This is a genomic window from Streptosporangium sp. H13245 (genome assembly GCF_055690525.1).
In genome coordinates, this window is sequence record NZ_JBSZKT010000006.1 from 170,657 (window position 1) to 282,718 (window position 112,062).

Here is a 112,062-nt window from a genome sequence, read left to right on the forward strand (position 1 = left end):
GTGAACAAGACCCAGGTCGCCCAGGCGGGGATCGCCGAGGCCGCGGCGAGGGCGTCGCAGGCCGACGTCGAGGCCGAGTCGAAGATCAGGCAGGCCGAGGCGGACGCGAAGGCGGCGGTCGCGCTGGCCAAGGGCGAGGCCGAGTCGAACAGGCAGCTGCAGGAGAGCTACCGCAAGTGCCGTGCCTGCGTCGAGATCGACAAGCTGAACGCCCTGCCCAGCGGCATCACCGTCTACGCTCCGGGCAACTCCGACGTCGTCGTCCCGACGAAGTGAACCCGGCCCCCCGCGCGCACCGGACCGGACGTACCCAAACACCGGACCGTACGCGGAACCGGGGCGTGCGCGGGACCGGGACGGGCCTGTGCCCGCGCACACGCGGGGCCGTGTTCGTCTGAGCGCGGGCACAGGAAACCCTGGGCCTGGGCACACACGGAGTCGCGCGTATAAGATCACTAAAATGATGGTATGTCCGCTTACCGGAAAGATCTCTAGCCGTGGAACCTCCGAGACGTTAGCGTCTGCGCATGCGCCACGTTGAGATCTCGGGCAAGAGACTCCGGCTCAGGGAAATCACCATCGATGACGTGGACGCCCTGCATGCCGTATACGGTGACCCGACGGCCACCGAGCACCTGCCGTTCGACCCCCGCACCCGCGAGGAGGTCGAAGAAACGATCATCGAGGCGATCAAGTGCTCGGGGGTCGAGCCCCGGCGTCTCTACGTACTGGCGGTGACCGACCTCGACAACGGCGAGGCCTTCGGCGTCGCCCGGCTGCACATCGAGGCCGACCACCCGCACAGCGCGGAGATCGGCCTCGGGCTCCGCCCCGACCACTGGGGGCGGGGCATCGGTACCGACCTGATCCGGCTGATCCTGACGTTCGGCTTCCGCGATCTGCGCCTGCACCGCATCTGGGGTGCCCGCTCCCCCGCCAACACCGCCGCCCAGCTGGCGATGCTGGTCGCCGGGATGGTCGAGGAGGGCAGGATCAGGCACCACGTACGAGCCCGCGGGGTCTGGCGCGACTCCATCGTGCACTCGGCGCTGGAGGACGAGTGGGAGGGCCACCGTGACGTCTGACCTGACAGGATTCCCCGTCGCACACCGGCCGTGAACCGTCGTGACCCGGCCCCCGCACCGGCCGCGCACCGGCCACGAACCCGCCTCGGGGGCGGGGATCCCCGCCCCCGCCCCTCACTTTTTCTGAATGTTGTGACGGAAATGCTGCCGTTTCCGGTCACGGGAAGTGTCAAATGGCCCTAGAGTCCGCGCATGTGAGCGAGAGTCCCATCCTCCCCGTACGAGGGCGCCCGGTGCGGCCCTCCGGAAGGCACCGCAGGCCGGTGCCCTCCCAGCTCCCGCCCGAGGCGCCAGCGCTGGTGCTGGCCGCGCTCGGCGACGCCTCCGGCACCGCCGCGGAGCTCGCGGCCCTCATCCGGGGGGACAATCCACAGATCCAGGTCCGCCTGGCCGCGCTCGGCGAGGACGGCAAGGAGCTGACCTCCGAGCTGGAGGCGGCGGCCAGGGAGCGTCCCGAGGACGCCACGGCCGCCATCGTGGTGCCGCTGCTGACCGGCCCGCACCCGGTCGCCGACCGGCTGATCTCCGCGGCGGTCGCCTCCAGCAAGGTCTCGGTGACGGTCACCGACCCCCTGGGGCCGCATCCGCTGCTCGCCGAGGCCCTGCACATCCGGCTGTCGGAGAGAAGCCTGGCACGGGCCGACCGGATGCGGTTGCTCAACGTCTCCAGCCCGGTCGACGCGGTCATCCTCGCCACCGTCGGCGGCGAGGGCGCGGCGGCGGAGGCCCAGCCGACGGCGGTGCTGCTGGCCTCACGGCTGACCCTGCCCGTCCTGGTCGCCTCCCTCGACAGCGCGCCCGCCGTGGCCGACGCGGCCGGGCGGCTGCGCGACATCGGCGCCCAGCGCATCGCCCTGTCCCCCTGTGTCCTGGGCCCGGAGGCGCCCCCCGGGCTCGCGAGCGCGGCGGCCGGGGAGATCGGGGCCGAGTGCGCCGACGTTCTCGGCGCGCACGACCTGATCGCGGACCTGGCCGCCCGCGCCTACGGGAGCGTCCTGTCCGCGGATTGACCCCCTCGATGTGATCTGTCCTCCTCCGACGGGTAGTGACCTGCGTAGCTGTCAGAGGAGATAGATCATGCTGTACGGAAAAGAGCACGTCGACAGATACCGGGCGACCGACGGGGCCGAGGGGCACGAGTGGCAGGGCACCACCGCCCTGCTCCTCACCACCACCGGCCGCAGGTCCGGCGAGCCGCGGACCAGCCCGCTCATCTACCAGCGCCACGGTGACGACCTTCTCGTCGTGGCCTCCAAGGGCGGCTCCGACGAGCCGCCGATGTGGTACCTCAACCTCCAGGAGAATCCGGAGGTCGAGGTCCAGGTGCTGGGCGACCGGTTCAGGGCCAGGGCCCGCACCGCCACGCCCGAGGAGAAGCCGGAGATGTGGTCGATCATGACCGCGGCCTGGCCCGCCTACGACGAGTACACGCGGAAGACCAACCGGGAGATCCCGGTGGTCGTGCTGGAACGCCTCACGTCATAACCGGAACCGGCGACCGCAGAACGCCGTACCCAGAGAACGCCGCCCCGGAAAGCGTCGTGACCGGGGCGGGCTCGGCGGGCCCCGTCCATGCCCCGGACCGGCCCTCCCCGCACGCCGGTCCCGTACGCACGAGCGAACCTCGGTGAGAGCCGGTCAGGGCTCCAGCCAGACGTAGCCCGCGAACCTGCCGGTCGTGCCCTCCCTGCGGTGGGAGAACAGCTCGGCGCTCTCGATGGTGCAGCGGGTGTCGTGGATGACCTCCCCGACGCCCGCCTTGCCCAGCTGCGAGGTGATCGCGGCCCGCAGGTCGAGGGCCGGGGTGTCCTGGCGGGTGATCGACCACGCCTCGGGAAGCATCACCGCGACCTCGTCGCGCATCCCGGCCGGGACCTCGTAGCAGGTGCCGCAGGCCATCGGGCCGATCAGGGCGGTCATCCTCGCCGGGTCGGCGCCGCGCCCGGCCATCTCCTCGACCAGGGCCGTGACCACGCCGGACATGGTGCCGACCCGGCCCGAGTGCGCGGCACCGACCAGCCCGGCCTCCGGCTCGGCCAGCAGGACGGGCGCGCAGTCGGCGCAGAGCGCGGCCAGGCCGAGGCCGGGCACGTCGGTGCAGACCCCGTCCAGCGGCGGCGGGTCGTCGCCGAACGGCTCCCTGACGTAGCGGACGTCGGCGCTGTGGACCTGCCGCATGAACACGACCCGCTCCAGGCCGAACTCGGCGGCCGTCCCGGCCCTGTTCGCCGCGACCGCGTCCGGGTCGTCGCCGCACATGCCCCCGAGGTTGCGGCTGCCGTACGGATCGGCGCTGACACCACCGTGACGATCGGTGATCCTCATCTGAAAGTTCACGGGCCGACCTTACCCGCCCAGGAACCCGGTCCCCGGGACGTTCGTTTCACAGAGACACAGATCCCCCGAGAGATTGCGAGCGTCATGGCTCAGGTTGTGTACGACCGCAAGGAGCAGTACCAGCAGATCGAGAGCGGCCTCATGCCCGGCGAGCAGATCATCGCCGTCTACGACGCCATCGGCACGGGCACCGGCTTCCTGGGGCTCACCGACAGGCGCGTGATCGTCCAGGACAAGTCGTTCGTCGGCAAGAAGGTCGCCATCACGAGCATCCCCTACAACAAGGTCTCCGCGGTGAGCGTGGTGAGCAACAAGTCGCTCGCGGGCTCGTTCTTCTCGTCGGGGGCCATCGCCATCCACGTGGGCACCCACACGTACGAGGTGGAGTTCCGGGGCGACAACAAGGCGCACCACGTGCACAACGTGATCCTGCACTTCATCACCGCCTAGGAACTCCCCCTACGGATCAGGAGGCCGGCGCCTCCCCGCGGGCGACCCGCCGGTAGAGCTCCATCGTCCGCTCGGCGATGCGCTCCCAGGAGAAGTGCTCCACCGCGCGGATCCGTCCGGCCTCACCCATGCGGGTGGCGAGGGCGGGGTCGGCCAGCAGCCGGTTGACCCGCTCGGCGAGGTCGGCGGCGAAGAGGCCGGGGTCGTGCGGGGTGCCGTCGGCGGCCTGGTCGATCGGGACCAGCAGGCCGGTCGAGCCGTCGGCCACGACCTCGGGGATGCCGCCGGTGGCGGTGGCCACGACGGCGGTCTCGCAGGCCATCGCCTCCAGGTTGACGATGCCCATCGGCTCGTAGACGGAGGGGCAGACGAACACGGTCGCGTGGGTGAGGATCTGGATCACCTCGGGGCGGGGAAGCATCTCCGAGATCCAGACGACGCCCTCGCGGTCGAGCCCGCGGACGAGCGCGGTCACCTCGGCGGCGATCTCGGGCGTGTCGGGCGCGCCCGCGCAGAGCACCAGCTGGGCGTCGGGGTGGAAGTCGCGCGCCGCGTGGAGCAGGTGGACGAGGCCCTTCTGCCGGGTGATGCGGCCCACGAAGACGACGTACGGCCTGCTCGGGTCGATGCCGTGCCGTTCCAGGACGTCGGTGCCCCGGTCGGGGGCGTACTCGCCGGTGTCGATCCCGTTGTGGATCACCGTGACCCTCTCCGGCGGGATCTCCGGATAACTCGCCAGCACGTCGCGGCGCATTCCCTCGGAGACAGAGATGATCGCGTCCGCGGTGGCCAGCGCGCCGCGCTCGGCCCACGATGACAGTGTGTAACCGCCGCCCAGCTGCTCGGCCTTCCAGGGCCGCAGCGGCTCCAGGCTGTGCGTGGTCACCACGTGGGGCGTCCCGTACAGCATTTTGGCGACGTGACCGGCGAAATTGGCGTACCAGGTGTGGCTGTGGACCAGGTCGGCGCCCTCGCATCCGGCCGCCATCTCCAGGTCGACGCCGAGGACCTGCAGCGCGGCGTTGGCCGTCTCCAGGCCGCCGGGCACCCGGTAGGCCGCGACGCCCTCCTCCGGCCGTGACGCTCCGAAGCAGCGGACCCGGGTGTCGGCGAGCCTGCGCAACTCCCGGGCGAGGTATTCGACGTGAACTCCCGCCCCTCCGTAGACGTCGGGGGGATATTCACGGGTCAGCAGATCCACTCGCATGCGATCAGCCTAGTGTTTCATCCCTGTTCATCAGGTTAGGGTCCACCTATGAGAGTCCTCGCGATCGTGCTCGCCGGTGGAGAAGGTAAGAGGCTCATGCCTCTGACAGCTGATCGAGCGAAGCCCGCGGTGCCTTTCGGGGGGATATACCGGCTCGTCGACTTCGTACTGTCCAATCTCGCCAACGGTCACTACCTCCAGATCGTCGTGCTGACGCAGTACAAGAACCACAGTCTCGACCGGCACATCTCCCGGACATGGCGCCTGTCGGCGATGCTCGGCAACTACGTCACGCCGGTCCCGGCCCAGCAGCGTCTCGGGCCGCACTGGTTCTCCGGCTCCGCCGACGCGCTGTTCCAGAACCTGAACCTGATCTACGACGAGATGCCCGACCACGTCATCGTGTTCGGCGCCGACCACATCTACCGCATGGATCCCCGGCAGATGGTGGAGCAGCACATCGAGAGCGGGGCCGAGGTGACCGTGGCCGCGATCCGGCAGCCGCTGTCGCTCGCCGACCAGTTCGGGGTCATCGAGACGGACCCGGCCGGGCGCAAGATCACCGCCTTCCGCGAGAAGCCGAAGGACGCGGTGGGCCTGCCCGACGCGCCCGACCAGGTCTACGCGTCGATGGGCAACTACGTCTTCAAGACCCAGTCGATGATCGACGCTCTCAGGGAGGACGCGCTCGACCCGACCAGCAAGCACGACCTGGGCGGAAACATCATCCCGATGATGGTGAAGTCGGGCAGCGCGGAGGTCTACGACTTCGCCGACAACATCGTGCCCGGCTCCACCGAGCGCGACCGGGGCTACTGGAGGGACGTCGGGACGCTCGACGCCTACTACGAGGCCCACATGGACCTCATCTCGGCGCACCCGGTCTTCAACCTCTACAACAGCCGGTGGCCCATCTACACCGGCCACGACCCGCTTCCCCCCGCCAAGTTCGTGCACAACGACGGCGACCGGGTGGGCAGGGCGATCGACTCCCTGGTGTCCGCGGGCGCGATCGTCTCCGGCGGGCTGGCGGAGCGCTCCATCCTCTCCCCCGGCGTGGTGCTGCACTCCCACTCCCAGGTCGAGGACTCGGTCCTGATGGGCAACGTGAAGGTGGGCCGGGGCGCCATCGTCCGCAAGGCCATCGTCGACAAGAACGTGATCATCCCGGACGGCGCCAGGATCGGCTTCGACCTGGAGTACGACCGCAGCCGCTTCGCGGTGACCAGCGGCGGCATCGTCGTCATCGGCAAGAACGAGATCGTCGAGCGCTGACCCGGACCGGCTCGCCGGTTCCCTCCCGGTCCCGCCGTCGCGGCGGGACCGGGACCCTGAATCCCTCACCATGCCCGCGCATCCTTAAAACGCGTTGACGGAGTGAGTACTCACTCCGCAAAATGGGAGGCATGGAAACCCAACCCGCCCGGCGACGTGCGCCGGGAATGAGTCCGGAGCGGCGCCGAGAGATGATCGTGGCTGTCGCCCTCCCCCTGATCGCCGAGTACGGTGCCGCCGTGACCACCGGCCAGGTCGCCAGAGCCGCCGGGATCGGCGAGGCGACGATCTTCCGGGTGTTCGCCGACAAGGACGAGCTGCTCGACGCCTGCATGGCCGAGGCGCTCCGCCCGGACCACGTGCTGGAACAACTCTCCGCGATCCCGCTCGACCAGCCACTGGCCGCCCGGCTGACCGAGGCGGCCGACGCCATGCATGCCTTCACGGCCCGGATCGGCACCGTTGTCGGCGCCTTGCACGCCTTCGGCCGTGTTCGCGAGCGCCCAGCCCCGGAGCCCTCCGCGACCCCCCGGGAAAAGAAGTCCGAGTCGTTTCGCGACACCAGGCTCAGGGAGACCCGCGAGGTGCTGGCCGAGCTGTTCGAGCCGGATCGCGACTCCCTGCGGCTCCCCCCGGAGCGTCTGGCGACACTCTTCCTGAACCTGGTGCGCTCCAACGCCCGGCGGCCACCGGGCGACCCCGAGCTGAGCGTCGCCGACCTCGTCGACGTGTTCGTGTACGGCGCCCTGGCACACCCTCTGCCGAAGGAAGACCCGTCATGACCATCACGCTGAACCACACCATCGTGCCCGCGCTCGACAGGCGGCGGGCGGCCGACTTCCTCGCCGGAATCATGGGCCTGGAGTGCCTGCCCCCCGCCGGGGCGCACGGCCACTTCGCCCCGGTCAGGGTGAACGAGTCCCTCACCCTCGACTTCATGACCGTGGAGACCCCCGAGGGGCACCACCTGGCCTTCGACGTCGACCCGGCCACCTTCGACGCGATCCTCGCCCGGCTCGGGGAGCGGGAGGTGCCGTACGGCAACCACCCGGCCCAGCGCGACAACGGGCGGATCGACCACCCGTTCCGCCCGCGCGGCCTGTTCTTCGCGGACGAGACGGGAAACCTCTACGAGGTCATGTCCGACTGACCGCGACCCTCGCAGGGGTCGTTCGAGGTACCGGGTCATCGAGACGCACGCCGACGGCTTCAGGTGATCGCGTTCCTCGTAGGGGTCGTTCGAGGTCACCGCGCGACTTCCTGACCTTTAAGGGATAGATTCTCCCGGTACGTCGCACGACCTCCCCTTCCCGGACGGACCTCTCGGGCCTCCCGGACACACCCCCCAAGTACGAGAGATCACATGTTCGGCATCATTCGCCCCTGTGGCGAGCACTCCTGCCCGGAGCTGCACCGGGCCTGGATGGCGCACCTGTGCGGGCTGTGCCTGACCCTCAGGGACGGACAGGGGCACACGGCCCGGCTGGCCACCAACTACGACGGCCTGATCATCTCGGTGCTGGCCGAGGCGCAGGGCCCGGCGGCCTCCCCGCACCGGACCGCGGGCCCCTGCGCGCTGCGCGGGTTCCGGTCGGCGGACGTGGTGGACGCGCGAGCCGGGGGCGTACGGCTGGCCGCCACGGTGTCGCTGGTTCTCGCGGCGGGCAAGCTGCGCGACCACGTGGCCGACGGCGACTCCGCGCCGGGTACCGGTACGGCGCGCGGGATGCTGGCGGCCCGCTGGGAGGCGGCGGGGGCCAGGATGGGGGCCGGGATCGGGTTCGACACCGCCTCGCTGGCCTCGACGGCCGAACGCCAGATCGAGCTGGAGAGCCGCCCGGGAGCGACGCTGCTGGAGCTGACCGGTCCCACCGAGGAGGCCGTCGCCACCGCGTTCGCGTACACCGCGACGCTCGCGGGCACCCCCGGCAACGCGGCGGCGCTGGCCGAGGCGGGCCGGTTCTTCGGCCGGATCGCCCACCTGCTGGACGCCGTGGAGGATCAGGACGAGGACGCCGCCCGGGGGGCCTTCAACCCGCTGACCGCCACCGGCACCTCCGTACGGGAGGCGCGGCGGCTGTGTGACGACGCCGCGCACGGCCTGGAGCTGGCGCTGCTGGACGTGGAACTGGCCGACCGGCACCTGGTGGACGTGCTGCTGGGGACGGAGGTGCGGCGGGCGGTGGACCGGACGTTCCGCCACGCCTCCGGTCCGGACCACGACCCTTCCCGCGAAACGTGCGCCCGCCCGCACGGGGACTCCCCCGGAACGCACGACCGCGACACTGAGACGCACAGCCATAAGACCGGAACACACGATCACGAGACCGGAACGCGCGACCGCAAGGCTGGAACGCACGATCACGAGACCGGAACGCGCGACCATAAGACTGGAACGCACAACCATGAGACCGGGACGCACGGCCGCGAGACACCGTCCCGTGCCGGGGAGTCCGGCCACTCCTACGAGCGGCCGGGGTTCGTCCGCAAGTCGGCCGCCGGAGTGGGGACCCTGCTGACCTGCGGGCTCTGGCGGCCCCGGTGGAGCTCCCACCGGCACGGCGGCTGGGACGAGCGCTGCTACCTGAGAGGGTGCGACGGCTGCAGCGGCTGCGACGGGTGCTGTGACGCCTGCAAGTGCTGCGGCAAATGCGACGGGTGCTGCTGCGACTGCAACCTCTGAGGCTCCTGGGCGCGGCCCGGCGGGCGTCGCGGACGGTCGGCGACCGCGACGCCCGGCACGGCGGGCCGGAGCGGGCGCCGCCCCGGGCCACGGATCCGTGCCTCGCGAACCAACGTGCCCCCGGATCGACGCGCCTCGTAAACCGGACGCGCTTCACGGAACGGAACGGAACGGACGCGTTTCACGGAACGGATCGGACGCGCGGCCCGTCGTCTCAGACCGGGTCCGGCTGGTCGCCGTCCCGGTCGGCGGAGCCGTCCCGGTCGCGGAGGTCACCGCCCAGGCCCCGCGACATCAGGCCCGCGCCCATCAGCCCGGTGAGCGTCCCGGGAACGGTCGCGGACGGGGGCGGGGTCTCGACCCGGAAGCGGGGCAGCGCCTCGGGGTACCGCTCCCGGACGAAGGCGACCATGTGCTCGCGGATGTCGCACTTGAGATCCCAGGCGCTGGCGGAGTCGGCGGCGCTCATCAGGGCGCGCAGCTCCAGCAGCCCGTTGGGCAGGGTGTCGGTGACCTGGAGGGTCCAGTCCTTCTGGTCCCAGAGCGGGTGCTCGCGCAGGGCCCGGTAGAGCTCGGTGCGCAGCTCCTCCACCGGCACCGACCAGTCGACCCTGAATATCACGTGGCCGATCACCCGGCTGCTGTGCCGGGTCCAGTTCTCGAACGGGTTGGCCGTGAAGTAGGAGACCGGCAGGACCAGCCGCCGCTCGTCCCACAGCCGCAGCACCACGTAGGTGAGGCTGAGCTCCTCGATCCGGCCCCACTCGCCCTTCACCACCACGACGTCGTCCAGCCGGAGCGCGTCGCTGAAGGCCAGCTGGAGCCCGGCGAGCATGTTGCCCAGGGTCGACTGGGCGGCGATACCGACGACGACACCGGCGATACCGGCCGAGGCCAGAAGCCCGGCTCCGAGCGCCTGGACCTGCGGGAAGGTGAAGAGCATCGCGCCCAGCGCCAGCACGATGATCACCGCCGAGGCGACCCGGCGGACCAGGGTGATCTGGGTGCGGATGCGCCGGGCCCTGCGGTTGCCCTCGCCCTCGACGGTGATCAGCCGTTCCAGCACCACGTCGGTGACCGCGAAGGCGGCCTGGATGACCAGCCAGGTGACGCACCCGATCATCGCCAGGCCGAGCCCCTGATAGACCAGCCGACCGACCACGCTCGTCGCCATCTGAGGCTCGTAGGCGGTGTAGGCCGTCACCACGGCGGCCGTCGCGAACCCCGGCCAGGTGCAGCGGCGCACGAGCGGACCGGCGAGAACCCACTTCTCACCGATCAGCCGCGAACGCAACACCCGCCGTACCACCTCCACCGCCACGACGGCGGCGGCCACGGAAGCAATCATGATGATCCAGTTGGACACTTAAGGGGTCCCCCTCGACGTCTTTCATCCTCGTCGTTCTCTTGCCTGGATCACCAGCTAATCAGAAGGATTCGTCGAATGTGACATTCCCTTCGACGGCTATCTGGTAAGCCGAAACCCGTCGTTCGAAGAAGTTGGCCAGCTCCTGCACGTCCTGCAACTCCATGAACGCGAACGGGTTGGCCGTGCCGTACCGGACGGGCATCCTGAGCCTGACCAGGCGCTGGTCGGCCACGTACTCCAGATACCCGCGCATCTGGTCCACGCTCATCCCGAGCAGGCCGTCCCCGCACAGGTCGGCCGCGAAGGCCAGCTCGGCCGCCACCGCCTCCTCGATCATCCGGGTCACCTGCTCGGCGAGCTTGTCGTCGAACAGCTCGGGCTCCTCGGCCCGTACGGTCTCCACGACGCCGAAGGCGAACTCCATGTGCATGGACTCGTCGCGGAACACCCAGTTCGTCCCGGTGGCCAGGCCGCTGAGCAGGCCCCGGGAGCGGAACCAGTAGACGTAGGCGAAGGCCCCGTAGAAGAACAGCCCCTCGATGCACGCCGCGAAGCAGATCAGGTTGAGCAGGAACGCCCGCCGGTCCTCCCGCGTCTCCAGCCGGGTCAGCCCGCCGAGCGAGTCGATCCAGCGGAAGCAGAACTCCGCCTTGTCCCGGATCGAGGGGATGTGCTCGACCGCGGCGAAGGCCTTGACCCGCTCGTCGGGATCGGGCAGGTAGGTGTCCAGCAGGGTCAGGTAGAACTGGACGTGCACGGCCTCCTCGAACAGCTGCCTGCTGAGATACAGGCGCGCCTCGGGGGCGTTGAGGTGCTGGTAGAGGTTGAGGACGAGGTTGTTGGCCACGATCGAGTCCCCGGTGGCGAAGAACGCCACGAGGCGGTTGATCAGGTGGCGCTCCTCGGGCGTCATCCTCGCCAGGTCCGCCAGGTCGGAGGTGAGGTCCACCTCCTCGACGGTCCAGGTGTTGCGGATCGCGGCCCGGTAGCGCTCGTAGAACTCGGGGTAGCGCATCGGCCGCAGGGTGAGATCCATGCCGGGATCGAGCAACATCGGGATACTGCCTTTCTCAAAGCTTTCGAAAAACCCTGCGAAGGAACCGGGACGGCTACTGGCAGGCGTCGCAGTACTCGGGGTTCTCCAGGGAGCAGGCGACGGCCTCGGGGTCGAGGGCGGCCCGCTCCACCGGCGCCGCCACGGTGGCCTGCGCGATCCGGGTCGCCGGGCGCGAGCGCAGGTAGTAGGTGGTCTTGAGGCCCGACTTCCATGCGTAGGCGTACATCGAGGAGAGCTTGCCGATGGTCGGCGTGGCCATGAAGAGGTTCAGCGACTGCGACTGGTCGATGTACGGGGTGCGCGCGGCGGCCAGGTCGATCAGCGCCTTCTGCGGAAGCTCCCAGGCGGTCCGGTAGAGCGCCTTCAGGTCGGCGGGGATCTCCGGGATGTCCTGGACGGAGCCGTCGGCGCGCTTGATCGCGTCGCGGATCAGCGGGGTCCACAGCCCACGGGCCTGGAGGTCGCGGACGAGATAGCGGTTGACCTGGAGAAACTCCCCTGAGAGGGTCTCGCGCTTGAAGACGTTGGAGACCTGCGGCTCGATGCACTCGTAGCAGCCCGCGATGGAGGCGATCGTGGCCGTCGGCGCGATCGCGATCATCAGCGAGTTGCGCAGGCCGGTCGCCGCGACCCGCTCCCTGATCTCCGCCCACTCCGCAGACCCCGCCGCCCCGTAGTGGTCGGGGTGCAGCACCCCGGCGGCGGCCCTCGTGTCCTCGTACGAGGGATGGCGGCCCCGCTCCACGGCCAGGTCGGAGGAGGTCCGGTAGGCGGCGAGCGCGATCTCCTCGGAGATCCTGGTGGACAGCTCCAGGGCGCGCGGCGAGTCGAACGGCAGCCGCAGCGTGAACAGCACGTCGGCCAGGCCCATCACGCCGAGCCCGATCGGGCGCCACTTCCGGTTGGCCGCCTCCGCCTCGGGGGTCGGGTAGAAGCCCAGGTCGATGGTGCGGTCGAGGAAGCGCACGGCGGTACGGACGGTCGCGCGCAACCGGGCCCAGTCGACGGTCTCCCCCGCGAGCGTAGAAAGGTGGGCGGCGAGGTTGATCGAGCCGAGGTTGCAGACGGCGGTCTCCGCGTCGCCGGTGACCTCAAGGATCTCGGTGCAGAGGTTCGACAGGTGGATGACGTTCTCCGGCCTGGCCGTCTGGTTGGAGGTCCGGTTGGCCGCGTCCTTGAAGGTCATCCAGCCGTTGCCGGTCTGGGCGAGCGTGCGCATCATCCGCCCGTACAGGGTGCGGGCGGGGATCTGCCCGGTGAAGCGGCCCTCGGCCTCGGCGGCCCGGTAGGCGTCGTCGAACGCGGAGCCGTACAGGTCGGTGAGGTGCGGGACCTCCTTGGGGTCGAACAGCGACCAGACGCCGTCGGCCTCGACCCGGCGCATGAACTCGTCGGGGATCCAGTTGGCCAGGTTCAGGTTGTGCGTGCGGCGGGCCTCCTCGCCGGTGTTGTCGCGCAGCTCCAGGAACTCCTCGACGTCGGCGTGCCAGGGCTCCAGGTAGACGCAGGCCGCGCCCTTGCGGCGGCCTCCCTGGTTGACCGCGGCGACGCTGGAGTCGAGCGTGCGCAGCCAGGGCACGATGCCGTTGGAGTGGCCGTTGGTGCCCCGGATCAGCGAGCCCCGCGAGCGGACCCTGGTCCAGGCGATCCCGATGCCCCCCGCGTACTTCGACAGCCGCGCGACCTGCCCGTAGCGCTCGTAGATGGACTCCAGCTCGTCGCGGGGCGAGTCGAGCAGGAAGCACGAGGAGAGCTGGGGCCTGCGGGAACCGGAGTTGAACAGCGTGGGCGAGCTGGGCAGGTAGGACAGGGTGGCCATGAGCGCGTACAGCTCGGCGGCCTCCTCGACGGTCTCGGACAGGCCGCAGGCCACCCGGAGGAAGAAGTGCTGCGGGCGCTCCAGGACCTTGCGGGTCCGCGGGTGGCGCAGCAGGTAGCGGTCGTAGACGGTACGCAGCCCGAAGTACTCGAACCTGGCGTCGGCCTCCGGATCGACCAGCGCGTCCAGGACTCCGGCGTGGGCGGCCACGAACTCCGCGAGCCCGTCCTGGACCAGCCCCGCCTCGTGGGTCGCGGCGACGGACTCGGAGAACCGGCGGACACCGTGCTCGGCGGCCTCGTCGGCGATCAGCTCGGCCAGCATCGCGGCGGCGAGCCTGGAGTTCTCGGGATCGGTGATCACCCTGGCGGCGGCCTCGTCGATGGCCAGCCTGCGCCCATCCGCCACACTTCCGGCGTTCCCGGCGTTCCCTGCGTTTCCGGTGTTCCCTGCGTTTCCGGTGTTCCCGGCTTTCCCCGCGCTCCCGACGACACCGTTCCCCGTCGCGGTCGCCACCGCGCTCCCGACGACACCGTTGTCCATCGCGGCCGTCACCGCGTTCCCGGCACTCCCCGCGCTTTCCGCGCTCCCGACGACACCCTTGTCCATCGCGGTCGCCGCCGTGCTCCCCGTCGCGGTCTCCGCCAATGCCTGTGTCACGTAGTGCCCCTCGCTCGATCGGACTTCCCCGTACGGCTCCGCCGGATGGGCACGCGTCCGCGAGCGATCCCGGGCACGCCGGATCGCCTCGTTCCGCGGGCCCTCCCACGAGGCCCTGGACAATCACGTCACCGGCAGGTCTTCGGACTCACGGGCGCACTACACACGCCTACCGGCCGTCGCTTCCCAGGCATGGTTCGCCCAGTGCTCAATGACGGCTTTCGTTCCCGCTCACCGCTGCGGGGCAGTCCCGGAGTCTCACCGGGTTCCCTCTTGCCTCGCCCCTCGCGGGGCGAACCAGCAACGAGCAGGATCCTACATCTAGGGGCGCCTGACGCAACTACCCCAACAGGTTGTGGCGGAGGACTTCAACAGCCCGAGCTCGTGCAGCACACCGCGAGTACGGGCCGTCTCGGTGAAGAGCCACTGGCGGAACTCGTCGCCGCTGAGATAGACCCGGCTCCATCCGTGGGACGCGCACAGGGAACGCCAGCGCGGCGCGGCGTCGATCCTGTCACACAGGGCGATCGCGGCGTCCCGGTCCCCCGGGCTCATGTCCTTGGGGCCCAGCAGGCCGCACCAGTCGCTGTACTCCAGGCGGACGTCGACCTCCATGAGCGTCGGCGCGTCGATCCCGTCGATCCGGGTGCCGGAGGAGACCACCAGGGGCCGCAGACGGCCCGCGACGATCTCGGACCGCAGGGCGCGCGCCGATCCCAGCAGGGCCGCCACCCCTCCGGCCTGGAGCGCCTCGGCGGCGTCCTCGGGGGCGAGGTATCCGGCGTACTCCAGCAGCCGGGTGTCCACCCCGAGGCATTTGCCGATCATGCCGTAGAGCACGTGGTCGGAGCCGCCCTCCAACCGGCCGCCGACCGTCAGCCCCGCCGGGTTCCGGCGCAGCCGCGCGACGAACTCCTCGAAGGTGCGCAGGCTGGAGCCGGAGGGGACGACCAGGACCGCCCAGTCGCCGACCAGGCGGGCGAGGGGGGTGGAGGCGTTCACCACGGGGACGGTGTTGGCGATCTCCGCGGCGGCCACCATCGGCATCGCGGTGACGAGCAGCCTGCCCTCGCGGGCGAAGGGGCCCTGGAAGACGCCGAACGCGTCGCGCGGGGCGGATCCCAGGGCCCCCGTCCGCTCGACGGCCATAGCGGTACGCGCCAGCCCCGACTGGACCAGAACGGTCGCCAGCCTGCCCGCGATCCCGTCCCAGCCGTGGCCGTCGGCGCTCGGTTCGAGGACGGACAGGCGCTTCACCGCCGGATCGGCGCCGCCGGTCGCGTCGCACCCCGCGGCGACCACGGCCCCCGCCGCCAGTGCGAAAAACCCCCTACGGCGCATAAGCGCCCCTTCCCCCAAGAACCCCCCATACTTGAGGTTACTGCTTCATCACCTTCTGTGATGAAGTGGGGTATGCCGGAACTCCCGCCCGTACCCGGACATGAGCCAGGAAGTCACTCCACCGTGACGCTCTTGGCGAGGTTCCTGGGCTTGTCGACGTCCCGTCCCAGCGCCACGGCGGCATGGTAGGCGAAGAGCTGGAGCGGGATCGAGAGCAGGATCGGGTCCAGCTCGGTCTCGTTCCTGGGCACCACGACGCAGTCGTCGGCCAGCTTGGGATCGGCCGCGCGGTGGCCCACCATGAGCACCCGGCCGCCCCTGGCGCGGATCTCGCCCAGCGTGGTGAGGTTCTTGTCCAGCAGCTCGTCGTCGGGGACGATCGCCACCGTCGGCATGTCCGGGCCGATCAGCGCCAGCGGCCCGTGCTTGAGCTCGCTGGCCGGGTACGCCTCGGCGTGCACGTACGAGATCTCCTTGAGCTTCTGCGCACCCTCGCGGGCCACCGGGTAGCCCCTGACCCGGCCCACGAACATCATGCTCGGCGACTCGGCGTACTTACCGGCCAGCTCCTTGATCTGCGGCTCCAGCGCCAGGATCTCCTTGATCTGGTCCGGCAGCCTCCGCAGGCCGTCGCAGATCCTGCGGCCGTCGGCGGGAGACAGGTCACGCACCCGGCCCAGGTGCAGCGCGAGCAGCGCGAAGGCCACGGCGGTCGAGGTGAACGCCTTGGTGCTCGCCACCGACACCTCGGGACCCGCGTGCAGGTAGACGCCGCCGTCGCACTCGCGGGCGATCGCGCTGCCCACGGTGTTGACGATGCCGAGCACCCTGCCGCCCTTGCGCTTGAGCTCCTGGACGGCGGCGAGGGTGTCGTAGGTCTCCCCCGACTGGCTGATCGCCACGTAGAGGGTGTCGGCCTCCACCACCGGGCTGCGGTAGCGGAACTCGCTGGCCGGCTCCGCGTCGGCCGGGATGCGCGCCAGCTCCTCGATGAGCTGCGCGCCGATCTGGCCCGAGTAGTACGCGGAACCGCAGCCGATGATCTTCACCCGGCGGAACGAACGGGTCTCCCGCGCGTCCATGTTGAGACCGCCCAGGTGGGCGATGTGGAAGCGGTCGTCCAGCCGCCCGCGCAGCGTCCTGGCCACCGTGTCGGGCTGCTCGGAGATCTCCTTGAGCAGGTAGTGCTCGTAGCCGCCGGTGTCGTAGTGCCCGGCCTCCCAGTCGACGGTCAGCGTCTCCTTGGCCGTCTCCCGCGCGTCGCTGGCGAAGGTGTTGAACCCGTCGGCCCGCAGCACGGCGATCTCGCCGTCCTCCAGGTGAACCACCTGGCGCGTGTAGCGGACCAGCGCGGCGACGTCGGACGCGGCGAACATCTCCTTCTCGCCGATGCCCAGCACGATGGGACTGCCGTTGCGGGCCACGACCACCTCGCCGGGGCGCTCGGAGTCGATCACCGCGATCCCGTACGTGCCGACGACCCGCTTGAGCGCGGTCCTGACGGCCTCCTCCAGCGAGTCGGCCTCCTTGACCGTACGGGCGATCAGGTGTGACAGCACCTCGGTGTCGGTCTCCGACAGGAAGATCGCACCGTCGGCCTCCAGCTTGGCGCGCAGCTCGTCGGCGTTCTCGATGATGCCGTTGTGCACGATGGCGATGCGCTCGTCGGTGGACAGGTGCGGGTGGGCGTTGACGTCGCTGGGCGCGCCGTGGGTGGCCCAGCGGGTGTGGCCGATGCCCAGGCCACCCTTGAACCGCGCGGGCACGACCGCCGCCAGGTCGGCCACCCGGCCCTTGACCTTGCGCATCTTGAGGCCCTTGTTGGAGATCACCACACCGGCCGAGTCGTAGCCCCGGTACTCAAGACGCTGCAGGCCCTCCAGCAGGATGGGCGCCGCGTCCTTGGGCCCTACGTAGGCCACGATTCCGCACATGTAACCACTCCTTGTCCGTAAACGATCGAGGTGCCGTCGTCCGCTACCCGTAGACGATCCGGCGAAGCTGCCGCAGGGAGAGTTCGGGGGCCGCGACACGGCGTACCGCCAGCTCGGCGGCGACCCTGGGGAAGATCTCGTCGTTGACCAGCCCCCTGGCCTTGAGCTCCGCGTGGCGCCGCCGGACGAACTCGTCGACGGGCTCCGAGAAATAGGCCAGCACGTCCGCGACGACCCGTGCCGCCTCACCCGGCCCGAGCGCGCTCGTCCGGGTCAGGTGGGTGATCAGATCCTCGTGCGGATTCCGTGCCGTGGACACAGAGCAGGACCATACGCATCCGGGAGAGAACACACCAAGTTTCCTGCCCGATTTCGGGCAGAGAATCTCTTCAACATCTCAACCCCGTCGCAATGCGCGACAATCGGCAATCTCTGATAACTCTAGGTAGTTATCAGAGGGGGAGGAACCGCTATGCGCCGCCTGCCGAGGGTCACCGTCGTCACCGCTCTCGCCGTCCTGGCCTCGGTCGTCCCCGCGGAAGCGGCGCGCCCCGGGAACCATCCGGCACGGCTCCCGCACCTCTCCGGAACCACGAGACCACCCGGCACAGCGACAGCGGAGGCGGCGCGTCCCGGGAACCTCCCGACGCGGCTCCCACACCTCTCCGGAACCGCGAGACCACCCGGCACGACGACCATGACAGGGGAGGCGCGTCCCGGGAACCGTCCGGCTCCGCTCCCCCACCTCTCCGGGACCGCGACACCACCCGGCACGACGACAGCGACAGGGGCGCGGTCCGGCAGGCAGGCCGCCTTCACCGAGGCGGCACGGACGTACGGGGTGCCGGAGAGCGTGCTGCTCGCGGTCTCCTACCTGGAGTCCCGCTGGGAGGGCCACGACGGGCTGCCCAGCGTCTCCGCCGGGTACGGCCCGATGCACCTGGTCGACGGCCGCGCCGAGCCCGGCAGGCCCCACGGTGCCGGGGAGGACCCGCGCGGCGACGAGACCCGGCCCCGCGTGATCGCCCTTCCGCCCATGGCCTCGGACCCGCCGGAGGACACCCTGCGACGGGCCTCGGAGCTGACCGGCCTGCCCCCCGACCGGCTACGCGAGGACGCCTCCGCCAACATCATGGGCGGTGCCGCGCTGCTCGCCGACCACCGGCGCCGTACCGGCGGGGGCCCGCGCGACGACCCGGCGAGCTGGTACGACGCCGTGGCCCGCTACCCCGGCACCTGGGAGAAGGGCGCGGCGGGCAAGGAGGCCGCACTGTCCTTCGCCGACGAGGTCTACGCGACGATCAGGACCGGCGCCGCCCGGGTGACCGACGACGGCGAACGGGTAATCCTCCCCGCCACCCCGGACCTGTCCGGATCACTTAGACCGTCTGGACGACCAGGAGGACCCTCCGGGCCGTCCGCGTCATCCGACCAACCAAGATCCTCCGCACCCTCCGAGCCGTCAGGGCCGTCCGAACCCTCCGGGCCGTCCGAACCGTCCGGACCGCGAGCATCGTCCCCCTCGGAACGACGCGCCTCGCCCTCCAGGCCGTCTCCCGCGCCGCCCCCCTCGGCGGCACGGCACCGCCCCCTCGTCCCCGCCTCCCCGCGCACCGTACGTGCCACAGAGCCCACCACCGCGCCCACGACCGCACCCACCGTGAAGCCCGTCCCGACCCCGACCCCGGCGCCCACCTCCACCTCCACCCCCACACCCGCTCCCGTCAAGAAGATCCCCATGGCGCTCGCCAAGCGGCCCGCCCCCGCTCCCGCTCCCGTACCGGGGCCTGACTGCCCGAGGAGCGTCTCCTGCGAGTGGCTCCCGGCCGCCTACAAGCGGCTCCCGGGCGGCGGGTACGGCAACCACGACCGCTCGGACGGCCCCCGGAAGATCGACTACATCGTGATCCACGACGGGGAGACGAGCTACGACGCCATGACCCGCCTGGTCAAGAACCCCGAATACCTGAGCTGGCACTTCACCATCCGCTCCGCCGACGGCCACATCGCCCAGCACCTGCGGGCCAGGGACATCGGCTGGCACGCGGGAAACTGGTACGTCAACTCCCGCTCCATCGGCCTGGAGCACGAGGGCTACCTGGCCAGGGGCGGCGCCTGGTTCACCGAGGCGATGTACCTGGCGTCGGCCAGACTGGTCCGCCACCTCGCGGCCAAGTACGACATCCCCCTCGACCGCGCGCACATCCTGGGGCACGACAACGTGCCGGGCACCACCCCGGAGACCGTGGGCGGCATGCACGAGGACCCCGGCCCCTACTGGGACTGGGCCCACTACTTCGAGCTGCTCGGCAGGCCGCTGCGCGCCTCGGGCGGCGAGGACGCGCGCTCGGTGCTGATCAGGCCCGACTACGGCACCAACAGGCCGGGGTTCACCGGCTGTACCGGGGGGTGCCGCAACCTGGGCGCCGCCTCGGTCTGGCTGCGCACGCGCCCCTTCGTCACCGCGCCACTGGTCAGGGACGTCGGCAAGCACCCCACCGGCGACTCCACGTACAGCGTCTACGACCACGCCGCCCGCGCCTCCACCGGCCAGCGGTACGCGCTCGCCGAGCGCAGGGGCGACTGGACCGCGATCTGGTACCTCGGCCAGAAGGCGTGGTTCCACGACCCGGCCGCGGCCCCCACCTCCGTACACGCGTCCGGGCCCCTGGTGACGCCCAGGCCGGGCCGTTCCCCGATCAAGGTGTACGGCAGGGCCTACCCGAAGGCGCCCGCCTACCCGGGGGGCGTTCCCGTGCAGGACCTGATCCCGCTGCAGTACTCGATCCCCGCCGGGCAGGTGTACAGCTCCGGCCCGACGACACGGGCCTCGTACCTCAGGGCGTCCGCCTTCGACCCGTCCGACCACCGCGTCGTCACGGGCGACGTCCGCTACCGGCAGATCCAGTTCGGGCACCGGATCATGTTCGTCCGGGCCTCCGACGTCCAGCCGGTCACCAGGTGAAGATCTTCGGCGGCTCGGCTCGTTGCGCACATCCGCCCTGCGGAGGCGCTAGAGTTTTCCCGTGCCCCGGAGCCGTTTCCCGGGGTCACGCGGAAGTGGCTCAGTGGTAGAGCATCACCTTGCCAAGGTGAGGGTCGCGGGTTCGAATCCCGTCTTCCGCTCCGGCGGGTCCCCAGGGACCTGACCGGTGGAGTGGCCGAGAGGCGAGGCAACGGCCTGCAAAGCCGTCTACACGGGTTCAAATCCCGTCTCCACCTCAACGCACGACCATCGGACCCTCCGGGATCCGGTAAAGTAGTGCGAGCGCCGAGGGGAAACCCGAAGCGAATACGCGGAAGTGGCTCAGTGGTAGAGCATCACCTTGCCAAGGTGAGGGTCGCGGGTTCGAATCCCGTCTTCCGCTCTGATTAACCCGAGGACGATTAGCTCAGCGGGAGAGCGCTTCCCTGACACGGAAGAGGTCACAGGTTCAATCCCTGTATCGTCCACCACCGCCCATAGCACCTATGGGCTGACCAGATCAAACGGCCGCCAAAGTCCCAACTCAGGGGCCTTGGCGGCCTTCTGCTTTCTCTGGCTGGTTGCCGTTGATCGGCGTTGTTTCCCGTCTCGGTGCTGACGTTGTGCCGACCCGTGATGACGCCAACCGGCTTGCGCATTCTCCGAAAGGGCTTGACTGGCATTCACATCCGGCGGAACATCCGAACCAACCCGAGAAACGCTAGCAACTTCCGCTAAGGAGAAGAACATGCGGCTACGGTTCGTCGGTAGTACGTCCAACCAAGGCGGATGCCCCACAATCTACGAGACCGATCGCGGGACCTTGGTCATCCAGGGCAAGCAGGTAACCGACCCCGCGACGCTGGCAGAGGCCAGGGACATCCTTACCGGGGAGGCGTTCGTAGAGGTTCCCAAGGAGTTGTTCGAGTTCCTAGGGTGATCAGCATGGGTCTTGTATCCGGCGACGAGTTCGCGAGGTTGTTCTCCTCCTTCGACGTGTCCGCGTTCCGCCTGGAGACGCGAGAGCGCTACCACCTGGCCAAAGACGAGGAGGAGCCGCTACGGCGGTTTCTCGCCGGTGAACCCGACGACCTGGCGTGGATGGGCGAGTGGTTCGATCTCATGCGCAGCCATGCCGCACACGGACGAACGTTCCGACGCGTCCGCGTCGTGTCACGTCCGTTCTCCGACTACACCCGGTTCAGCATGGCGGTAGCCCGCCACAGCATCCCCGCTGGTGATCGGATTCATTACCTCGATCGAAGTGAGGCCGATCGACTGGGTCTTCCCCGGTCGGATTGGTGGCTGTTCGACGATGAACGTCTGGCACTGCTCCACCTGGACGCCGACGACGTTCTTCTGGGCGCGGAGATCATCACAGATTCGGCCATAGTCGAACAGCATCGCAAGTGGCGTGATCTCGCATGGGAGCATGCGATCTCCCTTGAGGAGTTCGTGGCCTCCGGTGCGTGATGTCAACCGCGCCCGTCAGCAGATGGGAGCACGGCTCAAAGAACTGCGACTGGACGCCAGACTGACCGGGCGGCAACTGGCCGCCCGGTACGGCTGGCAGGCATCCAAGGTCAGCAAGCTGGAGAACGGCCGTCAGACACCGTCAGAGGCGGACATCCAGGCATGGTGTGACGCCGTGGAGCGACCAGACGAAGCGCCGAACCTGATCTCCACCCTGCGAGCCATGGAAACCCTCTACGCCGAGTGGCGGCGACAGCTCAAACTCGGGACCAAGGCCCGCCAGCAGAGCTGGGCGGAGATGGAGGCAGAAACCTCCGACTTCCGCGTCTTCGAGTCGGTTCTCATCCCCGGCCTGCTCCAGACCGGCGAGTACGCCCGGTTGCGCCTGTCGCAAGTGATCGCCTTCCACGAGATTCCCAACGACCTCGAAGAGGGGGTCGCCACCCGGATGCGCCGTCAGGAGGTGCTGTACAACCCTGCCAAGACGTTCCATTTCGTGATCTTGGAGAGTACTCTCCGCCTCGGCATGGCACCCCCTGACGTGATGCTTGGGCAGCTTGACCGCTTGATGGCCATCACGATGATGCCCCGCCTTCGGCTGGGCATCGTGCCCATGCGCGCCCCGTTGCCCTTCGCTCCGCAACACGGGTTCTGGATCTTCGGTGATCGCGCGGTTCATGTGGAGACCGTCGCGGCAGAGCTGACGCTGACCCTCTCGGACGAGATCGAGCAGTACGCACGACTGTTCGACTGGTTCACCAGGGTGGCCTGCTACGGCCCCCACGCCCGGCGGATCATCACTCAGACGATGGAAGCTTTGTCGGCGTAGGTTCTTGGGATTTCCACCCCGTTCTTACCGGCCAATAGCTTGGGGCAATTGCGAGCAACTTCCTTGAATCATCGCTGATTGATTCCTACCGTCTGAGGCATGGCGACCGGACAGACAGCGACAGAGCCCCACACGGAGGGGCACCAGGACGACGAGACAGCAAACCCTGCCGGGCAAAAACCCCTCGAAGGGTTGAGTGACCTCGCACGGCTGGTTAGAGCACAAGGGGTACGTACGTCGATCATTCACCGTGTGGGGCTTCGCCTCTACGGTCATCGACCGGACCCGTTCCCACGAGAAGACCGCTTCGAGTTGATCGCCCACAGCCGTGATGGCTGGGAGGTAGCGACGGTGACCGTGGGAGACCGCTCCGGTTGCTTCATGGTCTCGCTTCCTACGGTTGCGGTTGGGTGCCAGCAGGTCAACGCCGGCCAGCCTCAGGCGGTGGTGGATCTGATCCTTGCCGCACTTCCGAAGGAAACGCTGGAGATACCGGAGTTCGACGTCACGGAGAACCCGGACAGTTCTCTCGAAGCACGTCGCAAGGGCAGTTCTGCGGACGCCCTGGCGGACGTGAACGCAGCGACGTTCCGAGACCTTGAGCTGGGGTGCCTGGCCGCGCGGGTGGCGTGGTCGCTCGCACCGGACAAGGGGACAGGATGACCAGCGATGCACCGACACAGCTTCGTATCCCCTACGTCATCGCCCATGCCGACGAAATCGCACCGCAGCCTCTGACGTTCGTGCGCCGCCCGCTGGGCGGGCTACGGCTCGCCTATGACGACGAACGCCGGGGCGACCGGGTCAACGGGGTTCTGCGGGTCCGCGTCCTGAACAATCAGCGGGGGGCGCCGCAGTGGCGCAAGCTCAACACCCTGCGCCAGTGGCGCTGCATGGTGGAACTGTTGTGCCAGGTCTGCGGGCAGGCCGCGACCGACCCCGACACCGGACGCATCCCGTGGATCATGACCGACAGCGCATTCCGCGAGATCCCCGCAGACCCTACCGGGGGCCTCACCAGTGCGCCCCCAACCTGCTGGGCCTGCATTCCCGAAGCGCTGGCCACCTGTCCCCAGCTTCGCCTCTCCTGGGCCGTCGGCACCGTCGCCCGCGCCGAACCCGCCGCCGTGCTGGCGGACATGTTCACGCCCGGCCCGCGCCGCAGAGCGCTCCACACGGGCGAACACAACGTCGAGATCAGCCTGAAGGACGAGGTGTCGATCCCCGGGGCGCTGGCCACCCAGTTGATCGTTCAGGTCTACGACCTTCAGCCCGCACCCCACCTGACGGGCTAAAAAATCCCTCGATAGGGCCAGTTTTCTCAGGACGGTTCCCCGATCGGCCGAGTCCTGCCAGAGGCTATTGTTCAGCCCCTACTACGGCGATCTTGAGGGCTTTGATGACTTTCTCGGCCAAAGCGAGGATGAAGGTTCGTCCGTCAGCCGTGAAGGCCAATACGGGACACACGACCGCTATGGGAAGAATGATCATCAGAAGAGGGATCATGCCGAAGGCAACAATCACAACGCGATGCAAACGAGCGAGCAAGAGCAACACAGACATACCTCACGCGATAGAGGAAAAGCATCTAGAGCAGCCGTGAAGGACGTGAGCCCCGGCTTGGCTAGTCACCGGCATCCCTCTCGCGTGAGCTGGGCAGGAGCCTATCCCACGAAGTGGGATGAAACGAGCTAAGTGCCAGAAGCCCCCGGTGTACACCGGGGGCTTCTGGCACTGGCGGGATTAGGCTGCCATGCCCCCGGAGGTCGGGGCCTGGAAGAAGACCAGAGGCACCGCAGAGACCACAGTCACCGGAGGGGTGGCTTGGGCCACGGTGGCGGTGTTCGGGGTTGCCTGGCTCAGTAGGGCACGCAGGGCGTCAACGCCCACCAGCATGGCCGGGGCAGGCTCTACGGTCACAGGGATCTCAACGGGCTTCGGTGTGGCGGCCGTGCCGTCGAGCATGGCGCGCAACGCTTCAACCCCACGGGGCAGGTCCGGGTTCACCGTGACCGGTGTGGCCTTGACGACGGCCGGGGGGACGGTGACGGTCTCGGCGTCGAACGCCTCCCACTCGTCTTCGGACAGGATCAGCGGGTACACGGTGACCGGAGAAGAAACCTCGCCTTCAGTGGTCTCCAAGTTCGTTTCTTCGTTCGCTGCGACCGTGAGGGAAGCCAGCAAGGCGGGGGTTTCTTCGGCGACGTTCATTTCTTCGCATCCTTCGTCGTCGATGTTCTCAACGATGTCGCCTTCGGCGATGCCCTCATTCTCAGCCGGGCGACCGTGCGACGGGCCACGGCGGTCCCTTCCCGGTGCGTTTGCCGGGTGACCTGGCCCTCGGCTCTCAGTGATGTCACGAACGGCTCCCGGCTTCACATCCCCAGGAATAACCGGCGTCCCGTCGCGACTTGGGCCTGGACATGACCGCCACACCATTCACCCCGCGCACTCTGCTCGCGGAAAGTCGGCTCGGTGTCCTCGCGACGATCAAGTCGGACGGCCGCCCCCAGCTCTCTCCCGTCATGCCCTTCTATGACCGGGAGGCCAATGTCCTCTACGTCTCGATGACCGAGGGACGTGCCAAGACGGCGAACCTGCGCCGGGACCCACGAGCCACGCTGGAGGTGACCAGCCCCGACGGCCTGGCGTGGGCCACCGCCGAGGGTACGGCGACCCTCACCGGGCCGGGGGCCGATCCTCACGGTCCCGAGGTCGAGGCGCTGGTGGACTACTACCGCGTCGCCGCCGGGGAGCACCCGGACTGGGAGGAGTACCGATCGGTGATGGTCTCCGACCGCAGGGTGCTCATGGTCATGACGGTCGACCACGTGTACGGCGAAAAGATCGGCTGACAGCGCCCGGAGGGGGCGTCGAACGTTCGAGTCCGCGGCGGCCGTACGGCGAACAGGCCGTACGGCCGCCGCGGGCACGATCACCGTGGTACGCGCTGGAACTGCCCGTCCCCGGCGAACCACCGGCCCGGCCACATCCTCGTCTCGAACACTCCCTGCACCGAGGGACCCGCGCGGTGCCGATGTCGGCACCGCCCCATGACGGCCGTCCGCCCTTGTAGCGTGGGGCCGAGATCAGGCGACCACACCGGGAGTACGCCGCATGCGCTGGCAGGTCCACTCCGAAGAACCTCTCTACACCGACCGGTGGCTCGATGTCCGGGTGGCGGATGTGGAGCTTCCCGACGGCAGGCACCTGGACTACCGGCTGATCCGTACCGCGCCGGGGGCCGGGGCCGTCGTCACCGACGACCGGCGGCGGGTGCTGCTGATCTGGCGGCATCGTTTCATCCCCGACTCGTGGGGCTGGGAGATCCCCATCGGCGGGATCGACGACGGTGAGGAGCCGGTGACGGCCGCCGCGCGGGAGTTCGAGGAGGAGACCGGGTGGCGGTCGGGGGCGTTACGCCCGCTGCTGCGTGTCCAGCCGTCCAACGGGCTCTCGGACTCGGTCCACCACATCTTCCGCGCCGACGGCGCCACCCACATCGGCCCGCCGACCGACACGTGGGAGGCCGAGCGCGTCGAGTGGGTCCCCCTCGCCGACGTCCGCGACCTGATCGGCAGGGGTGACGTCACCTGCGGCACCAGCATGGCCGCGCTGCTGTACGTCCTCACCGAGCCGCAGTAGAACGCGAAGCGGCCCGTGAGGGCGGGCCTGGTCAGCCTTCCGGTTCACGGGATCAGAAGCGACCTGCCCAAACCTGGTCGGCTTCCGGTTCACAAGACCCCGAGGCGAACCGCCCGGACCGGTCCCTTTCTCGCTTGTAAGACCCAAAGCGACCCGTCCGGGCCGGGTCAGCCGCCTACTCCTCTGTACTTGATCGGCGCTCCGTCGCCGGTGGTCGGCAGGTCGCCTCGGCGTACCGGGGGGTCTGAGGGCGGGGGCGTGCGGGGGCCCTTCCAGGTCACCTGCCACGCACCGGTCACGGCGGCCTTCAGCGCGGCCCGGTCGACGAGCCCGACGGGGCAGTTCAGCCAGATGAGGTGACCGCCCCGGAGCACCACGTACTCGTGCCGACCTCCTCCCGAGCGGTACCGGCCCATCTCGTCACGCTCGCAGCTCACCGGTGCCGTCCACGGTTCGGCGCCCATGATCCTCGTGCTCGCGAGCCGGGCGTCCTCGGACGTGCTGTGATGGGCTCTCAGGTCTACGCACCCACCCGGCGACCAGTAGGTGGCCCCGAACCCGTCGTCCCCGACCACACCGGCCGACAGGTCCGCCAGTTCGAATCCCGGCAGGTCCACCAGGTAGATGAGGTCCGGATCCACCCCCTGCGACAGCGACCGGTACAGCGAGTCCTGGCTGAGCGACGCCCTGGGGCCGTGGCCGGACGCGAGGAGGATGACGGCCGCGAGAAGGGCGAGACGGTGTTCCAGCTCGATCGTCCTCTTCCACGGCTCCACGCCCCGCCCGTCACGGTCCCCCGGCCGGAGCCCGGCCGTCTTCGCGTCTCCGTCACCCGTCCGGAGTCCCCGCCCGGCCTTGTCGCTCCACCGGACCCCGTTGTCCATCCCGCGCCTTCCCCTCGTCTCCCGCCACGGCCCCGCATCCCAAGCCGGCCGCCCCGGAGTGGGCCCGTTCCCACCTGGAGCGATCTCCGAACAATCATTACGATCATCTTTTTGGCACGCGATACTCGATGATAGGGAGCACCATGTAAGGACGCATGACCTGAAACATGGTTAATAGCTATGCTCTTGAAACACCGCAAAGGGGGCGAGCCTGTGCAGCGCGTGGTGGTCGATCCTGAGGTGCCCAGGGATGTCGCCGACCTCTTCCGCCGGAACGGCCCCCTGCTCTATCGCCTCCGCACCGGACGCCCGCCCAGGGACGCGAACGACTCCCGGATCCCGGGAGTGCTCGTGGGGATCTTCGGCGGGACGTTGGCCCTCGCGGCGGGCGGCATGGTCGTCGTCGGCGCTCCGCTCCCCGTGGGGATCTTGGCGCTCGCCACGCTGACCTGCATATACCTCTTCATCCTTGGGGTGATCTACCTCGCCAGGAAGCCCTCCCCCGCCGACTCCGTCGAGCGGCTCCTGTACGCGCACGCTCGGAACTGGCAGGGGCGCTTCCTGATCCTGGAGGACTTCGACCACGACGCCAGGCATCTGCTCGGCCGGGTCCAGCGGGCGATCGACTTCATCGTGCACTCGCGGGTCAACGCGATGGGCATGCTCGACAGCGTGCGCAACTCGGTGATGCTCCCCGCCGAGGAGTGGGAGATCGCCCGGCTGCTGACCAAGCTCTCCGCGCTGCGGGCCAAGCACCGCAACCTCGCCAGAGGTGGCAGGAGTCCCGAGGTGGTCGCGGCCATGGCGCCGCTGGAGCGGGCGCTGGCCGCCAGCGAGGCCGCCGTACTCGCCCGGGTCGAGGCCCTGGAACGCTACGCGGGCCACGTGGCCGACGCCGAACGGGCGCTGCGCTCCCAGGGGCAGATCGAGGCCCTGCGGGCGCACCTGCCCGAGTACGAGCAGCTCGTCGCCGAGACGGGCGCGGCCAGGTTCTCCGGCCCGGAGATCGGATATCTCAGCGACGACGCCGACATGCTCCGGCGGGCGCTCCGCGAGAGCGTACGCTCGGCGCACGAGGCGTTCCGCCATCTCGACGGCTGATGTGAATGTGATCGAACGGAGGGGCGAGCCTGTGCGGCGAGTGGTGGTCGATCCTGAAGTTCCCCCCCGGACCGCCGACCTGTTCCGCCGGCACGCGTCGATGTTGTCGCGCATCCGCGCCGGGTGGAGTCCCGAGCCCCCGCCGCCCAACTCGCGCCTGCCCGGACGCTTCCTGAACATCGGCGGAGGGGTGGCGGCGCTCTTCCTGGTGTGCCTGATGTTCCTCGCCGACGTCGGGCAGCTGCTGTTCTTCATGCTCGCGCTGCTCGTCTTCGTGGTCTTCGTCGGCCTGCTGGCCGCCCGCGAGCCCGCGGAGCCGGAGACGATCGAGCACGAGCTCTACCGCGAGGCCCGCTGGTACGAGGGCCGTTACCTGCTGCCCGCCGAGGACTTCGACTACAAGGCCGGGCAGCTGCTCGAACGGACCCAGCAGGCGATCGACTACATCCTGCGCTCGCGGGTCAACGCGATGGGCATGCTCGACAGCGTGCGCAACTCGGTGATGCTCCCCGCGCAGGAGTGGGAGATCGCCCGGCTGCTCACCAAGCTCTCCGCGCTGCGGAACGATCACCACGAGTTCGTGTACGGCGGCAGCACGCCGGAGGTGGCCGCCGCCATGGCGCCGCTGGAGCGGGCGCTGGCCGCCAGCGAGGCCGCCGTGCTCGCACGGGTCGAGGCTCTGGAACGCTACGCGGGCCACGTGGCCGACGCCGAACGGGCGCTGCGTGCCCACGACCAGATCGAGTCGCTTCGCGCGCGGCTTCCCCGCTACGAGGAGCTGCTGGCGGAGTCCGGTGCCGACGCCTTCGCCGTACCGGAGATAGGGAGGCTGGCCGAGGACGCCGGTCACCTGGAGCAGGCGCTGCGCGACAGTGTCCGCTCGGCGCACGAGGCGTTCCGCCACCTCGACGGCCCTCCCGCCCCGCCTCCCGGTGGCGCCCCCGGCCCCCCGCCCACCGCGACCGGAGACGGCTCCCCCGCGCCCACCGATCCTTTCGGCTTCCCCCCTTTCCCCGGAGGCCCGGCCGGGGAACCTCCGGCCCGCTGAGCCACCTCGGCAGGGCCCCGGGCAGGTCTCGCCCTTGTCATGAGTCCCGAAGAAGGCGAGGATAGCTCGCGTTCTTTGGAGGTAGAGCATGCGGATCCGCCTGGACGTGACCCTCGGCGTGGTCGTGCTCGTCGACGTGCTCCGGGTCTTCCTGCCGTCGCTGATCACTCTCTTCGGCCGGGCGGGAAGCACTCCCGCGGAGATGATGGGCCTGTACGCCGTCTCCTGGTTCGTCCTGGCCTTCCTGACCGTCCCGCTGGCCAGGTCCGTCCGGCCGCCGCTGATCGCCCTCGGCGCCGCGGGCCTGCTGCTCCTGGCCCGGCTCGTGCTCCAGCTGACCGGCGGCGGGGACCCGCAGCTGTACGTGGCCAGCCTGGGCCTGCTGGCCGGGCTGGTCTGGCTGGTGGCGACCGCGATGGGCAGCCGGGACGCCCGGCCCGTGATGGGCGGGGTGATCACCGGTCTGGCCGCCTCCACGGTGGTCCACGCGGCGCTGGACGGCATCGACCTGATGTGGCGGCCTGGAGCGGTCCCGTGGGCGCTGCTGCTGGTCGAGCTCCTGCTCTTCTGCGCGTTCACGGTCCGGGCAGAACCTCCGGACGAGGAGTATTCCGGGGCTCCCCGGGCCTGGCTGGCGATCGGCCCCGCCCTGCTGCTCTGGGGCCTCTACACCGGCAACACCGCGCACGCCCAGGCGGCGACCGACTCCGCGCAGCAGGCCGCCGCCGTGATCGTGGCGGCGTTCGCGGTGGTGTCGGCGGCGCCCGCCGCGCTGCCCGTGCTGCGCCGCCCGCTCCCGCCCGCGATCGCCCTGGTGGCCTCGGCGGTGGCGTTCACACTGGGCAGGGCCACCGTGGACGGCGTCCACGGCGTGGCGCCCGGCTGGACGATCGTCGCGCAGATCGTCGGCCAGGTCGCGCTGGGAGCCTGCCTGGCGCACGCCGCGACGACCTTCGGCCGGGACCGGACGGCCCGGCGGGGCCTGGCGGCGGCCGGGGGGATGCTGCTGTTCGTCGTGTTCGTCTTCGGCTACTACGCCGCCTACGATCTCTACCTGTCCAACGGGTGGGTGCCGGTCTGCGCGGCGCTCGTCGTCGCGTTCCTGGGCGTGGCGGGCAGCACCGGCCTGCCGCGCCGCTCCTACGACCGGCGGTTCGCCGCGACCGCCGCGGCCTCGGTCGCGCTGGTGGCGGCCGTTCCCCTCTGGCAGGGCACCCCGCCCCGCTGGGAGGGTCCCGGCGACGGGCTGCGGATCGCGGCGTACAACATCAGGATGGGGTACGGCGAGTCCGGCAGGCTCTCACTGGAGCGGCAGGCCGACGCGCTCAGGGAGCTGAGGCCGCACGTGGTGGTGCTGAGCGAGGCGGACAGGGGCTGGCTGCTCAACGGCGGCCACGACGGGGTACGGCTGATCGCCGAGCGGCTGGGCATGCACTACATCTGGGCCCCGGCGACCGACGAGGTGTGGGGCGACGCCCTGCTCACCACGCTGCCGATCACCTCGATAAGGAACCACGTGCTGGTCCAGGGCGGCCCGACCGGCGCGCAGGCGCTGGAGGTCGGGCTGCGCTGGCAGGGCCGGGACGTCACCGTGATCGGCACCCACCTGCAGCCCCCGCCGGGCTGGCGCGAGCTCGACCAGGTCGAACAGCTCGGGGAGATCGTCAGGAACGCCGCGCGGAGCGACGCCCCGGTGATCGTGGCCGGTGACCTCAACCTCCAGCCCGGTGACCCGGCCTGGCGGGTGCTGACCGGAGCGGGCCTGACCGACCCCTTCGCCCCGGTCAGGCCGTTCAACACCATCCCGTCCTCGGCGGGCCCGGCCGAGCAGATCGACCATGTGCTCGTCACCCCGGGGTTCACCGGAAAAGACCAGGCCAACCCCGATGTCCCGTACTCCGACCACCGCCCGGTCGCGGTCACCCTGGTCGCCGGGCCTTGATCGGGTCCCGCTGGGTAGTGTCAGATGCATGACGGGACAGCCTGTACTGGTCTTCGACGGCGACTGCGGTTTCTGCACGACGAGCGTCCGGTTCGCCGAGCGCCGCGTCGGGGTGCGCGCCCGGGTCGTCCCCTGGCAGTTCACGGATCTCCGGGCGCTGGGCGTCACCCGCGAGCGGGCCGAGCGCGAGGTGCTCTGGGTCGAGAACGACCGGGTGTACGGCGGGGCGCAGGCGGTGGCCCGGCTGCTGATCGCCGCCGGTCCTCCGTGGAGCCCCCTGGGGTTCGTGCTGCGGGTCCCGCCGTTCCGGTGGGTGGCCCGGGGGGTCTACCGGCTCGTCGCCGTCAATCGTCACCGCCTGCCGGGCGGCACCCCCGCCTGCGCCCTGCCCCAGGGTTCCAGACCGGCGGGTTCCACGCCCACGGGGTCCGTGAGTTCCGCGCCCGCGACTTCGGGGTCCGCAGATTCGGACCTTGCGAACTCGGAGCGCCGATGAAGGGCGTCCTGCTCGCCGGGCTGGAGCCGCTCGACGGTGACGGCGACCCGGCGTGGGAGGCGATCAGGCTCGTGCCCGGGATACGGACCGTGCTGCTCCCCTGCGCGTTCGGCGGGTCGCTGGAGCACCTGCGCGAGGCGGTGGCGGAGCACGATCCGGCGGTCGTCGTGTGCGTCGGGCAGGCCGGGGGGCGGCCGGACGTGACGGTGGAGCGGGTGGCCGTCAACCTCGACGACGCCCGTATTCCCGACAGTGCCGGGTTCCGGCCGATCGACGAGCCGGTGGTGCGCGGCGGCCCCGCCGCCTACTTCTCCACCCTGCCGGTGAAGGCGTGCGTGGCGGCGGCACGAGCCGTCGGGGTCCCGGCGAGCGTCTCGCAGAGCGCCGGTACGTTCCTGTGCAACCACCTCTTCTACGGCCTCATGCACATGATCGCCACCGAGCGTCCGGCGATCCGCGGGGGGTTCGTGCACGTGCCGTTCAGCCCAGAACAGGTCCTGGACGAGGCCAGGCCCTCCATGCCCGTCACGGTGGTCGCCCAGGCGCTCACCGCGATCGTGACCACCGCCGTCTCCGTCTCCCTGGGCGGCGACCTCCGCCTGGTCGGCGGCTCCCTCCACTGAGGCCGCCGACGGCCCCGGCACGGCCGGTTTCCTCGGTGAGGCACGCCTTCCCTCAGATTTCCTCAGAGGAGGACGCCTCAGAGAAGGACGCTCCTCAGAGGGGTACGCCGTACACCGTGCGACGGCCCGCGAACTCGCTCACGCTCCACAGGGTCTTCCTGTCGCGGACGCAGGTCAGGTCCTCCGGGCCCACCGGGTAGGGCCGCTTGCGTACCGTGTCCCCGACCACGATCAGGGTGCCGTTCCTGGTGGAGCCCGCGGTCTGGCTGAGATACCAGGTGCCCTCGTGGGAGAGCGCGCCCTGGATCTTGTCCGCCGGTAGCGCGTAGGCGTCCACGGCCTTGACGACACCCCCGGCGGGGGCGTTCAGGGTCCCTCCCTCGGTCAGCGGCCAGCGGGCCACCCGTCCGACCGTACCGGCGGTGTCGACGTACTCGCCGGAGACCAGGGTGTCGGGGGTGGTGCTGCGGTCGACGGCGGCGAAGGAGAAGCGGACGGTGCCGCTGGTGGTGGTCCAGGCGTCGGTCTGCGGCATCACGTACCGGTAGCCGAACGCGTCGTACGTGCCGCCCTTCCTGCCGATGGTCTCGGTGCCGTCCCCGTCGACCTCGAAGATCTGCCGGGTGTCGAAGACCCGCAGGCCCCGCGTGGTGTCGGCGACGTACAGCAGGTTGCCGTACCAGGCGACGCCGCCGGCGTGGATATTGATCGGCGCGATGTTCCCGTCGGCCCCGGCCCGTACGAGCAGGACGTGCCGGTAGCGGAGCGTCGCGGTGTTCAGGAAGCTCAGGCGCACGCCCCGCTCGGCCCCCGACGCCGGGGTGTGGTACCAGCTCACCACGAAGGTGCTCCCGGCGATCCCGGCGTCGGAGGCGCAGGTCAGGCCCTGGGGGTACCACTCCTTGGTGGCGTTGTCCCCGGCGTCGAAGGTGTACCAGTCAACCGGTTTCGGCTTCATCGTGGCGAACGCCCCGGCACCGGCCGAACCCTTCCTGACCGTGACGCGGTTGGCCTGGGCCAGGACGGTGCCGAGGGATACCCGCTTGAGCTCCTTTTCCAGGATCTTGATTCCGGCCGTGAGGCCACCGCCGTCGCGCTTCAGCCCGAACGGCTCCGCCGATACGGCCTTCATCTGACTCATGAGGGGTCTCTCCCTGTCCGGTTCCACCAGGATCGGCGGATCAAGATACGGAGTTCATGAGTATGCCGTTACTCAAATCCCTTTTGTAGTTAAAAAGGCCAGGTGTGCACGGGCTCCCCGGCCAGCGACAGCTCCCGGTACCGGCTCACCACGCGCGCCGCCGCGGCCTGGTCGCCGCCCTCGCGGGCCAGCGCCTCCCGCTGCCAGATCGCGCCGGTACGGCGGCGGACGACGCGTTCCCGCACGATGTCCAGCGCCCACCGGGTCTCGTCCGGGTCCACGCCCATCCTGTCGAGCCCGGCCTCGGCGACCGGCAGCAGGTCCAGGGCGAGCCGCTCCGCCGGGATCTCCTCGTCCAGGCCCGGCCAGCTCAGCGGCGCGTCCAGGCCGTGGATCGCGGCGCGGTAGAAGTTGCGGTAGGCCCCGGCGAAGGGGAAGTCCTCCACCGGCTCGACGGCGAGGGCCGCGGTCAGCCCGAGCAGGAACGCGGTGTTGGCCGCCATGTCGGGCGCGCTCGGCCCGGCGGGCAGGGCGCGCATCTCCACCCGCAGGTGGCCGCCGTCACCGGGGTCGTAGACCGGCCGGTTCCACTGCCACACGGTGCCCTGGTGGAGCCGTAGCTCGGCCAGCCCGGGGGCGCCGCCGGTCTCCTCCTCCGGCGCCGAGGTCATCGGCAGCACCGGCTCGTAGTCGCGGACGCACGTCTCGAACATCTCCTCGATGCTCCGCACCCAGCCGGAGCCGAACCCCACCCGCCGGTCCCTGCGGTCGAGCCGCTCCACGTCCCGGTCGTCGGCGGCCTCCTCGAACAGCGCGATCCTCGTCTCCTCCCACAGCCTCCTGCCCAGGAAGGCGGGCGAGTTCCCGCTGACCGCGAGGACCGGGCCGATGGCCAGCTGGGCGGCGTTGTAGACGCGGGCGAACTCCTCGGGGGCGGTGCGGAGATGGACCTGCCAGGAGGTGTTGGCGCTCTCCAGGATCACCCCCTCGACCTCAAGTTCCAGCAGCTCGACGCCCTCGACGCGCACCCGGAACGGCTCCGTGCGCAGCCGTCGCATGCCCCTGGCCAGCGCCCGGTAGCGGCCCTCGCCGCTCAGCGCCTCGTGGGTGAAGTCGAACTCGCTCAGCGACGGCAGGATCCCTATCGCCACGGCCTGGCCGCCCTGCGTGGCCGCCGCCGCGTCCACCACGGCCATGATCTCCCGCATCTCGCGCACCAGGGCGGTGAACGGCCGCCCGGCGATCGGCAGCGGGGTCAGGTTGGCCTCCAGGTTGAACCTGCCCAGCTCCAGGGTGAGCCGGTCGTCGTCCGCGGCGGCCTGCACCTCGTGGTTACGGGGAAGCGGCCGCCCTTCGGGCGTTATGAGGAACATCTCCAGCTCGGCCCCGATGGTCGCGGGACCGGCACCGAAGCCCGGCCTGGCGATCACCTCGCGGAGGGTGTCGAGCTGCTCCGCCAGTTTTCCCCTGAAACGGAGGAACTCCGCCTCGGAATAGCGGTCCTTGTCGACTTTCTGCCCCATCGCACCGTCCGATCCGTTGACCCTTGTGCCCCTCCCTCTCTCCCAGAGTGCGCGTTCTAATCAGGACGGCCACCACCGGGGGCGCGTACGGCGTATCAGGGGTCCCGCGGCTCCCCGGACGGGCCGGGGAACGCCCGGCTGGGCGGGGCTCCGGTGCGGCGGTCATCCGGACCGGCTTGGCTGATCTACCCGATCGGCTCGGCGGCCCGACCGGCTGATCCGCCCGACCGATTCGGCGGCCCGACCGGCTGATCCGCCCGACCGGTTCGGCCACCGGACCGGCCTCGCCGATCGGCCGGACCAACCTGGCGGCCCGACCGGCTGACCGGTTGGATCCACCGGTCCGCCGGGCCGCTTCCCGGTTCGGCGACACGACCGGCTGAACGCGGCCGGATCCAGCGGTCTGCTGGATCCACCGGCCTGCCGGGCCGGATCGCCGACCGAATAGGCTCACCGGCCAGACGGGCTTACCGGCGGAGAGAGCCGTGAGCCGGAGACCGAGGCAGAGGAGTGTGGCGGGTGCGAGCGGTGGTTTTCGACGCCTTCGGGGCCGATCCAGAGGTCCGGGAGGTACCCGCCCCCGAGCCTCCGCCCGGCGGAGCGGTGATCCGCGTGGAGGCCACCGGGCTCTGCCGGAGCGACTGGCACGGCTGGCGGGGCCACGACCCCGACATCCGGGTCTTCCCCCACGTGCCGGGGCACGAGTTCGCCGGGGTCGTCGAGGCGGTGGGCACGGGCGTCGCCTCGTGGCGGCCCGGCGACCGCGTGACCGTCCCGTTCGTCTGCGCCTGCGGCTCCTGCCCGGCCTGCCTCTCCGGCGACCAGCAGGTCTGCGAGCGCCAGACCCAGCCGGGGTTCACCCGCTGGGGTTCCTTCGCCGAGTACGTGGCCGTCGACCACGCGGACGTGAACCTCGTACGGCTCCCCGGGGAGATGGCCTTCACCACCGCCGCGAGCCTGGGCTGCCGCTTCGCCACCTCGTACCGCGCCGTGACCGTCGTGGGGCGGGTGCGGCCGGACGAGTGGGTAGCCGTGCACGGCTGTGGCGGCGTGGGCCTGTCCGCCGTCATGATCGCCGCCGCGGCCGGGGCCCGGGTGATCGCCGTGGACGTCTCCGCGGGCGCCCTGGAGCTGGCCCGGCGCTTCGGCGCCGTCGCCTGCGTCGGAGCCGAGCCGTCCGGGGCGGATGTCCCCGCGCGTATTAGGGAGCTGACCTCGGGCGGCGCCCACGTCTCCATCGACGCGCTCGGTAGTCCAGAGACGTGCGTGGCCTCGATCGAGAGCCTGCGCCGCCGGGGACGCCACGTCCAGATCGGCCTGCTGCCCGGCCTCACCCCGCTCCCGATGGGCCGGGTGATCGGCTACGAGCTCGAACTCCTCGGTAGCCACGGCATGGCCGCCCACGCCTATCCGGCGATGCTGGAGGCCGTCGCCGACGGCACCCTGAGCCCGGACGCCCTGGTCACCCGTTCCATCGGCCTGGAGGAGGCGGGAGCCGCGCTCGCCTCGATCGGCTCCGTTCCCGGGGTCACGATGATCCTGCCGCCCCAGCGCTGAGGGGTTCACCGGGCACGCACGCGTCCAAAAAACGCGGTCCCCGTCTCCGGCGAATCAGAGCAGGCGGTGGACCCGGAGGTTCGCGCCCCACCAGCCGATCAGGACAGGCGACGGACCCGGAGGTTCGCGCCCCATCTGTCGATGGCCTCGTCGTCCGCGAAGGCCAGGGCCCTGAGCATGTTCCCCCCGTCGCTGATCTCGATGGTGCGGCGCAGGCGCCGGCTCAGCTGCTCCGGCAGCCTGGTGGTGCTCGCCTCGACGGCGTCGCCGTAGCACGGGGCGAAGGCCACCCCGGCGAATCCGGTACGGCGCAGCAGGGCGAGCACGGTCTCGGCCGAGTAGAACATCAGGTGGTTCCTGGTGAAGCCGTTCCAGCCGTTGCCGTACGCCTTGAGCTGCAGGGAGGCGGCGTTCACGGTGAGCAGGAGCAGTACCCCGCCGGGGGCGAGCAGGGCGCGCAGGCGCCTGAAGTCGTCGATCGGGCGGGGCAGGCGGGCCAGGACCGACCACAGGGTGATGACGTCGAAGCCCCCGGCGGCGACCTCCGGGACGTCCTCCGGGGCCCCGAGATAGGCGCGCGTGCCGGTGGCGGCGGCCACGCGGCCGGGAGAGAGGTCGACCCCGACCGCGTCGAAGCCGCGCCGCTCGGCGAGCCGAAGGAAGAGCCCGGTGCCGCAGCCGAAGTCGAGCAGCCTGCGCCCGTGCCCGGAGGAGAAGACGGGGCCGAAGGCGTCCATGGTCAGCCGGTGGCGCCGGTTGGCCGCGTGCCTTCCGGCCGGGACGCCGCCGTGGCCGGTGGCGTACAGGTCGCCCAGCCGGTCGGGCCGGATGTTGGGGTTGCGGTAGAGGAAGCCGCACGCCGGGCAGCGCACCACCCGGTAGCTCCATCCCGGTTCGTCCCCGGCCGGGTGGAACATCGGCTGCTGGCGCGTCTCCCCGCACAACTGACAGGTGACGAACTCCTCGATCTCCTCCAGGAGTGTCCGCTCCCGGTAGTCCTGGAGCCTCATGACGGGGGCACGGCGAATTCTCAGGCGCCACTGGATCTCGCGGGCGAGCCTTTCCCCGGGACGCACGTAAACCCGCTGCCCCCGGGGGACCCGGTCGTAGCGGGAGCCGTACACGACCCGCGAGAGCGTTCGTCTGGCGGACACCGCGGCCATCCCTTCACCAGGATCTTCTTGAAAAGGAGGGTTACCGTCAAAAGTGGCACGACACCATCAACGACTCGGCCGTCCTTTCCTATCGGCGCCTTCAGATATTTCAAGAGACCGGATAAACAATCGCTTTCCCTGGGGGGCAGGGCACCACAAGAGCCATCATCTTTCCCAGAACGTACATAACACTTTAAATAGCCTTATTTACGGATAAACGGGTGATAGCGTTGTTGGCTATGCGCCCTGAAGACCTCGCCCTGCTCACCGTCCCCGGCAGTGTCACGCTCCACGGTGACCTTCTCCTCGTCGACGTGGCCCGGCCCGACCCGGAGGCCGACGCCTACCTGGGAAGCCTGTGGCGGGTTCCGGCGGACGGCCCGCCCGTCCGGTTCACCTTCGGCGAGCGTGACAGCGCCCCGCGCATCTCCCCCGACGGCGCCTGGGTCGCCTTCCTGCGTACGGGCACCGGCGGCGAGGGCGCCCCGCAGCTGTACGTGATGCCCACCGGCGGCGGCGAGGCCCGGCCGGTCACCGACCTGCCGCTGGGCGCGGGCGTCCCGGTCTGGGCACCGGACTCCCGCAGGATCGCGTTCGTCGCCCGGGTCGCCGAGCCCGGCCGGTACGGCACCGAGGAGGGGGTGGGCGCCTCGGCCGAGGCGCCCCGCCGGATCACCGGACTGCGCTACCGCACCGAGGGGGTCGGCTTCACCCTCGACCGGCCGCAGAGCCTGTTCGTGGTCAACGCCCTCGCCGACATCCCCCGGCCGGTACGGCTGACCGAGGGACCGTACGACGTGGAGTCCCCCGGCTGGACGCCGGACGGCGAGCACGTGCTGGTCTCGGCCCCGCGCGACCTCGACGGCGAGAGCCTGCACACGGACGTGTACGCGGTCCCGTCCGGCGGGGGCGCCCCGATCCTCGCGGTGCGCAGCGACGGCTCCGCCGGGCATCCCGTCGCCCTGCCGGGCGGGGAGGTGCTCTACCTCGGTACGGAGTTCTCCGGCGTCGACGCGATGGCCCGCAACACGGGCCTCTACCGCGCGCCGCTGCGAATCGGCGAGGACGGCGGCGGGGTGGCGGCCGGGATCCGGCTGACCGAGGAGGAGTCGGTGGACTGCGAGGCGCTGCCCCCCGTACCCCGGGAGGACGGCGTCCTGGTCGCGGTGCGGACGCGCGGCGCGATCGAGCTGCGCCTGGTCCCCTCCGACGTCCCCTTCGGCGCCCTCGGCGCGCCGCTGGAGAAGCTCGTCCCGGTCCTGGGTGAGCGGGCGCGCGTCAAGGCGTTCACCTCCTGCGGGGAGCGGATCGTCGCGGTGGTCTCCACACCCGCGAGCCCCGGCGAGGTGGTCACCCCGGCCGGGCCCCTGACCGACTTCTCGGGACCCCTCCCCGGGATCAGGCCGCTGCGTGAGATCACCGCCGTCTCCGCCGACGGCTACCCGGTGCACGGCTGGCTCGCCCTGCCCGAGGGCGACGGGCCGCACCCGGTCCTGCTGAACGTGCACGGCGGCCCGTTCCACCAGCACGGGTGGGCGTTCCTGGACGAGACCCAGGTCTACGCGGGCGCCGGGTACGCGGTGGTCCTGCCCAACCCGCGCGGCTCCTGCGGGTACGGCCAGGCGCACGGCCGGTCGGTGATCGGCGCGCTGGGCACCGTGGACGCCGACGACGTGCTCGCCCTGCTGGACGCCGCGCTGGCCGATCCCGCGTGCGACGCCGGGCGGGTGGGCGTGATGGGCGGCTCCTACGGCGGCTTCATGACGAGCTGGCTGGCCGTCCGCCACGGGGACCGGTTCAGGGCCGCCTGGAGCGAGCGCGCGGTCAACGCCTGGGACTCCTTCGGCGGCTCCTCCGACATCGGCTGGTTCTTCGCCGAGGCCTACTGCGGCCCCGACCTGGAGGCCCAGCGCGCGATGAGCCCGCTCTACCAGGCCGACCGGATCACTCTCCCGTTCGCCGTGGTCCACTCCGAGGACGACCTCCGCTGCCCGGTCGAGCAGGCGCAGCGGATGTTCGTCGCGCTGCGCCGCAACGGCGTCCCGGCCGAGTTCCTGCTCTTCCCCGGCGGGGGCCACGAGCTCACCCGCGGCGGCCGCCCGAGGCACCGCCTGCAGCGCTTCGAGGCCGTCCTGGAGTGGTGGTCCCGCCACCTGTCCTGACGTTCTCCGCGTGTCGTACGAGACCCGGTGAGACCCACCGCTACTCGTCGATCCAGCCGTTCTCGACCGCCCACCCGTGCGTCATGACCTCGGCCGCGGGCAGCGTGAGGAACGAAACGGCATACAGCGCGACGAGGATCCCGATCGGAACGACCCAGGCGCGAGGCCTGGTTTCCGGCAAACCCGGCCCATTCTGGCCGACGCCGGCAGGGCGGAGCCGCGTCTCCGGGAGCCGCCGGTCGGCGGGCCTCAGCGCCCACGACGCGACGGCGCACGTCCCGAACACCAGCGGCACCCCCCACGACTGAAGCCCGTCACCGACTATCAGATGCGACACCACGGCACTCGACCACAGGAAAAAGGCACCCGCGTACGCCCATTCCTTGATCAGCGGGAGCCTGGGCGCGATGATCGCGAAGGCCGCACCGGCCTGCCACACGGTGAGAAGGTAGGTGAAGTAGTGCGGGTATCCCAGATGACGTAACTGGACCTCCATCCATTCGATCGGCATGAGGTTCCACACCGATCCGGCGGTCAACTCGAAGACGATGACGAACGTGGTGACCCAGAAGGCGATGGGGCGGATCCGGCTCCGGTTCCAGCCGCTTCGTCCGACGGTGGTCGGTTTCTCGTTCGTCGCGTGCTGGAACGTCTTGGTCGTCTGAGCTCGCATCTCAGCCTCCTCGCTAAATCGATCTTGCGTGTTCACGAGGTCCTCCCTGCGTTGTGAGCGGCTTCGGTTCGAAGCCACAGGTGGCGATTCCACGGTTGAGTGGCCGACCGGGGCCGAGGGCGAAGCCGACGGGGCGCCCACGGTGTCCCATGGCGCGGTGGTCGCGCCGTCCGGCGCGTGGATCCGGCTCGGCTTCGCCTTCGGCGGGGGTGAATCACACGGTCACGGCGACGTCCGCCTCAGGTGCCCGTACACGTCCTGCCGGACAGTCGTCTCGGGGGTGTGACGGTCGCCCACTCACCAGGTCACCGCCAGCGAGTTCAGGCCGTACACGATGCTGAAGGCCCGGAAGTCGGCCTGCTGGTCCGGGTCGGCCAGGGCGAGGCCGGGAAAGCGGCGCAGCAGGGCCGGGAAGGCGATGCGCATCTCCATCCGCGCCAGCGGCGCCCCGAGACAGTGGTGCACACCGTGCCCGAAGGCCGCGTGACCGGCGGCTCCCCGGGTGATGTCGAAGGTCTCGGGATCGTCGACGAAGGCAGGATCGCGGTTGGCGGCGGGAAGCGAGCAGACCACGAGCGAGCCCGCGGGGATGACATGCCCGGCGATCTCCACCTCCGTCGTGGTCGTGCGCGGCGGCAGCAACTGCACGATGGACAGCCAGCGCGACAGCTCCTCGACGGCGGGCTCGACCAGCGCCGGATCGTCGCGGATCATCGCGAGCTGGTCCGGGTGCCGTAGCAGGGCCAGGGTGCCCAGGCCGAGCATGTTCGAGGTCGTCTCGTGCCCGGCCAGCAGCAGCAGTCCGGCGATGCCGATCAGCTCGTCGGTACCGAGATCGTCGCCGTGCTCGCGCACCAGCATGCCGAGCATGTCCTCGCCCGGGTCCGCCTGCGCGCGGGCCACGAGGCCGGCCATGTAGGCGCGGTCCTCCCGCTGCGCCGCGTTCAGCCGCTCCAGCGGCAGCGACACGTCCAGCAGGCGTACGGAACGATCATGGAACTCGGCGCGGTCGGCGTACGGCACGCCCAGCAGCTCGCAGATCACCAGCGACGGCACCGGCAACGCGAAGTGCGACACCAGATCGGCCGGCTTACCGGCCCGCTCCAGATCCTCCAGGGCCGTCTGGACGATCTCGGTGATCCGCGGCTCAAGCCTGCGCATCCGCCGTACCGTGAACTCCGGGGTGAGCATCCGGCGCAACCGCGTGTGCTCCGGCGGGTCGAACCCGATCAGCTGCCCGGCCCGCATCGTGGCCAGCTCGTCGGCGTCCACCTGCCCAGCCCCCGGAACCGGCGTCAGGGCGCTGCTGAACCGGACCGGATCCGCCAGCACCCGGCGAACGTCCTCCTGTCGGCAGACCAGGTACGCGGGCCCGCCGAACGGCATCTCCACCCGCATCACACCCTCGCCGTCGCGAGCCAGGGCCAGCTCCTCGACCGGATCGAACCCGTTCCGCCGCATGTGCAGCGGCAACTCCAGAGCTTTCATCATCTTCTGTCCATCCATCCTGTGATCGTGTGAGACCGTCTGCGCTACCGGATAAGTCGGTAAATGTGTGGTGCCGCCTGCCTGCGGCGATACCCGCCCATCGCGGGTGGGGGCACCGGCGAAGCCCTTTGAGGTCAGTACGGCTAGCCGAGGTCGCTTTCCATCGCCCGGGTGCCGCGTGCCGCGGCCCCACCGGTCCACGGCCGGAGCTTGTCGGGGTTGCGTACCGCCCAGACGCGCTTGATCCGATCGCCCGCGACCTCGAACGCGTACACCGACACGGTGACGCCGTCGTGCTGGGCGATCAGGCCGGGCTGGCCGTTGACCGTGCTCTCCAGGATCGTCAGGTCCCGGAGCCTGCTCTCAAGATGGACCAGGGAGCGCGCGATCCGCTCGGCGCCCTCGATCGGGTGGAGTACGGCGCCGACGACACCGCCGCCGTCGGCGATCGCCGTGGCGTTGGGATCGAGGAGGCCGATGAGGGCGTCGATGTCCCTGGCCTCCCAGGCCAGCTTGAAGTCCCTGACGATGTCGGCCTGCCGGGACGGCGGAGCCACGGGAGCCCGCGACGCGCGAATACGGCGGCGGGCCGAGGAGGCCAGCTGACGGCAGGCCGCGGGAGAGCGTCCGACGATCTCGGCCACTTCGGCGAAGGAGTAGCGGAAGACGTCGTGCAGGACGAACGCGACGCGCTCGGCCGGGGTCATCGCGTCGAGCACGACGAGGAAGGCCATGTTGACCGACTCGTCCAGGGTGACCCGGTCGGCCGGGTCGGCGCCGATGCCGTCCGGCCGCTCGCCTGGCTCGGGCAGCGGCTCGGGGATCCACTCGCCCACGTAGCTCTCCCGCCGGACCCGTGCCGAAGAGAGCACGTTGAGGCAGAGGCGCCCGGCGACCCTGGTCAGCCAGGCGCCGGGAGATTCGATGGCGTCCCGCTGCCGCCGGGACATGGCGTACCAGCGGGCGTAGGTCTCCTGGACGACGTCCTCGGCGTCGGCCAGGGAGCCGAGAAGCCGGTAGGAGAGATTGATCAGCTGACGCCGCTCGCCCATGAGCGCGCCCAGGCCCGGATCCGGCCCGCCGTGTCCTGGGTCGGACGGCTCGGACGAGTCGGACGGGGTGGTCATGGTGTCCTGGCCATTGTGTCACTGACTCCCTTGGTCGGATCTGCCTTCACCGGTCCGACAAGACAGCGCGGCGAACTGTGAGGTTGGCGCGTCGTCTCACATTTCGAGGTCCTGTGGTGTCGGACCGGTGAGACTCCGTCCGGCACGCGGGTGGCCGTTGAGAACTCCGCGCCGGCCACTTCGTGTTGAAGAGCCCCCCATCACGTCGCGAGCCTCGCTGAGATCGAGAAGGGAAACGTTGTCATGTCCATGTCCGAACACCACACACCCCACAGGGTCGTCGTCATCGGCGGCGGTTACGCCGGAACACTCGCGGCCAACCATCTGCGAACGCGCGCCGACATCGACGTCACGCTGGTCAATCCCCGCCCGAAGTTCGTCGACCGCATCCGGCTGCACCAGTTCGTGGCCGGCACCGGCGAGGCCACCGTGGACTACGGCACGCTACTCGGCGAGGGCGTCCGGCTGGTCGTCGACAGCGTCACGCGCGTCGACACCGCCGCCCGCACGGTACTGCTGGCGTCGGGCCGCGCGCTGGACTACGACTACGTCATCTACGCGGTCGGCAGCACCGCGGCGATACCGTCATCGGTGCCCGGCGCGGCCGAGTTCGCGTTCGGCATCGCCGAACTCGAGTCCGCGCGGCGGCTGCGTACCGGCCTGGAGGAGTTGCCCCTCGATGCTCCGGTCACCGTGGTCGGCGGTGGGTTGACCGGTATCGAGACGGCCGCCGAACTGGCCGAACAAGGACGCACGGTCACGCTGGTGTGTGGCGGAATCCTGGCGCCCTCGGTGAGTGCGCCGGGTCGCCGATACGTCGCCAGGTGGCTGTCCCGGCACGGTGTCACCGTGCTTGAGGCCGCCGTGGTGACCGAGGTCGGGCCGGACGCGGTCGTCTTCGCCGACGGTGCGGTACGCGCGAGCGCACTGACCATCTGGGCGGCCGGTTTCGGTGTGCCGGAGCTGGCGGCCGCGAGCAGGCTGCGCACCGACGAGCTCGGCCGGCTGCTCACCGACGAGACACTGACCGGCGTCGACGACGACCGCATCGTCGCGGCCGGCGACGCCGCCGCACCGTCGGGCCGGCCGCTGCGGATGAGCTGCCAGGCCGCCGCGCCACTCGGGGTACAGGCCGCCGACACCGTGCTGAGCCGCATCGCGGGAACCGAACCGGCGGTGATCAACCTGGCCCTCACGGGGTCGTGCGTCAGCCTCGGCCGGCACTCCGCCATACGACAGCTCGCCCGCAAGGACGACACTTCGGTGAACCTCTACGTCGGCGGTCGCATCAGCGCGGCGTACAAGGAGCTGACCTGCAAGCTCGGGGTGTGGAAGATCCGCCGCGAGGCCCGCAGGCCGGGCAGCCTGTTCTGGCCCAAGGGCGGCCCGCGCCCTGAGCAGCCTGCCACCGCCACACGGAGGGCCCCGTCCCCGTGACCACCGACGAGCATGCCGAGCGGGTCGCCCTGTGCGGAGGCGGCGCGGGCAGGGGCCGGGCTCAGGCCAGGCAGGTGAGGGGCTGTCCTCCGTTGTAGTCGATCATCTCCAGCATCGCGGTGAACAGGTCGATCGGCTCCCCCGGGGCCAGCCCGTCCAGTTCCGCGTAGGCCCGGTGCAGGTTGCCGACGATGCGCTCGGGGTCGAGCAGTCCCGCGTACTCCCCGAGGTCGGTCTCGCGGGCGGTCTCCAGCGGGGACAGCCCGGCCCGCCTGCCGCGCTCGGCGGTGGCGAGCACGAACCGCAGGTAGTCCTGTACGCGGTCGATGGCCTCCGGCCCGCACACCCCGCCGTGTCCCGGGACGATCGTCTCCGCGCCCAGCGCCCTGAGCTCGTCGAGCGCCGCGATGGCCCCGGTCACCGAACCCATCATCACGAACGGCGTACCGCCGTTGAACACCAGGTCGCCGGAGAACAGCAGCGACCGTTCGGGGATCCACACGATCGAGTCGTTGGTCGTGTGGGCCGGGACGCCGATGTGCCGTACCTCGCAGCGGAGCTCGTCGGAGTAGACGGTCACCCCGTCGGTGTAGGTGAGAAACGGCGGGCGGGCCTCCAGGTGGCCCCAGTCGACCTCGGTCCAGGCCAGCTTCAGGTAGTCGGGGATCCCCTCGGCGAGGATCATCTCCCTGGTCCGCTCGTGCCCGACGACGGTCGCCTCGGGGAAGGCGTAGTTGCCGAAGGTGTGGTCACCGTGGTGGTGGGTGTTGACCAGCGTCGTGATCGGCCGGTCGGTGACCGACCTGATGGCCTCGCGGTAGGCGAGCGTACGGCGCTCGGTGGAGCAGGAGTCCACACTGATCACTCCTCGGCGGCCGACGAGGAAGCCCGTGTTGTTGATCCACCAGCTTCCGTCGGGCTGCAGGTAGGCGTAGATCCCGTCGGATACCTCCTCCACACGCACCGGAGGCAGGGGCCGATCGTGTCGCGATGAACTCATACCTGCGATTGTCGGGCCTACTCCCGTCACCGGTCATACCGAGTGAGGTCTTTTGAGTGCTATAGCCGTATTCCACAGGTAAAAATGCACACCCACCTCCTGGCCGCCACCGGAACCTGTCGCCGGTTCTCTCTCACCCGGCACGGCCCATCTCCAGCGGACACCGTGGGCAACCCGCTCCACCCGACCGGCAACAAAACCGGCACCACCCGCGTCCAACAGACCATGAAACGATCTCTCGGCGCCAGGCGACTCACAACCGCCTCGGCGGTGGCGGCGGCCGTGCTGGTGGCCGTGGCCGCGTGCGCCCCGCCCGTCTCCCCCACCCAGAACGCCTCCTCCATCGGGAACACCGCCCCTTCCCGGAACGCCTACTCCACCAGGATCACCGCCCCTTCTCCGGCTCCGAGTTCCGCCCCCGCGCGGGCCGTCACCCCCGCGCACCCCGCCGCCGTCACCGTCCAGGCCGCGGTCCTGAAAGGCACGAACGCCGACACCGCCGGGCGCTGCCGTACCGAGGCGCTCGCGGCACGCGTCGGCAAGGTGAGGATCATCAAAGCGGGCCAGTGGTACGCACCCCTGGTCTTCACCAACACCTCCGGCAAAACCTGCTGGGTGTACGGCTTCGTCGGCCTGATCATGATCGATGGGAACGGCGACGCGCTGCGCACCAGGACGCGCAGGGACAACGTACGGCCCCACCGGATCACCCTGCGGCCGAGAGCGAGCGCGCACTCCGGTGTCCACTGGACCCAGGTGCCCAGCGGGAACCGTCCGTGTCCCGCGTCCGCCCGGCTGATGATCATCCCACCGGACGAGGTGGCGCACCTGGAGATCCCCTTCAGGGCCACGGTCTGCGAGGATGGCCACCTGCTGGTCACCCCAATGGCCCCCGGAAAGCATCCGTGAGCCCCTGACCAGCCGCGATGCCCCGGCTCAGCCGGACCCGGCGTGCTCACCCCCCGTCGCCGGATCGAATCGGCCGAGCCGCGTCATCCCAGCCCACACAGCGATGGCCGGATATCACACCGGCTCGGGCCGATCACACAGGAGCGCCGCCGAACCCGATCTCGTTCCCGTCGGGATCGCGGTAGGTGGCCTTGCGCACGCCGTTGGAGTAGGTCTCCCGCTCCGCGGGGTCGAGTCCCCGCTCGGCGATCTGCGCGACGAGCGCCTCGAAGTCATCGACGAAGATCGTGTGCATGGCGTGGCCGGCACGCTCGGGCCGCTGCTCGATGAACACGGACCGATGTTCCGCGAGCTCCCACACGGCCTCCGTGTCGCTCGCGACGAACGTCGGAGGGGAGCCCAGCAGCCGTTCGTACCACTTCAGCGCCGCCGCGTACTCGGTGACCGGAATTCCTGCGTACAAGTCGAGGGCCATTCCGCGATCATATGGACTTCGTCTGATTCCTGTGATCCTGCGGATCCAGCCGCGCCCGCATCGTCACATACGCCCGGCTCAGCTAACGAATGGCGGCTGCCGTACTAGCCCTAGCGCGGACCAGGCCGTTTCCGGAGGGGCCACCGATGGCCGACAAGGGGCCTCCCTGGAGCGCGGCGGGGGCCAAGCGGGGGACCAGGGGCAATCCCCGCTACCCGACGATCAGCGGGCGCATACTGGCCCCATGGATCGCGGCCTGATCAAAAAGCTTCGCCTGGAGCACGGGTGGTCCCAGTCACGCCTGGCGAGCAAGCTGGGCGAGGTCTCTCGACGTGCGACCGTCACGCGCGAAGACGTCTCCCGATGGGAGCGCGGCAAGCGGACTCCCGGCCCGTTCTGGCTTCGGCACCTGGCCACAGTTCTAGAAGTGCCTATCACAGCACTGGAGATCGACCCCGTGAAACGTCGAGCATTCATCACGGAAGTCGCCGCGGTGGCTATCGCGCCCCTCGTGGCATCCGACCTCATCGAACACGGATTCGCCGCCGCCCTCGCCAGGCGTCCCACCCTGGACCACTGGCATGCCAAGCTGACTTCGTACGGCAGTGACTACATGTCGTTGGGAGCGGCCGAGATACAGCGTCGCCTGGCGGGTGACCTGGTAATCCTTCAACAACAGCTTGACACCCCCGGCATGTGGGAGGTTGGCGCCAAGCTCATGACCTTGTACGGCAAGACCTTTCCCGGCGCCGACGGATCAAAGGCCGTCAACTGGTACATGATGGCTGCGACCGCGGCGGACAGATCCGACGACGACTCATCCCGCGTTTGGGTACGAGGTCGGGCCGCGATCGCACTCGGGTACGAAGGCGCTTCCCTGTCTGTGGCTGAGTCATTCGCCAACCAGGCACTCGCGATCTCCGATAAACCTTCCCTGGGCAGGCTCAACGCGTTAATGGGAAAAGCTCATATAGCTGCCATTCGCGGTGACGGCAGAGCCGCCCGAGCCCTCATGGAGGAAGGACGAAGAGTCTTCGACGTCGCGGGATCCGAGGAGCAGGAATCCGACTACGCGATTCCGCTGTGGCGCCTGAACGTCTTCATGAGCCTCCTGGCCGCCCGGCTCGGAGACGAGCGAACGGCTCTCCAGGCACAGGACGTGGCAACCAAGAACCTCCCCGCCACCCTCCCCCGGTTCGCCACCCATCTGGAGATGCACCGAGGCCTGATGATGGTTCGATCCGGCGATCGAACCGAGGGCATCTCATACGCGCGCGGAGCACTGGACCGGCTTCCACCGGAGAAGCACAGCCTGACACTGCGTCTGCTGATGTCGGAAATAGAAGACGCCTGACACTCGGGACCTGGCGGGCGGTCAGCGAGGTCTTCACCCGCCGAAAATAGGCAGGTATCGCTGCACCCGTTGGAGCGATCGGGTAGCCTAAAAATCTTCGCATAGGCTTCACGAGGTGTCATGTTTCGCAAATTTTTCAAAAGACGCAAAAAGTCGATATGGCACGAGGAAATTGAGAAAGCTTTTCCCGAGTGCTGCCAGCTTATAGATAAATTACTCGTCCGCCACCAAAAGCGGTCTCGAATCCTTGGAGGTTATTCGATTGCCTGGTTTCGAATCTTTGGGGCAATCGAAATTGTCCTCGGTGTGACACTACCCCTTCTCTTCGTTTACCCGCAAACCCAGAACAACACCCCGCTTCTTGCGAGCGTGAGTGTGGTTGTTGCTGTATCCTCTGCGCTCAGTGCATTCTTTGGGTGGAGTGGCAATCGGGGCATCTATAGGGGACAGGATGTTGCTGTAGGTTCAATCCTGAGTGAATGGGAGCTCTCCATGATGGAGCTCCTACTCGTCGCATCTGAACCCGACGTCAAGAAACGTGCACTGGACGTAACAAGAGATGCCGTACGGGATCTCTTCGAGATCCTTGCGCAGGAGCATAGTTCTCTTTTCGTATCAGCTCAATCTCCAGACGAAATTATAAATGAAGTTCGAAGGAAAAAGCTGAAGCCTAGTCAGATTGTTCCTTGATTCATCTAATTATCGTTAGCAAAATATCTTTGTAACGGGCATGCGGCCTGGAGGCTGGCCCCCGCCGCACCGAACACCAGGCCGACCGTGAACGCACTGCCACCCGCTCCGACCACCGGCCCAACCGCCACGTGGCCCCTACAAACTCCTTCGGATTACGCCAGCCGCTCCGCTCGTGCTCATAAGAAACGCTTGAAAGGTGGAACACCTCTGCCGCCCCGCTTCCGACGCGCGGGCCTGGCGGCCTTGTGCTTCGGGTCGGGTTGCCACCGGATGAACATGGTCACCAACAGCGAGAGTGACCTACCCGAGTCGCCATCACGTGTCCCTGGCCTGGCGTAGCCGGTCCAGTGCGTTGTTGACCAGGTGGCCGAGGTTTCCCAGTTCGTACACCATCCGGCGACGTTCGTTGTCTTCCCAAGCCTTGATGGCCGCTTTGAGGTCGCCCGACTGATCGGCAGTGATGATGATCTCTTGGCCGTTGACTCGCTTCGTGGCCGCATCGCCAAGGATGACCCAGCCGTGCACGGTCACGACCCCCGCGCGGCCACGATCAGGTCAACGACCTTTTCCGGCTGTTCTCGCCCGACGGTTTGGAGGTCAGAGCCATCGTGGATGGACACCAGGTAGCAGCCCGAGCGCGGTCCCACGGTCACCGTGACGTCACGCCCGCCCTGAGGGCCGGTTATCGCGAGTTCGGGTGGATGCCGGTTCATCCACGTCCGGGAGTCAGGCCGGTTGGGCCAGTCCGGGGGGTAGAGGTGACCACCGTAGAGCCCGAGACTGATCGTGGTGTGACGGTGGGCACGGATGCCCCGTTCCGTGAGAAGCCGTTGTACAGCGCACAGTGCCTGGTCATGGCTTGCCGCCGTGCGCTCGTCGATGGTCTCTTCGAGCGCGCTGTGAAAATAGGCACGCAGACGACGCGCGGTTTCCTCGTCGCCCGCGTCCCGATGCTGCGGATCGCTCTCGTCCCCGAATGCCATGCAGAGGACCGTAAGCGCAGCTCACAGGAGTAAGGGGCCCAGAATGGGCCCCTCCTACATGGGTACCCCCACGGACTCGGCGAGCGCCATCGCGTCGGCCTTGAGGGGGCCGCGCGTGCTGGTGGCCAGCTCGGCGACCAGCGACCGTGCCGAGGGGGTGAAGCGAACCGTCTCGGGTGAGGAGTCGCACGCCCGGTTCATGAAGTGCAGCGCACCGGCTTTGTCGTCACGCTGGTCGTACGCGCGGGCGAACTCCACGAGCACCCGCGCGCGGCGCTCGACCGAGGGCACCTGATTGAGGTCGATGGACTCGGCACGCTGGAGAGCGACGCCGGGTGTACGGAGATCGACCCCGACGGAGACGGCGTGAATGTCGGTGTTGCCCTGGCTGAAGACCGTCCAGGCGTGGGTGTAGCCCTTGGGGAGCTGCCCGGCTACCGCGTTGGCCTCGTCCCAGTGACGCCAGGCGTCCCCGTCCCTGCCCTCCCTGGCGTGCGTGATCGCAGCGTGCAGGTTGAGTGCCCCGTACATGCCCCGCATGTCGTTGGAACCGTCCTCCAGACGAGGCCGCAGCACGTCAACCGCTTCGTTCACCGCCCTGAGCGCCTCGTCGGCGTAACCGGTCTCGCGCAGGCCGTTGGCGTAGGACCAGGCCGCGCCGGCGAGCGACAGCGGGTCGTCGGCGTCCTGGGATGCCTGCCGAGCCCGATCGGCAATAGTCCAGTACAGCTCCGGCTCGCACCCGTAGGCCATCGCCTGCTGGGTCAGCCGGTAGATGTCGGCCAGCACCGCAGAGGCTTGACGACGCTCCGGACCGTCCAGAGATCGAGTGAGCCGATGCCCGTCGGTGAGCAGGCCGGGCAGCAGCGCGCCGACCTCCGTGCGCTGGAAGCGCGAGGCGTGCCACAGCCGCCAGGCTTCCGTGACGCGTCCTTTGAGCACACCGACGGACGGAAGGTCCTCGTCGGTTTCGGAGGCCCACAGCCGCCCACGAACAGCGTCGCGGACCTCGGTCACGAAGGGGACCGTCATCCGGCCGACGTTGTTGATTGGCACGGGCGAACCACCACCGGTCAGCAAGGAAAGATCATTGATACCGAGCGCGGCCGCCACGCGGGAGAGCAGCTCGTAGCTTCTCAGCTCCCGCTCGCCACGTTCGATCTTCTTCAACCAGGACGGCCCGCGTCCCACGAGCCCGGCGAGAACCGGCCGGGACATGCCCCGCCGTTCACGAAGAAGCTGGATGCGCTCGCCAGCGGTCAGGTCAGAGGGAATGTTCTCGGACACAGCCACCACCAGACGTAGAAGGCCAGCTCTCTTTTCAGAGTACGCCTCTCGTCTGAAGCGACGACAGATCAACCGGATCGTTCACACGCGACTGCGCGGGCGGTGGCCCGGCGGGTGGGAGGGGCCTGAAGGTGGGTGGGGCGAATCGGCCGGGGGTGGCGGTCGTAGGGTGGGGCCAAGGTCTTGCAGATCCGGAGGTTTGACATGGAGTACGTGCGCCTGGGGTCCACCGGTATGAAGGTGTCGAGGGTCTGCCTGGGCATGATGAGCTATGGCGATCCCGCCAAATGGGGTGAGTGGGTGCTCGACGAGGCCGCCGCCGAGCCGATCGTGCGGCGGGCCGCCGACGCGGGCGTGACGTTCTTCGACACCGCCGACGTCTACTCCTACGGCACCAGCGAGGAGGTCACCGGCCGCCTGCTCACCAAGATCTTCCCCAGCAGGAACGACTACGTACTGGCCACCAAGGTCTTCATGCCGATGGGCAAGGGCGTCAACGACGGCGGCCTGTCACGCAAGCACATCCATTCCGCGATCGACGCCTCGCTGCGCCGTCTGGGCACCGACCACGTGGACCTCTACCAGATCCACCGCTGGGACCCCGACACCCCGATCGAGGAGACCATGCAGGCCCTGCACGACGTCGTACAGTCGGGCAAGGCCCGCTACATCGGCGCCTCCAGCATGTACGCCTGGCAGTTCGCCAAAGCCCAGCACGTCGCCGAGACCCACGGCTGGACGAAGTTCGTGTCGATGCAGAATCACTACAACCTTCTCTACCGAGAGGAGGAGCGGGAGATGAACCCGCTCTGCCTCGACCAGGGTGTCGGCCTGATCCCGTGGAGCCCGCTGGCGCGCGGTCTGCTGGCCCGTGCCGGGTCCGACGAGAAGACCACCCGGGCGGGCAGCGATCCCCGCATCGACTCCCTCTACGACGACGCCGACAACGACCGTCTGATCCTGGAGCGGGTCGCCCAGGTGGCCAGGGAGCGCGAGGTCGCCCCCGCGCGGGTGGCGCTGTCCTGGCTGCTGCACCAGCCCGGCCTGTCGGCGCCGATCGTGGGCGCGACCAAGGACGGGCACGTGGACGACGCGGTCGCCGCGGTGGACCTGTCCCTCACCGAGAAGGAGCTCGCCTTCCTCGCCGAGCCGTACCGCCCCCGGGCCTTCAAGCTCTGAAGGCTCTGACCTCTCCGGAGGTCAGGTGCCCGAGGCGGCGATCACCTCGGAGACCAGGCGCGGGGAGGTGACCAGGCGGCTGTACTCGGGCCTGCGCAGCTCCCCGCCCATGAACGGGTGGGGGTTGCGGTGGACGGCGGGGCTGGGCGCGTCGACCAGGGCGGCGAAGTGGATCTCGGAGGCTCCGGTCGCCTCGACCACGCGGTGCACGTTGCGGGGCGTGATGCCTCCGCCGGGCATCACGATCAGGTCGTCGCCCGCCCGCTCGACCAGGGAGGCGATGAGCGGCGCGCCCTCCAGGGCGGTGACGTCCTGGCCGGAGGTGAGGACCCGGTCGACGCCCAGGGAGACGAGGGTGTCCAGGGCGGCGAACGGGTCGGCGGTCATGTCGAAGGCCCGGTGGAAGGTGACCGAGAGGCCACCGGCCGCGCCGATGAGGCGCTTGGCCACCTCGACGTCCACCTCGCCCGACGGCGTCAGCACCCCGATCACCACGCCCTGCGCGCCCGCGTCCCTGATCGTGGCCACGTCGAGCTCCATGGCCGCGACCTCGTACTCGTCGTAGATGAAGTCGCCGCCCCTGGGGCGGATGATCGCGTGGACCCGGATCTCCGAGACCGCCGCGAGGGTCGCCTCGACGGCGCCGAGGGTCGGGGTCAGGCCTCCGTCGAACAGGGCGGAGCACAGCTCGACGCGGTGCGCCCCGGCCTGCTCGGCCGCGAGCGCGCCCGCGGTGCTGTCAATGCAGATCTCATAGCTAAGACTCATTTTTCCTCCAAAGCGTGTATTTCACCGACGGGTACGCCCCCGCCCAGCACCGGGACGCTCGCGAAGGCCGCCGCCGGTGTGACGTCCCCTCCGGCCGCCCTGAGCGCGGCGAGCGCGATCGCGCTCGTGGCCCGCGGGCTCCCGTCGATGACCTTGACGGCCGCCGCGTGCCCGGTGGCGAGCGCGACGACGAGGACCCCCTCGGCCCCGCCCTTGGCCACCGCCCCCGGCAGCGCCCGCATCAGCGAGGTGTTCACGTGCCCGGTCCCGCCGACGTACTCGGGATGCTCGCGCATCGCGTCGGCGACCGCCCGCCGCGGGGTTCCCGGCTCGGCGACGACCAGGGCCCGTACGGCCCGCGCCAGCCCGGCCAGCGAGAGCCCGAACAGCGGGGCGCCGCATCCGTCGACGGCGACGTGGGCCGCCTTCTCCCCCGACAGCTCCTCGGTCACGGCGCGCACCCGCAGTTGCAGGGGGTGGCCCGCGTCCAGGTAGGAGGCGGTCTCCCAGCCGGAGGCGGCGGACGCGGCGAGCATCGCGGCGTGCTTGCCCGAGCAGTTCATCCGCTCGCGCGAGGCCGTCAGGCCCGCCCGGATCAACATGTGCCGGGTGGCCTCGTCCTCCGGCCAGTCCGCGGGGCAGCCGAGGTCCTCGAAGCCGAGCCCGGCCCCCGCGAGGATGTCGGCGACCAGCCGCACGTGGAAGTCCTGGCCGGTGTGGCTGCCCGCGGCGATCGCCAGGCCGGGACCGCGCAGGTCCGCCCCGGACAGCAGGCAGGCCAGCGCCTGGAACGGCTTGGCCGAGGAGCGTGGCAGCACCGGCGCGTCGACCGCTCCCCTGGCGACGGCCACGGTGCCGTCGGGCGCCAGGGCGACGGCGCTGCCGAAGTGCACGCTCTCCACGAATCCGGAGCGCACCACCTCCGCGAGCGGGACGAGTTCAGGCACGGGCGAGTCTCCTTCTGAGCCGGCGGGACCCCGGGGTGTCGCGGGCGTCGAGGGTACGGGCGAGTTTGGACAGCGACGCGTTGACCACCAGGTAGATCAGCGCGACGATGATGTAGGTCTGGATGAGCAGGCCGTTGAAGGTCGCCAGGACCTTGCCGCTGTAGAGCAGTTCCGCGTAGCTGACCACGAAGCCCAGCGAGGTGTCCTTCAGCAGGCCGACCGACTGGCTCACGATCGAGGGCAGCACCCGCCGGGCCGCCTGCGGCAGCACGATCAGGCGCATGGTCTGGCCCTGGGTGAGCCCGACCGCGAGACCGGCCTCGCCCTGGCCGCGTTCCACCGACAGGACTCCGGCGCGGAAGATCTCCGCGAACGCCGCGGCGTTCGAGATGGCCAGCGGCACCACGAGTTTCCAGAACAGCGGCAGGTCGAGCCCGTAGCGGGGCAGCGCGAACAGCACGACATAGACCAGCAGCAGCGCCGGGACGGTCCGCACGACCTCCACGTACGTGGCGGCGGGCACGCGGATCCACCTGTGCCGCGAGAGCCGTCCGAGGGCCAGGGCGAGCCCGGCCGCCATCGCGAGCGCGGCCGAGACGACGGCGGCGAGCGCGGTGGCCCACAGCCCGTTCAGCAGGTAGCGCCACATCGGCCAGGTCGCGTACGGCGACCAGCGGTCGGCGTCGAGCTGGCCGTTGGCGGCGAACTGACGGACCGCGAGCGCCAGCAGGACGAGGATCGCGACCGCCCCCACCGCGGTCGCGATCCTTATCCTGCGCCGGGCCCGCGGGCCCGGCTGGTCGAACAGGAGGTTGCTCACCGGATCACCGCCGTTCCAACCGGAAACGGAACCGGGATACCGGCCGTTCCAACCGGAACCGGTCCCGGGATACCGGCTATTCCGTACGGAACCGGTTCCGGGACACCGGCCGTTCCACACGGTCCCGGGATACCGCCCATTCCGTACGGAACCCGTCCCAGGGCACCCCTGTCGCGAGGAAGGTCACTCACCGGATCACCACCAGCCGTCGTTCGAGCCGCCCGGTGACGAAACCGGCGCAGGCGGCGATCAGCGCGTACGCCAGGCCCGCCCCGACGAAGATCGGGATGGGTTGCGCCTCGGTGAGGTTCACCCGGTTGGCCGCGGCGGTCAGGTCGACCACGCCGACCGCGGCGGCGAGCGAGGTGTTCATCGTCAGCGCGATGAAGATGTTGCCGACCGGCTGGATCACCGTGCGCAGCGCCTGCGGCAGGACCACGTGGCGCAGGGACTGGCCGAAGGTCAGCCCGAGCGCGCGGGCCGCCTCGCCCTGCCCCGCGGAGACCGCGTTGACGCCGGAGCGCAGGGCCTCGGCGATGTAGGCGGCCTCGTAGAGCGCGATGACGATCATGGCCGTCACCAGCAGGTCGGCCTTGAGCCCGATCTCGGGCAGGCCGAAGACGGCGAGCACCAGCAGTACCAGCAGCGGCAGGTTCTGGAAGGTCTCCACGTAGGCCGTGCCGATCCCGCGCAGGACGCCGACCGGGCTGACCCGCATGGCCGTGATCACAAGCCCCACCACCGCGGCGCCGGCGAAGGACGCCGCGGTCAGCTGGAGGGTGACGACCAGTCCCTGCCACAGCTCGGGCAGGTGATCCAGGAGGGCGGACATCAGGACCCCGGCACCGAGCCGATCTGCGGCGGGGTGGGAGCCTCGCCCTGGACGACCGTGCCGAGGGAGTTCTTCCAGGTCTTCTGCCAGAGGCCGTCGGCCTGGATCTTCTTCAGCCAGTCGTTGACGAACTTCTTGAACTGGTCGTCACCGTGCTTGAGGCCGATGCCGTACGGGTCCTCGGTGAACGGGCTGCCGACGACCTGGACCGAGGTGTCCTTCTGGGCGTTGGCGACCAGGAGCGTCTCGTCCTGGACGTAGGCGTCGCCGCGTTCCTGCTTGAGGGCCTGCATGCACTCGGGGTCGCTGCCGAACGTCACGATCTTGGCCTGCGGGGCGAGCTTCTTGATCGCCGGGATGGCCGGGGTGTTGGCTCCGGCGATGACGGTCTTGCCGTTCAGGTCCTCGGGCTTGGCGATGCCCGTGGTGCCCTTCCTGACCGCGAGGCTCAGCCCGGAGGAGTAGTACGGACCGGCGAAGGCGACCTGCTCGGCCCGCTCCGGGGTGATCGTGTAGGTCTGGAAGACGACGTCCACGGTGCCGTTGGAGAGCAGCGCCTCGCGGGTCTCCGAGGCCGAGTTGACGATCTTCACCTTGGGCTCGCCGATGATGTACTTGGCGAGCGCCTTGCCCATGTCCGCGTCGAACCCCTCGACCTCGCCGGTCGCCGGGTTCTGCTGCGACAGCAGCGGCGCGTCGAGCGACCCGCCGACGATCAGCTCGCCGCGCTGCTTGATCTTCTCCATCGTGGAGCCGGGCAGGATGTCCGCGGCGGCCGCGACCGGCGCCGAGGCGATCAGGTCGCTCCCCTTGTTGGCCTCACCCGGTACGGCCGGGCTCGCCGAGTCCGTACCGGCACAGGCCGAGAGGCCGAGCATGGACACAGCGGCGACAGCGGCCAGCCGCTTCATGGACACCATCGGGCCCACCATCTTTCTGGAACTTCTGGATCGTTTTCGATCAATGAGTGAGAACTTTGGCCAGGAAGTCCCTGGCACGGTCGGTCTGGGGAGCCTCGAAGAAGGCGCGGGGCTCGCCCGTCTCGACGATCTGGCCGGCGTCCATGAAGACCACGCGGTCGGCGGCCCTGCGGGCGAAGCCCATCTCGTGGGTGACGACGACCATGGTCATGCCGTCGGCGGCGAGCCCGACCATCACGTCCAGCACCTCGCCGACCATTTCCGGGTCGAGTGCCGAGGTGGGCTCGTCGAAGAGCATCACCTTGGGCCGCATGGCCAGCGCGCGGGCGATGGCGGCCCGCTGCTGCTGCCCGCCGGACAGCTGGGCGGGCAGCTTTCCCGCCTGCTCGCCGATGCCGACGCGCTCCAGCAGTCTCCGCGCCGACGCCTCGGCCTCGGCGCGGCCGTCGCCCAGGACCTTCATCGGCGCGAGCACGATGTTCTCCAGCACGGTCTTGTGCTGGAACAGGTTGAACGACTGGAACACCATGCCGACGTCGGCCCGGAACCGGGCCAGTTCCCTGCCCTCCACGGGGGCGGGAACGCCGTCGACGAGGATGTCCCCGGATCCGGCGGTCTCCAGCCTGTTGAGGCAGCGGCACAGCGTGGACTTGCCGGACCCCGAGGGGCCGACCACCACGACGACCTCGCCCCGCGCCACATCAAGGTCGATGTCGCGCAGTACGTGATGATCGCCGAACCACTTGTTCAGCCCTTTGACCTGAATCATTGCCATCTTCCTTCGAAATCGAAGATAAAGCGGAACGTAATGGATGATTCTCATGGAAGTCAACACGTTGCCGTAGTAAGTACAGACGTGGTATTCCTCTAGTTCATGTCAGGCAAAGAGCGGCTGCCGGTACGGGGAGCGCAGGGCGATCTGCTGCGTCTCGTCGCCACCGGCCACGCCGAGTCGCGCGCGCAGCTGGCCCGCATCTCCGGCCTGGCGGCGTCGAGCGTCTCCCTGCGCGTCGAGGAGCTGATCGACACCGGGCTCCTCGTCGAGGAGGGCTCGGGCACCTCCAGCGGCGGGCGGCGGCCCCGGCGGCTGCGGGTCAGCCCGACCGCCGGTCTGCTCGCGGTGGCCGACCTCGGGGCGCACCACGCCCGTCTCGGCCTGCTCGACCTCAGCGGCGTCCCCCTCGTCGTCGAGGAGCGCGCCTGCGACATAGCGCTCGGCCCCGAGACGACCCTCGACTGGATGGCCGCCTCGTTCGACGAGCTGCTGCTGGCCCACGGCCCGCCCGGCGTCCCGCTGCGCGGCGTCGGCACCGGCATCCCCGGCCCCGTCGACCCCGCCAGCGGCCGGGTGGTGTCCCCCTCGCGCATGCCCGGCTGGAACAACTTCCCCGTCGCCGAGCATCTCGGCGCGCGCTACGACCTGCCGGTGCTCGTCGAGAACGACGCCAACCTCCTGGCCGTCGGCGAGGCCCGCTCGTGGCCGGGGCTCGACAACCTCATGGTGCTCAAGGCGGGCAGCGGCATAGGGTGCGGCGTGATCGTCGACGGCCGCCTGCACCGGGGCAGGGGCGCGGCGGGCGACATCAGCCACGTCCGGGTCAGGACCGACTCCTCCACCATGTGCTCGTGCGGCCACCCCGACTGCCTGGAGGCCTACGCGAGCGGCGCCGCGCTCATGGACGCCCTGGCCGGGCTCGGCATCGAGACGCGGCGCCCCGCCGACGTCGTCGCCCTGGTCGAGGACGGCGTGCCCGAGGCCACCGCCCTGGTCAGGAACGCGGGCCGCCTCATCGGCGAGGTGCTCACCGTCCTGGTCAACTTCCTCAACCCCGACGCCATCGTCGTCGGCGGCAGCCTCTCCACCGCCGAGCCGCTGATCTCCTCCATCCGCGCCGCCGTCTACGAGCGCTGCCTGCCCCTGGCCACCCGCGACCTGGAGATCGCCGTCACCCGGGGCGGCCCCGACGCCGCCCTCCTCGGCGCGGGCTCCCTCCTGCTGGACGCCGTCCTCGGCTGAGGACGGCGAGGGTACGAACCACGGCTTTTGTCATGATCTACCGCTTGTGACGCTGTATCTCCCTAGATGTGTGCATATGAGGAATAGGTACTCGTTCCAACCGTGGATTGATCGACGGAGGATCCGATGGTACGAAAGATGATCATCTCGCTGGCCGTCGCCGTGGCCGTGACGGGCGGCACGGCCGGCGCTGCCGTCGCGCCCACCCCGCGGACCGTGAGCCAGCAGGACAAGGACTTCCTCGTCCAGGCGCACCAGGCCAACCTGGCCGAGATCGAGGGGGGCAAGGCCGCCGAGGCGAAGACCTCCAGCACGGCGGGCCGGGAGAGCGCCGAGACCGTCCGCGACCTGGGAGAGAGGTTCGTCATCGACCACACCCAGCTGGACGAGGCCGTACGGAAGGTGGCCGACCGGCTCGGTGTCACGCTCCCCGACCAGCCCACCGCCGCGCAGCGCGAGCAGCTCGCCAAGCTGGAGACACTGAGCGGCGCGGAGTTCGACAAGGCCTGGATCAGCGAGGAGATCGAGGGCCACCGCGAGACCCTCGACGCCATCGAGAAGGAGATCGAGAGCGGCTCCTCCCCCGAGGTGAAGAAGCTCGCCACCGACGCCAAGCCCGTCGTACGGGAGCACATCGACCTGCTCCTGCACGCCAACGAGACCAGCACCCCCACCCCTTCGGAGAGCTGATCCGGAGAGCTGGGACCACCCCTTCGGAGAGTCGAGACGGCCCGGCCGGGACGGGCGCGGGGGCGTGAACCCGCAGGCGGGGCGGGCGAGTACCCTCGTTTCATGGACCGGTCACACCTTGCCAATCTCGCGCACCTGCGCCGGGCGCGAGATCTGATCGACCGGGAGTACGCGCGCCCGCTCGACGTGCCGACGATGGCCCGCCACGCGCTGATGTCGCCGGGCCACTTCTCCCGGGCGTTCCGGGCGGCCTACGGCGAGACGCCGTACAACTACCTCATGACCCGGCGGGTCGAGCGGGCGATGGCGCTGCTGCGCGGGGGCATGAGCGTGACCGACGCGTGCATGGCGGTCGGCTGTACGTCCCTCGGGTCGTTCAGCTCGCGGTTCACCGAGCTCGTGGGCATGCCGCCGAGCGCGTACCGCGCCAGGGAGCACCGCGCCGTGCTGGCGATGCCCGCGTGCGTGGCCAAGCTGCGTACGCGGCCGACCAGGGACCAACAGGTCAGGATCGAAGAAGTGGACCGCGACACCGTCGTCTAGCGTGGTTCACATGACCATTTCACTCCAGTACTGCCACGTCACCGTCAACGACCTGGACGACTCGCTCGCCTTCTACCGCGACGGGCTCGGCCTTGAGGTGCGCAACGACGTCGCCTCCGACGGGTTCCGCTGGGTCACCCTCGGCAGCCCGGCCCAGACGGGCCTTGAGATCGTGCTCTCCGAGCCGCACGCCGGCCGCTCCCGGTCCGACGGCGACGCCCTCCAGGAGCTGCTGACCAAGGGGGTCCTGCCGATGACCGTGTTCAGCAGCGACGACGTCGACGCGGCCTTCGAGAGGGCGCGGGCCACCGGCGCCGAGGTGCTGCAGGAGCTCATCGACCAGCCCTGGGGCCCGCGCGACTGCGCGTTCCGCGACCCCTCGGGCAACATGGTGCGCATCTCGCAGGCCCCCAAGGCGTGATCCCCGCGCGCCGGGGCCGTTGATCAAGGATCCAGCGGATCGACGACGTGCTGTTCACGGCAGGGTCTGTGCTAGACAGGGAGCCAATCAAAGGGAGCTCCCATGGATCAGCTCAGCCTCGGCGTCGTCTCACGATCACGCAAGGAGAACGAGCACCGGCTGGCGATCCACCCGCTGCACCTGGAGCGGATCGACCCCGACCTCCGGGGGCGCGTCTACCTCGAACGCGGCTACGGCGAGCACTTCGGCGTCTCCGACAAGCAGCTGACGCCGTACGTCGCCGGGCTGCTCCCCCGGGAGCGACTCGTCGCCGAGTGCGACGTCATCCTGCTTCCCAAGCCGCTGGCCGAGGATCTCGAAGGGCTGCGTGACGGGCAGGTCGTCTGGGGCTGGCCGCACTGCGTGCAGGACGAGCGGATCACGCAGCTCGCGATCGACCGGCGGCTGACGTTGATCGCCTTCGAGGCGATGAACCACTGGACCAGCGAGGGCGCGTTCAACCTGCACGTCTTTCACAAGAACAACGAGCTGGCGGGCTACTGCTCGGTCCTGCACGCCCTGGAGCTGATCGGGACGACGGGCGTCTACGGCCGGAGGCTGCGGGCGGTCGTGATCAGCTTCGGGGCGACGGGGCGCGGCGCGGTGACGGCGCTCAACGCGCACGGGGTGAACGACATCGACCTCCTCACCTTCCGTGACGTCACCGCGGTCGCCTCGCCGATCCACTCGGCGCGCATCGTGCGTTTCGAGCACGAGGCCGACGACCCCAACCGCAGCTACGCGCTCACCGAGAACGGGCGGATACCGCTGGCGGCCTTCATCGCCGACCACGACATCGTCGTCAACTGCGTGCTGCAGGACACCGACGCCCCGCTGATGTTCGCCAACGAGGAGGACCTGGCCGCCTTCGCGCCCGGCACCCTCGTCGTCGACGTGTCCTGCGACGAGGGGATGGGCTTCAGCTGGGCGCGGCCCACGTCCTTCACGGACCCGATGTTCGAGGTGGGCGACAACGTCCGCTACTACGGCGTCGACCACAGCCCGTCGTACCTGTGGGACTCGGCCACCTGGGAGATCAGCGAGGCCCTGCTGCCCCACCTGCGGACGGTGCTCGACGGCCGGGCGGCGTGGGACGCGGACGACACCGTCCGGCGGGCCATCGAGATCCGTGACGGCGTCGTCCAGAACCCCGCGATCCTGTCCTTCCAGCACCGCTCCCCCGAGTACCCGTACGCGCGCCGCTGACCGGCCCGGGCACGCGCCAACGGGCGGGTCAGCCGTCCCCGGGCGGGGCGGTGGAGCCGCGTACCACCAGTTCGGTGGCGAGTTCGACGTGGTGGGAGTCGACGCGCTCGCCCGCCGCCAGGCGCAGGGCCGTGCGCACGGCGACGCCGCCCATCTCGCGCAGCGGCTGCCGTACGGTGGTCAGCGGGGGTGAGGCCATCCGGGCGACCTGGGTGTCGTCGAAGCCGACGATGCTGAGGTCCTCGGGCACGCGTACCCCCCGCGCCCTGGCCGCCTCCAGCACGCCGAGCGCGATGTCGTCGCAGCCGGTGAAGACGGCCGTGGGGGGCTCGGGGAGGTCGAACAGGGCCGCGCCGCCCGTCACGCCCTCCTGGTAGTGGAAGTGCCCCGCCCGGACGTGACTCGGGGGGATCGGGGCGCCCGCGGCCTCCATGGCGGCGCGGTAGCCGTGCAGCCTGGCCTGGTTGCAGGCGGCGGTGGCCGGGCCGCCGAGATAGGCGATGCGCCGGTGCCCGAGCGCGAGCAGGTGCTGGGTCGCGGCCAGGCCCCCGGCGAAGTTGGTCGAGCCGACGCTGGTGACCCCCCTGGTCTGCGGCAGGTTCAGCGGGTCGATCACGACCAGCGGCAGCCCCGCGCGCGACAGGGCGGTGAGCTGCCCGGCGGTCAGCTCGCTGGTGATGGCGATCACGGCCCGCCGCCCGGCCGTGGCCAGGCCGCGCGCCCAGGCTCCGGCGGCGCGGTCGGCGTTCGTCCGGATGCTCACCACGATCGCCGCGCCGGTCTCGGCCCCGGCGCGCACCGCGCCCTGGACGATCTCGGTGGAGTACGGGTTGAGATCGGCGTCGAGCTCCACCTCGATCGTCGCCGGTACGGTGGCGTCGCCCCGGTCTCCCCGGCGGCGCTGCGACAGCGCGACGTAGTCGTGCTGCTCCAGCAGCGACTCCACCAGGGAGCGGGTCACCGGGGAGACGTCTCCCCGGCCGTTGAGCACCTTCGACACGGTCGCGACCGACACGCCCGCCGAGGCCGCGACCGTGGCCAGCGTGGCCCGTCTAGGACTGGCCGGCATGTGTGCCTCCCTGCTGCGCGGCGGAAGAGCCCGGGATCGGTTCCACGTCCACCCGGGTGACCAGGCGGCGGTCCTGGCCGACGTGGCGCGGCGGGCCGGTCAATCGTACGCGGCCCCGGCAGGGCAGGGCGGAGGCCGACGCGCCCACGAACACCTCAAGATCACCGGGTTCGACGACGCGCCGCAGGTCGCGCCCGGTGAACGCGGTCCGGTCGGCGGGCACGGTGAAGGTCGCCAGGGCGCTCGCGCCGGGCTCCAGCCGGACCCTGGCGAACCCGGTGAGCTGCCGCAGCGGCCGGGTGACCTGGGCGACCACGTCGTGCAGGAAGAGCTGGACGACCTCCTCCCCGGCCCGGTCCCCGGTGTTGCGCACGCGTACCGACACGGTGAACTCGCCGTCGGTGGGCACCTCGGCGTCGCCGATCCGCAAGGAGTCGATCGCGAAGGTGGTGTAGGAGGTGCCGTGCCCGAACGGGAACAGCGGGGTCGGGTCGAGGTTGCTGATGCCGTGGCTGTTGGAGCCCAGCGGCGGCTGCAGGTAGGTGCCCGGCTGCCCGCCGGGGCCGCGCGGGATCTGCACCGGCAGCTTCCCGCTGGGCTGCACCCGGCCGGACAGGACCCCGGCGACGGCCGCCCCGCCCTCCTCGCCGGGCATGAACGCCTGGACGAGCGCGGCGGCCGTCGCGGACACGCGTCCCAATGCGTACGGGCGGCCCGAGACGACGACCACGACGACCGGTGTGCCGGTGGCGGCCAGCTCGGTGAGCAGGTCCTCCTGTACGCCGGGCAGCCGCAGGTCCTCGGCGTCGCAGCCCTCGCCCGACGTCCCGAGCCCGAACATTCCCGCCAGGTCGCCGACGACGGCCACGCACACGTCGGACTCGCGGGCCGCCCGCAGCGCGGCGGCGAAGCCGGAGCGGTCGTCGCCGCGTACGTCGCAGCCCGGTTCGTGGACCAGTTCGGCGCCGGGCAGCTCGGCCCGCAGCGCCTCCAGCAGGCTGGGCGCGGCCACGCCGAGCCCGAGGCCCGGGTGCCGGGGCAGCACGTGGTTGGGGAAGGCGTAGCAGCCCATGAACGTGCGCGGGTCGTCGGCGGCGGGGCCGACCACGGCCACCCGGCGCGGTTCTGGGCGTCCCTCGCCGAGCAGCGGCAGCGCGGTGCCCGCGTCGAGCAGCACGATCGAGCGTTCGGCCAGCTCCCTGGCGAGTGCCCGGTTGGCGGGTGAGTCGAAGTCCACGGCCGACGCCCCGGCCACCGAGCTCTCCGGCGTCCAGTCCGGGTCCAGCAGCCCGAGCTGCACCTTCTGCGTGAGCAGGCGCCGGGCGGCCCGGTCGACCAGGGACTCCGGCACCTCGCCGCGCCGTACCCGCTCGGCGAGGTGCTGGCCGAAGCCGAGCGTGTCGGGCAGCTCGACGTCGACGCCCGCGGTCAGCGCCTGCACCCCGGCCTCGCCGGTGTCCGCGGCGACCTGGTGGGTCGTCGCGAGGAACGGGATCGCCCAGTAGTCGGACACCACCGTGCCGGTAAACCCCCACTCCTCGCGCAGCAGGTCGGTCAGCAGCCACGCGTCGGCCGCGGCGGGGACGCCGTCCACGTCGGAGTAGGAGTTCATCACCGAGCGCGCGCCGCCCTCGACGATGGCGGTCTCGAACGTCGGCAGGATCATGTCCATCAGCTCGCGCCGGCCCATCGGCACCGGGCCGTGGTTGCGGGCCGCCCGGGAGGCGGAGTATCCGGCGAAGTGCTTGAGCGTGGCGATGATCCCGGCGCCCTCCAGGCCGCGCACGTAGGCCGCGCCGAGCGTCGCGACGAGGTACGGGTCCTCGCCCATGGTCTCCTCGACCCGGCCCCAGCGGTAGTCGCGCACCACGTCCAGCACCGGTGACAGCCCCTGGTGGACGCCCACGGCGCGCATGTCCCGCCCGATGGCGGCGGCCATCCGCTCGACCAGGTCCGGGTCGAACGTCGCGCCCCAGGCGATGGCCGCCGGGTAGACGGTCGCGCCGTAGGTGGTGAAACCGGTGAGGCACTCCTCGTGGACCAGTGCCGGGATGCCGAGCCGGGAGTGCTTCACCACCTCGGACTGCAGCCGCACCACCTCCGCGGCGCCCTCCGCCGCGCTCACCGGGGCGCTGCCGAACACCCGTGTCAGGTGGCCGAGGCCGTGGCGGATCGCCTCCTCGAAGGGCACCCGCCCCGAGGCGGCGAAGACGTCCTGCATCGGGGCCACGTTCGCCGTGCCCTCGGTCTCCTTCGCGGGCTCCTTCTCGGGCTCCCCCTCCTGGTCGGCGCCCATGTCGTTGCCGAGCCACCGGCTGCCGAGCTGGCCGATTCTCTCCTCCAGGGTCATCTCCTCAAGGAGGGCCTCGACCCGGTCGGCCACGGGGAGTGCCGGGTCCTGCCACGGGCGGAGGATCCGGCCCGCCGCTGAGGTCCCTTCTAGCGCCGTCATCTGCTCTCCTCAGGAAAAAACCCGTTCCGGCAATCGTCCGAAACTTTTCGGCGTGTTGCGGAAGTGCTATCCGAATCCTGGCATACCCAAGGTGACCAGGAAAAGTCCAGATGAAAGTGCCTTACATACCTCGCATATCACGCTCGTCCCGGCGGGGAGCACCCCCTTGACAGGCTAGTAGCTGAAATCTAAATTGACGTGCCACGCGGTCTATTTCGGAAATGTTTCGACATGCCGGGCTCACGGGGCGGACGCCTGGCAGCGGAGGTGCCGATCCACGACCGACGGCCACCGCCACTGATGTTTCACATGGAGCCTCGCCCGGTCCGGGCATTCGACATACGGAGATCAGCGTGGAGTCAACGACACCATCTCGCCGCACCTTCCTCGCCCTTTCCATGGGCATTCCGCTGGGGGCCGCGCTGTCGGCCTGTGGCACGTCCGGTCCCGTCCCGGCGGGCACGACCGGCGGAAACACCGCGAACGCCAAGAACGCGGCCAGCTACTGGTTCCTGTCGGTCCAGCCGCAGGAGGGCGTACGCACCAGGGCGGTGGAGCGGTTCAACCAGGCCAACCCCAACGGGCAGATCACCTTCACGGCCCTGCAGAACGACGCGTACAAGACGAAGATCAAGACGGCGATCGGGGCGGGGCAGGCGCCCACCATCATCTGGGGCTGGGGCGGCGGGACCCTGCGCACGTACGTGCAGGCCGGTCAGGTGGAGGACCTCACCTCCTGGTTCGGGGAGAACCCCGCCGTGAAGGACCGGCTGTTCGCCTCCTCCTTCGGCGCGGCCACGATCGACGGCAAGATCTACGCGATGCCCGCCGAGACCATGCAGCCCATCGTCCTGTACTACAACAAGAAGATCTTCGAGCAGGTCGGCGTGGAGCCCCCCGAGTCGTGGGGCGACATCATGGCCCTGGTCCCCAAGTTCAACGCCGCGGGCGTCGCGCCGTTCTCCCTGGGCGGCCAGTCCCGCTGGACGAACATGATGTGGCTGGAGTTCCTCTTCGACCGCATCGGCGGCCCCGAGGTGTTCCAGGCGGTGTTCGACGCCAAGAAGGACGCCTGGTCCCACCCCGCCGCCCTCGACGCCCTGACCAAGCTGCAGGACCTCGTCAAGGCGGACGGGTTCATCAAGGGCTTCTCCTCGATCACCGCCGACTCCAACGCCGACCAGGCCCTGCTGTACACCGGCAAGGCCGCGATGATGCTGCACGGCGGCTGGACGTACGGCAGCATGTCGACCGACGGCGGCGACTTCGTCTCCGGCGGCCACCTCGGCTACATGAACTTCCCGCCGGTCGAGGGCGGCAAGGGCGACCCCAGCAACACCGTCGGCAACCCCGGCCAGTACCTCTCGATCTCCTCCAAGGCGACCCCCGAGCAGAAGGAGATCGCGAAGAAGTTCTTCGCGACCGCCGTGCTCAACGACGAGGACGTCAAGGAGTGGGCCGGTACGGGCGCGGTGCCGATCGTCAACGGCGCCGACAGCGCGTTCGCCACCGCCAAGGACGCGGACTTCCTGAACTTCGTCTACGGCATCGCCAGCAACGCCAAGTCCTTCGCCCAGTCCTGGGACCAGGCGCTCAGCCCCACCGCGGCCGAGGTGTTGCTGGACAACATCGCCAAGCTGTTCCAGCTGTCGATCACGCCGCAGCAGTTCGCCTCCAACATGAACGCGGTCATCGGCAGTTGAGCGCGCTCGCCACCCCCGCGCGGAAAGGGACGCCGCCGGCCGCCGCGCGAGGGACCCGGGGCGGCGTCCTGCCGTGGCTGGCCGTACCGGCCCTGGTGATCTTCGTCGCCTTCGGGGTGATCCCGCTGGTCGGGGTCCTGTTCCTCAGCTTCACGACCTGGGACCAGCTCGGCGACATTCAGATGTCCGGGTTCACGAGCTGGCGGGCCGTGCTCGGCGACCCCGGCCTCCTGCACGCGCTGTGGGTGACGCTGCTGGTGATGGTCGCCTCCTGGGCGGTGCAGACACCGGCCAGCATCCTGATCGGGGTGTTCCTGGCCGGGCGGCAGCGCTACCGCTCGCTGCTGGCGGTGCTGTACTTCATCCCGCTGCTGCTCAGCTCGGCCGCCATCGCTATCGCCTACAAGGCGCTGCTCGACCCCAACTTCGGGCTCGGCGCCGGACTCGGCGTCGACCTGCTCGTACAGGACTGGCTCGGCGAGCCCGTCCTCGCCTTCAGCGTCGTGATCTTCGTGGTGTCCTGGCAGTTCGTCCCCTTCCACTCGCTGATCTACCAGGGCGGCGTACGGCAGATCCCGCGCTCCATGTACGAGGCCGCCGAGATCGACGGCGCGGGCCGCGTCCGCAGGTTCTTCAGCATCACGCTGCCTCAGCTCAAGTACACGATCATCACGTCCTCCACCCTGATGGTCGTCGGGTCCCTGACCTTCTTCGACCTGATCTTCGTGCTCACCGCGGGCGGCCCCGCCGACGCCACCCGGGTGCTCGCCCTGGACATGTACAAACGCGGGTTCCAGGCCAACCTCATGGGACCGGCCAGCGCCATCGCCGTCATCCTCGTCCTGGTGGGCCTCGCCCTCGCGCTGCTGCTGCGCCGGCTCGGCGGCACCGACGCCAACGCCAGCCAGATGGAAGGGGCCTGAGCATGAGCCTGACCCGGACCACGGGACCCGAGCGGACCGAGACCGTCGGAACGGAGCCGCGCGGGCGACGGCCCCGGGCGGGCGGCGAGCGGCGGACACTCGGCGAGCGCCCCAACTGGCTGGGCGGGGCCGCGGGCTGGCTGTGGCTGGCGGTCGTGATCGTGCCGATCTACTGGATCGTCATCACCAGCTTCAAGGAGCAGAGCGGCTACTACGCCTCCAACCCGCTGGCGCCACCGGCCGAGCCGACCCTCGACAACTACCGGCTGGTCGTCGAGTCCGACTTCCCGCTGTACTTCCTCAACAGCCTCATCGTGACCGTCGGCGCGGTCGTCCCGGCGGTCGCGGTCGCGTTCATGGCGGCGTACGCGATCGTCCGGGGCGGCACCTTCCGCTTCCTGCGCGGGGTGAACGCGCTCTTCCTCATGGGCCTGGCCATCCCGTTGCAGGCGACCATCATCCCGATCTATCTGATCATCATCAAACTGCGCCTCTACGACTCGCTGACGGCGCTGATCCTCCCGTCGATCGCCTTCGCGATCCCGCTGTCGGTGCTGGTCCTGACCAACTTCATCCGCGACGTGCCCAAGGAGCTGTTCGAGTCGATGCGGCTGGACGGCGCGGGCGAGCTGACGACGCTCTGGCGCCTGGCCCTGCCGCTCACCATGCCGGCCGTGGTGACGGTGACGATCTACAACGCGCTGACGATCTGGAACGGGTTCCTGCTGCCGCTGATCCTCACCCAGAGCCCCGACAAGCGCACGCTGCCGCTCGCGCTGTGGACCTTCCAGGGGCAGTACAGCGTGAACGTGCCCGCCGTGCTCGCCTCCGTCGTGCTGACCACGCTGCCCATCCTGCTCCTGTACATGGTCGGCCGCCGCCAGCTGCTCAGCGGCCTGACGGCCGGTTTCGGCAAGTGACCGCCGCGGCGCGGTGACCGGCGTCCGTCTTTTCGGCCACCGCCGTTCCCCCCGGGTACGGGAGCGGCGGCCGGGGGACGGCGGAGCCCCTCCACCCGTGCGGGTGGAGGGGCTCAGGGGAAGGGAATCACGGGGGGAAGTTGCCGTTCTTGGCCACCGGCAGGGCCAGCTGGCTGGCACCGCTGAGGACGGCCTGCTCGATCGGGAGACCGGCGAGGACGGGGTTGATGTGCCGCAGGGTCAGTGAGACCGCGGGCAGCGCCGGGGTGGAGATGTCGAACTTCTCCAGGTCGATCCACCGGATGATCCTGAACACGTCGTCCGGGATGGTGTCACCGGCCTTCTGCACCGGGACGCACAGCTGGCGGGCGTTGAGGACCCGCACGGCGTGCGTGGGGATGATCGGGGTCAGGACGGGGTTGAGCTGGCGCAGGGACAGCTGCTGGTTCAGCGGCTCGTTGGGGGTGATGCCGTAGCACTTGAGGTCGATGTGCCGGACGAGCGACAGCACCTCGGCGGGCGGGGCCACGTTGTTCTTGATGACCGGCACGCACAGCTGCTGCGGGGTGTTCAGCGAGACCTGCGTGCGCGGCAGGCTCTGGAACAGCGGGTTGAGGTGGCTGAGCACCAGACCCGTGGTCACCGTGGTGCCGGAGATCTTGTAGCAGGCCAGGTCGATGAACCTGATGAAGTCGAGCGCGGGCGACGGCGGCAGCTGGTTGTTCTTGGCGACCGGGACGCACAGCTGCTCGCGCTGGCCGAGGAGGACGGTCTCGGTCGGCAGGTTGGCGAGCACCGGGTTGATGTGCCGCAGCGTGAGCGTGGCGGCGGGCGGCTGGTACGGGCTGGTCTTGAAGCACTCGAGGTCGAGGAAGGCGGTCAGATCCTTCGGCGTCGGCAGCGCGAGGGCACTGGCGGGCGGCACGCTGAGGAACGCCACGGCGAGCACCGCGGCGACGGCGGCTACGAAGCGCCGGATCATCGGTTTTCTGCGCCCGTGAATTCCGATTACGGATCGGTCCATTGTGGCTCCACAATCTGGGGGGTAAGCCTTCTTAACGCTGAGTGTGTGCCGCCACGACCGGACTTTCAATATAGCCGACACTTTTTGTTGTACGCAGAATTCGGACCGGCAATTCAAGGAGTTATCATCAGGCATAAACGCGCTGTTAGATCACCGGCAATCGGAACACGATGACTTTGTCGATGACCTATCAACCCGGCTGCCCGGATCGCCGAAAATACCCTCTGAAGTGGGTTGACACGAGAACAAACTCCCGGTAATACGACGGTCGACCATGATCTGTCATCTCGGCCGGAAAGCGCGGCGGCGAACCCGGAAAATCAAGGTCGCCCGCGGGAGTGCGCCTTAACCGGAATAACGGGTCCCCTTCACGAACGCCGCCCCTGATCGCCGGAAAGCGTCCCGGCGGCCTTCCCGTCACCCGGCGAATGACACGTTCGGCGGATCTCCATTACCGGATCATTGAACCGGCCCGGTAATACCGCACGGCCGTGCGCCCGTAGACCTGCCGGGGCCGGGGCCGGTGCCGACGTGTCCAGCCGTGCGGTCCGGCCCTCCGGACGCGAAGGGCCGCGAACCGGCGGAGGCCGCCAAGGCGTCGCGGCCGGTTCGCGACCGATCGCGGCCACGGGTACGTCAGGCCACGGGTACGTCAGCGGGCCAGGGGCCGGGGGCGGTTCCACCACAGGGAGAGCGACAGGGCGGCGGCGATGAGGGCGGCTCCCCCGGCGGCGAAGGCGGCGGCCGTGTCGACCCGCTGGTGGACGACGGTGAAGCTGCCGGGGAGGGCGTCGAGGGCGCTGTTGAGCTGGGCGGCGTTCTCGGCGCGGTGGTAGGAGCCGCCGGTGGTCTGGGCCATCTGTTTGAGCCCGGGCTCGTCGATGGTGTGGAGGCCGCGCCCCCTGTCGAATCCGCCCCGGCCGCCGAACCCGCCACCCCCGCCGCCTCCGCCGCCGAAGCCCCGGCCGTCGAACTGCGAGTTGTCGCAGACCCTCGGGGCCGGGTTCGTGGTGCCGAAGCCGATGGTGAAGACGCGGACGCGGCGCAGGGCCGCCTCCTGGGCGGCGAGCTTCGGGTCCACGCCCTGGGTGTTGGCGCCGTCGGTGAGCACGACGATCGCGGCACCGGCGTAGCCCGTCCCGCCCTCGGCGGGGGTCGCCCCGGTGGAGGCGACCGACGGGTCGACCTCCGCGATCGCGTCGATCGAGGTGAGCACGGCCTGCCCGATCGCGGTGCCACGGGACACGGTGAGGCCGTCCAGCGCCTCGATCAGCGAGTCGGTGTCGTCGGTGGGCGGGACGAGCAGGCCCGCGGTGCCCGCGAAGGTGACCAGGCCGATGCGCGGCCCGCCCCGCTGCGACTCGATGAACTCGGCGGCGGCCTTCCTCGCGGCGGTGATGCGGTTGGGGTCGACGTCCGTGGAGCACATGGAGCCGGAGGTGTCGAGCGCGAGCAGGATCGTCACCGACGTCTGCGGCACCGGGACCGACGCCTGCGGCCGCGCGGCACCGACCGCGAGCAGCGCGAGCCCGGTCATGAACAGCGCCGCGGGGATCCTCCGCGTCCAGCGCGTACGGCCGGGAAGGGCGCCGCGAACGAGCGCGATCGAGGTGACGCGCACGACGGCCCGCCTGCGGCGGCGCCGCGCCCACTCGCGGATGGCGAGGATCAGCGGGATGACCAGGATGGACAGCAGCGCCCACGGCCACGAGAACACCATTCAGATCACCCGTCCAGACCGGAGCACGGTGAGCGCCGCGCCCGCGGTGAGCAGCGCGAGGGCGAGCCCGATCAGCCCGCCCGCCAGGGGCAGCGGCTCGTCGGAGACGGTGAGCCGCAGGTCGATCGTGTCGGCGATCCCGTCGAGCCGCGCGGTGTCGGAGGCGGGGTGGTAGGTGCCGCCGGTGGTCTGCGCGATCACGGTGAGGGTCTCCTCCTCCAGCGAGGTCCGCAGGTGGTAGCCGTCGACCTTCACCGTCGCCCCGTCCGTGGTGCCGACCCCCACGGTGTGGATGTGGACCCCCGCCCCCTGGGCCAGGGTGGCGGCCTGTTCGACGTCGGCGCCCTGGTTCTGGCCGTCGGAGAACATCACGATCGTCGCCGACGGCCAGTAGCCGATGTCGGGCGCGGCGCCGTCGCGGCCGACGGCCACCCGTTTGCCGGTGATCGCCGACAGGGAGGCCGTGATGGCCGTCCCCAGCGAGGTGCCGCCGGTGATCCTCAGCCGGTCGATGGCCTTGAGCGCGACGGAGTGGTCGGCGTCGGGCCGCGCGGTGGTGAGCGCGCCCCGTTCAAACGCGACGACCCCGATGTCGACGCTGTCGGGCTGCGCCGCCACGAACGCGCGGGCCGCCCGCTGCGCGGCCGCCAGCCGGGTGGGCGCGACGTCGTCGGCGCCCATGCTGTTGGAGACGTCGATGGCGAGGATGACGGTGCCCGCGGTCCTCGGGACCGGCACCATGGCCGCCGGACCGGCGACGGCGATCGCGAGGACCCCGACACCGGCGATCGTGAGGCCGGTTCCGAGGTACGCCCGGCGGCCACCGGGCGCGGCGAACCCGGCTGCGGCGAGGGCTGCCGTCCGGCGGCGCGCCGAGACGACGGCCGCCCAGGCGAGCGCCGCCGTGAGGAGCAGCCCGATCACCAGCAGCGGCGAGGAGGACAGGGTCACGAAGCCTCCTTCACCGGCATCGGATGGCCGTCGGCGGGCTCGACGACCTCGGCGGGCTCGGTCATGGCGACCGGTCCCCGGTCCTGGCGACGACCTCGACGAGCGCCTCGGCCAGGTCGCGGCCGGTGTCGACGTGGTGGACGGGCACCCCGGCCCGGCGCATGCCCGCCTCAAGCCGGGCGTCGCGGGCGTCGACGGCGGCGCGCAGGCGGACCCGCAACAGCGGGTCGGCGGAGTCGACGACGAGCTGCTCGCCGGTCTCGGCGTCCTCGACCACGATCAGCCCGGCTTCGGGCAGCACGTCGTCGGCCGTGTCCACGATCCGCAGGGCGACCACCTCGTGCCGCCTGGCCAGGCGCTGGAGCGAGCGCTCCCAGTCGCCGTCGCCGATGAAGTCCGACAGCACGACGACGAGCGCGCGGCGGCGCGCGAGCCGTCCGGCCGCGTCGAGCATCTCCGCCAGGTCGGTGGTGGTGGTGCCGCGCGCCGTGGAGGTGCGTTCCAGCTCGGCGCCGATCCGCAGCGCGTGCCGCCGGGAGGTGCCGGGCGGCACGACGCGCGGCGTCCCGGTGTCGAACAGCAGGGCGCCGACGCGGTTGCCGCCCCGGCCGAACAGCCGGGCGAGGACGAGCGTGAGCTCGGCGAGGACGTCGTGCTTGCCGCGCCCCGGCCGTCCGGCCGCCATCGACGCCGACCGGTCGAGGACGAGCCACACCGTCAGCTCGCGGTCCTCGGTGAACACCCGCAGGTGCGGCGCGTCCAGCCGCGCGGTCACGTTCCAGTCGATGTGCCGGGCGTCGTCGCCGTCGCCGTAGGCGCGCAACCCGGTGAAGTCGATCCCGGAGCCTCGGTGCGCGGTGCGGTGGGCGCCCTGGAGCCGGCCGTCGAGCCTGCGGACGACCTTCCACTCCAGGCGCAGCAGGAGCCTCTCGGGGGCGGTGGCCATGGCCGCTCAGCGATTCTGCAGGACGACGTCGGGCGCCCGGACGGCCCCGAGCACCCCGGTGACGATCGTGTCGGCGTCGACGTCGTCGGCGAGGGCCTCGTAGGACAGCACGACGCGGTGGCGCAGCACGTCGAGCGCGAGCTCGGACAGGTCGTGCGGCAGGACGTAGGAGCGGCCGCGCAGGAACGCCAGCGCGCGGGCGCCCGTGACGAGCGCGATGGACGCCCTCGGGCTCGCCCCGTAGGTGACGTACCGCTCCAGCTCGCCGAGCCCGGCCATCGCGGGGGAACGCGTCACCGAGACCAGCCGTACCGCGTAGTCGACGATCGCCGGGTCGACGTACACCTGCCGGGCGCGGGCCCGCATCGCGACCAGGTCCTCGGCCGTCACCATCGGCCGCGGCGGCTCGGGCGGGCGCAGCGCCCGTACGACGATCGCCTGTTCCTCGGCCTGCGTCGGATAGTCGACGACCACCTTCATCATGAAACGGTCGACCTGCGCCTCGGGCAGCGGGTAGGTGCCCTCCGACTCGATCGGGTTCTCCGTCGCCATGACCAGGAACGGCTCGGGCACCCGGAACGTCTCACGGCCGATCGTCACCTGGTGCTCCTGCATCACCTCCAGCAGGGCGCTCTGCACCTTGGCGGGGGCGCGGTTGATCTCGTCGGCCAGCAGCAGGTTCGCGAACACCGGGCCGAGCTCGGTCTTGAACTCCCCCGAGTGCTGGTGGTAGACCCGCGTGCCCACGAGGTCGGCCGGTACCAGGTCGGGGGTGAACTGGACGCGCTGGAAGCTCCCGGCGATCGCGGCGGCCAGCGACCTCACCGCGAGCGTCTTGGCCAGGCCGGGCACGCCCTCGACGAGCAGGTGGCCGTCGGCGATCAACGCGACGGCCATCCGCTCCAGCAGCACGTCCTGGCCGACGATCGTGCGTTTGACCTCGAACAGGACGTGTTCCAGCGGATGGGCCGACTCGGAGGGGGTGGTCGAGGTCATATGGTGTTCCTTCTCGTGACGCTTCGGTCAGATCTGGGGCCCGTCGCCCGGTGGCCCGTCGCCGTCGCCGCCGCCCAGGGCCGCGCCGATCGGCACCGCGAACGCGATACCGGCGAACGCCTCGTCGCCCCCGGGGTCGGCGATCGAGACGACGATCCCGATGACCAGGCCGCGGGCGTCCAGGAGGGGACCGCCGGAGCTGCCCGGGTTCGCGGAGGCGTCGAACTGGATGAGCCCGTTCAGGTCGCCCTCCTTGGCGGTCCGGTTCAGGCCCGACACGACGCCGGTGGAGACGCTGTAGGTCAGGCCCAGCGGGTTGCCGATCGCCACGACGGGCGCGCCCACGGTCGCGCCGCCGCCGAGCGTCGCCGGGACGAGGATCTCCGGCAGCTTCGCGGGCCTGAGGGTCGCGACGTCGAGCTTGGGATTCGACGACGCGACGACGGCCTTCGTCCTGGTGCCGTCGGCGAACGTCACGGTGACGTCCCCGGCGTCCCTGCCCGAGCCCCTGTCGGAAGTGCCCTTGCCCGCGGCCTCCTCGACAACGTGGTGCGCCGTCAGAATCGTCCCGTCCTCGGCCGCGATCACCCCGGTCCCGAGCGACTTCCCGGCCTGGATGACCACCACCGACGGCCCGACCCTCCTGAAGACGTCGGGCACCGTGAGCGTCGCGCTGGGCGTCGGCGTCGCGCTCGGCCCGGACGCGGCCTCCCCGCCGTTCCCGCCGCCTCCCAGCCAGTACGCGAGCAGCGCCACGACGACGAGCGCGCCACCCCCGGCGACGAACCACCGGGTCCTCCCGGCCACGGCTCCCCGAGCCTCAGCCGCGTCGCCCCCCTGCGGCATGCGCTCCATTGCCCCATAGTCATAAATATTTATTGAAAGTGCTACAAAAATCGGCTGAAGACTCCCTGGGAACCGAGGCCCTCGTGATCGCGGGCCTCAGGGCGACCTCCCGGGGGTCACGCCGGGAGCGGCAGATATTCGAACCAGTCGAAGGCGGCCGTGCTGGTGCTCGGGTGGCCGTTGGAGGAGGCGTAGAGACCGATCATCGCGCCGGTGAAGCCTCCGGCCACGGTGGAGCCGAGGATACGGCCGTCCACCGGGGCCGCCAGGTCGGCCCACTCGCCGGGGCGCGGCGCGTAGCGGGCCTGGTAGTCCTGGCCGTGGGCCTCCACCCCCAGCCACAGCGGCCCGGACGGGGCGACGTCCGCGCGGGCCAGGAGGGTGTCCGTGCCGCCGGACCTGCGGGTGAGTTCCAGGCCGTGCGCGGTGAGGAGGAGCGTGATGTGGAAGTCGTCGTTCTGGAACAGCACGAGCCCGGCGCACTCCTTCCCCTCCGGCCGGAACTCCATCACCGTGTGGGCCGCGAAGGCGAGGTGCTCCTGCCGCCGGGCGACCAGGCTGGGCGCGGCCCGCTCGCGCAGGGTCTGCGGTCGCGCTCGCAGGACGAGGCGGCTGTCGGCCAGGTTCCAGTACGGTTCGCGGGGCGTGCGCAGGTGGTTCCACACCGGTGCGAGGCGCGGGGCGTCGAAGTGGTCGCAGGCGGGCGTGGCGGGCCAGCGGCGCGCGGGGGCCGAGGGTGGCGGCGCGGACGGTTCCACCTGGTCGAAGACCGGCCAGTCGTCCTCCCAGCGGACGCGGGTGAGGAAGGTCTCGCGGCCCAGGTTGTAGCCGCTGGAGGCGCGGACGGCGGCCGTCGTGGGCTGGTCGCCGCCGGATTCGCCACCGAAGGAGCCCGCGGGGGAGTTCGCGGAGGCGTCCGCGGGGGCGGGGAGGGCGCCGTAGGGGCGGGTGGCGAGCAGGACCGACCACCACTCGCCCTCCGTGGTCCGTACCAGGTCGGGGTGGCCGACGCTGGTGATGGGGTGACGCAGCCCGAGGTGGCGGTGGGTGAGGACGGGGTTGCGCGGGTTGCCCCGGTAGGGGCCGGTGATCCGCTCGGCCCTGGCGACCATGACGGCGTGGTCCTCGGCGGTGCCGCCCTCCGAGGTGAGCAGGTAGTAGTGGGCGCCGGCCCGGTAGATGTGCGGGCCCTCGCACCAGACGCCACCGCGCTGTACCGCCTCCCAGATGACGTGCTCCTCCCCGGACAGCTTGAGCGTGGCCGGGTCGAACTCGCGCAGCCAGATCTCGCTGTCGCCCTCGTAGCGCCCGGCGGCCTTGAGCCGGGTGCCGGTCATCCAGGCGCGGCCGTCGTCGTCGAAGAACAGCGAGGGGTCGAAGCCACGGGTGCCGGGAAACCACACCGGGTCGCTCCACGGCCCGGCCGGGTCGGTCGCGGTGACCAGGAAGTTGCCCGGCTCGTCCATCAACGTGGTGATCATGTAGAAGACGCCGTCGTGGTGCCGGATGGTGGGGGCGTAGATGCCGCCGGACGGCCGTACGCCGTCCAGGTCGAGCTGGGAGGGCCGGTCCAGGACGTGGCCGAGCTGCCGCCAGTGCACGAGGTCGCGGCTGTGGAAGATCGGCACCCCGGGGAACCATTCGAAGGACGAGGTGACGAGGTAGTAGTCCGCGCCCACCCGGCACACCGAGGGGTCGGGGTGGAAACCGGGGATGACGGGGTTGGTGTACACGGGACCTTCCTTGGTCTGCCTGAACGGTTCTGTCTGAGGCGGTTCTGCCTGAACGGCTTGTCTGAGCGTTCTGCCTGAGCGGTTCTGCCTGAACGGCCTGTCTGAGCGGCCTGTCTGAACGGCCTGTTTGAGCCCGCCTCGGGGTGCCCGGGACAGGGGGCCACGGGGCTTCCCCCTCAGCGCGGGTTCTCGCCGCCCAGGTTCTCGGCGAGCAGGTCCAGCAGCGGCCCGCGCCGGACGCAGCGGGCGAGGGAGAAGGAGTCGGCCAGGGCGACCAGCTCCTCGTCGGAGCAACCGCGCAGCAGCTCCGCGTACTCGGGGAGCAGCGCCTGGGCGATGAGGATGTGCCGGATCAGGTCGTCGGTCTGGTAGCGGGCGCCCCACGGGTAGGGGTCCCAGGACGGGAACTCGGTCTCCATCAGCCGGTGCAGGGGGGCCAGGTCGCTCGCGGACTCCTCCATCGTCGAGCCCCACCGGTCGGCGCCCAGCCGTCCCTTCTTGGCGATGAAGGCGCCGAACCGGCCCATGTACGGCTCGCCCGCGCTGACCAGCCCCTGCAGCCCGACGTCCTTGTAGGTCCACAGCGACCAGCCGGCCCCGTACGAGTCGAAGATCTCCAGCTGGTCGCGGAGGATCTGGTAGCGCTGCCGGTCGATCTGCGGGTCGCCGGTGTAGACGGGGCCGAACTCGCCGACCCAGATGGGGGTGCCGGTCTCGCGCTGGAAGACGGTCCGCCGCTCGAAGGAGCGCTCCAGCTGGTTCCGGTCCACCCACTCGCCCCGGGTGTGGCCCGGGTAGGGGCCGCCGTGCGCGAAACCGGCCAGGGCGTAGTCGTGGCAGACGAAGACCGTGTTCTCGTACACCTCGTGGAAGATCGAGAAGTCGGTGGAGTAGGTGTTGCCGTCCAGGAACAGCACGTGCCGCGGGTCGACGGCGCGGACGGCCTTGACCAGGCGGTCGTAGAAGGGGCCGATGACCCGGCCGCTCTGGTCGCCCGGCTCGTTGATCGGGTTGTACCCGGCCACCCAGGGGTTGTCCCGGTAGCGGTCGGCCACGACCTCCCACAGGTGGACGGCGCGGTCCTGGAAGTGGCGGTGCTGCCAGAACGCGGCGACGTGGGTGGGGTTGTCGGAGTGCCAGTGCTGGTTCTGCGCGCCGGGCAGGGCGTGCAGGTCGATGACGCTGCGGATGCCGTGCTCGGCGAGCAGGGCGATCACCCGGTCCAGGTGGCGGAAACCGTGCTCGACGATCTCGAAGGGGCGGTCGTCGGACTCCAGGTGGCGGTAGTTGATCGGGACGCGGACGCAGTTCGCGCCGAGACCGGCCAGCAGCGCGGCGTCGTCCGGGCCGAAGAACGAGGTGAGCAGGCGCTCGAAGAACAGCTCGGCCCGGTCCTCCCCCAGCACCTCCCGCACGGCCGCGCGCATCGCGGACTCGTTGGCCGGGTAGCCGGTGATGAAGTTCTCCATGTTCAGCCAGCCCCCGAGGCCCACTCCACGCAGCCGTACCGGGGTGCCGGCCGAATCGACGAGACGGGATCCGGCGACACTCAGGGTCATGGTGTCTCACTCTCTCCACAGTGATGGGTCTACACGGGTCAGCCCTTGGTGGCGCCCGCGGTGAGGCCGCTGATCAGCTGGCGCTCGGCGACGGCGTAGAAGGCCAGCGCCGGGACCATCGAGACGATGACGTAGGCCAGGATCCTGGCGGTGTCGGCCATGTACTCCCCCTGGAACTGCTGGACGCCGAGCGGCAGGGTCCACAGGCTCGGGTCGTTGAAGACCACCAGCGGCAGGAAGAAGTTGTTCCAGCTCGCCACGATCGCCAGGACCGAGACGGTGGCCAGGGCGGGCCGGGCGATCGGCAGCAGCACCCGCCAGAAGAAGCCGAAGGCGGTGCAGCCGTCGATGATGGCGGCCTCCTCGACCTCCCTGGGGATGGACCGGAAGAACGTCCGCAGGATGATGACGGTCAGCGGGAGGCCGAACGCGGCCTGCGGCAGGATCACCCCGAGCGGGTTGTCCAGCAGGCCGAAGGTGCGCAGCAGGACGAACAGCGGCAGGATCGCCACCGCGAACGGGAACATCAGCCCGACGGCGAACAGCGTGAACAGGAACTCCCGGCCCCGGAAGGCGAACCGGGCGAAGGCGAAGGCGGCCATCGCCGACAGCCCCACGACCAGCACGGTGGTCGCGACCGCGATGAACAGGCTGTTGACGAGCTGGCGCCAGAACGCGGCCGAGCCGATCACGTCGGTGTAGTTGCCGGTGACCCACGGGGAGGGCAGGCCCAGCGGGTTGACCGAGAGCTGGTCGGAGGTCTTGAAGCCGCCGAGCAGGCCGTACAGGAAGGGGACCACGATGAAGACGGCCGCCACCCAGATGACCAGGTGGACCGGGAACGTACGGAAGCGGGCGGTCATCGGCGCTCTCCCATGGTGGTGCTGGCCCCCTCCAGGTCCCGGCGCAGGACGAACCGCTGGTAGCCGAGGGCGAAGACGAGGCTGATCAGGAACATGACGACGCTGATCGCGCTGGAGTAGCCGATCTGGGACCGCTTGAAGCCGTACTCGAACATGCTGACGGCCATGGTCTCCGAGGCGTGCGAGGGGCCGCCGCCGGTGAGGATCCAGACCAGGTCGAAGAGCTGGATCGTGCCGATGATGGACAGGAACACGCTGACCCGGATGGTGGGGCCGAGCAATGGCAGGGTGACGTGGCGGAACACCTCCCAGCTTCCGGCGCCGTCGATCCTGGCCGCCTCGCTCAGCTCCCTGGGGATGCCCTGCAGCCCGGCCAGATAGATGATCATGTGGAAGCCGAAGTACTTCCAGGTGATCACCAGGAACAGCGAGAACATCACGGTGTCCGGCTCCGACAGCCAGGACCAGGGCTCCAGCCCCCAGGAGGTGAGCAGCTGGTTGGCCAGGCCCGCCTCGGGCGAGAGGATCAGCGAGAACAGCACGCCGGTGATCGCCTCGGAGAGCATGTACGGCGCGAAGAACAGCAGCCGGTAGAAGGCGCGCCCGCGGATCCGCTGGTTCAGCATCACCGCCAGGCCCAGCGAGAGCGGCAGCTGCACCGCCAGGCCCAGCACGATCAGGATGCCGCCGTTGCGCAGGTCCCCGGCGAAGACGTCGCTCTGGAACAGCCGGGTGAAGTTGTCCAGGCCGACGAAGTTGCCCGGCGGGCCGATGCCGTTCCACTTGTAGAGGCTGGTGTATCCGGCCACCAGGATCGGCGCCAGCACCAGGAGGGTGAACAGGACCAGCGCGGGGAGCACGAACAGGATCGCGGTGACCCAGCCGCGTCCCCGGCGGAGGCCGCTTCCCCGCCCCCGCCTCCCGGCGGGTCCGCCGGGGTGCGGGGCCGGACGCGCGTCCGGCCCCGTCATCGTCGTCGCCGTCTTCATCCGGGCGGCTACTCCGACTCCGACTTGGCCGTCTCGGTGACGGCCTCGACGACCTCCTGCGGCGTCTTGGTACCCCCGATCAGCTCGGCCACCGCGTCGTTGACCTCCTGGCCGACGGCAGGCGGGTACTCCTGGTCGAGGTAGAGCTGAAAACCGCTCGCGGCCGACAGCGTCTCGGAGACCGTCTTGATGTGGGGGTCGGTGACGGCCGCCTCCTCACCCGTCTTGAGCACGGGCAGGACCGCTCCGGCCTTGACGGCCTTGCTGTGGTTCTCCGGCTTGAGCGCGAACTTCAGGAAGTCCAGCGCGGCGGGCGGGGCGTTGACGCCCAGGGCCAGTCCGCCGCCGCCGCCGAACGCGTCGCCCGCGGCGCCCTTGCCCCCCTCCACCGCGGGGAAGGTGAAGAACCCGAGGTCGTCGCCGAGGCCCTTGCCCGCGTCCGCCTGCACGGACGGGGCCCACTGGCCCATCAGCTCCATCGCGGCCTTGCCGTTGCCCATGGTCGCGGCCTGCCCGTCGGGGGTGGAGTAGTCGGCGCCCTGGAAGCCCTTCTGGAACGGCTGGAGGTCGACGAGCTCCTTGAGCCGCTGCCCGGCGGTGACGAAGTCGGGCCCGGTGAAGTCGTTGGTGCTCCCCGCCTGCTTGAGCGCGTCCAGCCCGGCCACCCGCATGGCCAGGTAGGCCCAGTAGTAGTGGCCCGGCCACTTGGCCTTGCCCGCGAGGGCGATCGGGACGGTGCCGTCCGCCTTCAGTTTCCTCACCGCGTCCAGGTACTCGGTCCAGGTGGCGGGCGGGGCGGTGATACCGGCCTTCTCGAACAGCGCCTTGTTGTACCAGAAGCCGACCATGCCGATGTCGGTGGGCAGCCCGTAGGTCTTGCCGTCGAACTGGTAGGCCGACAGGGCCGCCGGGGTGAGGGCTTCGATGACGTCGCCCGCGTCGGAGGACAGGTCCTTCACCAGGCCCGCCTCGATGTGCTGCTTCAGCACGCCGCCGCCCCAGGTGGAGTAGAGGTCGGGTGCCTTGCCCGACTGGGTGAGCGTGGCGAGCTTGGGCTTGTAGGAGTCGTTCTCGATGGCGATGTTCTTGATCGTCACGTTCGGGTGGGCCGCCTGGTAGTCCTTGATGAGGGTGGCCCAGAACCCCTTGAGGGGCTCGGCCGTCGCCAGGTTCCAGAACTCGAAGGTGACCTTCTCCGAGCCGGTGCCGGTGCCGCCGCTCGTGCCGGGCTGGGCCGCGTCGCCGTCTCCGCTCGTACCGCAGGCTCCGAGAAGCAGCGCGGACAACGTCAGAGCCGCCACGCCTCGCCGACTCAGCATGGAGATCCCCTTTCGTGAGGTGGGCTGAAAAGTTTCATATATTCCCCGAATATTTCGTGATCCGGAGAATAGGTAAATTCCCGGTTACGCGTCAATAGCCCCGTGGTAGCGATCCCGGACGGCGACGGCCACCACCGGCGGAGGGCCTCCGAAAGGTTTCAGTTAGTATTCGCCGCATGCCAACCAAGCCGCGCGTGACGATCGCCCTGATCGCCGAGGAGGCCGGGGTCTCCGCGCCCACGGTCTCGAAAGTCATCAACGGGCGGCCCGAGGTCGCGTCCGAGACCAGGCAGCGGATCGAGCGCCTGCTGCACAAGCACGGCTACCAGCGCAGGACCGGCCAGGGCGACGCCCCCGTCGGCCTGGTCGACCTGGTCTTCACCGAGATCGAGAGCCCGTGGGCGATGGAGCTGGTACGCGGCGTGGAGACCGCGGCCCGCGAGGTCGACGCCGGGGTCGTCGTCTCGGTCCTGCACAGCCACGCGGGCCCCGGCAGGGACTGGGTGGAGCGGATCGCCGCCCGGCGCACCGACGGGGCCATCCTGGTCGGCTCCCGGATCAGCGCCGACCAGCACGGCCAGCTGGCCGCCAGGTCCATCCCGTTCGTGGTGGTGGACCCGGAGGGCGAGCCGCCGCCCGGGGTCGCCTCGGTCGGCGCCACCAACTGGAACGGCGGCCTGGCCGCCACCCGCCACCTGCTGGAACTGGGCCACCGCAGGATCGGGATGATCGGCGGCCCCGCCACCATGCTGTGCAGCCGGGCCCGCGTCGACGGCTACCGGGCGGCGCTGGAGACCGCGGGGATCGCGGTGGACCCGGCGCTCATCAGGTACGGCGACTTCCTGGTCGGCTCAGGGCGCGACCACGGCCACGCCCTGCTCGCCCTGGAGGAGCCGCCCACCGCGATCTTCGCGGGCAGCGACATGCAGGCGTTCGGCGTCTTCGAGGCGGCCAGGCAGCGCGGCCTGCGGGTTCCCGACGACCTGTCCGTGGTGGGCTTCGACGACCTGCCGCTGGCCCGGTCGGCGTGGCCGCCGCTGACCACCGTGCGCCAGCCGCTCCAGGAGATGGCGGAGCTGGCCACCCGGATGGTGCTCGGCCTCGACCGCGGCGGGCACGAGCCCCGCCGGGTGGAGCTCGCCACCGACCTCCTCGTCCGCGACAGCACCGCCCCACCGGCCGCCTGACCCCGCCCCCGCCGCCCGCCTCCTCGGCTCCCCGGCCCCTCGGCTCCGCCCCCGGACCTCCGGGCACCCCCCGCCCCGCATCCACACGCTCGACACCGCACATCCGCACACTTGCACACCCGCGCGCCCCGCACCCGCGCGCCCCGCACCCGCGCGTCCGGCTCCCGCTTTCGGCCGCCGACCCCCCGCGCCCCGGTGAAACTCCCCCCTCACGCCCTGACCGGCTGTTGACTGCCGCTCTCGAAACATTTACGGTACTCGACACGAAATGTCTCGGTAATCTTGTGAAACTTTCGGAAAGCGGGTTTCCGCATGTCTCGACATCACAGGGCACTGCTGGCACCGGTCCTCGCGCTCCCCCTCCTCGGAATCAGTCCGGTCGCCATGGAAAACGCTTCCCAGATCCGGGTGGACCACCACCGCGTTCTCCAGAAGATCGACGGCTTCGGCTTCTCGCAGGCGTTCCGGCGCAACGAGCTGGTCCGCGCGCTGCCCGCGGCCAAGCAGCGGGAAATCCTCGACCTGTGGCTCAGCCCCGAGAAGGGCGCTGGGCTCAGCATCCTGCGCCTGGGCATCGGCTCCTCCCCCACCGGCAGCCCGTACGACCTGATGGCCTCCATCCAGCCCGAGGACCCCGGCGGTCCCGGCGCGCCGCCGAAGTACGTCTGGGACGGCGAGGACGGCGGCCAGGTCTGGCTGGCCAAGGAGGCCAGGCGCTACGGCGTGACCCGCTTCTACGCCGACGCCTGGAGCGCCCCCGGCTACATGAAGGACAACGGCTCCGACAGCAACGGCGGCAACCTGCTCCCCGAGTGGCGGCAGGCGTACGCGAACTACCTGGTGCAGTACGCGAAGTTCTACGCCAAGGAGGGCATCAGGATCACCGACATCGGGTTCACCAACGAGCCCGACCTCACCGTCTCCTACGCCTCGATGCGCTTCACCCCCAAGGAGGCCGCCGAGTTCGTCAAGGTGCTCGGCCCCACCGCGGCCCGTACCGGCCTCAAGGTGGTCTGCTGCGACGCCGCCGGGTGGTCCCAGCAGCGCGAGTACACCGCCGCCATCGAGGCCGACCCCGTCGCGCGGCGGTGGGTCGCCACGCACGCCGGGCACCCCTACGTCAGCCCGGTGGACGGCCCGCTGCCCACCGACCGGCCCGTGTGGATGTCGGAGTGGTCGCCCGACGGGACCACCTGGAACGAGGCGTGGGACGACGGCAGCGGCTACGACGGCTTCGCGGTCGCCCAGCAGATCCACGACTCCCTCACCCTGGGCAAGGCGAACGGCTACGTCTTCTGGTTCGGCGCCTCGCGCGGCGCCACCCGGGGGCTGATCCAGATCGACGAGGCCACCGCGACCTACCGCGTCTCCAAGCGCCTGTGGGCCCTGGCCGCCTACAGCCGCTTCGTCCGCCCCGGCGCGGTCCGGCTCTCCGTCGCCACACCCGACCCGGCGCTGAAGGTCACCGCCTTCCGCAACGCCGGGGGCTCGGAGGTCGTCGAGATCCTCAACACCTCCGCCACCCCCGTCACCACCAAGATCACCACCCGTCCCGGCCGGGCCACCGCCTACCTGACCGACGGCGAGCACTCCCTCACCGCCACCCCGCTGGCCGGGCTGCGGCCCGACCGGAGCCTCACCCTCGCCCCCCGTTCCCTGACCACCGTCGTCGTACGGTGACGCGCCCGGTCGCCGTACACCTGACGTCCCTCCCGCGGCCGGGGGCCGGGGGGTCTTCCGCGGCGGGAGGGACCCGGTGATCCGGGTGGCGGTCGCGGGCACCGGCGGCATCGCGGGGATCTGCCACCTGCCCGCGCTGCGCGCCGAGGCGCGCCGGGCGCGGGTGGTGGCCGCCGCGGACGTGGACGAGGCGCGGGTCAGGGCGTTCTGCGCCGAGCACGCCATCCCGGGGGCGTACACCTCCCTGGAGGCGATGCTCGACGCCGAGCGGCCCGATCTCGTCCACCTGTGCACCCCGCCGCACCTGCACGCCGCCCAGGCGGTGGCCTGCCTGGAGGCGGGCGCCTGGGTGTGGATCGAGAAACCCGCCTGCCTGTCGCTGGCCGAGTACGACCTGATCACGGAGGCCGAGGGGCCCGGTTACGCCTCGGTCGTCTCCCAGCACCGGTTCGGCTCCGGCGCGCGGCACCTGCGCGCCCTCGCCCCCGAGCTGGGCCGCCCGCTCGTCGCGCTCTGCGTGACCACCTGGTACCGCGACCACGCCTACTTCGAGGTGCCCTGGCGCGGCCGGTGGGAGACCGAGGGCGGCGGCCCCACGATGGGACACGGCATCCACCAGATGGACCTGATGCTGTCGGTCCTCGGCGACTGGTCGGAGGTCCGCGCGATGACCGGCACGCTGGAGCGCCGGATCGAGACCGAGGACGTCTCGATGGCCGTCGTCCGCTTCGCCTCCGGCGCGATGGCCTCGGTGGTCAACAGCGTGCTGTCGCGGCGCGAGGAGAGCTACCTGCGCTTCGACTACACCGAGGCGACCGTGGAGCTGCGCCACCTGTACGGCTACCGCAACGCCGACTGGACCTCCACCTCACCGCGCTGGAACCCGCCCGCGGACCTGCCGAGCTCGCACGGGGCGCAGCTGGCGGAGCTGCTGGACGCCTACGAGCGCGGCGAGCGCCCGCCGATGAGCGGCCCCGAGGGGCGCCGGGCGCTCGAACTGATCACCGGCCTGTACGCGGCGGCCTTCACCGGCCTGCCGGTGTTCCGCGCCGACCTCGTCCCCGGCCACCCCTTCCACCACCGCCTGGGCGGACGCGCATGGAGCTGACCTTCACCGAGCGCGGCGTCGAGATCCTGCGCTACGTCCACCGGCCCGAGACTCCGCTCTTCGAGTCGCCCAAGCCGTACTTCCACCCGATCAGGACCCTGGCCGGGGACGTGGTGAGCGCCTACCGCCCGCACGACCACCGCTGGCACCGGGGCCTGCAGCTGACCGTCTCGGACCTGTCGGGGGAGAACTTCTGGGGCGGCGGCAGCTACGTCCGCGAGGCCGCCGGGTACGTGGACCTGCCCAACAACGGGACCATGCGGCACGAGGAGTTCCTCTCCCCCGGCGTGGAGCGCCTCACCTGGCACACCCAGGGCGGCGAGCACTGGGTGGACGAGGTACGGGCCTTCGAGGTAAGGGACGTGCGGGAGGACTCGTGGGCGCTGGAGCTGTCCACCGCGATCACCAACACGCGCGGCAGGGACCTGGTGTTCGGCAGCCCCACCACCAACGGCCGCCCGATGGCCGGGTACTGCGGCCTGTTCTGGCGCGGGCCCCGCTCCTTCGAGCACGGGCGGGTGATCGCGGAGGGCGGCGAGGGGCCGGAGATGATGGGCCGGGAGTCGGCCTGGCTGGCCTACACCGGCCGGCACGACGAGGTGGACCGCTCCTCCACCCTGCTGTTCCAGAGCGCCGCGCCCGCCGTCTGGTTCGTCCGTACGACGCCGTTCGCGGCCGTCAATCCCTCCATCGCCTTCCACCGCGAGCTGGTCCTGGCGCCCGGCGCGACGCTGCGGCTGGGCTACCGGATGGTCGTGGCCACCGGCGCGTGGGACCGCCCCCGGCTGGAGGCCTACGTCAGGCGACACCCCTACCCGGAGCGGACGTGACGGCCTCACGCCGCGCCCGGCGGAGGCGTACGGTCGAAGTCCGGCGGAAGCGTACGGCAGGGCGTCAGGCGGGGCGCCCGGCCGAAGGTCGGCAGGAGTTCGGCAGGACGTCCGGCAGGAGCGAGGAGCACCCGTGTTCGGCACCGGCGTGAGCGATCTGACCGTCTACGACTGGCCCGCCGAGGACGGCCTGCGCGGGGGTTCGCCCCACCTGCACACGCTGTGCGCCGAGGCGTACGCCGTGGTGGCCGGTTCCGGCGTCGTGCAGACCCTGACCTGGAGCGGCTACGAGGAGACGGCGCTGGCCGTGGGCGCGGTCGTCCGGTTCACCCCCGGCACGGTCCACCGCCTGGTCAACGGCGGCGGCCTGCGCATCGTGGTCCTCATGCAGAACAGCGGCCTGCCCGAGGCCGGTGACGCCGTCCTGACCTTCCCCCCCGACGTCCTGGCCGACCCCGGCCGGTACGCCCGCGCCGCGCGCTCGGCCCCGCGCGAGCGCCGCGACCTGGCCGTCGAGGGGTTCCTGCGGCTCCGCGCCGGGGGCCGCCCCGGCTTCGCCGCCTTCCTGGAGGCCGCCGCCGGGCTCGTCGCCCCCCGCCTGGACGCCTTCGAGGCCCGCTGGCGCGACGGCCCGCTGCGCGCCGCCGAGGCGACGGGCGCCCAGCTGGCGGCCCTGCGCGCCGGTGACCTCGCCCACCTGCGCGAGGCCGGGGTCACCCGGGTGCCCTCGGTGCCCCGCGACGGCATGTGCGGCCACCTGCTGACCTATCCGGAGGATCCACCCTCGTGATCTCCGTACGGCCTCGGTCCCGGCCGTGCGAAGATCACGAGGGGACACCGGCCACCGGGCGGCGCGGCGGCGCGCGCCGCCCGGTTCTCATAACATCGGGTTCCCATAACGCCTGGCTCTCATAACGCCCGGTTCTCGTGATGGCCCGCGCTTGTGATGGCCGGGGCCGGGGAATGTCGGTGCGATCTTCTAGGCTGGACTCATGGCACGAGCTAACGATGACGTCGCCTCCGCCCTGGAGGAGTACGCCGAGCTGTTCGCGATGAACGGCGGCGACGCGTTCCGGGTCCGCAGTTACCAGAAGGCCGCCAGGGCGATCGCGGGGTTTCCCGACGACATCTCGGCCGTGCCCGTGCGGAGCGTGTCCGGGGTGGGCGAGGCGATCGCCAAGAAGGTCGAGGAATACCTGGAGCGGGGCAGCTTCCGGCAGCTCGACGATCTGCGGGAGAAGGTCCCCCAGGGGGTGCGGCGGCTGACCCGGGTGGCCTCGCTCGGGCCGAAGAAGGCCGTCTTCCTCTTCCAGGAGCTGGGCATCGACTCCCCCGAGGCCCTGGTGAAGGCCATCGGCGAGGGGCGCCTCGACGGCGTCAAGGGCTTCGGCGCCAAGACCGTGGAAAACCTCCTCAAAGGGGTCGAGCACCTGGCCGAGCACAGCGCCAGGATGCACACCGGCACGGCCATGGACCTGGCCGAGCGCGTCATCGCCTCGCTGCCGGGCGCCGAGCGGATCGCCTACGCCGGGTCGCTGCGCCGGATGAAGGACACCGTCGGCGACATCGACATCCTCGTGGTCGGCCCCGAGTCGCTGATGGACGACTTCAAGGCCCAGCCCTACGTCGCGGAGGTCGTCGCCTCGGGGGAGAAGAAGACCTCGATCCGCACCGCCCAGGGCGTCCAGGTCGACCTGCGCCTGATCCCCGCCGAGTCGTGGGGCGCCGCGATGATGTATTTCACCGGGTCCAAGGAGCACACCGTGCACCTGCGGGAGATCATCGTGAAGAAGGGCTGGAAGCTGTCGGAGTACGGCCTGTTCGACGGCGACCGGGTGATCGCGGCCGCGACCGAGGAGGAGGTCTTCGAGGCGCTCGGCATGGAGTGGATCCCGCCGACCCTGCGCGAGGACGGCGGCGAGATCGCCGCCGCGCTCAAACACGAGCTGCCGAAGCTGGTCACCGTCGAGGACCTCAGGGGTGACCTGCACACCCACACCGACCTGACCGACGGGATCGCCACCCTGGAGGACATGGTCGCCGCCGCCGCGGCCCGCGGCTACTCCTACTACGCGGTGACCGACCACGCGCCCGACCTGGCGATGCACCGGATGAAGCTGGACAAGGCCCTGGAGCAGCGCGAGCGCGTCCGCGAGCTGCAGAAGCGGTATCCGAAGACGCGGCTGCTGCACGGCAGCGAGCTGAACATCGCCCCCGACGGCTCGGTCGACTGGCCGGCCGAGGTGCTGGAGGGCTTCGACGTGTGCGTGGCCAGCGTCCACTCGCACTTCAACCAGTCGCGGGCGGAGATGACCCGGCGGTTCGTCACCGCGTGCGAGAACCCCAACGTGCACATCATCGGGCACCCGACCACCCGCAGGATCGGCATCCGCCCATCGGTGGACGCCGACTGGGACGAGGTGTTCCGCGCCGCGGCCCGCACCGGCACCGCGATGGAGATCGACTCCTTCCCCGACCGCTCCGACCTGCCCGCCGACCTGGTGCGGCTGGCGCACCACCACGGGGTGAAGTTCTCCGTCGACAGCGACGCCCACGCGGTCCCGCACCTCGACAACCAGCGGTTCGGCATCGGCGTCGCCCAGCGCGGGTGGCTCACCACCGACGACGTGATCAACACCTGGCCCCTGAAGCGGCTGCTCGCCTTCCTCGGCCGGTGAGCACGGCCCTCAGCGGTCCTCGGCGGCCCCCGTCGGCCCTCGGCGGTTCCCGATCGGCGAGGGCCGGTTCCCGGCCGGTGAGGTGACGGTCTTCCCGCCGGAGGGGTGTCACTTCTCGCGGATTACCTATTTCTCTGGTAGGAAATAAGGGTAGAAGGTGGCGCCGACAACCCATGGGCGCGTATCACCTTTGAAAAAGATCGTCGGGATGACCCTGTCCAGAAGGCGTGCCTACCGTGTGAAATGGGAAGGTTACGGAAAGTGATGATCGGTGGGTCTCCGTACCTCGCCGAGGAGACGTCCGAGAAACGCCGGAGGTCCTACGGAGGAAACGAGAGGGAAACGTGCCGACGTGATGATGGCAATACGTGTTCTCCGATTCCTCGTATTTCCCGCCAGGAGGCCTGACCGATGCGCCAGCTGACCGCGCTCGACGCGCAGTTCCTTCACGCCGAATCGGCGACCACGGCGGCCCACGTGGCGGGGCTCGCCATCCTCGACCCCACCTGCTCCCGGCTGGGGGCCCTCACCCGCGAGTGCCTGGTCGGGCTGCTCCGCGAGCGCCTGCACCTGGCCCCGGCGCTGAGGCTGCGCCTGGCCACCGTGCCGTTCGGCCTCGACCGGCCGTACTGGACGGAAGACCCCGATCTCGACGTCGCCGGCCACGTCCACGAGGTGACCCTCACGGGCCCCGGCGACGACGCCCAGCTCGCCGAGAAGGTGGCCAGGATCCACGAGCGGCGCCTCGACCGGGGCCGCCCGCTGTGGGAGATGCACCTCATCCACGGCCTGACCGGCGGCCGGGTCGCCCTGTACGCCAAGGTCCACCACTGCGCCATCGACGGGGTGTCGGGGGCGGAGCTGCTCGCGGCGCTGCTGGACCTGACCCCCGAGCCCCGCGCCGTCGAGCGGCCCGCGCCCGAACCGCGGACCACCGCCCCCGGCCTGGCCGGGATGCTCGCCGGGGCGGTGGCCAGGACGGTGCTGCAGCCCGCCAGGACGCTGTACTCCCTGGGCCGCATGGCGGCCGAGCTCGACACGATGCCGCTGACCTCGGCCCTGCCCGGGGCCCGGCAGGTGGCCGCCGCCACCCGGATGATCGCGGGGAGGGCGCCGGAGCCGTCGGAGCCCGCGGAGCCGCCCATGCTGACCGCGCCGCGCACCCCGTTCAACGGCCCGATCGGCGCCGAGCGGCGCTTCTCCTACGGGTCGATCCCGCTCGCGGACGTCAAACGGGTCGCCAAGAGCGCGGGGGCCAGCGTCAACGACGTGGTCATGACGCTGTGCGCCTCGGCCCTGCGCGCCTGGCTGCACGAGCGCGACGCGCTGCCCGACCGGCCGCTGATCGCCGCGGTCCCGGTCGCGGTCCGCACCGCGAGCGCGCGGGACGTGGTCGGCAACCAGATCTCCGTCATGGTCACCCCGATCCCGACCGACCTGGCCTGCCCCCGCGAGCGGCTGCGCGTCATGGCCGGGACGATGCTCTCCGCCAAACGGCGCTTCGCCGGTGCCCCCACGGCCTGGCTGGGCGAGCTGTCGTCGATGCTGCCCTCGGCCATCACCGCGCTGGCGACCTCCGCGGTGTTCCGGCTGGCCTCGATCGTGCTGCCGCCGATCAACCTGATCGTCTCGAACGTGCCGGGGCCGCAACTCCCGCTGTACCTGTGCGGGGCCAGGGTGCTGGCCTACCACCCCATGTCGGTGCTGACCGACGTGAGCGGCGGGGTCAACATCACCTGCTTCTCCTACGACGGCTCGCTCGACTTCGGCATCCTGTCCTGCCCGGACCGGGTGGCCGACGTGTGGCGGCTCATGGGCCACCTGCGGGCGGCCATGGACGAGCTGATGGAGCAGATCGAACCGGCCATACCGGCCACACCGGCCGTGCCGGCCAGGCGGATCGACCCGGTGGGGCGCCCCCTGCCGGTCAGGGAGATGGTGCCCGCCTGAGCGCGGCGCGGGAGGAGGAACGGATGCCGGCCCACGGAACAACGACGATCATCGCCGATGCCCCGCAACCGCGCGATTGGTCAAGAAATAGAGTTGGCCCATGAGCTTTTCTGAGCTGAACCTGTTCCCTCTCTGCCTTGGCGGCAACGTATTCGGCTGGACCGCCGACCGGGACGACTCCTTCGCCGTCCTGGACGCCTACGCGGAGGCGGGCGGAAACTTCATCGACACCGCGGACACCTACTCCTCGTGGGTTCCCGGGCACGTCGGCGGGGAGTCGGAGACCGTGATCGGCGAGTGGATGGCCTCTCGCCGCAACCGCGACCGGATCGTGGTGGCGACCAAGGTGGGCTCCATGCCCGGCCGCACCGGCCTGTCGGCGACCAACATCCGCGCGGCGGCCGAAGACTCGCTGCGGCGGCTGCGTACGGACCACATCGACCTGTACTGGGCCCACATCGACGACGCGACCACCCCGCTGGAGGAGACCCTCGGCGCCTTCGACGAGCTGGTCACCGAGGGCAAGGTCCGCAACATCGGCGCCTCCAACTACAGCGCCGAACGGCTCGCGCAGGCGCTCACGATCTCCGAGGAGGCCGGTCTGGCCCGGTACGGGGTGCTGCAGCAGCACTACAACCTCATCGAGCGCGACTACGAGGGCGAGCTGCGCGACGTGGTGACCGAGGCGGGACTCACCAGCACCCCGTACTTCGGCCTGGCCATGGGGTTCCTGACCGGCAAGTACCGCGCCGGGGTCACGGTGGACAGCCCGCGCGCGGGCCGGGCGGCGGAGTACCTCACGTCGGAACGCGGCCCGCGGGTGCTCGACGCCCTGGACAAGGTGGCCGCCGCCCACGGCGCCGCCCCGGCCACCGTCGCGCTCGCCTGGCTGGCCGCCCAGCCCACGGTCGCCGCGCCGATCGCCAGCGCCCGCAACGTCGAGCAGCTCCGGCCGCTGCTCGCGGTCGCCGGTCTGACGCTGTCGGCGGACGAGCTCGCCCTGCTGGACGAGGCCTCCCGGTAGGGCCTCCCGGGCAGAGGCGCCCGGCGGGCCGCGGGGTGACCCGAGCCCGCCGGGGGCACGAACGACGGGGCCCGGCCGCGACGCGGCCGGGCCCCGGGGTCCCGTACTTCCGCACGAGGTGTACGGGGGGTCAATACGGGGGTTCTAGTGCGGCGTGGACTTCTCGGCACCGATACCGGTGAGCGAGCGGACCTCGATCTCCGCGTACTTCTCGGCGCTGTACTCCTTGCTGAGGCGGGCGCCGATGAACCCGGCCAGGAAGCCGATCGGGATCGAGACGATGCCGGGGTTGCTCAGCGGGAACCAGGCGAAGTTCGCGTCCGGGAACAGCGCGGTGGCGCTGCCGGAGACGACCGGCGAGAAGATCACCAGGACCAGCGCGGAGACCAGGCCGCCGTAGATGGCCGAGACCGCGCCCGCGGTGTTGAACTTCTTCCAGAACAGGCTGTAGAGGATCGCGGGCAGGTTACCCGAGGCCGCCACCGCGAAGGCGAGCGCGACCAGGAAGGCCACGTTCTGCCCCTGGGCGAGGATGCCGAGCCCGATGGCGACCGCGCCGATGACGAAGGCAGAGATCCTGGCGACCAGGATCTCCTCCTTGTCGGTGACGTTGCCGCGCTTGAACACGTGCGCGTACAGGTCGTGGGCGAAGGAGGAACTCGACGCCAGCGTCAGACCGGCGACGACCGCCAGGATCGTGGCGAAGGCGACCGCCGCGATGATGGCGAGCAGGATGGTGCCGCCCACGTCGCCGAAGATGGCCTTGCCGACCGCCTCGGCGAGCATCGGCGCCGCCGTGTTGCCCGCCTTGTCCTGCGCCAGGATCGCCTTGCCACCGACCAGGGCCGCCGCGCCGAAGCCGAGCACGAGGGTGAGCAGGTAGAAGGTGCCGATGATGCCAATGCCCCACAGGACCGACTTGCGGGCCTCCTTCGCGGTGGGGACCGTGTAGAAGCGGATCAGGATGTGCGGCAGGCCCGCGGTGCCCAGCACCAGCGCCAGGCCCAGGCTGATCAGGTCGATCTTGCCCGCGAGGCCCTGCGCCTCGGTGCCGTACTTCAGGCCCGGCTCCAGGAAGGCCGCGCCCTTGCCGCTCTGGGTGGCGGCCTCACCGAGCAGGCCCGACAGGTTGAAGCCGTAGTGGCCGAGCACCAGCAGGGTGACCAGGGTCGCGCCGCCCATCAGCAACACGGCCTTGACGATCTGGACCCAGGTGGTGCCCTTCATCCCGCCGACGACCACGTAGACGATCATCAGGATGCCGACGCCGACGATCGTGAGCGCCTTGCCCGTCGGCGAGGTGACACCGAGCAGCAGGCCGACCAGCGCGCCCGCGCCGACCATCTGGGCCAGCAGGTAGAAGATCGACACCGTGATGGTGGAGACACCCGCCGCCGTACGGACCGGGCGGGGGCTCATCCGGAAGGCCAGCACGTCGGCCATGGTGAACTTACCGGAGTTACGCATCAGCTCGGCGACCAGCAGCAGCGCCACCAGCCAGGCGACCAGGAAACCGATCGAGTACAGGAAGCCGTCGTAGCCCGACAGGGCGATGATCCCGGCGATGCCCAGGAAGCTCGCGGCCGACATGTAGTCGCCGCCGATGGCCAGGCCGTTCTGCACACCGCTGAAGGAGCGCCCACCGGCGTAGTAGTCGGTGGCGTCCTTGGTGTTGCGGCTGGCCCAGAAGGTGATGCCCAGCGTTCCCGCGACGAACAGCAGGAACAGGATCGTGGAGAGGGTCTGGTGGCTCATTCGGTCTTCCCCTCGACTCCGTGGCGGATCTCGTCGGCCAGCGGATCGAGCTTCTTCTCGGCGAAACGGGAGTAGGCCCAGGCGATGCCGAACGTCGACACGAACTGGAGCAGACCGAAGATCAGCGCCACGTTGATGTTGCCAAAAACCTTCGTGCCCATGAAGTCGCGCGCCCAGCCCGACAGGACGACGTACAGCAGGTACCACGCGAGGAACGCCGCGGTCATCGGGAACGCCCAGGCCCGGAAACGCCTCTTCAACTCCTGGAACTGGCCGTCGGCCTGGATTTCCTCGTAGACCGATGAATCATGTTGCCTGGCGGTCACGCGACCTCCCAAAATGTGATCTGGATCACGGACAACGTAGGGGTGGACGCTACCCGGGGAGGAGACCCGTACGCGGACTCTTCGCCGAGGCGCCGCCGAGTCGCGTTCAGTTGGGTGGGGCTTGCGGTGAAAGGTCTGTATCGCGCGACGAACGGTCAACCGGCACAGCCCACCCCACTCCCCGCAGCGCGTACCCCCCGGCACCGCAGACCGCCAGGCCGACCACCGCGAGCAGCAGGCGATAGTCGACGAGCGACACCAGCACGGCACCACCGAGCAGGGACACCAGCTGCGCGAACCCGACGAGCGACTCGAAAGCGGTCGAGACCCGGCCCACGAGATGGCCCGGACTGCGGCGCTGCACCAGCGTCGTCCTCGCCACCCCCTCCAGGGTGAGCCCGGCCCCCGCCACCGCCATCGCCCCCAGCACGACCGTCTCCACCGGCACCATCCAGCAGACGACCGCCACACCGTACAACCCGATACCCGCGCCGATCGCGAACAACTCACCCCGGCGCGCGATCACCGTGGCACTGCGCAACCCCCCGGCGATCGCCCCCAGACCCATCGCGGTCGAGGTGAACGCGGTGAACTCCGGCGACCTGGCCAGGCCGTGCTCGATGACCGCGAAGATCAACGACTCGGTCGCCCCCGCCAGCGAGAACATCAGGCACAGCGCCACGGCCGCCCGACGCAACGGCGGATCGGCGGCCAGATACCGGGCCCCGGCCCAGAACTCCTCACGCCGACGCCCCGACGGAGCCCGCGAGAGGGGCGAAGCGGACTCCGGCACCGGAAGCATCGCGAAGACCGCCGCCGCGACCAGGAAGGTGACCACGTCGAACAACACGAGCGCGCCGATCCCGAAACCGGTGTAGACGGCCACCCCCAGCAGCGGCCCGAACAGCCGCAACCCCTGCCGGGTGGTCTGCAGGGCCCCGTTCGCCTCGGCCAGCAGATGCTCGGGCAGGATCACCTTGAGCAACCCGCCGAGCGCGGAGAAGACCACCGCGTACGAACACCCCATCGCCGCGGACACCGGGTAGATCAGCCAGACCGTGCCCGGCCCGGTGACCGCGACCAGCGGAGCGAGCGAGACCCCCGACAGCACACAGGTGACGACCAGAAGCCTCCTGCGGTCCACCCGGTCGATCAGATAACCGAAGAAGGGCGAAAGACACAGGGGCAGCGTGAAGAAGAACAGCGTCAGACCGGCGGCGGCGTCGGAACCGGTGAGGGTCTTGGCCAGGATCCCGGGCACCAGCAACAGCGAGGCGTCCCCCAGCAGGCTGACGGCCATCCCGAAGTAGACGAGCCGGAACCGGGACCTGCGCAGGACCTCCGGCATCACCACCGACCGGCGAACCCGCTCCCGAGGGTCACGACGACGGACCGGCTCCCCGAAGAACCGGCCCCCCGAGAACGCGACGCCCGCCCGGCTCCCGGAGGCCACGGCGACGGACCGGCGGGCCACCCGGCTCCCTGAGAACGCGACGGCCGCTCGGCGGACCACCCGGCCCCCGGGTAGCGCGGCAGTGGCGTCGCCGACCTCGGCGACCGCCTCGTCACCGGAGCCGGCAGGTATCAAATCTCGTCAAAACAACCGAAATGTCGGTCCATAATCGTCATTCCGTCACAGCTCGCCGGAGCCGTCAAGAGGACCGAGGCCGCCAGTCACCCCGGTCCAGGTTCAGGATCTCGGGGGTGTGCAGCCGCACCATCGTACGAGCCACATTCGGCGGAATACGCCCCGGCGTCAACAACGAGACCACCACCATCACCACAAAGGCGATCGGCACCGTCCACGCGGCGGGCTGCGCCAGCAGAGCACCGACCAACCCGGTATGCGGCCCCCCGCCGATCGTCATCAGCACCGCACCGCAGGCCAGGCCCCCACCGGCGAGCAACCCGGCCATCGCGCCCGCGGGCGTCAACCGCCGCCACCAGATCCCCAGCACCAGCAACGGACAGAAAGACGAAGCCGCCACCGCGAACGCCAGACCGACCACATCGGCGACCGGCAACGAACGGGCGAACGCCGCCAGAGCCAGCGGAACGATCACCGCCAGCACCGCCGCCGCCCGGAACGACCGCACCCCTCCCTTGAGAATGTCCTGCCCGATAACCCCCGCGACCGACACCGTCAACCCCGAAGACGTCGACAAGAACGCCGCGAACGCCCCCGCCGTCACCAACGCCGTCAGCAGATCCCCCGCCACACCACCGATCAACCGCCCCGGCAGCGACAACACCACCGTGTCACTGCCCTCCAGCTCAGGAACATAGATCCGGCCCAGCGCGCCGTACACCGCGGGCAACAGATAGAAAGCCCCCAGCAACGACAACACCACCAACGTCGTACGACGCGCCGCCCGGCCATCGGGATTGGTATAGAAACGGACCAACACGTGCGGCAACCCCATGGTGCCCAGAAACGTGGCCAGAATCAGCGAATACGTCGAGTAGAGCCCGTACTCCCTACCGGCCGACAACGGCAGCGCCCACGTGGCCGCGTCCCGCGCACTCAACCCCGGCGCACCACCACTACGCCACGCCAGCAACAGGAACACCAGCGGCACAGCCAGCGCGGTGAGCTTCAACCAGTACTGGAACGCCTGCACGAACGTGATCGACCGCATCCCACCGGACATGACGTTCACCGCGACCACCGCCGCCACCAGCAAACCCCCCGCCCACTCGGGCGCACCGGTGATAGCCCGCAAAACCAGGCCCGCGCTCTGGAACTGCGGCATCAAATACAGCCACCCGATCAGCACGACCAGCACCCCGGCCATCCGCCGCACCGCCATCGACTCCAGCCGCGCCTCGGCGAAATCCGGCAACGTGTACGCCCCCGAACGACGCAACGGCGCCGAGACCAGCACGAGCAACACCAGATAGCCGCCCGTCCAGCCCACCGGCAGCCACAACATGTCGGCACCGTAGGTAAGGATCAACCCGGCGATACCCAGGAAACTCGCGGCCGACAAATACTCCCCGCCGATCGCGGAGGCGTTCCACAGCGGGGAGACCGTACGAGAGGCGACATAGAAGTCAGAAGTGGTCCGCGACAACCTGATCCCGAACGCGCCGATCAGCACCGCCGCCAGCACCACCAGCACCACCGCCGTCACACCGTACGCGGTACTCATCCGACGCCTCCCCCGACGCCTTCCACGACCCCTCCGACCCCTCCCGTGACGGTCCGCCTCCCGTTCAAGGGGCCCTGTCCACCAGCTCGGCGAAGTGACGCTCGTTCCGCTCCGCCTGCCGGACGTAAAGCCAGGCCCCGATCACGAACGCCGGATAGATCAGACCACCCAGCACCGCCCAGGGCAGCGGAATCCCCAGCACATGGACCGCACGCAACTCCGGCACCAGCAAGAACATCAGGGGCAGCCCCGCCACCACACACCCCAGCACCGTGCAGACGAACAAGGCCAGCCGGAACTGGGTACGGACCAGCGAACGCATGTAGACCTCACCCAGACGGGTCTGCTCGTCGATCTCACGGGTGACCGGATAACGCGGATGCCGGGGAGCCATCGTGCGAGGGCTGGTCACCACCTCACGCCGAGGCCGCTCATCCTTACGCGGCCGATCGGCGTCCTTACGCGACCGCTCGGCGTCCTTACGTGGCCGGTCGGCATCCTTACGCGAACGGTCCACGTCCTTACGCGAACGGTCGGCGATCCACCGGCGCGGCTCGGCACCCTCCCCGGCCCCGGAGTCACCACTCATTCCGGCCTGCCCTTACGCGCCCGGCGCACCAGAAGATCACGCAACTCACGAGTATGACGACGACTGACCGGGATCTCGGTCTCACCGATGCGCACCACACACCGTCCCGAATCGATATGCAACTCGTCGATGTGCTTGACCGCGACCAGATGACTGCGATGCACCCGGACGAACCCCGCGGAAGACCAGCGCTCCTCCAATGTGGCCAACGAGATACGGACAAGATGACTACCACCCGCGGTGTGCAGACGGGCATAGTCACCCTGCGCCTCCACATACCGGACCTCGGTGCTGGCCACGAACCGGGTGACACCACCGAGCTCCACCGGAATCGTGTCAGGATCGGCACGACCCGGCCCCTCGACCTCCGGCAACTCCGCGGAGACGAACACCCTGCGAATCGCCTCGGCCAACCGCTCCGGCCGCACCGGCTTGAGCAGATAATCCTCAGCCTTGATCTCGAAGGCGTCGACCGCGTGCTCCTCATAGGCCGTCACAAACACCACCCGAGGCGGATTGGCGAACTGCGAAAGCAGACGACCAAGAACCACCCCATCCAAACCACGCATCCGGATATCGAGAAAGACCGCGTCGATCGGCCGCCCGTCCGCGATCGCCCGATCCAGGACACGCAACGCCGCCGCCCCATCCCTGGCCAGGGAAACCTCCCCGATACGAGGATCGTCCCTGAGCAGATAGGCCAGGTCCTCCAGCGCGGGAAGCTCGTCGTCCACCGCCAGGACACGCAGGCCGGTCACGGTCACTCCTCCAGGTCGTACGCGAGGGAATTTCTAGAGGGTGATGAATCAGACATCGCCTGTCAACTTTACGGTGAGGGGGGAAGGACGGACTCAACGGGCGGAGACACCCGGATGGTACTTGGGCAGACGAACGCTGACCTTCGTGCCCGCCCCCTTGGCCGTCTCCGCCACCAGGCCGTACTCGTCACCGTAGACCTGGCGCAACCGCTCGTCCACGTTGACCAGCCCCACCCCCCCGGCCCCCGAACGCTCATCGGCGTCACCGGCCAGAATGCGACGCAGCCGATCCGGCTCCATACCGACGCCGTCATCCTCCACACTGATCCGGCACTCGGCCCCGGCATCCTCCGCGACGATCGAGATGCGCCCCACCCCGGGCTTACTCTCCAACCCGTGCTGAACCGCGTTCTCCACCAAAGGCTGCAAACACAGGAACGGCACCGCGACCGCGAGCACCTCCGGAGCGATACGCAACGTCACCTGAAGCTGCTCCCCGAAACGGGCACGTTCCAGGGTGAGATAACGATCGATGGACCGCAGCTCCTCCGCCAGCGTGGTGAACTCCCCATGCCTCCGGAACGAGTAACGGGTGAAGTCGGCGAACTCCAGCAACAACTCCCGGGACCGATCAGGATCGGAACGCACGAAACTCGCGATCGTCGTCAACGAGTTGTAGATGAAATGCGGGGAGATCTGCGCCCGCAGCGCCCGCACCTCGGCCTCCATCAGACGCGTCCTCGACCGGTCCAGCTCGGCCAGCTCCAGCTGCGAGTCGACCCAGTTCGCGACCTCGTGAGCGGCCCTGACCAGACCCGCCGAAGCATGCCCGCCGTACGCGGCGAGGGAACCCACCACCCTGCCGTCGGTGGTGAGCGGCACCACCACGGCGAACCTGATCGGACACTCGGGAAGATCACACGAGACGACCTCCGGACCCAGGACGCGGGTCCGGCCCCCGGCGAGCGTCTTGGCGGCATGGGCGAACGCCTCACGAGCGTGATGGTCGCCCTCGCCGTCGTAGACCAGCAACCGCTCCTCATCGGTGATCGCCAGCGCCGGGGAACCCAGCAGCTCCCGCAGGTAACGGGACGCCTTCAGCGCCCCCGCCTCGGTCAGCCCCGCCCGCAGCGGCGGCGCGGCCAGGGACGCGGTGTGCAGGGTCTCGAACGTGGCCCGCTCCGCGGGACTGCTGCCCAGCTCCCTGCGCCCGCGCAACACCCGCCACAGCACCAGGGCGGGTACGCCGACCAGGGCGGCGACCAGCAACACGGCGACGAGGGGTTCCACGCTCCGGACCTTATACGCCCGGCCACGCCCGCGCCTCGTCCCTGGAGATCACACGAGACCACATCAGGCCCCTCGACGGGTTTTTCCTCGTCGACGGGCCCAGCGTCTTTACAATGTAGATCAAAGTCAGTCCGCCGGAGGGAGGGCCTCCCGGACACGACGGGCGTAGGACTCGGCCTCGGCGGGGTCGTCGTATTTCGTACGGGGCCAGAAGAAGCCGCGCAGGCCGTCCTTGCGGTTGCGGGGAACGACGTGGGCGTGCAGGTGCGGGACGCTCTGGCTGATCCGGTTGTTCATCGCGACGAACGTACCGGCCGCCTCCAGGCCCCGCTCGACGGCGACGGAGAGGCCGCGGACGCGTTCGAAGAACGGGCCGACCATCGGTGCCGGAAGGTCCGCCAGCGTCCCGACGTGGGCCCGCGGGACCACGAGGACGTGGCCCTTGAAGACCGGCCGCGTGTCCAGGAAGGCGAAGGCCACACCGTCGGAGAGGACGACGTGGGCCGGTCGCTCCTCGGCCACGATGGCACAGAACAGACAATCCTCACCCGGCACCGCTTCGGAGACCGCCATCCCGTCAGGATAGGAGGCTCCGCACGGCCGGGACACGGAAACGCGTCACCACCCGCCTTTGACCGCCCCCGAGATGAAAACCTCGCGATGACCAACGGGAACGCGTCACCACCCGACCCTGGCCACTCCTGGGACACGGGAACGCGTCACCACCCGACCTTGGCCGCGCCCGAGATGAGGGATCTCGCGATGACCATCCGCTGGATGTCGTTGGTGCCCTCGCCGATGGCCATCAGGGGCGCGTCGCGGTAGAGGCGTTCGAGGACGAACTCCTGCGAGTAGCCGTAGCCGCCGTGGATCCGCATCGCCTCCGTGGTGGCGCGTAGCGCGACCTCGGAGGCGAAGTACTTGGCCATCGCGGCCTCGGAGTTCACCGCGCCGCTCTCGGAGCGGACCGCCGCCCAGTAGGTCAGCAGCCGGGCCGCCTGGATGTCGGTGGCCATGTCGGCGAGCTTGAGCTGGATGGCCTGGAAGTCCGCGATGGGCTGCCCGAAGGCGTGGCGCTCGCGCGAGTAGCCCAGCGCGGCGTCGTAGGCGCACTGGGACAGGCCGACCGCGCGGGCGGCGATGTTGACCCGGCCGAGTTCCAGGGCCGACAGCGCCTGCTGCATGCCCCGCCCCTCGGCCCCGCCGAGCAGCGCCGACACCGGGACGCGCACGTCCTGCAGCACGATCTCGCAGGTCTCGGTGCCCTTGTAGCCGAGCTTGGGCAGGTCGCGGCTGACGGTGTACCCGGGGGTTCCGGCCTCGACGAGGAGGAGGGACATGCCCCGGTGCGCGGGGTCGGTGACGGAGGTCTTGACCAGGACGGGCATCGGGTCGGCGTGCCGGGCGTTGGTGATCCACGTCTTGGTCCCGTTGACCACGTAGTGGTCGCCGTCGCGGACGGCCCGCGTCTGGATGCCCTGCAGGTCGGTGCCCGCCGCGGGCTCGGTCAGCGCGATGCCGGTACGGCGGGCGCCGGTGGCCAGTTCGGGCAGGTAGGCGTCCTTCTGCTCCTCGGTGCCGTACCTGGCGATCATCCAGGCGGCCAGGGAGTGCGAGCCGAGCACCCCGGCCACGCCCATCCACCCGCGGGCGATCTCCTCGAAGACCAGGGCGAACGACACCCGGTCCAGGGCGAGCCCGCCGTACTCCTCGGGGATAGTGATCCCGAACAGCCCCATCTCCTTGAAGCCCTCGACGATCTCCGTGGGGTAGCGGCCGGTCCGCTCCCACTCGGAGGCGACCGGCACGATCTCCTTGTCGACGAACTCCCGCAGGGTCCGGCGGAACAGCTGCTGCTCCTCGTTGAGCTCGAAGTCCATCGCGAGGTCCTTTCCGCGAAACGGCCGTCAGGGGGTGAGCGGGCCGGTCTTGGCCCGCGGGAAGTAGTTCTTGTCCTGCGGCGCGTCGCGGCGGTAGACCATCACCGCGCGGCGCCAGGACATGACCTCGTCGCCGTCCTGGTTGAGGCCGCGGGTCTTGCAGGTGACGATCCCGGCGTAGGGCCGCGACCGCGACTCCCGCTTCTCCAGCACGATCGACTCGGCGTACAGGGTGTCGCCCAGGAAGACCGGGTGGGTCAGCCTGATCTCGTCCCAGCCGAGGTTCATCAGGGCGGTCTGGCTGACGTCGATCACCGAGATGCCGAGCACGATCGCCACGGACAGGCCGGAGTTGACGATGATCTTCCCGACCGGGGCGCGCTCGGCGAAGTGCGCGTTGAAGTGGTTCTGGTTGGTGTTCATCGTCAGCAGGGTGAACCAGGTGTTGTCGGCCTCGCTGATCGTGCGGCCGAGCGGGTGCTGGTAGACGTCGCCGACGACGAAGTCCTCGTAGTACCGGCCGAGGCCGGGTTCGTGCACGGTCACGTCTCTCCCCTGGACGGCGGGATCTCGGCTGGACGGCGGGATTTCGACTCGATGGCGGAACCTCGACCGGAGCGGGACCTCGACGCCGATCATCTGACGTTCCGACGGCCCGCCGGGGCGTTCCTTTCTCAGGATGACACCTCGTAGCGGGCGGCGATCGCGGTGGCGCGGTCGCGCAGGGAGTCGCGCAGCCACCGCGGGGCCAGGGCCTCCGCGTTCGTGGCGAGCTGCCACAGCGCCCATTCCGCGTGTCTCGGATCCTGGAAGGTCACCTCCAGCCGCAGCCTGCCGTCCGCGTCGGTTTCCTCCGCGAGGACGGCCAGCGCGGTGCCCACCAGTTCCTCCCGCCGCGCCGGGTCCATCCGTACCAGCACGGTGACCTGGTCGCCGCCCGCCCGGAACCGCGTGCCGCGTTCCTGCCAGGCCCGGTCCAGATCGACCCGGTCCGGCCGCTGCGCGGGTTCGGCGAGCTCCTCGGCGGCCAGTACCCGGGACATCCGGTAGGTGCGGTCCGCGCCGGACCTCGTGGCCAGCAGGTAGCCCTGGTCGCGTACGGTGACCAGGCCGATCGGGTCCACCGTGCGCCACTTCGGGTCCTGACCCACGGCCGCGTAGTGGATGCGCAGCCGGTGTCCGGCGAACACCGCGCGCAGGACCTCGGCCGCCACGGCGTCGGGCACCTCCTCGGTGACCAGCCGACGTGAGAGAAGGTCGGTCTCCGGGTCGATGAGCAACCGCTGGGCCGCTCCGGCCGCGGTGTTCCGATAGCTCTCGGGCAGCGCGTCGACCACCTTGAGCATCGCCGAGGCGAGCGCCGAGCCGAGGCCGAACGCCTGCGCGCCGCGCCGCGATCCGGCGACCAGCAGGGCGAGGGCCTCGTCGTGGTTCAGTCCGGTGAGCTCGGTCCGGAAACCGGGCAACAGCGCGAAACCGCCGTGCCGACCGCGTTCGGCGTAGACCGGGACACCGGCCGCGGACAGCGCCTCGATGTCGCGCAGCACGGTGCGGGTGGACACCTCCAGCTCGCGGGCGAGCGCCGCCGCCGACAACCGGCCGTGCTGTCGCAGCAGCAGCACCAGCGAGACCAACCGGTCGGCGCGCATACGAAAACTCTACAGAGATACACGACACAGGATGTCGTGATTTGCCGGGAAGCTGAGCAACACGACGGAAAAGACGGCGGCTACCAAGCCGCTGGACATACGTGATACCGAAGAATCGAATGGAGCGAATGTGGCGATCGAGCGAACGGCGGTCAACCCGTGGGCGTGGTCGACGGAGCTGGGTTACAACCAGGGGGAGATCGTCTCCGGGCACACCCGGACGCTGTACATCTCCGGGCAGACCTCGATGAGCGGCGACGGCAAGCCCCAGCACGCCGATGACATGGCGGCGCAGCTGGCACTGAGCCTCGACAACCTGGAGGCCGTGCTCGGCGATGCCGGTATGTCCCTCGCGAACCTCGTCCGGCTCAACGTCTACACCACCGACGTCGATCGCCTCTTCCCGCACTACGGCGTGCTGGCGTCGCGGCTGGGCGCGGCCGGGGTGACGCCGCCCACCACGATGCTCGGGGTGACACGGCTGGCGATCCCCGACCTGATGGTCGAGCTTGAGGGAACCGCTGTCGCGTAACGCGACATCGCCGCCTCCGGCAGGGCCGCGCCGGAGGCGGCACGACCGGCGGGCGCCCGGCAGTCGATCGGGTCCTCGGCCTCGACGACACGGAGCCACAGCCGCCCGTGGACCGGCAGGGCGAAGATCAGATCCTCGGCCTCGACTACTCCCCCGGTGACACCGCCACGGGCGGGGAGCCGTCAGGGCAGGCGTCCGCGGAGGAACGCCGCCGCGACCTCCACCACCCGCCGGGCCTGGAAGCCCATGGCCTCCAGTTGCACGTCGCCGGGCGGGATCGTGCCGTGGTCGGAGGTGTGGCTGGTGCCGTACGGGTTGCCGGACCGGAACTGGACGGGGTCCGCGTATCCGGGCGGCACGATGATCGCGCCCCAGTGGTAGAAGGTGTTGTTCATCGCGAGGATCGTGCTCTCCTGCCCGCCGTGGGGCGTCGAGCTCGCGGTGAACGACGACACGATCTTGTCGACCAGCAGGCCCTGTGCCCAGAGCCCGCCGGTGGTGTCGACGAACTGCCTCATCTGGGCGGTGGGGTTACCGTAGCGGGTGGGCGTGCCGAACAGGAGCGCGTCGGCCCACTTCAGGTCCTCCAGCGAGGCCTCCACGACGTACTGGGTGGCGGCGGCGTGGGCGGCCCAGCCCTCGTTGGCCGCGATGGCCTCGGCGGGCGCGAGCTCCCTGACCTTGCGCAGGCGGACCTCGGCACCGGCCTTCTCCGCGGCGCTGGCGGCGGCCTTGGCCAGCGCGAAGACCGTACCCGTGGCCGAGTAGTAGATGACGGCGGCGTTGACGACCGGTTCGGTCACTGCCTCTTCGGTCAACTGCCTCACATCCCTCCGGGTGCCCTTCCGCGGTCGTTCTGCGGAACGTGCCCGACGATCCTCAGAGGAACCCGTCCTGACCCGCAAAGACTCCTTGACCTGGGTGATCACGGGACACGCGCGGCCTCCGCGCCCCCGGCGGTCACGCCGATCGGGACGCGGGGACGCGGGGATCGAAAAAGGGACGCCTCAGTCCCGGTCCCGCCCGGGGGCGGGGGCCGGGGCCGGGGTGAAGTCGGCGGCCTGGTCCGGCCGGTAGACGCCTCCCGTGCCCACCTGGGCGTCGTGGACCTGCTCGTCCGGGGCGTACAGGCGGATCTGGACGCCGTCGGGGTCGACGAAGCCCAGCGCGTGGCCCGAGGAGGCCCTGATGATCGGGCTGTGCGGGACGCCGAGCCCGTCGAGACGGGCGACCCAGTCGTCGAGTCCCTCAAGGGTGACCTGGAGCGCGAAGGGGTCGGCGTCGAAGAGCGCCCTGGCCAGCTCGGGGTTCTCGCGCAGGGCGATCTGGAAGGCCGCGCCGGGAACCGTGAAGCTCATGCCCCTGATCACGCCGTCCTCGTCCTGGAAGCTGGTGTGGTGCTCCAGTCCCAGAACCCGTTCGTACCAGGAGCGGCTCCGCTCCAGGTCACTCACCCAGATCTTGAGGTGGTGCACACCGGTCAGTACGGCGTTCAACTCGTCTCCTCAGGGGGCCTGCGTCGTCGTGACGGTCGTGGTGAAACGGTGGTTGCAGAACCTCTCGCGCGCCTCCGCCCGGCTGAGGCCGCGCCCGGACTCCTCGCGGTCGAGCCCCTCGAAGCTGTCGAAGCCGAGCCTGGCCCTGGCGTCACCGCCGGTCGCGAGGCGGGTCGTGAAGACGATCCGGCCTCGGTGCGGGACGTCGCTTCCGGCGGCACACCAGACGCCGTCGGCGCGCTCGCGGCAGCGGAGGACGGTGAGCCGCCCGCCGGTGGTGGCGTCGAGCAGCACCGCCCTGACGGGACCCCGGGCGCTCTTGGGGAAGCGGCCTCCCACCCAGAAGGCGCCCCAGTAGGGGGCGAAGGAGGGGGTCCACGTCATGGAGTAGTCGAGGGTGTAGGAGACCCTGCCGGACGAGTCCGGGCGGGACGCGGCCCCGGCCGTCAGCTCGATGCCGATCAGCGGCTTCTCCTGGCATTTCCTGGCGGCGGTGACGCAACTGGCCTGGGCCTGCGGCAGCGGTGACAGGGCGGCCGCGATGAGGGCGAGGCCGGTGGCGATCCCGAGAGCACGGCGCATGAGACCTCCTGTGTGTCCTGCCCCGAGAGTCGTGTCCTGCCCGAGAACGCTACATGTGCCCGGCCCCCCGCGTGCCTGAGATCAGGATAGTTCGCCTTTCGGCCTGGAAATGGTGACCTGATGGGACATCGGAGGCGGGAAGGTCCGGGTGGGCGGAGAGGAGGGGGTCCGCCGCCCACCCGGAAACGGTCAGATTACCCCGATAGACATGAGTTTGGCTCGCTTGAGGACAGGTGTCGGCCGGATCTGCGCGGATCCACACAGGTCCACACAGATCCACGGAGATCCACGCGGATCCATGCGGATTAACGCGGATCCGGTGGCCACGCCGATCCCCGGTGAGCCGGGGAGGGCACCGGCAGGAAAGCGGGAACGGCGTCCGGCCAGAAAGTCCGACCGGAACATCCGACCGAAACGTCCAACCAGAATCCGGCCAGAGTCCGGCCAAAACGTCCGGCCAGAAGGTTCGACCGGAGCGCCCGGCCGGGGCCGGATCAGCGTTCGCCGGGGCCGGGCAGGGGGCCGCTCTCGTCCTCCGCCTCGTCCCTGGGCTCGGCGTACGGCTCGCTCTCCGGCGGGTGGCCTCCGGCGATCTGGCGTTCCCGCATGAGTTCGGCGTCGAACTCCGCGCCCAGCAGGATGGCCATGTTGGACAGCCACAGCCAGACCAGGAACACCACGACGGCGCCGAGCGCGCCGTAGGTCTTGTCGTAGGAGCCGAAGTTGGCGACGTAGGTCGCGAACCCCGCCGAGACGACGACCCAGAGCAGCACCGCCAGCAGCCCGCCGGGGCTGATCCAGCGGAATCCCGGCTGACGGACGTTGGGCGCGGCCCAGTAGAGCAGCATCACCAGGCCCGCGGCGATCAGCACCAGGACCGGCCACTTGGCGTACCCCCAGACGGTGACCGCGGTCGGCCCGATGCCCAGGGCCTCGCCCGCCACCTCGGCGAGCCTTCCGGTGAAGGTGACGGCCACCGCCCCGGCGGCCATCAGGACGACGAACACCAGTGTCAGCCCGATCCGCAGCGGGGTCAGCTTCCACAGGGGGCGCCCCTCCCGGATGTCGTAGATCGCGTTTCCGGCCCTGACGAAGGCCGCGATGTAGCCGGAGGCCGACCAGAGCGCCACCAGCAGACCGGCGATCGCCAGGAAACCCCGCGCGCCGCCGCTGCCGCGTACCTGGTTGACCTGGTCCTCCACCAGCCTCGTGACGTCGCCGGGGGCGAGCGCGGCGACCTGGGACAGGATCGTGGAGATCACGTCCTGTCCGGCCAGCCCGAGCAGGGACACCAGCACGATCAGGCCGGGGAAGATCGACAGCACCGCGTAGTAGGTGAGGGCCGCGGCCCAGTCGGGCAGGCCGTCTCGCTGGAACTCCAGGACGGTCCGTTTGAGGACCCCCCACCACGCTCCCCTGGGCAGTTCCGAGGGGGTCTGGGGGACAAGGGCGAGCCGCCCTCGCGAATCGCCGAGGGCGGCCCTGCCGGTGCTGCCGGGCATCTACTTCTTCTTGCCTCGCCGCAGGACACGGAGGACGACCAGGACGAGCGCGGCGACCGCGGCGATCGTCACGACGGGGCGCTTGCCCGCCTCGGTCGTGACCCTGCCCGCCGCGTCCTTGATCTCGACGGGGGTCACCTCCTTGACCCGGCCGACGACCTCGGGGGCCGCCTCCTTCACCCGCCCGACCATCTCGGGCGCGGCCACCTTGACCCGCTCCACCATCTCGGTGGCCGTGGTGGCGGTCGCCGCCCCCACCTTGCGCAGGTCGTCGCCCACCTGAGCGGCGGTCTCCTGGATACGGCCCTTGACGTCGGTCTTGTGCACCAGTGCCTCCACTGTGTCGCCCAGTTCGCGGCGGGCGTCCTCGATGTCCCGCCGCACGCTTTCCGTGTCGTTCCCGCCGTCTCCGGCGGTCTTGCCGATCTCCGTCACGCCGCCACCGGTGTCACCGGTGTTGACGTACGGGGTGGTCGCCACCGTGGTGTCCGGGACAGCGGCGAGCGCCGTGCCCTCCGGAAGCCGGGTCGTGCCGTCGCGCCCGGACTCGGGGACGCCGGGGTCCTCGCGGGGCGTGCCGCCCGGCCCGTTCGGCGGGATGTTCAGCGATCCGCTCTCGTCCGGCGTGACGGGCTCGTCGACGCCCTTCCTGCGGGAGCCGGTGGTTCCGGCGTCGGGCTCAAGCCGGTCGGACTCGATCCGACCGGGTTTGCCGGGATCTGTCTCGGTCATCGGTGCGCCCTCTCTTTCACCGCGTCGATGTCGTCCTTGACGCTCTCGATGGTCCGTACGGGGGTCGGCGGGGCCGCCTCGGCGACCTGGCGCTTGCCGAAGAACCCGAGCGCGCCGGACACGACCAGCAGCACCCCGCCCACGAGCGCGGCGGCGGCCCACGGCGGCATGACCTGCGCGAGGAACAGGATCACCGCGGCGACCAGCGCGGCGGCCCCGAAAAGGGCCACGACCCCCGCTCCGCCGAACAGCCCCACGCCGATTCCGGCGTGCCTGCCCTTCTCCGTCAGCTCCGCCTTGGCCAGGCGCAACTCGTCCCTGACGAGGCGCGACACCTGTTCCGAGAGCTGCCGGATCAGCTCGGACGTCGGCAGCGAATCCTTGGTGTTGGTCATGGACTGCCTCCTCCCCTACAGGAAAAGACGTCTACCCTCCCCTCCCCCGGCAAACATGGGCCTGGCTGCGATGATCACAGGGAGCGCGGGGACGACACCGTGCCGTAGCTCACGGCAGACTGCTCTCCGGCCCCGGCCCGCTCCCCTCCACCGTTCCACCGACCACTCGCGAGGCGACCATGGCGAACATCGTGCTCACCGGCGGCACCCGGGGCATCGGCCTCGGCCTGACCAGGGCGTTCCTGGAACGCGGCCACCGCGTCGCGCTGTGCGGCGCCCGCGCCGGGTCGGTGGAGAGGGCAAGGGCCGAACTGGCCGGGCGGGACGTCCTGGCGATGGTCGCCGACGTCGCCGACCGGAGCCGGGTCCAGGCGCTGTGGGACGCGGCGGCCGGGGAGTTCGGGCGGGTGGACCTGTGGATCAACAACGCGGGGGTCTCCCACCGCCGGGAGCCGCTGTGGAGGCTGCCGGAGGACGAGGCCGGGACGGTCCTCGGCGTGAACCTGGCCGGTGTGCTGAACGGTACGGCGGTGGCGGTGGCCGGGATGGCCGCCCAGGGGTCCGGGCACGTGTGGAACATGGAGGGACTCGGCAGCGACGGCCGTACGGTCCCCGGGCTGGGCGTCTACGGCGCGACCAAGCGGGCGGTGACCTACCTGACGGGGGCGGCGGCCAAGGAGATGCCTCCGGGCGTGTCGATCGGGCTGCTCAGCCCGGGGATGGTGGTGACCGACCTGCTCACCCACGACTACGACCCGCAGGAGCTGCGGAAGGCGAAGAGGATGTTCAACATCCTGGCCGACCGGGTGGAGACCGTCGCGCCCTGGCTGGCCGAGCGGGCCGTGTCCCGGGCCCGCAACGGCGCCCACGTCCGCTGGCTGACGACCGGCAAGATCGTGCGCCGGTTCGCCACGGCGCCGTTCGGCGGACGGGACGTGTTCGGGCCGAACACGCCGAACACGTCCCACGGCCCGGATGCGCCATGATCATAGGGAGGCCCGCGTGTCCCAGTGGTGGAAAAGTAGAGGTACGGGCGAAGATGAGCCTCTTGGGATAGTGCGGGGCACGATGAGCGCGATCAGGAAGGCGGCACGCTAGAGATGGCACAGATCGTCGGCGGCGGAAGCCCGGTCAACGACGCCGAGCGACGGGTCATCGCACACCTGCGAGACAACGCCCCGGACGACTGGCTGCTGCTGCACAACATCGAGGTGCCCCGCGGAGACGACACCTTCGAGGTGGACGTGATCGTCCTGACCGGCCACTCGCTCTGCGTGATCGACGTCAAGGGCACCCGCGGCCGGATCGAGGTCGCGGGGACCCGCTGGTTCCCGCTGCGGCGCGAGGCGTTCGGCTCCCCCGTCGCCAAGCTGCGCGGCAACGGGCGCGCGCTCAAGGGCCTGCTCACCCAGGAGCGCCGCGAGCTGGACCGGGTCTACGTCGACAGCCTCGTGGTGCTCACCGGGACCGACGCGGAGCTGGTCGACCCGGCCGGGCGTGACTCGCGGCACGTCACCGACCTCGCCGGGCTGATCGGCACGCTGGGTGACGCCTCCCGCGTCAGGCGCGGCCACACCACGGACACCGCGCCGTACGGGACCGCGATCATCGAGGCGCTCAACGGGAGCGTGCGGCGCTCCACCGCGCCGCCGCGTTTCGGCAGCTGGGAGGTGGAGGAGCAGCTGGGCGGCGACAACCGGGTCACCGAGTACCGCGCGATCAACGCGACGGTCCCCGGCAGCGAGACGGTCCTGCTGCGCGTCTACCGGGCCGACCCGCTGGCCGAGGAGGAGCCGAGGGCGGCCGAGCGGCGGCTGATCACCAACGCCTACCAGGCCCTCACCAGGATCCCCCCGCACCCGTGCGTGGTGCGCGCCCGCGACTTCTTCGCCATCGACGACGAGAGCCGGTTCGTGCTCGTCCTCGACGACGTGCACGGCCAGGCGCTGCACCTGCACCTCACCGCCTCCCCGTCCACGCTCTCCACCGCGGCCCGGCTGGACGTGGTGGAGGACATGCTGCTCGGCCTGGCCCACGTCCACGCCAACAACGTGATCCACCGGGCGCTCAGCCCCGCGTGCGTGCTGGTGACGGAGGAGGGCCGGGCCATGCTCACCGGGTTCGACTACGCCAAACCGGGACCCCGCGCGCACACCGTGGCCAACGAGCTGCCCAACGTCCTCGACACCCACTACGCCGCCCCCGAGTGCCAGGCCATGCCCGAGCGGATGACGGCCGCCTCCGACGTGTACGCGGCCGGGGTGATCGCCTTCCAGCTGCTGACCGGGAAGCTCCCGCCGATCACCCCCGACGCCGAACCGCCCTCCGGAGAGGCGCCCGTGGAGGTCATGGACCTGCTGCGGCGGATGCGCGACCACGCGACGCACAAGCGTCCCGGTGCCGCCGAGGCGCTGGCCGACCTGCGGCGGGCCAGGCGGCCCCGCCCGCCGGAGCCCGCCCTCCGGGTCCCCGCCCCGCAGCATCTCGCCGTACCGCCGGAGGACCCTCGTCCTCGGGAGGTCCGGTCACAGCACGCCGGTCCTCTTGCGCCCCCGGCTCCCCAGGGCCCCGGCGTGGCGGACGCCGGGCGGCCGGAGGGGCGCGGGCCGGAACGCCATCCCCGGGCGCCCGCGCGCTACGAGGACGTACCGGCCCGGGAGCCGCTGATCGACAGGCTCAGGACGAGGCTCCGGCGGATCACCGGAAAGCAGCCGTGAAGGCGAATCCGCCGCGCGACGGAGTAAGGGTGTAACCCACAGAAGGGACACCCCGGCACATGGCCGCTCCCCCTGACGCCCCGGCGAGAATCGACGACGCCGAGCTGATAGAACGGTCCCGGCACCGCCCCGACCTGTTCGCGGTGCTCTACGACCGCTATTTCGTCGAGATCCACCGCTACGCCGCCGGACGGCTCGGCCCGCAGATCGCCGACGACGTCGCCGCCGAGACCTTCCTGGTGGCGTTCCGCAAACGGGAGTCGTTCGACCCCGGCAGGGGGGCGGTCAGGCCCTGGCTGTACGGCATCGCCACCAACCTGGTCGCCCAGCACCGCAGAAGCGAGATGCGCAGGCTGGAGGCCCTGCAGCGGGCGCCCGTCGGCGGTGAGGCCGACGAGGGACACGAGGAACGGGTGGCCACGCGCCTCGCCGCCGCGGGCGCGCAGGGGCCGCTCGCGTCCGCGCTGAGCGGCCTCCCTGACGGCGACCGCGACGTCCTGCTGCTCGTCGCGCTCGCCGACCTGAGCTACGAGGAGGTCTCGCAGACCCTCCGAATCCCGTTCGGCACCGTCGGCTCCCGGCTGAACCGGGTGCGCAGGAAGCTGCGCGCGGCGCTGGGCGGCGTCAACCCCATGATCGGAGGTTCCGATGGATGAACTGACCTCGGTC

Annotated in this window: 108 protein-coding genes, 4 tRNA genes and 1 riboswitch (2 of these 113 only partly in view); of the genes, 54 read left to right on the forward strand and 58 right to left on the reverse strand. The window is 70.3% G+C overall.

The window, feature by feature from the left end; genetic code table 11:
• The 4 genes from ACW9TB_RS13755 to ACW9TB_RS13770 all read left to right on the forward strand — a co-directional run.
• Positions 1–276, forward strand: the final stretch of a protein-coding gene (locus ACW9TB_RS13755) for an SPFH domain-containing protein (protein WP_472748380.1). It extends 753 nt beyond the left edge of the window; 276 of the gene's 1,029 nt are visible here — the last part of the coding sequence; its start codon lies off the left edge, out of view; its stop codon occupies positions 274–276.
• A 251-nt stretch (positions 277–527) separates the two neighbouring features.
• Positions 528–1,085: a GNAT family N-acetyltransferase gene (locus ACW9TB_RS13760; RefSeq protein ID WP_472748381.1), complete on the forward strand. Its 558-nt coding sequence runs from the start codon at positions 528–530 to the stop codon at positions 1,083–1,085.
• Between the two features lie 194 nt (positions 1,086–1,279).
• A complete protein-coding gene (locus ACW9TB_RS13765) occupies positions 1,280–2,095 on the forward strand; it encodes a sirohydrochlorin chelatase (RefSeq protein WP_472748382.1) in 816 nt (271 codons plus the stop codon).
• 67 nt (positions 2,096–2,162) lie between these two features.
• Positions 2,163–2,570, forward strand: coding sequence for a nitroreductase family deazaflavin-dependent oxidoreductase (locus ACW9TB_RS13770; RefSeq protein WP_472748383.1), 408 nt, complete (start codon positions 2,163–2,165; stop codon positions 2,568–2,570).
• A 153-nt stretch (positions 2,571–2,723) separates the two neighbouring features.
• Here the strand turns inward: ACW9TB_RS13770 and pgeF are convergent, their stop codons facing one another.
• On the reverse strand, positions 2,724–3,410 hold the full coding sequence (gene pgeF, locus ACW9TB_RS13775) for a peptidoglycan editing factor PgeF (protein WP_472748509.1): 687 nt from the start codon (positions 3,408–3,410) through the stop codon (positions 2,724–2,726).
• A 96-nt stretch (positions 3,411–3,506) separates the two neighbouring features.
• On the opposite strand from pgeF, the gene ACW9TB_RS13780 reads away from it, so the two are divergent.
• Positions 3,507–3,872: a PH domain-containing protein gene (locus ACW9TB_RS13780; protein WP_472748384.1), complete on the forward strand. Its 366-nt coding sequence runs from the start codon at positions 3,507–3,509 to the stop codon at positions 3,870–3,872.
• 16 nt (positions 3,873–3,888) lie between these two features.
• Here ACW9TB_RS13780 and glgA read toward each other — a convergent pair whose 3' ends face one another.
• Positions 3,889–5,079 (reverse strand): glycogen synthase, encoded by a 1,191-nt coding sequence (gene glgA, locus ACW9TB_RS13785; RefSeq protein WP_472748385.1) that lies wholly within the window; start codon positions 5,077–5,079, stop codon positions 3,889–3,891.
• A 48-nt stretch (positions 5,080–5,127) separates the two neighbouring features.
• Between glgA and glgC the strand changes: the two genes are divergently transcribed.
• The 4 genes from glgC to ACW9TB_RS13805 all read left to right on the forward strand — a co-directional run bounded on the left by glgC (position 5,128) and on the right by ACW9TB_RS13805 (position 9,037).
• Positions 5,128–6,354: a glucose-1-phosphate adenylyltransferase gene (glgC, locus tag ACW9TB_RS13790; RefSeq protein WP_472748386.1), complete on the forward strand. Its 1,227-nt coding sequence runs from the start codon at positions 5,128–5,130 to the stop codon at positions 6,352–6,354.
• Between the two features lie 191 nt (positions 6,355–6,545).
• Positions 6,546–7,136 carry a TetR/AcrR family transcriptional regulator gene (locus ACW9TB_RS13795; protein ID WP_472748387.1) on the forward strand — a complete coding sequence of 197 codons (591 nt, stop codon included), beginning with the start codon at positions 6,546–6,548 and terminating at the stop codon, positions 7,134–7,136.
• A complete protein-coding gene (locus ACW9TB_RS13800; RefSeq protein WP_472748388.1) occupies positions 7,133–7,504 on the forward strand; it encodes a VOC family protein in 372 nt (123 codons plus the stop codon). The genes ACW9TB_RS13795 and ACW9TB_RS13800 overlap by 4 nt, the downstream gene beginning before the upstream one ends.
• Before the next feature lie 213 nt (positions 7,505–7,717).
• A complete protein-coding gene (locus tag ACW9TB_RS13805; protein ID WP_472748389.1) occupies positions 7,718–9,037 on the forward strand; it encodes a DUF5685 family protein in 1,320 nt (439 codons plus the stop codon).
• Positions 9,038–9,251: 214 nt separating this feature from the next.
• Here the strand turns inward: ACW9TB_RS13805 and ACW9TB_RS13810 are convergent, their stop codons facing one another.
• The 6 genes from ACW9TB_RS13810 to ACW9TB_RS13835 form a co-directional block, all read right to left on the reverse strand.
• Positions 9,252–10,403 carry a mechanosensitive ion channel family protein gene (locus tag ACW9TB_RS13810; RefSeq protein ID WP_472748390.1) on the reverse strand — a complete coding sequence of 384 codons (1,152 nt, stop codon included), beginning with the start codon at positions 10,401–10,403 and terminating at the stop codon, positions 9,252–9,254.
• Positions 10,404–10,464: 61 nt separating this feature from the next.
• On the reverse strand, positions 10,465–11,460 hold the full coding sequence (locus ACW9TB_RS13815; protein ID WP_472748391.1) for a ribonucleotide-diphosphate reductase subunit beta: 996 nt from the start codon (positions 11,458–11,460) through the stop codon (positions 10,465–10,467).
• A 55-nt stretch (positions 11,461–11,515) separates the two neighbouring features.
• On the reverse strand, positions 11,516–13,942 hold the full coding sequence (locus tag ACW9TB_RS13820) for a ribonucleoside-diphosphate reductase subunit alpha (protein WP_472748392.1): 2,427 nt from the start codon (positions 13,940–13,942) through the stop codon (positions 11,516–11,518).
• 116 nt (positions 13,943–14,058) lie between these two features.
• Positions 14,059–14,259, reverse strand: a riboswitch (cobalamin riboswitch).
• Between the two features lie 4 nt (positions 14,260–14,263).
• Positions 14,264–15,283: a Bug family tripartite tricarboxylate transporter substrate binding protein gene (locus ACW9TB_RS13825; RefSeq protein WP_472748393.1), complete on the reverse strand. Its 1,020-nt coding sequence runs from the start codon at positions 15,281–15,283 to the stop codon at positions 14,264–14,266.
• A 113-nt stretch (positions 15,284–15,396) separates the two neighbouring features.
• Positions 15,397–17,217 carry a glutamine--fructose-6-phosphate transaminase (isomerizing) gene (gene glmS, locus ACW9TB_RS13830; protein ID WP_472748394.1) on the reverse strand — a complete coding sequence of 607 codons (1,821 nt, stop codon included), beginning with the start codon at positions 17,215–17,217 and terminating at the stop codon, positions 15,397–15,399.
• Between the two features lie 43 nt (positions 17,218–17,260).
• A complete protein-coding gene (locus tag ACW9TB_RS13835) occupies positions 17,261–17,536 on the reverse strand; it encodes a hypothetical protein (protein ID WP_344743159.1) in 276 nt (91 codons plus the stop codon).
• 378 nt (positions 17,537–17,914) lie between these two features.
• Here ACW9TB_RS13835 and ACW9TB_RS13840 point away from each other — a divergent pair, with 378 nt between their 5' ends.
• The 10 genes from ACW9TB_RS13840 (at position 17,915) to ACW9TB_RS13885 (ending at position 23,779) form a co-directional block, all read left to right on the forward strand.
• Complete coding sequence (locus tag ACW9TB_RS13840; RefSeq protein WP_472748395.1) at positions 17,915–20,182, forward strand: N-acetylmuramoyl-L-alanine amidase; 2,268 nt, start codon at positions 17,915–17,917, stop codon at positions 20,180–20,182.
• Between the two features lie 89 nt (positions 20,183–20,271).
• Positions 20,272–20,343, forward strand: a tRNA-Gly gene (locus ACW9TB_RS13845).
• A 25-nt stretch (positions 20,344–20,368) separates the two neighbouring features.
• Positions 20,369–20,439, forward strand: a tRNA-Cys gene (locus ACW9TB_RS13850).
• A gap of 74 nt (positions 20,440–20,513) precedes the next feature.
• Positions 20,514–20,585: transfer RNA gene (locus ACW9TB_RS13855), tRNA-Gly, on the forward strand.
• Positions 20,586–20,598: 13 nt separating this feature from the next.
• Positions 20,599–20,673 (forward strand) — tRNA-Val (locus ACW9TB_RS13860).
• A 257-nt stretch (positions 20,674–20,930) separates the two neighbouring features.
• The gene (locus tag ACW9TB_RS13865) at positions 20,931–21,122 is read left to right on the forward strand and encodes a hypothetical protein (RefSeq protein ID WP_386263656.1); all 192 of its coding nucleotides are present in this window, start codon (positions 20,931–20,933) and stop codon (positions 21,120–21,122) included.
• A gap of 5 nt (positions 21,123–21,127) precedes the next feature.
• The gene (locus ACW9TB_RS13870) at positions 21,128–21,655 is read left to right on the forward strand and encodes a DUF6879 family protein (RefSeq protein WP_472748396.1); all 528 of its coding nucleotides are present in this window, start codon (positions 21,128–21,130) and stop codon (positions 21,653–21,655) included.
• Positions 21,648–22,484, forward strand: a complete 837-nt coding sequence (locus tag ACW9TB_RS13875; protein WP_472748397.1) for a helix-turn-helix domain-containing protein — start codon at positions 21,648–21,650, stop codon at positions 22,482–22,484. Before ACW9TB_RS13870 ends, ACW9TB_RS13875 begins: the two co-directional genes overlap by 8 nt.
• A 99-nt stretch (positions 22,485–22,583) precedes the next feature.
• Positions 22,584–23,147, forward strand: a complete 564-nt coding sequence (locus ACW9TB_RS13880; protein ID WP_472748398.1) for a hypothetical protein — start codon at positions 22,584–22,586, stop codon at positions 23,145–23,147.
• Complete coding sequence (locus ACW9TB_RS13885; protein ID WP_472748399.1) at positions 23,144–23,779, forward strand: hypothetical protein; 636 nt, start codon at positions 23,144–23,146, stop codon at positions 23,777–23,779. The genes ACW9TB_RS13880 and ACW9TB_RS13885 overlap by 4 nt, the downstream gene beginning before the upstream one ends.
• Positions 23,780–23,843: 64 nt before the next feature.
• Here ACW9TB_RS13885 and ACW9TB_RS13890 read toward each other — a convergent pair whose 3' ends face one another.
• Both ACW9TB_RS13890 and ACW9TB_RS13895 read right to left on the reverse strand, forming a co-directional pair.
• The gene (locus ACW9TB_RS13890; RefSeq protein ID WP_472748400.1) at positions 23,844–24,047 is read right to left on the reverse strand and encodes a hypothetical protein; all 204 of its coding nucleotides are present in this window, start codon (positions 24,045–24,047) and stop codon (positions 23,844–23,846) included.
• A gap of 180 nt (positions 24,048–24,227) precedes the next feature.
• On the reverse strand, positions 24,228–24,695 hold the full coding sequence (locus ACW9TB_RS13895) for a hypothetical protein (protein WP_472748401.1): 468 nt from the start codon (positions 24,693–24,695) through the stop codon (positions 24,228–24,230).
• A 212-nt stretch (positions 24,696–24,907) separates the two neighbouring features.
• Between ACW9TB_RS13895 and ACW9TB_RS13900 the strand changes: the two genes are divergently transcribed.
• Together ACW9TB_RS13900 and ACW9TB_RS13905 are read left to right on the forward strand one after the other, a co-directional pair.
• Entirely contained in the window at positions 24,908–25,339 is a 432-nt protein-coding gene (locus tag ACW9TB_RS13900) for a PPOX class F420-dependent oxidoreductase (protein WP_472748402.1), read from the forward strand.
• A gap of 262 nt (positions 25,340–25,601) precedes the next feature.
• Positions 25,602–26,129 carry an NUDIX domain-containing protein gene (locus ACW9TB_RS13905; protein ID WP_472748403.1) on the forward strand — a complete coding sequence of 176 codons (528 nt, stop codon included), beginning with the start codon at positions 25,602–25,604 and terminating at the stop codon, positions 26,127–26,129.
• Positions 26,130–26,296: 167 nt separating this feature from the next.
• Here the strand turns inward: ACW9TB_RS13905 and ACW9TB_RS13910 are convergent, their stop codons facing one another.
• Positions 26,297–27,013 carry a hypothetical protein gene (locus tag ACW9TB_RS13910; RefSeq protein ID WP_472748404.1) on the reverse strand — a complete coding sequence of 239 codons (717 nt, stop codon included), beginning with the start codon at positions 27,011–27,013 and terminating at the stop codon, positions 26,297–26,299.
• A 213-nt stretch (positions 27,014–27,226) separates the two neighbouring features.
• Between ACW9TB_RS13910 and ACW9TB_RS13915 the strand changes: the two genes are divergently transcribed.
• From ACW9TB_RS13915 to pcp, 5 genes are all read left to right on the forward strand, one after another.
• Positions 27,227–28,114: a hypothetical protein gene (locus tag ACW9TB_RS13915; RefSeq protein ID WP_472748405.1), complete on the forward strand. Its 888-nt coding sequence runs from the start codon at positions 27,227–27,229 to the stop codon at positions 28,112–28,114.
• 31 nt (positions 28,115–28,145) lie between these two features.
• A complete protein-coding gene (locus ACW9TB_RS13920; protein WP_472748406.1) occupies positions 28,146–29,162 on the forward strand; it encodes a hypothetical protein in 1,017 nt (338 codons plus the stop codon).
• Between the two features lie 88 nt (positions 29,163–29,250).
• On the forward strand, positions 29,251–31,104 hold the full coding sequence (locus ACW9TB_RS13925; protein ID WP_472748407.1) for an endonuclease/exonuclease/phosphatase family protein: 1,854 nt from the start codon (positions 29,251–29,253) through the stop codon (positions 31,102–31,104).
• A 28-nt stretch (positions 31,105–31,132) separates the two neighbouring features.
• Positions 31,133–31,600: a thiol-disulfide oxidoreductase DCC family protein gene (locus ACW9TB_RS13930; protein ID WP_472748408.1), complete on the forward strand. Its 468-nt coding sequence runs from the start codon at positions 31,133–31,135 to the stop codon at positions 31,598–31,600.
• On the forward strand, positions 31,597–32,223 hold the full coding sequence (gene pcp / locus ACW9TB_RS13935) for a pyroglutamyl-peptidase I (RefSeq protein WP_472748409.1): 627 nt from the start codon (positions 31,597–31,599) through the stop codon (positions 32,221–32,223). The genes ACW9TB_RS13930 and pcp overlap by 4 nt, the downstream gene beginning before the upstream one ends.
• A 94-nt stretch (positions 32,224–32,317) precedes the next feature.
• Here pcp and ACW9TB_RS13940 read toward each other — a convergent pair whose 3' ends face one another.
• The gene (locus ACW9TB_RS13940; protein WP_472748410.1) at positions 32,318–33,364 is read right to left on the reverse strand and encodes a hypothetical protein; all 1,047 of its coding nucleotides are present in this window, start codon (positions 33,362–33,364) and stop codon (positions 32,318–32,320) included.
• Positions 33,365–33,453: 89 nt separating this feature from the next.
• A complete protein-coding gene (locus ACW9TB_RS13945; RefSeq protein ID WP_472748411.1) occupies positions 33,454–34,887 on the reverse strand; it encodes a glutamate-cysteine ligase family protein in 1,434 nt (477 codons plus the stop codon).
• A gap of 519 nt (positions 34,888–35,406) precedes the next feature.
• Between ACW9TB_RS13945 and ACW9TB_RS13950 the strand changes: the two genes are divergently transcribed.
• Positions 35,407–36,444 (forward strand): alcohol dehydrogenase catalytic domain-containing protein, encoded by a 1,038-nt coding sequence (locus tag ACW9TB_RS13950; protein ID WP_472748412.1) that lies wholly within the window; start codon positions 35,407–35,409, stop codon positions 36,442–36,444.
• A gap of 98 nt (positions 36,445–36,542) precedes the next feature.
• On the opposite strand, the gene ACW9TB_RS13955 is transcribed toward ACW9TB_RS13950, so the two are convergent.
• Positions 36,543–37,598 (reverse strand): class I SAM-dependent methyltransferase, encoded by a 1,056-nt coding sequence (locus tag ACW9TB_RS13955; protein WP_472748413.1) that lies wholly within the window; start codon positions 37,596–37,598, stop codon positions 36,543–36,545.
• Positions 37,599–37,837: 239 nt separating this feature from the next.
• On the opposite strand from ACW9TB_RS13955, the gene ACW9TB_RS13960 reads away from it, so the two are divergent.
• Entirely contained in the window at positions 37,838–39,760 is a 1,923-nt protein-coding gene (locus ACW9TB_RS13960; protein ID WP_472748414.1) for a S9 family peptidase, read from the forward strand.
• A 40-nt stretch (positions 39,761–39,800) separates the two neighbouring features.
• On the opposite strand, the gene ACW9TB_RS13965 is transcribed toward ACW9TB_RS13960, so the two are convergent.
• The 3 genes from ACW9TB_RS13965 to sigJ form a co-directional block, all read right to left on the reverse strand.
• Complete coding sequence (locus ACW9TB_RS13965) at positions 39,801–40,469, reverse strand: DoxX family protein (protein ID WP_472748415.1); 669 nt, start codon at positions 40,467–40,469, stop codon at positions 39,801–39,803.
• Positions 40,470–40,730: 261 nt separating this feature from the next.
• Positions 40,731–41,939 (reverse strand): cytochrome P450, encoded by a 1,209-nt coding sequence (locus tag ACW9TB_RS13970; protein WP_472748416.1) that lies wholly within the window; start codon positions 41,937–41,939, stop codon positions 40,731–40,733.
• 125 nt (positions 41,940–42,064) lie between these two features.
• Complete coding sequence (gene sigJ / locus ACW9TB_RS13975; RefSeq protein ID WP_472748417.1) at positions 42,065–43,048, reverse strand: RNA polymerase sigma factor SigJ; 984 nt, start codon at positions 43,046–43,048, stop codon at positions 42,065–42,067.
• Between the two features lie 243 nt (positions 43,049–43,291).
• Between sigJ and ACW9TB_RS13980 the strand changes: the two genes are divergently transcribed.
• Positions 43,292–44,485, forward strand: a complete 1,194-nt coding sequence (locus ACW9TB_RS13980; RefSeq protein WP_472748418.1) for an NAD(P)/FAD-dependent oxidoreductase — start codon at positions 43,292–43,294, stop codon at positions 44,483–44,485.
• A 61-nt stretch (positions 44,486–44,546) separates the two neighbouring features.
• On the opposite strand, the gene ACW9TB_RS13985 is transcribed toward ACW9TB_RS13980, so the two are convergent.
• Entirely contained in the window at positions 44,547–45,443 is an 897-nt protein-coding gene (locus ACW9TB_RS13985) for an MBL fold metallo-hydrolase (protein ID WP_472748419.1), read from the reverse strand.
• A gap of 207 nt (positions 45,444–45,650) precedes the next feature.
• Between ACW9TB_RS13985 and ACW9TB_RS13990 the strand changes: the two genes are divergently transcribed.
• On the forward strand, positions 45,651–46,394 hold the full coding sequence (locus ACW9TB_RS13990) for a DUF4232 domain-containing protein (RefSeq protein WP_472748420.1): 744 nt from the start codon (positions 45,651–45,653) through the stop codon (positions 46,392–46,394).
• A 133-nt stretch (positions 46,395–46,527) separates the two neighbouring features.
• Here ACW9TB_RS13990 and ACW9TB_RS13995 read toward each other — a convergent pair whose 3' ends face one another.
• Positions 46,528–46,869, reverse strand: coding sequence for a VOC family protein (locus tag ACW9TB_RS13995; protein WP_472748421.1), 342 nt, complete (start codon positions 46,867–46,869; stop codon positions 46,528–46,530).
• Between the two features lie 244 nt (positions 46,870–47,113).
• Between ACW9TB_RS13995 and ACW9TB_RS14000 the strand changes: the two genes are divergently transcribed.
• Positions 47,114–48,223 carry a helix-turn-helix domain-containing protein gene (locus ACW9TB_RS14000; protein ID WP_472748422.1) on the forward strand — a complete coding sequence of 370 codons (1,110 nt, stop codon included), beginning with the start codon at positions 47,114–47,116 and terminating at the stop codon, positions 48,221–48,223.
• Positions 48,224–48,343: 120 nt separating this feature from the next.
• Positions 48,344–48,913 (forward strand): hypothetical protein, encoded by a 570-nt coding sequence (locus tag ACW9TB_RS14005; protein WP_472748423.1) that lies wholly within the window; start codon positions 48,344–48,346, stop codon positions 48,911–48,913.
• A 318-nt stretch (positions 48,914–49,231) separates the two neighbouring features.
• Here the strand turns inward: ACW9TB_RS14005 and ACW9TB_RS14010 are convergent, their stop codons facing one another.
• Genes ACW9TB_RS14010 through ACW9TB_RS14020 form a run of 3 tightly spaced genes read right to left on the reverse strand, consistent with a single transcriptional unit; the run spans position 49,232 to position 51,186 of the window.
• Positions 49,232–49,447 carry a hypothetical protein gene (locus tag ACW9TB_RS14010; protein ID WP_472748424.1) on the reverse strand — a complete coding sequence of 72 codons (216 nt, stop codon included), beginning with the start codon at positions 49,445–49,447 and terminating at the stop codon, positions 49,232–49,234.
• Positions 49,444–49,899 carry a hypothetical protein gene (locus ACW9TB_RS14015; protein ID WP_472748425.1) on the reverse strand — a complete coding sequence of 152 codons (456 nt, stop codon included), beginning with the start codon at positions 49,897–49,899 and terminating at the stop codon, positions 49,444–49,446. The genes ACW9TB_RS14010 and ACW9TB_RS14015 overlap by 4 nt, the downstream gene beginning before the upstream one ends.
• A 54-nt stretch (positions 49,900–49,953) precedes the next feature.
• Entirely contained in the window at positions 49,954–51,186 is a 1,233-nt protein-coding gene (locus ACW9TB_RS14020) for a helix-turn-helix domain-containing protein (RefSeq protein ID WP_472748426.1), read from the reverse strand.
• 204 nt (positions 51,187–51,390) lie between these two features.
• On the opposite strand from ACW9TB_RS14020, the gene ACW9TB_RS14025 reads away from it, so the two are divergent.
• On the forward strand, positions 51,391–52,365 hold the full coding sequence (locus tag ACW9TB_RS14025) for an aldo/keto reductase (protein ID WP_472748427.1): 975 nt from the start codon (positions 51,391–51,393) through the stop codon (positions 52,363–52,365).
• 21 nt (positions 52,366–52,386) lie between these two features.
• Here ACW9TB_RS14025 and ACW9TB_RS14030 read toward each other — a convergent pair whose 3' ends face one another.
• The 6 genes from ACW9TB_RS14030 to ACW9TB_RS14055 all read right to left on the reverse strand — a co-directional run bounded on the left by ACW9TB_RS14030 (position 52,387) and on the right by ACW9TB_RS14055 (position 57,421).
• Complete coding sequence (locus ACW9TB_RS14030; RefSeq protein ID WP_472748428.1) at positions 52,387–53,133, reverse strand: copper homeostasis protein CutC; 747 nt, start codon at positions 53,131–53,133, stop codon at positions 52,387–52,389.
• Positions 53,130–54,080, reverse strand: coding sequence for an asparaginase (locus tag ACW9TB_RS14035; protein WP_472748429.1), 951 nt, complete (start codon positions 54,078–54,080; stop codon positions 53,130–53,132). The genes ACW9TB_RS14030 and ACW9TB_RS14035 overlap by 4 nt, the downstream gene beginning before the upstream one ends.
• On the reverse strand, positions 54,073–54,900 hold the full coding sequence (locus tag ACW9TB_RS14040) for an amino acid ABC transporter permease (RefSeq protein ID WP_472748430.1): 828 nt from the start codon (positions 54,898–54,900) through the stop codon (positions 54,073–54,075). The genes ACW9TB_RS14035 and ACW9TB_RS14040 overlap by 8 nt, the downstream gene beginning before the upstream one ends.
• Before the next feature lie 187 nt (positions 54,901–55,087).
• The gene (locus tag ACW9TB_RS14045; RefSeq protein ID WP_472748431.1) at positions 55,088–55,732 is read right to left on the reverse strand and encodes an amino acid ABC transporter permease; all 645 of its coding nucleotides are present in this window, start codon (positions 55,730–55,732) and stop codon (positions 55,088–55,090) included.
• Positions 55,732–56,652 carry a glutamate ABC transporter substrate-binding protein gene (locus tag ACW9TB_RS14050; protein WP_472748432.1) on the reverse strand — a complete coding sequence of 307 codons (921 nt, stop codon included), beginning with the start codon at positions 56,650–56,652 and terminating at the stop codon, positions 55,732–55,734. The genes ACW9TB_RS14045 and ACW9TB_RS14050 overlap by 1 nt, the downstream gene beginning before the upstream one ends.
• A 40-nt stretch (positions 56,653–56,692) precedes the next feature.
• A complete protein-coding gene (locus ACW9TB_RS14055) occupies positions 56,693–57,421 on the reverse strand; it encodes an amino acid ABC transporter ATP-binding protein (protein ID WP_472748433.1) in 729 nt (242 codons plus the stop codon).
• Between the two features lie 105 nt (positions 57,422–57,526).
• On the opposite strand from ACW9TB_RS14055, the gene ACW9TB_RS14060 reads away from it, so the two are divergent.
• From ACW9TB_RS14060 to ACW9TB_RS14080, 5 genes are all read left to right on the forward strand, one after another.
• The gene (locus ACW9TB_RS14060; protein ID WP_472748434.1) at positions 57,527–58,669 is read left to right on the forward strand and encodes an ROK family protein; all 1,143 of its coding nucleotides are present in this window, start codon (positions 57,527–57,529) and stop codon (positions 58,667–58,669) included.
• A gap of 126 nt (positions 58,670–58,795) precedes the next feature.
• Positions 58,796–59,359, forward strand: coding sequence for a DUF4142 domain-containing protein (locus ACW9TB_RS14065; RefSeq protein WP_472748435.1), 564 nt, complete (start codon positions 58,796–58,798; stop codon positions 59,357–59,359).
• Positions 59,360–59,461: 102 nt separating this feature from the next.
• Positions 59,462–59,902, forward strand: a complete 441-nt coding sequence (locus ACW9TB_RS14070) for a helix-turn-helix transcriptional regulator (protein WP_472748436.1) — start codon at positions 59,462–59,464, stop codon at positions 59,900–59,902.
• 10 nt (positions 59,903–59,912) lie between these two features.
• Positions 59,913–60,323, forward strand: coding sequence for a VOC family protein (locus ACW9TB_RS14075; RefSeq protein ID WP_472748437.1), 411 nt, complete (start codon positions 59,913–59,915; stop codon positions 60,321–60,323).
• Positions 60,324–60,425: 102 nt separating this feature from the next.
• Positions 60,426–61,568, forward strand: a complete 1,143-nt coding sequence (locus ACW9TB_RS14080) for a N(5)-(carboxyethyl)ornithine synthase (RefSeq protein ID WP_472748438.1) — start codon at positions 60,426–60,428, stop codon at positions 61,566–61,568.
• Positions 61,569–61,596: 28 nt separating this feature from the next.
• Here ACW9TB_RS14080 and ACW9TB_RS14085 read toward each other — a convergent pair whose 3' ends face one another.
• Together ACW9TB_RS14085 and ACW9TB_RS14090 are read right to left on the reverse strand one after the other, a co-directional pair.
• Complete coding sequence (locus ACW9TB_RS14085) at positions 61,597–62,637, reverse strand: LacI family DNA-binding transcriptional regulator (protein ID WP_472748439.1); 1,041 nt, start codon at positions 62,635–62,637, stop codon at positions 61,597–61,599.
• Entirely contained in the window at positions 62,621–65,089 is a 2,469-nt protein-coding gene (locus ACW9TB_RS14090; protein WP_472748440.1) for a beta-xylosidase/alpha-l-arabinosidase, read from the reverse strand. The genes ACW9TB_RS14085 and ACW9TB_RS14090 overlap by 17 nt, the downstream gene beginning before the upstream one ends.
• 353 nt (positions 65,090–65,442) lie before the next feature.
• On the opposite strand from ACW9TB_RS14090, the gene ACW9TB_RS14095 reads away from it, so the two are divergent.
• The 3 genes from ACW9TB_RS14095 to ACW9TB_RS14105 are packed head-to-tail and all read left to right on the forward strand — an operon-like array spanning position 65,443 to position 68,635.
• Positions 65,443–66,792 carry an extracellular solute-binding protein gene (locus ACW9TB_RS14095; protein ID WP_472748441.1) on the forward strand — a complete coding sequence of 450 codons (1,350 nt, stop codon included), beginning with the start codon at positions 65,443–65,445 and terminating at the stop codon, positions 66,790–66,792.
• Positions 66,789–67,715, forward strand: a complete 927-nt coding sequence (locus ACW9TB_RS14100; RefSeq protein WP_472748442.1) for a carbohydrate ABC transporter permease — start codon at positions 66,789–66,791, stop codon at positions 67,713–67,715. Before ACW9TB_RS14095 ends, ACW9TB_RS14100 begins: the two co-directional genes overlap by 4 nt.
• A gap of 2 nt (positions 67,716–67,717) precedes the next feature.
• A complete protein-coding gene (locus ACW9TB_RS14105) occupies positions 67,718–68,635 on the forward strand; it encodes a carbohydrate ABC transporter permease (protein WP_472748443.1) in 918 nt (305 codons plus the stop codon).
• Positions 68,636–68,762: 127 nt separating this feature from the next.
• Here the strand turns inward: ACW9TB_RS14105 and ACW9TB_RS14110 are convergent, their stop codons facing one another.
• From ACW9TB_RS14110 to ACW9TB_RS14160, 11 genes are all read right to left on the reverse strand, one after another.
• Positions 68,763–69,617, reverse strand: a complete 855-nt coding sequence (locus ACW9TB_RS14110) for a hypothetical protein (protein ID WP_472748444.1) — start codon at positions 69,615–69,617, stop codon at positions 68,763–68,765.
• Positions 69,618–70,311: 694 nt separating this feature from the next.
• Positions 70,312–71,379, reverse strand: coding sequence for a VWA domain-containing protein (locus ACW9TB_RS14115; protein WP_472748445.1), 1,068 nt, complete (start codon positions 71,377–71,379; stop codon positions 70,312–70,314).
• A complete protein-coding gene (locus ACW9TB_RS14120) occupies positions 71,380–72,330 on the reverse strand; it encodes a VWA domain-containing protein (protein WP_472748446.1) in 951 nt (316 codons plus the stop codon).
• Between the two features lie 61 nt (positions 72,331–72,391).
• Entirely contained in the window at positions 72,392–73,276 is an 885-nt protein-coding gene (locus tag ACW9TB_RS14125; protein WP_472748447.1) for a DUF58 domain-containing protein, read from the reverse strand.
• A 6-nt stretch (positions 73,277–73,282) separates the two neighbouring features.
• Entirely contained in the window at positions 73,283–74,272 is a 990-nt protein-coding gene (locus tag ACW9TB_RS14130) for an AAA family ATPase (RefSeq protein ID WP_472748448.1), read from the reverse strand.
• Between the two features lie 27 nt (positions 74,273–74,299).
• Complete coding sequence (locus tag ACW9TB_RS14135) at positions 74,300–75,127, reverse strand: S1C family serine protease (protein ID WP_472748449.1); 828 nt, start codon at positions 75,125–75,127, stop codon at positions 74,300–74,302.
• A gap of 107 nt (positions 75,128–75,234) precedes the next feature.
• Positions 75,235–76,851, reverse strand: a complete 1,617-nt coding sequence (locus tag ACW9TB_RS14140) for a glycoside hydrolase family 43 protein (protein WP_472748450.1) — start codon at positions 76,849–76,851, stop codon at positions 75,235–75,237.
• Positions 76,852–77,027: 176 nt separating this feature from the next.
• Complete coding sequence (locus ACW9TB_RS14145) at positions 77,028–78,410, reverse strand: glycoside hydrolase family 5 protein (protein ID WP_472748451.1); 1,383 nt, start codon at positions 78,408–78,410, stop codon at positions 77,028–77,030.
• Between the two features lie 38 nt (positions 78,411–78,448).
• Entirely contained in the window at positions 78,449–79,273 is an 825-nt protein-coding gene (locus tag ACW9TB_RS14150) for a carbohydrate ABC transporter permease (RefSeq protein ID WP_472748452.1), read from the reverse strand.
• Positions 79,270–80,262, reverse strand: a complete 993-nt coding sequence (locus ACW9TB_RS14155) for a carbohydrate ABC transporter permease (RefSeq protein ID WP_472748453.1) — start codon at positions 80,260–80,262, stop codon at positions 79,270–79,272. Before ACW9TB_RS14155 ends, ACW9TB_RS14150 begins: the two co-directional genes overlap by 4 nt.
• 8 nt (positions 80,263–80,270) lie before the next feature.
• Positions 80,271–81,581, reverse strand: a complete 1,311-nt coding sequence (locus ACW9TB_RS14160; RefSeq protein WP_472748454.1) for an extracellular solute-binding protein — start codon at positions 81,579–81,581, stop codon at positions 80,271–80,273.
• Positions 81,582–81,757: 176 nt separating this feature from the next.
• Here ACW9TB_RS14160 and ACW9TB_RS14165 point away from each other — a divergent pair, with 176 nt between their 5' ends.
• The 8 genes from ACW9TB_RS14165 (at position 81,758) to ACW9TB_RS14200 (ending at position 92,038) form a co-directional block, all read left to right on the forward strand.
• Entirely contained in the window at positions 81,758–82,768 is a 1,011-nt protein-coding gene (locus ACW9TB_RS14165; protein ID WP_472748455.1) for a LacI family DNA-binding transcriptional regulator, read from the forward strand.
• Positions 82,769–83,152: 384 nt separating this feature from the next.
• Positions 83,153–84,448, forward strand: a complete 1,296-nt coding sequence (locus ACW9TB_RS14170; protein WP_472748456.1) for a glycoside hydrolase family 30 protein — start codon at positions 83,153–83,155, stop codon at positions 84,446–84,448.
• 79 nt (positions 84,449–84,527) lie between these two features.
• A complete protein-coding gene (locus ACW9TB_RS14175) occupies positions 84,528–85,556 on the forward strand; it encodes a Gfo/Idh/MocA family protein (protein WP_472748510.1) in 1,029 nt (342 codons plus the stop codon).
• Positions 85,547–86,386, forward strand: coding sequence for a DUF6807 domain-containing protein (locus ACW9TB_RS14180; protein WP_472748457.1), 840 nt, complete (start codon positions 85,547–85,549; stop codon positions 86,384–86,386). The genes ACW9TB_RS14175 and ACW9TB_RS14180 overlap by 10 nt, the downstream gene beginning before the upstream one ends.
• 133 nt (positions 86,387–86,519) lie before the next feature.
• Positions 86,520–87,176 carry a cupin domain-containing protein gene (locus ACW9TB_RS14185; RefSeq protein WP_472748458.1) on the forward strand — a complete coding sequence of 219 codons (657 nt, stop codon included), beginning with the start codon at positions 86,520–86,522 and terminating at the stop codon, positions 87,174–87,176.
• 202 nt (positions 87,177–87,378) lie between these two features.
• A complete protein-coding gene (gene polX, locus ACW9TB_RS14190) occupies positions 87,379–89,064 on the forward strand; it encodes a DNA polymerase/3'-5' exonuclease PolX (RefSeq protein ID WP_472748459.1) in 1,686 nt (561 codons plus the stop codon).
• Positions 89,065–89,475: 411 nt separating this feature from the next.
• Positions 89,476–91,014, forward strand: a complete 1,539-nt coding sequence (locus tag ACW9TB_RS14195; protein WP_472748460.1) for a WS/DGAT/MGAT family O-acyltransferase — start codon at positions 89,476–89,478, stop codon at positions 91,012–91,014.
• A gap of 100 nt (positions 91,015–91,114) precedes the next feature.
• A complete protein-coding gene (locus ACW9TB_RS14200) occupies positions 91,115–92,038 on the forward strand; it encodes an aldo/keto reductase (protein WP_472748461.1) in 924 nt (307 codons plus the stop codon).
• Positions 92,039–92,182: 144 nt separating this feature from the next.
• Here the strand turns inward: ACW9TB_RS14200 and ACW9TB_RS14205 are convergent, their stop codons facing one another.
• From ACW9TB_RS14205 to ACW9TB_RS14255, 11 genes are all read right to left on the reverse strand, one after another.
• Complete coding sequence (locus tag ACW9TB_RS14205; protein ID WP_472748462.1) at positions 92,183–93,793, reverse strand: solute symporter family protein; 1,611 nt, start codon at positions 93,791–93,793, stop codon at positions 92,183–92,185.
• A complete protein-coding gene (locus ACW9TB_RS14210; protein WP_472748463.1) occupies positions 93,790–94,119 on the reverse strand; it encodes a DUF485 domain-containing protein in 330 nt (109 codons plus the stop codon). Before ACW9TB_RS14210 ends, ACW9TB_RS14205 begins: the two co-directional genes overlap by 4 nt.
• Before the next feature lie 106 nt (positions 94,120–94,225).
• Positions 94,226–95,593 (reverse strand): MFS transporter, encoded by a 1,368-nt coding sequence (locus ACW9TB_RS14215; RefSeq protein WP_472748464.1) that lies wholly within the window; start codon positions 95,591–95,593, stop codon positions 94,226–94,228.
• A gap of 178 nt (positions 95,594–95,771) precedes the next feature.
• Positions 95,772–97,271 carry a sodium/solute symporter gene (locus ACW9TB_RS14220; RefSeq protein ID WP_472748465.1) on the reverse strand — a complete coding sequence of 500 codons (1,500 nt, stop codon included), beginning with the start codon at positions 97,269–97,271 and terminating at the stop codon, positions 95,772–95,774.
• A 64-nt stretch (positions 97,272–97,335) separates the two neighbouring features.
• Positions 97,336–97,860 (reverse strand): DUF485 domain-containing protein, encoded by a 525-nt coding sequence (locus ACW9TB_RS14225; protein ID WP_472748466.1) that lies wholly within the window; start codon positions 97,858–97,860, stop codon positions 97,336–97,338.
• Complete coding sequence (locus ACW9TB_RS14230) at positions 97,857–98,618, reverse strand: LytR/AlgR family response regulator transcription factor (RefSeq protein WP_472748467.1); 762 nt, start codon at positions 98,616–98,618, stop codon at positions 97,857–97,859. The genes ACW9TB_RS14225 and ACW9TB_RS14230 overlap by 4 nt, the downstream gene beginning before the upstream one ends.
• Positions 98,619–98,711: 93 nt before the next feature.
• Positions 98,712–99,908 (reverse strand): sensor histidine kinase, encoded by a 1,197-nt coding sequence (locus ACW9TB_RS14235; protein WP_472748468.1) that lies wholly within the window; start codon positions 99,906–99,908, stop codon positions 98,712–98,714.
• A 126-nt stretch (positions 99,909–100,034) separates the two neighbouring features.
• Positions 100,035–100,481 (reverse strand): HIT family protein, encoded by a 447-nt coding sequence (locus ACW9TB_RS14240; protein ID WP_472748469.1) that lies wholly within the window; start codon positions 100,479–100,481, stop codon positions 100,035–100,037.
• A gap of 146 nt (positions 100,482–100,627) precedes the next feature.
• Positions 100,628–101,788 carry an acyl-CoA dehydrogenase family protein gene (locus ACW9TB_RS14245; RefSeq protein ID WP_472748470.1) on the reverse strand — a complete coding sequence of 387 codons (1,161 nt, stop codon included), beginning with the start codon at positions 101,786–101,788 and terminating at the stop codon, positions 100,628–100,630.
• 27 nt (positions 101,789–101,815) lie between these two features.
• Positions 101,816–102,334 (reverse strand): MaoC family dehydratase, encoded by a 519-nt coding sequence (locus ACW9TB_RS14250; protein WP_472748471.1) that lies wholly within the window; start codon positions 102,332–102,334, stop codon positions 101,816–101,818.
• Positions 102,335–102,462: 128 nt separating this feature from the next.
• Complete coding sequence (locus tag ACW9TB_RS14255) at positions 102,463–103,437, reverse strand: helix-turn-helix transcriptional regulator (protein WP_472748472.1); 975 nt, start codon at positions 103,435–103,437, stop codon at positions 102,463–102,465.
• A gap of 136 nt (positions 103,438–103,573) precedes the next feature.
• Between ACW9TB_RS14255 and ACW9TB_RS14260 the strand changes: the two genes are divergently transcribed.
• On the forward strand, positions 103,574–103,969 hold the full coding sequence (locus ACW9TB_RS14260) for a RidA family protein (RefSeq protein WP_472748511.1): 396 nt from the start codon (positions 103,574–103,576) through the stop codon (positions 103,967–103,969).
• 182 nt (positions 103,970–104,151) lie between these two features.
• Here the strand turns inward: ACW9TB_RS14260 and wrbA are convergent, their stop codons facing one another.
• The 6 genes from wrbA to ACW9TB_RS14290 form a co-directional block, all read right to left on the reverse strand.
• Positions 104,152–104,787 carry an NAD(P)H:quinone oxidoreductase gene (wrbA, locus tag ACW9TB_RS14265; protein ID WP_472748473.1) on the reverse strand — a complete coding sequence of 212 codons (636 nt, stop codon included), beginning with the start codon at positions 104,785–104,787 and terminating at the stop codon, positions 104,152–104,154.
• 189 nt (positions 104,788–104,976) lie between these two features.
• Positions 104,977–105,465: a VOC family protein gene (locus tag ACW9TB_RS14270; protein WP_472748474.1), complete on the reverse strand. Its 489-nt coding sequence runs from the start codon at positions 105,463–105,465 to the stop codon at positions 104,977–104,979.
• A 9-nt stretch (positions 105,466–105,474) separates the two neighbouring features.
• Entirely contained in the window at positions 105,475–106,047 is a 573-nt protein-coding gene (locus ACW9TB_RS14275) for a hypothetical protein (protein ID WP_472748475.1), read from the reverse strand.
• 494 nt (positions 106,048–106,541) lie between these two features.
• Positions 106,542–107,549, reverse strand: a complete 1,008-nt coding sequence (locus ACW9TB_RS14280; protein ID WP_472748476.1) for a YihY/virulence factor BrkB family protein — start codon at positions 107,547–107,549, stop codon at positions 106,542–106,544.
• Positions 107,550–108,281 carry a DUF3618 domain-containing protein gene (locus ACW9TB_RS14285; protein ID WP_472748477.1) on the reverse strand — a complete coding sequence of 244 codons (732 nt, stop codon included), beginning with the start codon at positions 108,279–108,281 and terminating at the stop codon, positions 107,550–107,552. It lies immediately after the preceding gene.
• Complete coding sequence (locus ACW9TB_RS14290; RefSeq protein ID WP_472748478.1) at positions 108,278–108,676, reverse strand: phage holin family protein; 399 nt, start codon at positions 108,674–108,676, stop codon at positions 108,278–108,280. Before ACW9TB_RS14290 ends, ACW9TB_RS14285 begins: the two co-directional genes overlap by 4 nt.
• A gap of 179 nt (positions 108,677–108,855) precedes the next feature.
• Between ACW9TB_RS14290 and ACW9TB_RS14295 the strand changes: the two genes are divergently transcribed.
• From ACW9TB_RS14295 to ACW9TB_RS14310, 4 genes are all read left to right on the forward strand, one after another.
• Positions 108,856–109,662 carry an SDR family oxidoreductase gene (locus ACW9TB_RS14295; RefSeq protein ID WP_472748479.1) on the forward strand — a complete coding sequence of 269 codons (807 nt, stop codon included), beginning with the start codon at positions 108,856–108,858 and terminating at the stop codon, positions 109,660–109,662.
• Positions 109,663–109,776: 114 nt separating this feature from the next.
• Positions 109,777–111,393: a methylation-associated defense system protein kinase MAD6 gene (gene mads6, locus ACW9TB_RS14300; RefSeq protein WP_472748480.1), complete on the forward strand. Its 1,617-nt coding sequence runs from the start codon at positions 109,777–109,779 to the stop codon at positions 111,391–111,393.
• 59 nt (positions 111,394–111,452) lie between these two features.
• Positions 111,453–112,049 (forward strand): RNA polymerase sigma factor, encoded by a 597-nt coding sequence (locus ACW9TB_RS14305; protein WP_472748481.1) that lies wholly within the window; start codon positions 111,453–111,455, stop codon positions 112,047–112,049.
• Positions 112,042–112,062: the beginning of a CU044_5270 family protein gene (locus ACW9TB_RS14310; protein ID WP_472748482.1), read on the forward strand. The gene runs 1,200 nt beyond the window's last position; the window shows 21 of its 1,221 coding nt (coding positions 1–21); its start codon is at positions 112,042–112,044; its stop codon lies beyond the right edge, outside the window. Before ACW9TB_RS14305 ends, ACW9TB_RS14310 begins: the two co-directional genes overlap by 8 nt.

What these genes read in the sequence shown, in the direction of transcription:
- ACW9TB_RS14005 (WP_472748423.1), top strand. Translation starts at nt 48,344, where the DNA reads ATGTTTCGCAAATTTTTCAAAAGACGCAAAAAGTCGATATGGCACGAG.
- ACW9TB_RS13885 (WP_472748399.1), top strand. Translation starts at nt 23,144, where the DNA reads ATGACCAGCGATGCACCGACACAGCTTCGTATCCCCTACGTCATCGCC.
- ACW9TB_RS14275 (WP_472748475.1), bottom strand. Translation starts at nt 106,047, where the DNA reads ATGCGCCGTGCTCTCGGGATCGCCACCGGCCTCGCCCTCATCGCGGCC.
- ACW9TB_RS14305 (WP_472748481.1), top strand. Translation starts at nt 111,453, where the DNA reads ATGGCCGCTCCCCCTGACGCCCCGGCGAGAATCGACGACGCCGAGCTG.
- ACW9TB_RS13770 (WP_472748383.1), top strand. Translation starts at nt 2,163, where the DNA reads ATGCTGTACGGAAAAGAGCACGTCGACAGATACCGGGCGACCGACGGG.
- ACW9TB_RS14200 (WP_472748461.1), top strand. Translation starts at nt 91,115, where the DNA reads ATGAGCTTTTCTGAGCTGAACCTGTTCCCTCTCTGCCTTGGCGGCAAC.
- ACW9TB_RS14080 (WP_472748438.1), top strand. Translation starts at nt 60,426, where the DNA reads ATGGATCAGCTCAGCCTCGGCGTCGTCTCACGATCACGCAAGGAGAAC.
- ACW9TB_RS13880 (WP_472748398.1), top strand. Translation starts at nt 22,584, where the DNA reads ATGGCGACCGGACAGACAGCGACAGAGCCCCACACGGAGGGGCACCAG.
- ACW9TB_RS14290 (WP_472748478.1), bottom strand. Translation starts at nt 108,676, where the DNA reads ATGACCAACACCAAGGATTCGCTGCCGACGTCCGAGCTGATCCGGCAG.
- ACW9TB_RS13865 (WP_386263656.1), top strand. Translation starts at nt 20,931, where the DNA reads ATGCGGCTACGGTTCGTCGGTAGTACGTCCAACCAAGGCGGATGCCCC.
- ACW9TB_RS13960 (WP_472748414.1), top strand. Translation starts at nt 37,838, where the DNA reads ATGCGCCCTGAAGACCTCGCCCTGCTCACCGTCCCCGGCAGTGTCACG.
- ACW9TB_RS14065 (WP_472748435.1), top strand. Translation starts at nt 58,796, where the DNA reads ATGGTACGAAAGATGATCATCTCGCTGGCCGTCGCCGTGGCCGTGACG.
- ACW9TB_RS13815 (WP_472748391.1), bottom strand. Translation starts at nt 11,460, where the DNA reads ATGTTGCTCGATCCCGGCATGGATCTCACCCTGCGGCCGATGCGCTAC.
- ACW9TB_RS14045 (WP_472748431.1), bottom strand. Translation starts at nt 55,732, where the DNA reads ATGTCCGCCCTCCTGGATCACCTGCCCGAGCTGTGGCAGGGACTGGTC.
- ACW9TB_RS14135 (WP_472748449.1), bottom strand. Translation starts at nt 75,127, where the DNA reads ATGGAGCGCATGCCGCAGGGGGGCGACGCGGCTGAGGCTCGGGGAGCC.
- ACW9TB_RS13825 (WP_472748393.1), bottom strand. Translation starts at nt 15,283, where the DNA reads ATGCGCCGTAGGGGGTTTTTCGCACTGGCGGCGGGGGCCGTGGTCGCC.
- ACW9TB_RS14150 (WP_472748452.1), bottom strand. Translation starts at nt 79,273, where the DNA reads ATGACCGCCCGCTTCCGTACGTTCCCGGTCCACCTGGTCATCTGGGTG.
- ACW9TB_RS13995 (WP_472748421.1), bottom strand. Translation starts at nt 46,869, where the DNA reads ATGGCCCTCGACTTGTACGCAGGAATTCCGGTCACCGAGTACGCGGCG.
- ACW9TB_RS13930 (WP_472748408.1), top strand. Translation starts at nt 31,133, where the DNA reads ATGACGGGACAGCCTGTACTGGTCTTCGACGGCGACTGCGGTTTCTGC.
- ACW9TB_RS14090 (WP_472748440.1), bottom strand. Translation starts at nt 65,089, where the DNA reads ATGACGGCGCTAGAAGGGACCTCAGCGGCGGGCCGGATCCTCCGCCCG.
- ACW9TB_RS13780 (WP_472748384.1), top strand. Translation starts at nt 3,507, where the DNA reads ATGGCTCAGGTTGTGTACGACCGCAAGGAGCAGTACCAGCAGATCGAG.
- glmS (WP_472748394.1), bottom strand. Translation starts at nt 17,217, where the DNA reads ATGTGCGGAATCGTGGCCTACGTAGGGCCCAAGGACGCGGCGCCCATC.
- ACW9TB_RS14160 (WP_472748454.1), bottom strand. Translation starts at nt 81,581, where the DNA reads ATGCTGAGTCGGCGAGGCGTGGCGGCTCTGACGTTGTCCGCGCTGCTT.
- ACW9TB_RS14225 (WP_472748466.1), bottom strand. Translation starts at nt 97,860, where the DNA reads ATGAGTGGTGACTCCGGGGCCGGGGAGGGTGCCGAGCCGCGCCGGTGG.
- ACW9TB_RS13900 (WP_472748402.1), top strand. Translation starts at nt 24,908, where the DNA reads ATGACCGCCACACCATTCACCCCGCGCACTCTGCTCGCGGAAAGTCGG.
- ACW9TB_RS13925 (WP_472748407.1), top strand. Translation starts at nt 29,251, where the DNA reads ATGCGGATCCGCCTGGACGTGACCCTCGGCGTGGTCGTGCTCGTCGAC.
- ACW9TB_RS14050 (WP_472748432.1), bottom strand. Translation starts at nt 56,652, where the DNA reads ATGGTGTCCATGAAGCGGCTGGCCGCTGTCGCCGCTGTGTCCATGCTC.
- ACW9TB_RS14180 (WP_472748457.1), top strand. Translation starts at nt 85,547, where the DNA reads ATGGAGCTGACCTTCACCGAGCGCGGCGTCGAGATCCTGCGCTACGTC.
- pcp (WP_472748409.1), top strand. Translation starts at nt 31,597, where the DNA reads ATGAAGGGCGTCCTGCTCGCCGGGCTGGAGCCGCTCGACGGTGACGGC.
- ACW9TB_RS13795 (WP_472748387.1), top strand. Translation starts at nt 6,546, where the DNA reads ATGATCGTGGCTGTCGCCCTCCCCCTGATCGCCGAGTACGGTGCCGCC.
- ACW9TB_RS13760 (WP_472748381.1), top strand. Translation starts at nt 528, where the DNA reads ATGCGCCACGTTGAGATCTCGGGCAAGAGACTCCGGCTCAGGGAAATC.
- ACW9TB_RS13905 (WP_472748403.1), top strand. Translation starts at nt 25,602, where the DNA reads ATGCGCTGGCAGGTCCACTCCGAAGAACCTCTCTACACCGACCGGTGG.
- ACW9TB_RS14165 (WP_472748455.1), top strand. Translation starts at nt 81,758, where the DNA reads ATGCCAACCAAGCCGCGCGTGACGATCGCCCTGATCGCCGAGGAGGCC.
- ACW9TB_RS14085 (WP_472748439.1), bottom strand. Translation starts at nt 62,637, where the DNA reads ATGCCGGCCAGTCCTAGACGGGCCACGCTGGCCACGGTCGCGGCCTCG.
- ACW9TB_RS13840 (WP_472748395.1), top strand. Translation starts at nt 17,915, where the DNA reads ATGACAGGGGAGGCGCGTCCCGGGAACCGTCCGGCTCCGCTCCCCCAC.
- ACW9TB_RS14015 (WP_472748425.1), bottom strand. Translation starts at nt 49,899, where the DNA reads ATGGCATTCGGGGACGAGAGCGATCCGCAGCATCGGGACGCGGGCGAC.
- ACW9TB_RS14205 (WP_472748462.1), bottom strand. Translation starts at nt 93,793, where the DNA reads ATGAGCCACCAGACCCTCTCCACGATCCTGTTCCTGCTGTTCGTCGCG.
- glgC (WP_472748386.1), top strand. Translation starts at nt 5,128, where the DNA reads ATGAGAGTCCTCGCGATCGTGCTCGCCGGTGGAGAAGGTAAGAGGCTC.
- ACW9TB_RS13945 (WP_472748411.1), bottom strand. Translation starts at nt 34,887, where the DNA reads ATGGGGCAGAAAGTCGACAAGGACCGCTATTCCGAGGCGGAGTTCCTC.
- ACW9TB_RS14075 (WP_472748437.1), top strand. Translation starts at nt 59,913, where the DNA reads ATGACCATTTCACTCCAGTACTGCCACGTCACCGTCAACGACCTGGAC.
- ACW9TB_RS14110 (WP_472748444.1), bottom strand. Translation starts at nt 69,617, where the DNA reads ATGATCCGGCGCTTCGTAGCCGCCGTCGCCGCGGTGCTCGCCGTGGCG.
- ACW9TB_RS13800 (WP_472748388.1), top strand. Translation starts at nt 7,133, where the DNA reads ATGACCATCACGCTGAACCACACCATCGTGCCCGCGCTCGACAGGCGG.
- ACW9TB_RS13805 (WP_472748389.1), top strand. Translation starts at nt 7,718, where the DNA reads ATGTTCGGCATCATTCGCCCCTGTGGCGAGCACTCCTGCCCGGAGCTG.
- ACW9TB_RS13870 (WP_472748396.1), top strand. Translation starts at nt 21,128, where the DNA reads ATGGGTCTTGTATCCGGCGACGAGTTCGCGAGGTTGTTCTCCTCCTTC.
- ACW9TB_RS14285 (WP_472748477.1), bottom strand. Translation starts at nt 108,281, where the DNA reads ATGACCGAGACAGATCCCGGCAAACCCGGTCGGATCGAGTCCGACCGG.
- ACW9TB_RS14105 (WP_472748443.1), top strand. Translation starts at nt 67,718, where the DNA reads ATGAGCCTGACCCGGACCACGGGACCCGAGCGGACCGAGACCGTCGGA.
- ACW9TB_RS14145 (WP_472748451.1), bottom strand. Translation starts at nt 78,410, where the DNA reads ATGACCCTGAGTGTCGCCGGATCCCGTCTCGTCGATTCGGCCGGCACC.
- ACW9TB_RS14280 (WP_472748476.1), bottom strand. Translation starts at nt 107,549, where the DNA reads ATGCCCGGCAGCACCGGCAGGGCCGCCCTCGGCGATTCGCGAGGGCGG.
- ACW9TB_RS14055 (WP_472748433.1), bottom strand. Translation starts at nt 57,421, where the DNA reads ATGATTCAGGTCAAAGGGCTGAACAAGTGGTTCGGCGATCATCACGTA.
- ACW9TB_RS13980 (WP_472748418.1), top strand. Translation starts at nt 43,292, where the DNA reads ATGTCCATGTCCGAACACCACACACCCCACAGGGTCGTCGTCATCGGC.
- ACW9TB_RS14255 (WP_472748472.1), bottom strand. Translation starts at nt 103,437, where the DNA reads ATGCGCGCCGACCGGTTGGTCTCGCTGGTGCTGCTGCTGCGACAGCAC.
- ACW9TB_RS14295 (WP_472748479.1), top strand. Translation starts at nt 108,856, where the DNA reads ATGGCGAACATCGTGCTCACCGGCGGCACCCGGGGCATCGGCCTCGGC.
- ACW9TB_RS14240 (WP_472748469.1), bottom strand. Translation starts at nt 100,481, where the DNA reads ATGGCGGTCTCCGAAGCGGTGCCGGGTGAGGATTGTCTGTTCTGTGCC.
- ACW9TB_RS13970 (WP_472748416.1), bottom strand. Translation starts at nt 41,939, where the DNA reads ATGGATGGACAGAAGATGATGAAAGCTCTGGAGTTGCCGCTGCACATG.
- ACW9TB_RS14195 (WP_472748460.1), top strand. Translation starts at nt 89,476, where the DNA reads ATGCGCCAGCTGACCGCGCTCGACGCGCAGTTCCTTCACGCCGAATCG.
- polX (WP_472748459.1), top strand. Translation starts at nt 87,379, where the DNA reads ATGGCACGAGCTAACGATGACGTCGCCTCCGCCCTGGAGGAGTACGCC.
- mads6 (WP_472748480.1), top strand. Translation starts at nt 109,777, where the DNA reads ATGGCACAGATCGTCGGCGGCGGAAGCCCGGTCAACGACGCCGAGCGA.
- ACW9TB_RS13910 (WP_472748404.1), bottom strand. Translation starts at nt 27,013, where the DNA reads ATGGACAACGGGGTCCGGTGGAGCGACAAGGCCGGGCGGGGACTCCGG.
- ACW9TB_RS14030 (WP_472748428.1), bottom strand. Translation starts at nt 53,133, where the DNA reads ATGAGTCTTAGCTATGAGATCTGCATTGACAGCACCGCGGGCGCGCTC.
- ACW9TB_RS14060 (WP_472748434.1), top strand. Translation starts at nt 57,527, where the DNA reads ATGTCAGGCAAAGAGCGGCTGCCGGTACGGGGAGCGCAGGGCGATCTG.
- ACW9TB_RS14025 (WP_472748427.1), top strand. Translation starts at nt 51,391, where the DNA reads ATGGAGTACGTGCGCCTGGGGTCCACCGGTATGAAGGTGTCGAGGGTC.
- ACW9TB_RS14245 (WP_472748470.1), bottom strand. Translation starts at nt 101,788, where the DNA reads ATGGACTTCGAGCTCAACGAGGAGCAGCAGCTGTTCCGCCGGACCCTG.
- ACW9TB_RS14070 (WP_472748436.1), top strand. Translation starts at nt 59,462, where the DNA reads ATGGACCGGTCACACCTTGCCAATCTCGCGCACCTGCGCCGGGCGCGA.
- pgeF (WP_472748509.1), bottom strand. Translation starts at nt 3,410, where the DNA reads ATGAGGATCACCGATCGTCACGGTGGTGTCAGCGCCGATCCGTACGGC.
- ACW9TB_RS13940 (WP_472748410.1), bottom strand. Translation starts at nt 33,364, where the DNA reads ATGAGTCAGATGAAGGCCGTATCGGCGGAGCCGTTCGGGCTGAAGCGC.
- ACW9TB_RS14155 (WP_472748453.1), bottom strand. Translation starts at nt 80,262, where the DNA reads ATGAAGACGGCGACGACGATGACGGGGCCGGACGCGCGTCCGGCCCCG.
- glgA (WP_472748385.1), bottom strand. Translation starts at nt 5,079, where the DNA reads ATGCGAGTGGATCTGCTGACCCGTGAATATCCCCCCGACGTCTACGGA.
- ACW9TB_RS14115 (WP_472748445.1), bottom strand. Translation starts at nt 71,379, where the DNA reads ATGGTGTTCTCGTGGCCGTGGGCGCTGCTGTCCATCCTGGTCATCCCG.
- sigJ (WP_472748417.1), bottom strand. Translation starts at nt 43,048, where the DNA reads ATGACCACCCCGTCCGACTCGTCCGAGCCGTCCGACCCAGGACACGGC.
- ACW9TB_RS14130 (WP_472748448.1), bottom strand. Translation starts at nt 74,272, where the DNA reads ATGACCTCGACCACCCCCTCCGAGTCGGCCCATCCGCTGGAACACGTC.
- ACW9TB_RS13890 (WP_472748400.1), bottom strand. Translation starts at nt 24,047, where the DNA reads ATGTCTGTGTTGCTCTTGCTCGCTCGTTTGCATCGCGTTGTGATTGTT.
- ACW9TB_RS14220 (WP_472748465.1), bottom strand. Translation starts at nt 97,271, where the DNA reads ATGAGTACCGCGTACGGTGTGACGGCGGTGGTGCTGGTGGTGCTGGCG.
- ACW9TB_RS14000 (WP_472748422.1), top strand. Translation starts at nt 47,114, where the DNA reads ATGGATCGCGGCCTGATCAAAAAGCTTCGCCTGGAGCACGGGTGGTCC.
- ACW9TB_RS13895 (WP_472748401.1), bottom strand. Translation starts at nt 24,695, where the DNA reads ATGAACGTCGCCGAAGAAACCCCCGCCTTGCTGGCTTCCCTCACGGTC.
- ACW9TB_RS14125 (WP_472748447.1), bottom strand. Translation starts at nt 73,276, where the DNA reads ATGGCCACCGCCCCCGAGAGGCTCCTGCTGCGCCTGGAGTGGAAGGTC.
- ACW9TB_RS14170 (WP_472748456.1), top strand. Translation starts at nt 83,153, where the DNA reads ATGGAAAACGCTTCCCAGATCCGGGTGGACCACCACCGCGTTCTCCAG.